The organism is Proteus genomosp. 4 str. ATCC 51469 (assembly GCF_003144375.1).
In the GTDB taxonomy this organism is placed as follows: domain Bacteria; phylum Pseudomonadota; class Gammaproteobacteria; order Enterobacterales; family Enterobacteriaceae; genus Proteus.
Genome location: NZ_PENV01000002.1, coordinates 288,357 through 403,699 on the forward strand (window position 1 = coordinate 288,357; position 115,343 = coordinate 403,699).

The 115,343-nt window shown below is 38.4% G+C and carries 121 protein-coding genes, 1 tRNA gene and 1 riboswitch (2 of these 123 cut by a window edge); of the genes, 47 read left to right on the forward strand and 75 right to left on the reverse strand.

Annotation, left to right across the window (positions count from 1 at the left end):
• Positions 1–510, reverse strand: partial view of an N-acetylmuramoyl-L-alanine amidase gene (locus DK866_RS03465; RefSeq protein WP_109407748.1) — the 5' portion only. The gene continues 330 nt to the left of window position 1, outside the view; only the first 510 of its 840 coding nucleotides appear in the window; its start codon is at positions 508–510; its stop codon lies beyond the left edge, outside the window.
• 98 nt (positions 511–608) lie between these two features.
• Entirely contained in the window at positions 609–2,081 is a 1,473-nt protein-coding gene (locus tag DK866_RS03470; protein WP_109407749.1) for an alanine/glycine:cation symporter family protein, read from the reverse strand.
• 1,341 nt (positions 2,082–3,422) lie between these two features.
• Between DK866_RS03470 and DK866_RS03475 the strand changes: the two genes are divergently transcribed.
• Positions 3,423–3,656 (forward strand): DNA polymerase III subunit theta, encoded by a 234-nt coding sequence (locus tag DK866_RS03475; protein WP_109407750.1) that lies wholly within the window; start codon positions 3,423–3,425, stop codon positions 3,654–3,656.
• A 98-nt stretch (positions 3,657–3,754) separates the two neighbouring features.
• Here DK866_RS03475 and yebF read toward each other — a convergent pair whose 3' ends face one another.
• Entirely contained in the window at positions 3,755–4,144 is a 390-nt protein-coding gene (yebF, locus tag DK866_RS03480) for a protein YebF (RefSeq protein WP_109407751.1), read from the reverse strand.
• Positions 4,145–4,240: 96 nt separating this feature from the next.
• On the reverse strand, positions 4,241–4,423 hold the full coding sequence (locus DK866_RS03485; protein WP_072068479.1) for a YoaH family protein: 183 nt from the start codon (positions 4,421–4,423) through the stop codon (positions 4,241–4,243).
• A gap of 112 nt (positions 4,424–4,535) precedes the next feature.
• On the opposite strand from DK866_RS03485, the gene pabB reads away from it, so the two are divergent.
• The 4 genes from pabB (at position 4,536) to mntP (ending at position 9,307) form a co-directional block, all read left to right on the forward strand.
• Positions 4,536–5,921, forward strand: coding sequence for an aminodeoxychorismate synthase component 1 (pabB, locus tag DK866_RS03490; protein WP_109407752.1), 1,386 nt, complete (start codon positions 4,536–4,538; stop codon positions 5,919–5,921).
• Positions 5,908–6,471 (forward strand): CoA pyrophosphatase, encoded by a 564-nt coding sequence (locus tag DK866_RS03495; protein WP_109407753.1) that lies wholly within the window; start codon positions 5,908–5,910, stop codon positions 6,469–6,471. Before pabB ends, DK866_RS03495 begins: the two co-directional genes overlap by 14 nt.
• A 185-nt stretch (positions 6,472–6,656) precedes the next feature.
• Positions 6,657–8,018 (forward strand): L-serine ammonia-lyase, encoded by a 1,362-nt coding sequence (locus DK866_RS03500; protein WP_109407754.1) that lies wholly within the window; start codon positions 6,657–6,659, stop codon positions 8,016–8,018.
• A 502-nt stretch (positions 8,019–8,520) separates the two neighbouring features.
• Positions 8,521–8,660, forward strand: a riboswitch (yybP-ykoY riboswitch).
• A gap of 59 nt (positions 8,661–8,719) precedes the next feature.
• Entirely contained in the window at positions 8,720–9,307 is a 588-nt protein-coding gene (gene mntP, locus DK866_RS03505) for a manganese efflux pump MntP (RefSeq protein ID WP_109407755.1), read from the forward strand.
• Positions 9,308–9,401: 94 nt separating this feature from the next.
• Here the strand turns inward: mntP and rlmA are convergent, their stop codons facing one another.
• Both rlmA and psiE read right to left on the reverse strand, forming a co-directional pair.
• A complete protein-coding gene (gene rlmA / locus DK866_RS03510) occupies positions 9,402–10,217 on the reverse strand; it encodes a 23S rRNA (guanine(745)-N(1))-methyltransferase (RefSeq protein WP_109407756.1) in 816 nt (271 codons plus the stop codon).
• A gap of 138 nt (positions 10,218–10,355) precedes the next feature.
• Positions 10,356–10,769, reverse strand: coding sequence for a phosphate-starvation-inducible protein PsiE (gene psiE, locus DK866_RS03515; RefSeq protein WP_072068485.1), 414 nt, complete (start codon positions 10,767–10,769; stop codon positions 10,356–10,358).
• Between the two features lie 237 nt (positions 10,770–11,006).
• Here psiE and DK866_RS03520 point away from each other — a divergent pair, with 237 nt between their 5' ends.
• Positions 11,007–11,453, forward strand: a complete 447-nt coding sequence (locus DK866_RS03520) for a universal stress protein (protein WP_109407757.1) — start codon at positions 11,007–11,009, stop codon at positions 11,451–11,453.
• A 189-nt stretch (positions 11,454–11,642) separates the two neighbouring features.
• On the opposite strand, the gene DK866_RS03525 is transcribed toward DK866_RS03520, so the two are convergent.
• The 3 genes from DK866_RS03525 to cycA form a co-directional block, all read right to left on the reverse strand.
• The gene (locus tag DK866_RS03525; RefSeq protein WP_109407758.1) at positions 11,643–12,461 is read right to left on the reverse strand and encodes an MBL fold metallo-hydrolase; all 819 of its coding nucleotides are present in this window, start codon (positions 12,459–12,461) and stop codon (positions 11,643–11,645) included.
• Positions 12,462–12,656: 195 nt separating this feature from the next.
• Entirely contained in the window at positions 12,657–13,091 is a 435-nt protein-coding gene (locus tag DK866_RS03530) for a universal stress protein (RefSeq protein ID WP_109407759.1), read from the reverse strand.
• A gap of 305 nt (positions 13,092–13,396) precedes the next feature.
• On the reverse strand, positions 13,397–14,809 hold the full coding sequence (cycA, locus tag DK866_RS03535; protein ID WP_109407760.1) for a D-serine/D-alanine/glycine transporter: 1,413 nt from the start codon (positions 14,807–14,809) through the stop codon (positions 13,397–13,399).
• 259 nt (positions 14,810–15,068) lie between these two features.
• Between cycA and DK866_RS03540 the strand changes: the two genes are divergently transcribed.
• Positions 15,069–15,144 (forward strand) — tRNA-Lys (locus DK866_RS03540).
• A 217-nt stretch (positions 15,145–15,361) separates the two neighbouring features.
• Positions 15,362–16,687, forward strand: a complete 1,326-nt coding sequence (locus tag DK866_RS03545) for a KAP family P-loop NTPase fold protein (RefSeq protein ID WP_109407761.1) — start codon at positions 15,362–15,364, stop codon at positions 16,685–16,687.
• Between the two features lie 492 nt (positions 16,688–17,179).
• On the opposite strand, the gene DK866_RS03550 is transcribed toward DK866_RS03545, so the two are convergent.
• From DK866_RS03550 to DK866_RS03650, 22 genes are all read right to left on the reverse strand, one after another.
• A complete protein-coding gene (locus tag DK866_RS03550) occupies positions 17,180–18,826 on the reverse strand; it encodes a hypothetical protein (protein WP_109407762.1) in 1,647 nt (548 codons plus the stop codon).
• Positions 18,813–19,373 carry a hypothetical protein gene (locus tag DK866_RS03555; protein WP_109407870.1) on the reverse strand — a complete coding sequence of 187 codons (561 nt, stop codon included), beginning with the start codon at positions 19,371–19,373 and terminating at the stop codon, positions 18,813–18,815. The genes DK866_RS03550 and DK866_RS03555 overlap by 14 nt, the downstream gene beginning before the upstream one ends.
• Before the next feature lie 10 nt (positions 19,374–19,383).
• Positions 19,384–20,106 (reverse strand): hypothetical protein, encoded by a 723-nt coding sequence (locus DK866_RS03560; RefSeq protein WP_109407763.1) that lies wholly within the window; start codon positions 20,104–20,106, stop codon positions 19,384–19,386.
• A gap of 21 nt (positions 20,107–20,127) precedes the next feature.
• Positions 20,128–22,065 carry a phage tail protein gene (locus DK866_RS03565; RefSeq protein WP_109407764.1) on the reverse strand — a complete coding sequence of 646 codons (1,938 nt, stop codon included), beginning with the start codon at positions 22,063–22,065 and terminating at the stop codon, positions 20,128–20,130.
• Positions 22,066–22,068: 3 nt separating this feature from the next.
• On the reverse strand, positions 22,069–22,626 hold the full coding sequence (locus tag DK866_RS03570; RefSeq protein ID WP_049212312.1) for a phage tail protein: 558 nt from the start codon (positions 22,624–22,626) through the stop codon (positions 22,069–22,071).
• Positions 22,619–23,803 (reverse strand): baseplate J/gp47 family protein, encoded by a 1,185-nt coding sequence (locus tag DK866_RS03575; RefSeq protein ID WP_109407765.1) that lies wholly within the window; start codon positions 23,801–23,803, stop codon positions 22,619–22,621. Before DK866_RS03575 ends, DK866_RS03570 begins: the two co-directional genes overlap by 8 nt.
• Positions 23,793–24,128, reverse strand: coding sequence for a DUF2590 family protein (locus tag DK866_RS03580; protein WP_049219617.1), 336 nt, complete (start codon positions 24,126–24,128; stop codon positions 23,793–23,795). Before DK866_RS03580 ends, DK866_RS03575 begins: the two co-directional genes overlap by 11 nt.
• 10 nt (positions 24,129–24,138) lie before the next feature.
• Positions 24,139–26,520 carry a phage tail tape measure protein gene (locus tag DK866_RS03585; protein ID WP_244179650.1) on the reverse strand — a complete coding sequence of 794 codons (2,382 nt, stop codon included), beginning with the start codon at positions 26,518–26,520 and terminating at the stop codon, positions 24,139–24,141.
• Between the two features lie 134 nt (positions 26,521–26,654).
• Positions 26,655–26,825 (reverse strand): DUF6890 family protein, encoded by a 171-nt coding sequence (locus DK866_RS20305; protein ID WP_423810255.1) that lies wholly within the window; start codon positions 26,823–26,825, stop codon positions 26,655–26,657.
• Between the two features lie 17 nt (positions 26,826–26,842).
• Positions 26,843–27,112 carry a putative phage tail assembly chaperone gene (locus DK866_RS03590; RefSeq protein ID WP_036907284.1) on the reverse strand — a complete coding sequence of 90 codons (270 nt, stop codon included), beginning with the start codon at positions 27,110–27,112 and terminating at the stop codon, positions 26,843–26,845.
• Entirely contained in the window at positions 27,109–27,327 is a 219-nt protein-coding gene (lysC, locus tag DK866_RS20085) for an Rz1-like lysis system protein LysC (protein ID WP_072196799.1), read from the reverse strand. Before lysC ends, DK866_RS03590 begins: the two co-directional genes overlap by 4 nt.
• Entirely contained in the window at positions 27,221–27,595 is a 375-nt protein-coding gene (locus DK866_RS03600; RefSeq protein WP_109407767.1) for a hypothetical protein, read from the reverse strand. Before DK866_RS03600 ends, lysC begins: the two co-directional genes overlap by 107 nt.
• Positions 27,595–27,927 (reverse strand): M15 family metallopeptidase, encoded by a 333-nt coding sequence (locus tag DK866_RS03605; protein WP_109407768.1) that lies wholly within the window; start codon positions 27,925–27,927, stop codon positions 27,595–27,597. Before DK866_RS03605 ends, DK866_RS03600 begins: the two co-directional genes overlap by 1 nt.
• Positions 27,924–28,217, reverse strand: a complete 294-nt coding sequence (locus DK866_RS03610) for a phage holin family protein (protein WP_036907276.1) — start codon at positions 28,215–28,217, stop codon at positions 27,924–27,926. The genes DK866_RS03605 and DK866_RS03610 overlap by 4 nt, the downstream gene beginning before the upstream one ends.
• Positions 28,218–28,231: 14 nt before the next feature.
• Positions 28,232–28,684, reverse strand: coding sequence for a DUF2597 family protein (locus DK866_RS03615; protein WP_036907273.1), 453 nt, complete (start codon positions 28,682–28,684; stop codon positions 28,232–28,234).
• Positions 28,684–29,802, reverse strand: coding sequence for a DUF2586 domain-containing protein (locus DK866_RS03620; protein WP_109407769.1), 1,119 nt, complete (start codon positions 29,800–29,802; stop codon positions 28,684–28,686). The genes DK866_RS03615 and DK866_RS03620 overlap by 1 nt, the downstream gene beginning before the upstream one ends.
• Positions 29,803–29,816: 14 nt before the next feature.
• Positions 29,817–30,503, reverse strand: a complete 687-nt coding sequence (locus DK866_RS03625) for a hypothetical protein (RefSeq protein ID WP_049212300.1) — start codon at positions 30,501–30,503, stop codon at positions 29,817–29,819.
• The gene (locus DK866_RS03630; RefSeq protein WP_049212298.1) at positions 30,500–30,976 is read right to left on the reverse strand and encodes a phage tail protein; all 477 of its coding nucleotides are present in this window, start codon (positions 30,974–30,976) and stop codon (positions 30,500–30,502) included. The genes DK866_RS03625 and DK866_RS03630 overlap by 4 nt, the downstream gene beginning before the upstream one ends.
• Positions 30,973–31,425, reverse strand: a complete 453-nt coding sequence (locus tag DK866_RS03635; RefSeq protein WP_036907264.1) for a head completion/stabilization protein — start codon at positions 31,423–31,425, stop codon at positions 30,973–30,975. Before DK866_RS03635 ends, DK866_RS03630 begins: the two co-directional genes overlap by 4 nt.
• A gap of 99 nt (positions 31,426–31,524) precedes the next feature.
• Positions 31,525–32,229 (reverse strand): phage terminase small subunit, encoded by a 705-nt coding sequence (gene gpM / locus DK866_RS03640; protein WP_109407770.1) that lies wholly within the window; start codon positions 32,227–32,229, stop codon positions 31,525–31,527.
• Positions 32,229–33,260, reverse strand: coding sequence for a phage major capsid protein, P2 family (locus DK866_RS03645; RefSeq protein WP_109407771.1), 1,032 nt, complete (start codon positions 33,258–33,260; stop codon positions 32,229–32,231). The genes gpM and DK866_RS03645 overlap by 1 nt, the downstream gene beginning before the upstream one ends.
• 26 nt (positions 33,261–33,286) lie before the next feature.
• The gene (locus DK866_RS03650) at positions 33,287–34,081 is read right to left on the reverse strand and encodes a GPO family capsid scaffolding protein (protein WP_109407772.1); all 795 of its coding nucleotides are present in this window, start codon (positions 34,079–34,081) and stop codon (positions 33,287–33,289) included.
• Between the two features lie 165 nt (positions 34,082–34,246).
• On the opposite strand from DK866_RS03650, the gene DK866_RS03655 reads away from it, so the two are divergent.
• The 3 genes from DK866_RS03655 to DK866_RS03665 are packed head-to-tail and all read left to right on the forward strand — an operon-like array spanning position 34,247 to position 37,368.
• On the forward strand, positions 34,247–36,037 hold the full coding sequence (locus DK866_RS03655) for a terminase large subunit domain-containing protein (protein ID WP_109407773.1): 1,791 nt from the start codon (positions 34,247–34,249) through the stop codon (positions 36,035–36,037).
• Entirely contained in the window at positions 36,038–37,063 is a 1,026-nt protein-coding gene (locus tag DK866_RS03660; RefSeq protein WP_109407774.1) for a phage portal protein, read from the forward strand.
• Complete coding sequence (locus tag DK866_RS03665) at positions 37,060–37,368, forward strand: ogr/Delta-like zinc finger family protein (protein ID WP_036907246.1); 309 nt, start codon at positions 37,060–37,062, stop codon at positions 37,366–37,368. The genes DK866_RS03660 and DK866_RS03665 overlap by 4 nt, the downstream gene beginning before the upstream one ends.
• 1 nt (position 37,369) lies before the next feature.
• On the opposite strand, the gene DK866_RS03670 is transcribed toward DK866_RS03665, so the two are convergent.
• The 6 genes from DK866_RS03670 to DK866_RS03700 all read right to left on the reverse strand — a co-directional run bounded on the left by DK866_RS03670 (position 37,370) and on the right by DK866_RS03700 (position 41,602).
• Positions 37,370–37,552, reverse strand: coding sequence for a hypothetical protein (locus DK866_RS03670; RefSeq protein ID WP_036907243.1), 183 nt, complete (start codon positions 37,550–37,552; stop codon positions 37,370–37,372).
• Between the two features lie 318 nt (positions 37,553–37,870).
• Positions 37,871–39,988, reverse strand: a complete 2,118-nt coding sequence (locus DK866_RS03680; protein ID WP_109407775.1) for a replication endonuclease — start codon at positions 39,986–39,988, stop codon at positions 37,871–37,873.
• A 1-nt stretch (position 39,989) separates the two neighbouring features.
• Positions 39,990–40,241 (reverse strand): DUF2732 family protein, encoded by a 252-nt coding sequence (locus DK866_RS03685; protein ID WP_049212279.1) that lies wholly within the window; start codon positions 40,239–40,241, stop codon positions 39,990–39,992.
• Between the two features lie 76 nt (positions 40,242–40,317).
• Positions 40,318–40,665: a DUF5347 domain-containing protein gene (locus tag DK866_RS03690; RefSeq protein WP_109407776.1), complete on the reverse strand. Its 348-nt coding sequence runs from the start codon at positions 40,663–40,665 to the stop codon at positions 40,318–40,320.
• A 164-nt stretch (positions 40,666–40,829) separates the two neighbouring features.
• Positions 40,830–41,339, reverse strand: a complete 510-nt coding sequence (locus DK866_RS03695) for a phage regulatory CII family protein (protein WP_109407777.1) — start codon at positions 41,337–41,339, stop codon at positions 40,830–40,832.
• Positions 41,340–41,371: 32 nt separating this feature from the next.
• Positions 41,372–41,602, reverse strand: coding sequence for a regulator (locus tag DK866_RS03700; RefSeq protein WP_109407778.1), 231 nt, complete (start codon positions 41,600–41,602; stop codon positions 41,372–41,374).
• A 151-nt stretch (positions 41,603–41,753) separates the two neighbouring features.
• Here DK866_RS03700 and DK866_RS03705 point away from each other — a divergent pair, with 151 nt between their 5' ends.
• The 8 genes from DK866_RS03705 (at position 41,754) to DK866_RS03740 (ending at position 48,988) form a co-directional block, all read left to right on the forward strand.
• Positions 41,754–42,344, forward strand: coding sequence for a phage repressor protein CI (locus DK866_RS03705; RefSeq protein WP_109407779.1), 591 nt, complete (start codon positions 41,754–41,756; stop codon positions 42,342–42,344).
• 19 nt (positions 42,345–42,363) lie between these two features.
• Positions 42,364–43,317: a hypothetical protein gene (locus DK866_RS03710; protein ID WP_109407780.1), complete on the forward strand. Its 954-nt coding sequence runs from the start codon at positions 42,364–42,366 to the stop codon at positions 43,315–43,317.
• Complete coding sequence (locus tag DK866_RS03715; RefSeq protein ID WP_109407781.1) at positions 43,304–44,317, forward strand: phage integrase; 1,014 nt, start codon at positions 43,304–43,306, stop codon at positions 44,315–44,317. Before DK866_RS03710 ends, DK866_RS03715 begins: the two co-directional genes overlap by 14 nt.
• Positions 44,314–45,273 carry a hypothetical protein gene (locus DK866_RS03720; protein ID WP_109407782.1) on the forward strand — a complete coding sequence of 320 codons (960 nt, stop codon included), beginning with the start codon at positions 44,314–44,316 and terminating at the stop codon, positions 45,271–45,273. The genes DK866_RS03715 and DK866_RS03720 overlap by 4 nt, the downstream gene beginning before the upstream one ends.
• A gap of 897 nt (positions 45,274–46,170) precedes the next feature.
• Entirely contained in the window at positions 46,171–46,758 is a 588-nt protein-coding gene (locus tag DK866_RS03725) for a phage repressor protein CI (protein ID WP_109407783.1), read from the forward strand.
• Positions 46,759–46,772: 14 nt separating this feature from the next.
• Positions 46,773–47,213 carry a hypothetical protein gene (locus DK866_RS03730; RefSeq protein WP_109407784.1) on the forward strand — a complete coding sequence of 147 codons (441 nt, stop codon included), beginning with the start codon at positions 46,773–46,775 and terminating at the stop codon, positions 47,211–47,213.
• On the forward strand, positions 47,200–48,186 hold the full coding sequence (locus DK866_RS03735; RefSeq protein ID WP_109407785.1) for a phage integrase: 987 nt from the start codon (positions 47,200–47,202) through the stop codon (positions 48,184–48,186). Before DK866_RS03730 ends, DK866_RS03735 begins: the two co-directional genes overlap by 14 nt.
• A complete protein-coding gene (locus tag DK866_RS03740; RefSeq protein WP_109407786.1) occupies positions 48,179–48,988 on the forward strand; it encodes a hypothetical protein in 810 nt (269 codons plus the stop codon). The genes DK866_RS03735 and DK866_RS03740 overlap by 8 nt, the downstream gene beginning before the upstream one ends.
• A 418-nt stretch (positions 48,989–49,406) precedes the next feature.
• Here DK866_RS03740 and DK866_RS03745 read toward each other — a convergent pair whose 3' ends face one another.
• Complete coding sequence (locus DK866_RS03745) at positions 49,407–49,850, reverse strand: DUF6386 family protein (RefSeq protein WP_109407787.1); 444 nt, start codon at positions 49,848–49,850, stop codon at positions 49,407–49,409.
• A 317-nt stretch (positions 49,851–50,167) separates the two neighbouring features.
• Between DK866_RS03745 and DK866_RS03750 the strand changes: the two genes are divergently transcribed.
• From DK866_RS03750 to DK866_RS03760, 3 genes are all read left to right on the forward strand, one after another.
• Complete coding sequence (locus tag DK866_RS03750; protein WP_162556972.1) at positions 50,168–51,004, forward strand: hypothetical protein; 837 nt, start codon at positions 50,168–50,170, stop codon at positions 51,002–51,004.
• Between the two features lie 220 nt (positions 51,005–51,224).
• Positions 51,225–52,055 carry a hypothetical protein gene (locus DK866_RS03755; RefSeq protein ID WP_109407789.1) on the forward strand — a complete coding sequence of 277 codons (831 nt, stop codon included), beginning with the start codon at positions 51,225–51,227 and terminating at the stop codon, positions 52,053–52,055.
• Between the two features lie 604 nt (positions 52,056–52,659).
• Positions 52,660–53,493, forward strand: a complete 834-nt coding sequence (locus DK866_RS03760) for a hypothetical protein (RefSeq protein WP_109407790.1) — start codon at positions 52,660–52,662, stop codon at positions 53,491–53,493.
• A 111-nt stretch (positions 53,494–53,604) separates the two neighbouring features.
• Here the strand turns inward: DK866_RS03760 and putP are convergent, their stop codons facing one another.
• Positions 53,605–55,089 carry a sodium/proline symporter PutP gene (gene putP, locus DK866_RS03765; RefSeq protein WP_109407791.1) on the reverse strand — a complete coding sequence of 495 codons (1,485 nt, stop codon included), beginning with the start codon at positions 55,087–55,089 and terminating at the stop codon, positions 53,605–53,607.
• Positions 55,090–55,556: 467 nt separating this feature from the next.
• Between putP and putA the strand changes: the two genes are divergently transcribed.
• Entirely contained in the window at positions 55,557–59,519 is a 3,963-nt protein-coding gene (gene putA / locus DK866_RS03770; protein WP_109407792.1) for a trifunctional transcriptional regulator/proline dehydrogenase/L-glutamate gamma-semialdehyde dehydrogenase, read from the forward strand.
• Between the two features lie 470 nt (positions 59,520–59,989).
• On the opposite strand, the gene fliZ is transcribed toward putA, so the two are convergent.
• The 4 genes from fliZ to DK866_RS03790 form a co-directional block, all read right to left on the reverse strand.
• Entirely contained in the window at positions 59,990–60,520 is a 531-nt protein-coding gene (gene fliZ, locus DK866_RS03775) for a flagella biosynthesis regulatory protein FliZ (protein ID WP_006533125.1), read from the reverse strand.
• Positions 60,521–60,578: 58 nt separating this feature from the next.
• Positions 60,579–61,301, reverse strand: a complete 723-nt coding sequence (locus DK866_RS03780; RefSeq protein ID WP_036912728.1) for an RNA polymerase sigma factor FliA — start codon at positions 61,299–61,301, stop codon at positions 60,579–60,581.
• A gap of 442 nt (positions 61,302–61,743) precedes the next feature.
• Entirely contained in the window at positions 61,744–62,868 is a 1,125-nt protein-coding gene (locus DK866_RS03785; RefSeq protein WP_109407793.1) for a FliC/FljB family flagellin, read from the reverse strand.
• Between the two features lie 314 nt (positions 62,869–63,182).
• A complete protein-coding gene (locus DK866_RS03790) occupies positions 63,183–64,262 on the reverse strand; it encodes a FliC/FljB family flagellin (protein ID WP_109407794.1) in 1,080 nt (359 codons plus the stop codon).
• Positions 64,263–64,648: 386 nt separating this feature from the next.
• On the opposite strand from DK866_RS03790, the gene fliD reads away from it, so the two are divergent.
• Genes fliD through fliT form a run of 3 tightly spaced genes read left to right on the forward strand, consistent with a single transcriptional unit; the run spans position 64,649 to position 66,857 of the window.
• The gene (gene fliD, locus DK866_RS03795; RefSeq protein WP_109407795.1) at positions 64,649–66,067 is read left to right on the forward strand and encodes a flagellar filament capping protein FliD; all 1,419 of its coding nucleotides are present in this window, start codon (positions 64,649–64,651) and stop codon (positions 66,065–66,067) included.
• 19 nt (positions 66,068–66,086) lie between these two features.
• On the forward strand, positions 66,087–66,485 hold the full coding sequence (gene fliS, locus DK866_RS03800; RefSeq protein WP_023581844.1) for a flagellar export chaperone FliS: 399 nt from the start codon (positions 66,087–66,089) through the stop codon (positions 66,483–66,485).
• An 18-nt stretch (positions 66,486–66,503) separates the two neighbouring features.
• A complete protein-coding gene (fliT, locus tag DK866_RS03805) occupies positions 66,504–66,857 on the forward strand; it encodes a flagellar protein FliT (RefSeq protein WP_075673014.1) in 354 nt (117 codons plus the stop codon).
• A gap of 143 nt (positions 66,858–67,000) precedes the next feature.
• Here the strand turns inward: fliT and DK866_RS03810 are convergent, their stop codons facing one another.
• The 6 genes from DK866_RS03810 to DK866_RS03835 form a co-directional block, all read right to left on the reverse strand.
• Positions 67,001–67,465, reverse strand: a complete 465-nt coding sequence (locus DK866_RS03810; RefSeq protein WP_099660615.1) for a GNAT family N-acetyltransferase — start codon at positions 67,463–67,465, stop codon at positions 67,001–67,003.
• Between the two features lie 164 nt (positions 67,466–67,629).
• Entirely contained in the window at positions 67,630–68,763 is a 1,134-nt protein-coding gene (locus DK866_RS03815; protein ID WP_109407796.1) for a hypothetical protein, read from the reverse strand.
• A gap of 344 nt (positions 68,764–69,107) precedes the next feature.
• A complete protein-coding gene (locus DK866_RS03820) occupies positions 69,108–69,323 on the reverse strand; it encodes a hypothetical protein (protein ID WP_006533140.1) in 216 nt (71 codons plus the stop codon).
• Positions 69,324–69,427: 104 nt separating this feature from the next.
• Positions 69,428–69,658: a DUF6500 family protein gene (locus DK866_RS03825; RefSeq protein ID WP_109407797.1), complete on the reverse strand. Its 231-nt coding sequence runs from the start codon at positions 69,656–69,658 to the stop codon at positions 69,428–69,430.
• Positions 69,659–69,711: 53 nt separating this feature from the next.
• On the reverse strand, positions 69,712–70,050 hold the full coding sequence (locus DK866_RS03830; RefSeq protein WP_208624167.1) for a GlpM family protein: 339 nt from the start codon (positions 70,048–70,050) through the stop codon (positions 69,712–69,714).
• A gap of 258 nt (positions 70,051–70,308) precedes the next feature.
• The gene (locus tag DK866_RS03835) at positions 70,309–70,479 is read right to left on the reverse strand and encodes a DUF2933 domain-containing protein (protein ID WP_083629098.1); all 171 of its coding nucleotides are present in this window, start codon (positions 70,477–70,479) and stop codon (positions 70,309–70,311) included.
• A gap of 247 nt (positions 70,480–70,726) precedes the next feature.
• Between DK866_RS03835 and DK866_RS03840 the strand changes: the two genes are divergently transcribed.
• The 3 genes from DK866_RS03840 (at position 70,727) to DK866_RS03850 (ending at position 73,452) form a co-directional block, all read left to right on the forward strand.
• Positions 70,727–71,377 carry a hypothetical protein gene (locus tag DK866_RS03840; protein WP_109407800.1) on the forward strand — a complete coding sequence of 217 codons (651 nt, stop codon included), beginning with the start codon at positions 70,727–70,729 and terminating at the stop codon, positions 71,375–71,377.
• A gap of 57 nt (positions 71,378–71,434) precedes the next feature.
• Positions 71,435–72,661, forward strand: coding sequence for a hypothetical protein (locus tag DK866_RS03845; RefSeq protein WP_109407801.1), 1,227 nt, complete (start codon positions 71,435–71,437; stop codon positions 72,659–72,661).
• A gap of 164 nt (positions 72,662–72,825) precedes the next feature.
• Positions 72,826–73,452, forward strand: a complete 627-nt coding sequence (locus tag DK866_RS03850; protein ID WP_162556973.1) for a hypothetical protein — start codon at positions 72,826–72,828, stop codon at positions 73,450–73,452.
• Between the two features lie 464 nt (positions 73,453–73,916).
• On the opposite strand, the gene fliE is transcribed toward DK866_RS03850, so the two are convergent.
• Positions 73,917–74,228 (reverse strand): flagellar hook-basal body complex protein FliE, encoded by a 312-nt coding sequence (gene fliE / locus DK866_RS03855; protein WP_072063097.1) that lies wholly within the window; start codon positions 74,226–74,228, stop codon positions 73,917–73,919.
• A 276-nt stretch (positions 74,229–74,504) separates the two neighbouring features.
• Here fliE and fliF point away from each other — a divergent pair, with 276 nt between their 5' ends.
• The 15 genes from fliF to DK866_RS03930 all read left to right on the forward strand — a co-directional run bounded on the left by fliF (position 74,505) and on the right by DK866_RS03930 (position 86,450).
• Positions 74,505–76,232 (forward strand): flagellar basal-body MS-ring/collar protein FliF, encoded by a 1,728-nt coding sequence (gene fliF, locus DK866_RS03860; RefSeq protein WP_109407803.1) that lies wholly within the window; start codon positions 74,505–74,507, stop codon positions 76,230–76,232.
• Positions 76,229–77,227: a flagellar motor switch protein FliG gene (gene fliG / locus DK866_RS03865; RefSeq protein ID WP_109407804.1), complete on the forward strand. Its 999-nt coding sequence runs from the start codon at positions 76,229–76,231 to the stop codon at positions 77,225–77,227. The genes fliF and fliG overlap by 4 nt, the downstream gene beginning before the upstream one ends.
• On the forward strand, positions 77,220–77,939 hold the full coding sequence (gene fliH / locus DK866_RS03870; protein WP_109407805.1) for a flagellar assembly protein FliH: 720 nt from the start codon (positions 77,220–77,222) through the stop codon (positions 77,937–77,939). The genes fliG and fliH overlap by 8 nt, the downstream gene beginning before the upstream one ends.
• Complete coding sequence (gene fliI / locus DK866_RS03875) at positions 77,939–79,306, forward strand: flagellar protein export ATPase FliI (protein WP_109407806.1); 1,368 nt, start codon at positions 77,939–77,941, stop codon at positions 79,304–79,306. Before fliH ends, fliI begins: the two co-directional genes overlap by 1 nt.
• A 36-nt stretch (positions 79,307–79,342) precedes the next feature.
• Positions 79,343–79,789, forward strand: a complete 447-nt coding sequence (gene fliJ / locus DK866_RS03880) for a flagellar export protein FliJ (protein ID WP_006533149.1) — start codon at positions 79,343–79,345, stop codon at positions 79,787–79,789.
• The gene (locus DK866_RS03885) at positions 79,789–81,192 is read left to right on the forward strand and encodes a flagellar hook-length control protein FliK (protein ID WP_109407807.1); all 1,404 of its coding nucleotides are present in this window, start codon (positions 79,789–79,791) and stop codon (positions 81,190–81,192) included. The genes fliJ and DK866_RS03885 overlap by 1 nt, the downstream gene beginning before the upstream one ends.
• Before the next feature lie 177 nt (positions 81,193–81,369).
• Entirely contained in the window at positions 81,370–81,852 is a 483-nt protein-coding gene (fliL, locus tag DK866_RS03890; protein ID WP_006533151.1) for a flagellar basal body-associated protein FliL, read from the forward strand.
• Positions 81,853–81,857: 5 nt separating this feature from the next.
• Entirely contained in the window at positions 81,858–82,886 is a 1,029-nt protein-coding gene (gene fliM, locus DK866_RS03895; protein WP_088495228.1) for a flagellar motor switch protein FliM, read from the forward strand.
• On the forward strand, positions 82,879–83,289 hold the full coding sequence (fliN, locus tag DK866_RS03900; RefSeq protein WP_006533153.1) for a flagellar motor switch protein FliN: 411 nt from the start codon (positions 82,879–82,881) through the stop codon (positions 83,287–83,289). Before fliM ends, fliN begins: the two co-directional genes overlap by 8 nt.
• Positions 83,290–83,292: 3 nt before the next feature.
• Positions 83,293–83,739 (forward strand): flagellar biosynthetic protein FliO, encoded by a 447-nt coding sequence (gene fliO / locus DK866_RS03905; RefSeq protein WP_109407808.1) that lies wholly within the window; start codon positions 83,293–83,295, stop codon positions 83,737–83,739.
• A complete protein-coding gene (fliP, locus tag DK866_RS03910) occupies positions 83,739–84,509 on the forward strand; it encodes a flagellar type III secretion system pore protein FliP (protein WP_072068515.1) in 771 nt (256 codons plus the stop codon). The genes fliO and fliP overlap by 1 nt, the downstream gene beginning before the upstream one ends.
• 14 nt (positions 84,510–84,523) lie before the next feature.
• A complete protein-coding gene (gene fliQ, locus DK866_RS03915) occupies positions 84,524–84,793 on the forward strand; it encodes a flagellar biosynthesis protein FliQ (RefSeq protein ID WP_072068516.1) in 270 nt (89 codons plus the stop codon).
• A 5-nt stretch (positions 84,794–84,798) separates the two neighbouring features.
• Positions 84,799–85,581, forward strand: coding sequence for a flagellar biosynthetic protein FliR (gene fliR / locus DK866_RS03920; RefSeq protein ID WP_109407809.1), 783 nt, complete (start codon positions 84,799–84,801; stop codon positions 85,579–85,581).
• A 123-nt stretch (positions 85,582–85,704) separates the two neighbouring features.
• Positions 85,705–85,971: a DUF1778 domain-containing protein gene (locus tag DK866_RS03925; protein ID WP_109407810.1), complete on the forward strand. Its 267-nt coding sequence runs from the start codon at positions 85,705–85,707 to the stop codon at positions 85,969–85,971.
• Complete coding sequence (locus DK866_RS03930) at positions 85,959–86,450, forward strand: GNAT family N-acetyltransferase (protein ID WP_109407811.1); 492 nt, start codon at positions 85,959–85,961, stop codon at positions 86,448–86,450. The genes DK866_RS03925 and DK866_RS03930 overlap by 13 nt, the downstream gene beginning before the upstream one ends.
• An 86-nt stretch (positions 86,451–86,536) precedes the next feature.
• Here DK866_RS03930 and flgL read toward each other — a convergent pair whose 3' ends face one another.
• The 11 genes from flgL to flgB all read right to left on the reverse strand — a co-directional run bounded on the left by flgL (position 86,537) and on the right by flgB (position 96,722).
• Positions 86,537–87,481: a flagellar hook-associated protein FlgL gene (gene flgL, locus DK866_RS03935; protein WP_109407812.1), complete on the reverse strand. Its 945-nt coding sequence runs from the start codon at positions 87,479–87,481 to the stop codon at positions 86,537–86,539.
• Positions 87,482–87,512: 31 nt separating this feature from the next.
• Positions 87,513–89,165, reverse strand: a complete 1,653-nt coding sequence (gene flgK / locus DK866_RS03940; protein ID WP_109407813.1) for a flagellar hook-associated protein FlgK — start codon at positions 89,163–89,165, stop codon at positions 87,513–87,515.
• A 117-nt stretch (positions 89,166–89,282) separates the two neighbouring features.
• Positions 89,283–90,269 (reverse strand): flagellar assembly peptidoglycan hydrolase FlgJ, encoded by a 987-nt coding sequence (flgJ, locus tag DK866_RS03945; RefSeq protein WP_109407814.1) that lies wholly within the window; start codon positions 90,267–90,269, stop codon positions 89,283–89,285.
• Entirely contained in the window at positions 90,269–91,375 is a 1,107-nt protein-coding gene (locus DK866_RS03950) for a flagellar basal body P-ring protein FlgI (protein WP_109407815.1), read from the reverse strand. The genes flgJ and DK866_RS03950 overlap by 1 nt, the downstream gene beginning before the upstream one ends.
• A gap of 14 nt (positions 91,376–91,389) precedes the next feature.
• The gene (locus DK866_RS03955) at positions 91,390–92,133 is read right to left on the reverse strand and encodes a flagellar basal body L-ring protein FlgH (RefSeq protein WP_099075766.1); all 744 of its coding nucleotides are present in this window, start codon (positions 92,131–92,133) and stop codon (positions 91,390–91,392) included.
• A 63-nt stretch (positions 92,134–92,196) separates the two neighbouring features.
• On the reverse strand, positions 92,197–92,979 hold the full coding sequence (flgG, locus tag DK866_RS03960) for a flagellar basal-body rod protein FlgG (protein ID WP_072068525.1): 783 nt from the start codon (positions 92,977–92,979) through the stop codon (positions 92,197–92,199).
• 19 nt (positions 92,980–92,998) lie between these two features.
• Positions 92,999–93,754 carry a flagellar basal body rod protein FlgF gene (locus DK866_RS03965; RefSeq protein ID WP_109407816.1) on the reverse strand — a complete coding sequence of 252 codons (756 nt, stop codon included), beginning with the start codon at positions 93,752–93,754 and terminating at the stop codon, positions 92,999–93,001.
• Between the two features lie 21 nt (positions 93,755–93,775).
• A complete protein-coding gene (flgE, locus tag DK866_RS03970) occupies positions 93,776–95,026 on the reverse strand; it encodes a flagellar hook protein FlgE (protein WP_109407817.1) in 1,251 nt (416 codons plus the stop codon).
• Between the two features lie 27 nt (positions 95,027–95,053).
• Positions 95,054–95,884 (reverse strand): flagellar hook assembly protein FlgD, encoded by an 831-nt coding sequence (locus tag DK866_RS03975; RefSeq protein ID WP_109407818.1) that lies wholly within the window; start codon positions 95,882–95,884, stop codon positions 95,054–95,056.
• Positions 95,885–95,896: 12 nt separating this feature from the next.
• Positions 95,897–96,301, reverse strand: a complete 405-nt coding sequence (gene flgC / locus DK866_RS03980) for a flagellar basal body rod protein FlgC (protein WP_023581815.1) — start codon at positions 96,299–96,301, stop codon at positions 95,897–95,899.
• 10 nt (positions 96,302–96,311) lie between these two features.
• Positions 96,312–96,722, reverse strand: coding sequence for a flagellar basal body rod protein FlgB (gene flgB / locus DK866_RS03985; protein WP_006533174.1), 411 nt, complete (start codon positions 96,720–96,722; stop codon positions 96,312–96,314).
• A 209-nt stretch (positions 96,723–96,931) separates the two neighbouring features.
• On the opposite strand from flgB, the gene flgA reads away from it, so the two are divergent.
• From flgA to DK866_RS04000, 3 genes are all read left to right on the forward strand, one after another.
• Positions 96,932–97,588, forward strand: a complete 657-nt coding sequence (gene flgA, locus DK866_RS03990; protein ID WP_109407819.1) for a flagellar basal body P-ring formation chaperone FlgA — start codon at positions 96,932–96,934, stop codon at positions 97,586–97,588.
• Between the two features lie 482 nt (positions 97,589–98,070).
• The gene (gene flgM, locus DK866_RS03995; RefSeq protein WP_099075771.1) at positions 98,071–98,370 is read left to right on the forward strand and encodes a flagellar biosynthesis anti-sigma factor FlgM; all 300 of its coding nucleotides are present in this window, start codon (positions 98,071–98,073) and stop codon (positions 98,368–98,370) included.
• Between the two features lie 16 nt (positions 98,371–98,386).
• Positions 98,387–98,824 carry a flagella synthesis protein FlgN gene (locus DK866_RS04000; protein ID WP_227335692.1) on the forward strand — a complete coding sequence of 146 codons (438 nt, stop codon included), beginning with the start codon at positions 98,387–98,389 and terminating at the stop codon, positions 98,822–98,824.
• Positions 98,825–99,203: 379 nt separating this feature from the next.
• Here the strand turns inward: DK866_RS04000 and flhA are convergent, their stop codons facing one another.
• From flhA to flhD, 14 genes are all read right to left on the reverse strand, one after another.
• The gene (flhA, locus tag DK866_RS04005) at positions 99,204–101,294 is read right to left on the reverse strand and encodes a flagellar biosynthesis protein FlhA (protein ID WP_109407820.1); all 2,091 of its coding nucleotides are present in this window, start codon (positions 101,292–101,294) and stop codon (positions 99,204–99,206) included.
• Positions 101,287–102,435 (reverse strand): flagellar biosynthesis protein FlhB, encoded by a 1,149-nt coding sequence (gene flhB / locus DK866_RS04010; RefSeq protein ID WP_072068533.1) that lies wholly within the window; start codon positions 102,433–102,435, stop codon positions 101,287–101,289. Before flhB ends, flhA begins: the two co-directional genes overlap by 8 nt.
• A gap of 418 nt (positions 102,436–102,853) precedes the next feature.
• Positions 102,854–103,510 carry a protein phosphatase CheZ gene (gene cheZ / locus DK866_RS04015; RefSeq protein WP_023581808.1) on the reverse strand — a complete coding sequence of 219 codons (657 nt, stop codon included), beginning with the start codon at positions 103,508–103,510 and terminating at the stop codon, positions 102,854–102,856.
• Between the two features lie 9 nt (positions 103,511–103,519).
• A complete protein-coding gene (gene cheY / locus DK866_RS04020; RefSeq protein WP_023581807.1) occupies positions 103,520–103,909 on the reverse strand; it encodes a chemotaxis response regulator CheY in 390 nt (129 codons plus the stop codon).
• 59 nt (positions 103,910–103,968) lie between these two features.
• Entirely contained in the window at positions 103,969–105,021 is a 1,053-nt protein-coding gene (locus tag DK866_RS04025) for a protein-glutamate methylesterase/protein-glutamine glutaminase (protein WP_109407821.1), read from the reverse strand.
• Positions 105,014–105,904 (reverse strand): protein-glutamate O-methyltransferase CheR, encoded by an 891-nt coding sequence (cheR, locus tag DK866_RS04030; RefSeq protein ID WP_109407822.1) that lies wholly within the window; start codon positions 105,902–105,904, stop codon positions 105,014–105,016. Before cheR ends, DK866_RS04025 begins: the two co-directional genes overlap by 8 nt.
• 6 nt (positions 105,905–105,910) lie before the next feature.
• On the reverse strand, positions 105,911–107,557 hold the full coding sequence (locus DK866_RS04035; protein WP_109407823.1) for a methyl-accepting chemotaxis protein: 1,647 nt from the start codon (positions 107,555–107,557) through the stop codon (positions 105,911–105,913).
• A 59-nt stretch (positions 107,558–107,616) separates the two neighbouring features.
• Positions 107,617–109,323 (reverse strand): methyl-accepting chemotaxis protein, encoded by a 1,707-nt coding sequence (locus DK866_RS04040; protein ID WP_109407824.1) that lies wholly within the window; start codon positions 109,321–109,323, stop codon positions 107,617–107,619.
• A gap of 384 nt (positions 109,324–109,707) precedes the next feature.
• Positions 109,708–110,208: a chemotaxis protein CheW gene (cheW, locus tag DK866_RS04045; RefSeq protein WP_023581802.1), complete on the reverse strand. Its 501-nt coding sequence runs from the start codon at positions 110,206–110,208 to the stop codon at positions 109,708–109,710.
• Between the two features lie 21 nt (positions 110,209–110,229).
• On the reverse strand, positions 110,230–112,404 hold the full coding sequence (gene cheA, locus DK866_RS04050; RefSeq protein WP_109407825.1) for a chemotaxis protein CheA: 2,175 nt from the start codon (positions 112,402–112,404) through the stop codon (positions 110,230–110,232).
• Between the two features lie 35 nt (positions 112,405–112,439).
• Positions 112,440–113,486 (reverse strand): flagellar motor protein MotB, encoded by a 1,047-nt coding sequence (gene motB, locus DK866_RS04055; protein WP_109407826.1) that lies wholly within the window; start codon positions 113,484–113,486, stop codon positions 112,440–112,442.
• Positions 113,487–113,488: 2 nt separating this feature from the next.
• Positions 113,489–114,382, reverse strand: a complete 894-nt coding sequence (motA, locus tag DK866_RS04060) for a flagellar motor stator protein MotA (RefSeq protein ID WP_036935706.1) — start codon at positions 114,380–114,382, stop codon at positions 113,489–113,491.
• 134 nt (positions 114,383–114,516) lie between these two features.
• Positions 114,517–115,098, reverse strand: a complete 582-nt coding sequence (gene flhC / locus DK866_RS04065) for a flagellar transcriptional regulator FlhC (protein WP_006533207.1) — start codon at positions 115,096–115,098, stop codon at positions 114,517–114,519.
• A 2-nt stretch (positions 115,099–115,100) separates the two neighbouring features.
• Positions 115,101–115,343 carry the 3' portion of a flagellar transcriptional regulator FlhD gene (gene flhD, locus DK866_RS04070; protein ID WP_036935704.1) on the reverse strand. It continues 108 nt past the right edge of the window, so only the last 243 of its 351 coding nucleotides appear in the window; its start codon lies beyond the right edge, outside the window — the gene reads right to left on this strand; the stop codon is at positions 115,101–115,103.

Genomic DNA, 115,343 nt, shown 5'->3' on the forward strand with positions numbered 1-115,343 from the left:
ACTGTGGCCCAAAACATTTTGAGGCTCGATATCATAGCGTTCAATAATATCTTTCATCACCATTGAAATAGTGACAATTTGATCTGCTGTATAAGAATACCAATATCTAAATTTTCCATTATCACGGTAGCCCAGATTAACTATCTCAATACCAATAGAACAATGATTTAAGCTTGTCGCATCTCCCCATTGACTAACACCTGCATGCCAAGCAATTTGTCTTTCATCTACTAATGAAATAACAACAGGTTTTCCATCAATAGTTGAGGGATGTGTTGGTATAAGATAATGGCTACTAACTCGCCCAGCAGTGAGAACCTTCAATGAACGCTCATCATCTAGCGCGGTATAATGCATGACTAAATATTTAACACAGTCGTTAGCATCCTGCTTATTAGGGATAACTTTAGCAATATAATCGCCTCGATCAATAAACTCAGGTTGTTGAACGCAACTACTTAAGAGACTTACAGCAATAAGTAATCCAATGTAATACCGACTAGACTTCATTTCTGATCCTTGAGTTAATGTTCCCAAAGTTAAATTGTAATAAAAAAACCCATATTAAAAAATATGGGTTTCCCGTTTTAACTCTTTTTTTATATTCTTCAGTTATTGCTGACTTTTTCACATCTAACTAAAGGCTCATCAGGAATGATATTATTTTCCCAGATGCCATCTTCAATATCCGCTTGTAGCTCTGGATATTGGCGTATATCAAAAGTTGGCAATAAACCAGCTTGTCGTTGCTGGTTGTAATCTTTGACTAATTTTAATGCAACGCCTGAAAGTAATATAATGGCAATTAAATTTGTCATTGCCATTAATCCCATGGAGAGATCAGCCATTTTCCAAACAAGAGGCATATCTGCCAAAGCACCAAACATCACCATTGCTAATACAGCTGAGCGTAAAAGGAATAGCCCTGTTGTATGATTACGCCCAAGGAAAATCATATTACTTTCTGCATAAGCATAATTGGCAATAATCGAGGTAAAAGCAAAGAAGAAAATAGCAATAGCAATAAAGGTACTTCCCCAACCACCTACACTTGATGACAGCGCCAATTGCGTCAATTGAATGCCATTAATGCCTTCTGGATAACTATCGAGTACTCCTGATGACAAAATTATCACTGCTGTTGCACTACAGATAACCAACGTATCCATAAATACACCAAGCATTTGAATATAGCCTTGAGAGGCAGGATGTGGCGGATAAGGTGTTGCAGAAGCGGCAGCATTAGGAGCTGATCCCATTCCGGCTTCGTTAGAGAATAGGCCCCGCTGAATACCTTGAGTCATTGCTTGGCTAATGCCGTAACCTATCGCACCAGCTGCAGCTTCTTGTAAACCAAAAGCGCTTTTAAAGATTAAAAGGAAAACATCAGGTAAACGCTCAATATGATCAGCAACAACCCAGAAGGCTAATAATAAATAAGCAGTTGCCATAATAGGAACAACTAGCTCTGCAACACGAGCAACCCAGCGTAGACCACCAAAAATAATAAATCCGCTAGTTATCACTAAAAAGATGCCAACATAAAATGGATCAAAATTAAAGGCTGATGCTGTTGCTTGCGCAATCGAATTGGCTTGAACCGCATTAAAAACTAAACCAAAAGCAATGATTAGGAAAATAGCGAAGAGAACGCCCATCCAGCGCATTTTCAATCCCTTCGTCATATAATAAGCAGGTCCTCCGCGGTAATTACCCTCATCATCTTTTGTCTTATAAAGCTGTGCTAGTGTGCTTTCAATTAAAGATGTTGCCATACCGATTAGAGCAACAACCCACATCCAAAAAATAGCACCAGGCCCGCCTGCCGTTAATGCAATGGCAACACCGGTTAAATTTCCGGTTCCTACGCGCGCAGCTAAGCTTGTGCATAATGCCTGAAAGGAAGAGATCCCTGATTTATCTGACTTATGGCTATTTTTTAAAATAGAGAACATATGATTAAAATGTCGGATTTGTATAAACCCAGTACGGATAGTAAAATAAATACCGACTCCTAGAAGTAAGTAGATAAGGACATATCCCCATAAAATGTTATTTGCAAAGTTTATTAGCCCAGTCAAATTAATCCCCCTGTATAATAACGTATATAACTTATCCTTACATCGCTATTGAAATAAAAACGAATAAACACCGTGTAATTGAATCAATTAATGATCCAAGTATGTCTTTATGTAATATCAAAAATTGCTGTATAAAAAGCGAATTAAATGTAACACAAGATTGTGCGAGATGTATATTTTTTGTTTATTTTTTTATATGTTAGTATTTGAATTTAATTATCTCATTAACTAAAACAAACAATATTAAAAAATAAAAAATCAATATATATCATCAAGATAAATAAATATCTCTTAATCTTATTAACTCAAAAAAGAAAAGTTAATACTTTAATAATTAAGTTAATCAGTCATTTTAGAAAAAAAACATATAGCTCAAAAAAACATCAACAAATAACTTTCTTTATTATCTTAAATAAATTTAACAATGAAGAATAAAAACGATTCGTTAAAGTAATTTTTTGAAATCTTGATTAATCATTATGATAATTAACATTTAGGAAATAAGCTTTTTATAATCATTAACAATAAAAATTTTGTATTATATAATCAATGAAGTGCTTTAATATTAATAAGATTTTATAGTAAGATAAAAAGTATGCTATATAATTTCCCTTATAAATTTATATAAATATTTAAATTTTAATATATTTTTTTGTCTGTCATCTGTACGAATATCATTGATTGGTATCTGTTCTCTTTTTTATTCACTTACTATTCATTAATAGCGCTCCTTTTTTTTAAGTACTAATTAAAGAGTATTAAATATTTATTTTATATTAATAAAAAAATGAAGAATCACGTAAGTTTACCTATTAACCATTTAGTTAATTTTATTTATACTATGTTTTTCCCTGGTGTTGTATTATTTTTCGCCCTGTTTCCCCAACAGGGCATTTTTTTATATCAATATTTCAACACCTTACCTTAACCCCCCATCAAGTAATATAAAACAAACACATAGCACACACACACCCAATGAATTAACAATATTTATCTATTTTTAATGCAAATTTCTTTGTTTTGTTCATTGATCTAAATCAAATTAAACATTATATTTATTTACTCTTTGCAGAGGTAAACTATTTTTTAGTCTATTTTAAAATAGATTTAATTATGTGTATAAATGCGATTTTTATCATTTTCATTATTTAAATTACCTATAAAGTAGTATAACAATTAGTGAATATTTATTTTTTATTGTTATATTTAATGATGCTGATTAAAAAAACACCTAAATAATGCGTATGTTTTTTATCATTATATAATGACTAATATCTTTATTTACTTGCATTAATAAGCATGCTCTTTTACTTTATTCGTATTGTTATAGGGAGGAGAACGATGGGTTATAACCTTTCAGAATTAACACAAGAAGAAAAAGACAAAATAAATGTAAGCTTAGCCGCTTCAGGTGTTGCCTTTAAAGAGCGATATAATATGCCTGTTGTTGCTGACGCAGTTTTACGAGAACAGCCTCAAGCGCTTCACGCTTATTTTCAAGAAAGGCTAATGTTTTATCGAGCAAGAAGCCAACACTATTCTCGTTTACCTTATGAGCCTCAAGCGAAAAAATAATAGCACTTTCTTGATAAAATTTAATGACAAAAAAAGAGATAAACTTGAGTTTATCTCTTTTTTTCAATCTGTTAACAATGGAAACTATCACTTATTCATTATTTAGGTGAAACATAAGTGATGGTATTTTCGTCGCAATTAACTTGAACATTGTAACGAAGATCTGTTCTCGCTCCGCGAACATTCAATACCATCTGATAGTTATTATCCATCTTGATAACTTCGTTAGCATTGATACTTGCTACAGGTTTCGGACCCAACGCCTTTTTATCTTCTTGCCAACGGGGGAGACGATTCTGTAGATAATCATTCTTCACTCTAGTAACAAGTTGGTTGTTGTCTAAATTAACGCAACTCGCAAAGGGTGCAGAGCGTACAATATCTTTATTAACATTATCGACACTTTCTGCAGATGCCCCCAAAGAAACAGCAAGTAAAAGAGCTACACCAAGTATCCCTGTTTGACCTGCTAACTTGCTTAATTTCATATAACCTCCCGAAAATATCCCTTAAAACAGGATGTGTTTCCATTAAGCATAGCATAGGGTTAACAACATATTTGTGACATTTGTTAAAAAAATGTTTTATTCATTCTCGTCATCAAATATGATAGAAACCGATTCACGCGTTGTGTGTTTTTCTCTTAATTCTTGAGCAACCAACTGAATAGCCTCTCCACTACTCATTCCCTCGGCCATAAGAGATTGAATTTTTTCTACTGCTTTTTGTTGTTCTTCGTGTGTTAATGTAGGCATTCCTAGAAACATAATGTTACTCTTATCTTTATCAACTTCTATTTTGTATTTACATGAATATAATCTTTTTGATTACAATTCATTGTGCGAATGATACAACATACTTTGTTTACATGGTCATAAGATGGATATGCAATTACAACAACGTGAGCTCATTTATACCCCAGATCTAGCACTACGGGTATTCTCTCCCATCGCTTCATTGCCTTGGTCTAGTTTACTTCATTCTGGCTTTGCCGAACATCCTCATAACCGTTTTGATATTATTGTCTCTGATCCTCTTGTAACTTTAGAAACACGCAAACAAACCACAACAATTAAAGAAAAAAATGGTGCGATCAGACGCTCTAAAAAAGATCCATTTACACTGATCCAACAAGAACTAGAACAGTTTAGTTTTCATCCAGAATACAATGATTCATTACCGTTTTTAGGCGGGGCTTTAGGTATTTGGAGTTATGACTTAGGCCGTCGTATTGAAAAACTACCTGAAAACGCTAAAAATGAACTCAATTTTGCAGATATGGCTATTGGAATTTATGATTGGGCATTAATTGTCGATCATGAATTAAAAAAAGCCACTTTAATTAGCTATGATAATATTGATGAGCGATTGCAGTGGCTAGAAAACCAAATGCCCACATTGATTGATACTCCATTTACCTTAACCACAGACTGGCAATCGAACATTAGCAATGCTGAATACAACGAAAAAATTGCTAAAATTCATCAATACTTACTTTCTGGTGATTGTTATCAAGTTAATTTAGCTCAACGTTTTTGTGCAAATTATACTGGTAGTGAATGGGCTGCATTTTTAACATTGAATCAAGCAAATAAAGCACCTTTTTCATCTTTTATGTGTTTGCCCAATAATTTTGTATTAAGTGTTTCACCAGAGCGTTTTATTCATTTAGCTGATAATAAAATAGAAACACGCCCGATAAAAGGAACACTGCCACGCAAAGTGACCCCCGAAGAAGATGATGAACAAGCGTTACTGCTCCAAAGCTCACGTAAAGATCGCGCAGAAAATTTAATGATTGTTGATCTTATGCGTAATGATATTGGAAAAGTTGCCGTTACCGGTTCCGTTAAAGTACCAGAACTGTTTGTTGTTGAACGTTTTCCAGCAGTACACCATTTAGTCAGTACTATTACAGCACAACTTCCCTCACATCTAACAGCAACAGATTTATTAAGAGCTGCGTTTCCCGGCGGTTCAATCACTGGCGCACCTAAGATCCGAGCAATGGAAATCATTGAAGAATTAGAACCACATCGCCGTCATGGATATTGTGGTGCCATCGGCTATATTAGTTTTTGTGGCACAATGGATACCAATATCAGCATCCGTACTTTATTGACAGAAAAAAATAAGATTTACTGTTGGGCGGGCGGCGGTATTGTTGCTGATAGTGTTGCTGAAAAAGAGTACCAAGAAACATTCGATAAACTTGGGCAAATATTAACTGTTTTAAGTGAGTCTACTATCGATGACACCCATTGATACTTTTATCAATCGTTTTCAACTCACATTACCTGATGATAAGGTAAATCAGCCACTCCATGCTCAAAAAACGGCAGCAGTATTGCTGCCGATTATCAATAAACCTAATCCAACCATATTATTAACGGAACGCGCATCAACATTACGCTCGCATGCAGGTCAAGTCGCTTTACCTGGTGGCAAACGAGATCCTGAAGATAATAATCTTATTGAAACCGCGCTCAGAGAAGCTCACGAAGAAGTCGCTATTCCACCCAATGCCGTTTCGGTGATTGGGCAATTACCACCATTACAAAGTTCAAGTGGATATTTGGTTACTCCCATTGTGGGCGTGATCCCAGCAGGTTTATCTTTACGCCAAAACCCAGCTGAAGTCGCCTCTATCTTTGAAATGCCATTAAGCCATGTACTCAATGCACAACATTATCAACCACTCGATTTTCGCCGTTCAGGTGAAAATCATCGGATCTATTTTTACCCTTATGATGGACATCTTGTCTGGGGATTAACGGCAGCTATTTTGCATAAACTTGCTTTACATATCACTTAAGGCGTTATTTTCTGTCCAGCTTGTGCTTTTTATCATCGCCTTCACAACTCTACTTAGCTATTTTAAAAAAATGTTGTAAACTACATCATTAACGGGACGATATAATCGTAAAAACGATCCCTTTACTATAAATAACTATATTTTATTCTTTTTTAACCCTCTCTCTTATTATTAAGGAGTCTGACGTGATTAGCGTTTTCGACATGTTTAAAGTGGGCATCGGACCCTCTAGCTCTCATACTGTAGGGCCAATGAAAGCGGGTAAAGAATTTGTCGATGATTTAGTCAACCAGGAATTGATTGCGTCTGTCACCCGTGTAGCTGTTGATGTTTACGGCTCCTTGTCTTTAACAGGCAAAGGTCACCACACTGATATTGCAATTATTATGGGCTTAGCAGGTAACGCACCTGCTACTGTCGATATTGACAGCATTCCCAGCTTTATTCGCAACGTTGAAGAAACTGGCAAACTATCATTAGCAAATGGCTTAAAAATTGTCGACTTCCCAGCAGAAAGTATGCATTTCAGTAATGACAACCTCTCATTACATGAAAATGGTATGACTATTCATGCTTTTGCTGGCGACAAAGAAGTATATAGAAAAACTTACTACTCTATTGGTGGTGGTTTTATTGTTGATGAAGAAAACTTTGGTAAATCAACACTTAATAGTAAACCTGTTTCATACCCTTATGCTAGCGCCGAAGAGTTATTAAAGCACTGCAAAGAAACTGGTTTATCCATTTCTAGCTTAATGATGAAAAACGAGCTAGATCTGCACACTCAAGCTGAAATCAATGCATATTTCGCTGATGTTTATAAAACAATGCAAGAATGTATTGAACACGGTTTAAATACAGAAGGCGTATTGCCAGGTCCATTACGTGTACCTCGCCGTGCGGCTGCATTAAATCGTTTATTAACATCAAGCAACAGCTTGTCAAACGATCCAATGAAAGTTGTTGATCTCATCAACATGTTTGCACTGGCTGTTAATGAAGAAAACGCAGCTGGTGGACGTGTTGTAACTGCACCAACTAATGGCGCATGTGGTATCGTGCCAGCAGTATTGGCTTACTACGATCGTTGTATCGAACCTGTGACACAAGAAACCTACTTACGCTATTTCTTAGCATCAGGGGCAATTGGTATTCTTTACAAAATGAATGCTTCTATTTCAGGTGCTGAAGTAGGTTGCCAAGGCGAAGTTGGTGTAGCTTGTTCAATGGCAGCAGCAGGTCTTGCTGAATTATTAGGTGGAAGTCCAGAGCAAGTCTGTATTGCCGCTGAAATCGGTATGGAACATAACCTCGGCTTAACATGCGACCCCGTTGCAGGGCAAGTACAAGTTCCATGCATCGAGCGTAATGCCATTGCTTCGGTTAAAGCAGTTAATGCGGCACGTATGGCCATTCGTCGTACCAGCGAACCACGAGTTTCGCTCGATAAAGTCATTGAAACCATGTATGAAACAGGTAAAGACATGAATGCTAAATATCGCGAAACATCACGCGGTGGTTTAGCAATAAAAGTACAATGTGACTAATTAACCTTGTTTTAGTTAAAAGCCATTCATTTTGAATGGCTTTTTTTATTACTAGAAATTTTATTTTTAATGATCACTTAACCTATAGATAATTAAAGAAAAATATAAGATTAATAATTAAATAAAAAATACTTTTTTTTAAAAAAATCTACTTTTTATTTTTCTATATTTATTAAATATAGAATATAAAGATTAAATATAGACGCATTAAATATAGGCTTATTTAATATCCATTTAATATTTAAAAAATTAAACTTATTATTTTTAGGTGTATTCTTCTTAATTTAAAAAATTAATTTTTTATTATAAATATAATTACAATCCATTGTTTATTATATGGTTAATATTTTATCACATTGAAAGTTATCATTTTTTTAACATTTTAAAAACGTTCCTTATATATTTAAAATCGCCCAAGTTAATAATGATAATTATTATCAATATCATCTTTGAAATATAATAAATAATATGTTGCCTTTCAGAAATAATATGTTATCTTCTGCATCAAGTCATTGGGGAGTAGCCTGTCTTAAAATAAAACTTAATTATTTTAAGAAATCTGTATCAACATACTCGCTTATTTTTATTTAGCGTGGTGCAGATGCCGTAATACGGTTGGCAAGACCATAGACACATAATTGTACTTCTTTGGTTGGGGGTCAATTGTGTGTATATGGAAATACCCCAACCGAGGCTTTATTATGAGTTTCTACGCTACTATCATCCTTGCCCTTGCCCTTTCTATGGACGCATTTGCTGTTGCAGTCTGTAAAGGTGCCACATTACATAAACCTCGTTTTCGTGAAGCACTCCGCACTGGATTTATATTTGGTATTATTGAAGCCAGTACACCCGTTATTGGTTGGGCATTAGGTTTATATACTAGCCAATATATTATTCAATGGGATCACTGGGTTGCCTTTGGATTACTATTTGTTCTTGGTAGCCGTATGATTTACCAAAGCGTAAAACGTGGTGATGAATGTCCTTGCGAAGAAGCCGCGCCACAACGCCATGGATCGCTCTCTTTAATAGCAACCGGTATTGCCACCAGCCTTGATGCAATGGCAATTGGTGTTGGTTTAGCATTCCTTCAAGTCAATATTGTTCATACTGCGATGACCATTGGCATGATGACGATGATCATGGCGACACTAGGTATGTTAATTGGGCGCTATATTGGCCCAGTACTTGGGAAAAAAGCAGAAATTATTGGTGGGATAGTATTAATTGCTATCGGCTTTAATATTGTATTCGAACATCTTGAATTATTTATGTACGCAAAATAATCACCAATTTAACAGAACACAATAAAAAGCTTAGGTTTGAATATCATGCCTAAGCTTTTTTATTTACATTATAAATTGTTTATTGCTTTCGTTATTAAACATGGCGTTGATAAATTCGAATTAAAAAATCCGTTTCACATGCAAAACATTCACTTTCAGCTAATGACTGTTTCACTTCTTCACTTGCTCGCCATGCAAACGGCGTCATTTGTAATAAATCAAATGCCTGCTTACCGTTTAAATTCATCATATAAGCAACTTGATGCTCAGCCACTTTATTGAAACCATCAAATTGTTCTTCTTTTAATGGATGAAGATGTACTTCTGAATAAATCAGTGCTTTTAGCTGGTATAGGTGACGAGGTGCAGGAGTGACCGTAATAATATATCCATTATTTACAATGACTCTTGCTAATTCACCACTATTACAAGGAGCATAAATACGAATAACAGCATTTAAAGAGGCATCACAAAAAGGTAAACGCTGACTTGAAGCCACACAAAAATGGATAGATGAATAACGTTTAGCTGCATATTTAATCGCAACTTTAGAAACATCTAAGCCATACACTTGAGGATTATGTAATTTTAGATTTTGATAAAACTGGTGGGTGTAATAGCCTTCACCGCAACCAATATCCAATACAACGCTATTATCCATAGGCAACAATGCTTGTAGTAAATCAGCTACTTTATCTCTCATTGGCTGGTAAAAACCTGCATCTAAAAACTCACGGCGAGCATTTATCATTTCAGCGCTATCACCCGGCTCTTTTGAGCGTTTAAATTGCACTGGTAGCAAATTTACATACCCTTCTTTCGCGCAATCAAACTGATGATTATTTTCACATACCCAACTGTGAGCCCGAAGATAAAGTGCCTGATTACATAATGGACATTGATAGGACATAGTAATATTTTTGTATAACCCCTAATAAAATTGAGAGAGATAATAACATACCTCTCTCAATCTTGCGGAAACCTTATTTTTATTTTTTGAGACTGTTTTTTTATGCTCAGTGACTAAGTAAACATAATTTATCGATTTTTAAGTCCGTTTTAACTTTTCAGTATTAGCAATAAATAATGCGATAACTAGCAGTAAAATTGCGCCTGATTGGATTAAAGTATCCACAGAATCTTTGTGTTCAACAATAATCAAACGCACAATTGCAGTAATACCGATATAGATAAAATATCTAAGCGGGAAATGCCCACCAGATAAAAAATATTTAACAATAAGTGCAATAAACTCAAAATAAAGAAAATAGATCAAAATACCTTCTAGTAATTGATAAGATGACTCTTGTGCACCTAAATTAAATAATAATGAAGCAATTACATAAGTTTCTTTGATAAGAAAACTAACTAATACAATTGCTAAAATAAGCAATCCAATATTAAGCACCCACTGTAATATAGTGGCAATACATTTAAGTAAGTCTTCGCTTGATTTTCTCATATAAACTATAACCTAGTGAGATCATTCCATGGATGTGTAAAAAGAACAAAAATAGCTATTAGGCAATTGGCTAAATTTTAAAGGATTTACTCGTTCATCACACCATTTTTTTATCTTTTAGAGCCTAAAAACCCCAAATAATGATGCAATAATCGCAATATTTGCTTTTAAATTTCAACTTGTAAGCTAATTTACTTATACTGACTTTTAAGGGCTAATTTATTTAAAAGGTAGACTATGGCTAACAAATACCTTGTTGCAATTGATTTATTAGAAGATAACAGAATTCAACGAATGATTGCTGATATTCACTTCCTTGCCTCAAAACCAGAAAATTATTTCCATTTTATTACGGTTATGCCTAATTTACGCTCTTTAGAAGCTTATGGGCTTAATTGTGATTGCACTTCCGTTGTTGAGAAAAAGCAACAAGCTCTAATTTTACTAACTGAAAAATTAGAACAATGTGTAAAACAACAATTTAACTTACCTAAAGAGCAATACCAGTGCCATGCTGTTATCGGCACACCTAATTATAATATTCTAGAATTAGCAGAAAAAGTGGATGCAGATACCATTATTATTGGTTCAAGCTCGCGTAATCAACGTAATATATTACTAGGATCTACTGCTGATTATATTGTGAATAATACGTCACGTTCAGTAATGGTTATACGTAAATAAAATCACTAGCCCCCTACCTTTTGGCAATAATGCTAGGTTGTTTATTGCCAAAAGTATTCTGCCATCATTCGGGCTATAAATAGCACTAAATGCACATTAATTTTTTCACTTCAAATAGTTAACTTGTTAGAATATTGACCAAAAAACTAAAATTCCAGGTCTTTTTAGGTCCAATATTTACAATTAATCCTATTCAAAAGATAAAGATTGTCCTGCATTAAAATCTTTCGCATTAAGGTATTTTCGTCCTAACACGCCAGTGCAATGGCATCCATACACATCAATATTTTTATCTATTGCTTTCTTAGCACGTTGTAATGCTGATGGAGTTGCACAACGCAAATGTAACCCCCCCACAATTGCTTGAATTTGATGATTACCTGTTATTTTTTTCGCATGTTCAACTATAGATTCAATACCAGAGTGACTACAGCCCGTAATAATCACTAAGCCTTTTTTTCCTTGCCAAACAAGAAAGCTATCATCAAGAACATAATCATCTTCTTCACCTAATTGATGAATAATAACACCATAACGTTTACTCACTTGGCGTTGTGTCACCTGTCCTGAATAAATGAAATTCTTCTCAATTGTTAAAGGAGCTTCTGTTAATTCAAAAGAAAATTGTGTTTCAAGTTTTTTGCGATCAAAAAAAGGGGCTAATCGTTTAAATTTAATATTTTTATTGCCTAAAAAAAGCGCTGAATAACGAACCGAAAATAGATGAGGATGAGCGATAACTCGTGGCTTATTGGGAAAAAAGTCTACTGGTAAATGCGTAAGTCCACCAAAATGATCATAATGCCCATGGGAGACAACAATTGTTTTCAATGTGGTTAAATCAATTCCCATTTTTTTGGCATTTGAAATAAAGGTAAGATCTTTTCCTGTATCAAAAAGTATTTTAGCTTGGCACTCATCATCTTCTAATAATAATGATAAGCCAGGATAGTGATTAAGCTCAGGATTGATTGATTTATTTTCTAGTAATGCAGTGATGGTTAACATTAGTTTTGATGATTATCGTTATTAGAAGATGGCTTATAGTAATGAAAAAAAGGAAGTGTTCCAAATATAAAAACCATTGATTTGTGCGATCCTCACTATCTCGTTACACAACCGCTGTTATATTAAAATCAAATATAACAGCGGTATTGTTATAAATTGCAGTTACTCTTATACAACTATACAGTCTGCTAAGTCTTATCTCACCACCATAACAGAGCGTTTAGCGTAGCGTGTAATATCAGCAGCTGTTGAACCAATATGATAAGAATCATCTTCGGGATTATGAGAGCCGATTACGATTAAATCTGCGTTTACTTCATCTGCAACCTGCAATATGGCATCTCGTGGTGTTCCTATGCAAATATGTGTTTGCATTCTGTCTTCAGGTAAATCAAACCGTTCAATAATTTTTTTTAACTCTTTCTCAGCTGACGTTTTTAAGCATCCTTGATCTAATTGATCGCCATTCATAACAAGTCGATAATAAGAAGATTGTGGAAGTTTTGGGAGTACATACAAAAAATGAACATAAGGATCTTCATTTTTTGCAATATCTTCCACTAACGGAATTGCTTTGTTCATCAGGTTATCTTCATCAATATCAATGGGAACCAAAATATTCTTATACATACCGCCTCCTTTTATTTTAATTGTAGGATAGTGTATTTTTAAAAAATTACCGGATGTAGTTAACATATTTTAAAAATATTTTATCACACCTAAATAACGCCTATTTTTCACTCAGTAAATAACAAAACATACACTTATTAAATTAATAATTGAGCCTATAATGAGATTATGGATATATAAGTCTAATATCTTTATTTTAGATTATGTCTTTTTATAAATTAATTATTTTATCAGTAATAAAAAATTCAAAAAAAAGCCTTATTAAATTAAATAAGGCTTTTCTCTTTCATTACGCGATGAATACTTTATTTTTGAACATTCTTTTTTTGTTTGTTCTTTTTAACATATTGATAGCCTATTGCTAGTGCAATAAACCACAATGGTGTCACACTTAACGCTTGGCGAGTATCATGTTCAAAAGCCAACAATACTGTCATAAAGGCAAAGAAAGCAAGACATAGCCATGACATCAAAATACCTAATGGCATTTTATAAATAGATTTCTCATGCAACTGTGGACGTTTTTTACGATACGCTAAATAAGAGCATAAAATCATACTCCAAATAAACATAAATAATAACGCCGACACTGTTGTTACCAAGGTAAATACATGCATAACATCGGGAATAAAGTAAATTAATACAATTCCACATGATAAACATAAACTGGTGAATAACAGTCCATTGGCAGGTACAGCTCGTTTAGATAATTGGCTAAACTGCTTTGGTGCTTCGCCCTCTTTTGATAAACCGAATAACATACGGCTTGTGGAAAATATACCACTATTAGCAGAAGACGCGGCAGCCGTTAATACGACAAAGTTTACTAAACTTGCAGCTGCGGGTATTCCTATCATGACAAATAGCTCAACAAATGGGCTTTTATCAGCCAAAATTGAACGCCATGGTGTCACCGACATAATAATTGCTAAAGCCAAAACGTAAAAAGTAATAATACGAATGGGAATCGCATTAATCGCTTTTGGCAACGATTTTTCCGGATTACGTGTTTCAGCTGCAGCGGTTCCTACTAATTCTATGCCGACAAAAGCAAAAATAGCGATTTGGAAGCCCGCAAAAAAACCACTTAGCCCTTTAGGGAACATTCCCCCATCATTCCAGATATTCTCTAATGCCGCTGTATGTCCTGCAGGAGATTCAAATCCAATACTGATAAGAACAATCCCCACAATGATCAAAGAAACAATAGCTGTTATTTTTATCATGGAGAACCAAAATTCCATTTCCCCAAACAGTTTTACTGTCGCTAAGTTCAAAATAAGCAGTGTCAGCACACAAATAAACGATGTTCCCCATTCAGGGAAATTAGGTGCCCAATAACTAATATAAGACGTTATGGCGACAATATCAGCAATGCCCGTAATAACCCAACAAAACCAATAAGTCCAACCGACAAAAAAGCCTGCCCAAGGCCCTAATAAATCACCAGCAAAATCACTAAATGATTTATATTCTAAATTTGATAATAACAACTCTCCCATAGCTCTCATAACAAAGAACAGGACAAAGCCGATTATCATATAAACAAAAATAATTGATGGCCCAGCTAATGAAATGGTTTTCCCTGAGCCCATAAATAGACCCGTACCAATAGCTCCACCAATAGCAATTAATTGAATATGACGATTTGTTAGCCCGCGTTGTAGAGTGGCATTTTTCACTCTAGCGGGAGGAGAAATTTCTGTTTGCTCTTCCATACCATACCTGAAATGTGTTCATATTTTTGATGTTGTTTTGCCACTATTTTATTTTTTGACGTGGCAATGTGTTTGCGAAATTATTGTGACACAAATCTCAGTGTAAGTAATGAAAAGATCACTTTTAGTAAAATGAATGATGCTTTGATAACCAGATAAGATCCTTTCTTTAATTTATTTGGCGATATTTTATCCATTTGAAAAAAAATTAAAATAAGGGCTTGACCATCGCTTTTGAGAGGAGAATAATCTGCGCATCGGGTTGTTAGCTCAGTCGGTAGAGCAGTTGACTCTTAATCAATTGGTCGGGAGTTCGAGCCTCCCACGACCCACCAAATTTAAGCTGATAAATCAGACATTTATGCCACTTAGAGATAAGTGGCTTTTTTGTATCTGCAAGAAAATGGCGACAAAATGGCGACAGAGATTTTCCTATCAAAAGCACCTTTTATTATTTAGATCTATCTATAACAATAGAATTAATTAGTAATGCATTGCATAATAGTTAAATAACTTTAATATATTATGCTTTACATTTTATGGTGAACAGATATGAAACCAGAATTAACATTCGATGATAGAGATGATTTTCATAGAAAAAAAACAGCTGAAAATCTAATAAAACTGATTATGAGTGATATTGACTTATCGCCAGTAGTAATAAATGGAGATTGGGGCATAGGGAAAACCGAATTTTGTATAAAAACTGTCAATGAAATAAAAAATAAAAACTTAGGCTATAATTGTGTATATATTGATGCATTTAGTGCTGATAACTCTGATGAACCCACATTAACATTATTGGCTTCAATTATTTCATTATTACCTAAAAATAAAAAGGAAGAATTAAGAAAAAAAGCTATACCTGTTATAAAATACTTAACTAAAGTTATTCTAAATGCAGGTACTAATGTAATACTAAAAGAAAACATTGATAAATTAAGTGATGAGTTTTCTGATGCAATAAAAGAACAAACAACAACAGTAATAGATACAACAATAGATAATTTACTTGAAACTCATGAAGAATCAAACAATTCTATTATAGCCTTAAAAAGCATACTAGAAGATATATCTAGTAAAAGTCCATTAATTATTTTCATAGATGAATTAGATAGATGTAGACCTAACTATGCAATAAAAATGATTGAATCAATAAAACATATATTCAATGTAAAAAATGTAAAGTTTGTGTTGATTGCAAATATAAAACAACTATCCTCATCTATTAATAAAATATATGGGGAGTCAATAGATGCTGATAAATATTTAAATAAATTTATTGGATTTAAATTAGATCTACATACCTATAATATAAATAACTCTAGTAACAACTCCACTTCATACCTAAAAATTTTATTAAACGAACATAACTCAGAGTTAAAGTCAATAAATGAGGAGACATTTATTGAGATAATGTCATTTCTAATTAAAAAAAATAATAATTCATTAAGGGATGTAGGTAACTTAGTAAAATATATACGAATATCTCAAATGTTTAATTTAGAAATATCACGTAATGATTTGATGCATTCCATTCTTAGGCTATTAGGTATATATATATACGCAATAAATAGCAAATTAAAAAATAGTATACTAACCCAAAATTATACTTGTGAAGAGGTAATAAAAACCTTTCCATTCATTTTAGAAAAAGACAACACTAAAGACTATACCTCTAGTCTAAATATCATGATAATTTTATTAATAAAATCATCATCTAATTATAGTGAATATATAATTAACAATAATATACTAAAAACTTCAGTTGAAAGTATTTATCCAGATAAAACTGATGCAAAATATGATTTCACTATTCCAGGAAGTAAGCCTTATGATTTTGTAAATCAAGCTCTTCATACTGTAATGTTGATTTAATTTTTCAGTTTCAAAAAATATTATCTCTATGATTAACCAGAGTTATTTTATTTTCTCTGGTTTTTTATTTAGATCATCACCCCACGTAAAGTACGAAATTTCTTTTACTATCAATGCGTTAATTATTTATCGCGATCCTTTTTCTACCTCGCAAACTGAAATAACCTGAAATCTTTTTCAATCATTTCAGTTTGACGCCTACGCAAAGAACCCAATCCCCGCGCGCTCTCGCAATCTATTTTGTAAAAATTTCAAACTGAAATATTTTTTTGATCCAAATTGTGCAGGCGGGTGCGGAGTAGTGCGTTTTACGTGGTGAATGATTTTATTTCGTGGGGATTATGCGTCCTGTGTCGCACGCTATCAACGCGATCCATTTTGAGTTAATGCAGATGTATTATGAGAATTGAACGCCGTAGCGTGGCGTAGAAGTGGATATATTTACGGGCATAAAAAAGCCCGCAAGCGCGGGCAAGGATGGTAACAATTTTATCACCCAATCACGGGTGAATACTTCTGCTTAAGTCCTGTTGATTTAGTGCCAGTGTTACTAATGGCTGAAGCGTTTAACGGGTTGCCTGTGTTGTTATGAGTATGGCTTGCAGTAAGTGAGGCCAACTCATTGACGACGTCTAGCGTATCTAACATGCACTGCATCACATTCAATTGTTCATTACCCAAATAAACAACCGGTGCCATGATTTTTTGCATGGCACCAGCGATACTGGAACGCACGGCCCCAATTTTTTCCTCTAACTGCTGGCCGACATCAACCGTCATATTTTTACCAACTGCCACAACCTTATTGGCTTGCGTTGCTTGGCTAAAGTCACCCTCTGCAATTTGCATAATGGCACCTGCCATTAACTTGCTTGTGCCTATCACGGTCGTTTTATCGGTGGCTTGTACGGTGGTTTCTCTGGCGATAACCGTGCGATTTTCTGTGTCGGTTTTAACTTCACGGTGCATCGATTCTTCAATAATTTTTTGGTCAGTTTGACGATGCCATGTGCCGTCTTGTGTTACCCGCTGTGATACCTCTTGGCGTTGCTGTTGCAGTTGTTCGCCTGGTTTGATGTCGGGCAAGGTATTGCCATGACTTAACACTTGGCGAATAAACGGTTTATCTGCACGGCCATTTTCAAACGCAATTTCGACCATCGAACCCACAGGCGGATATTGAAACATTCCCGACTCGTTCCCCGCCATGGGTAATGGTAACGGCACCGCATGATAAACGGGTGCCACATCATTGCCATCGGCATCAACCATTTGCACGTCAACGGCGTATTTTGGTCTAAATGGATCTGAAATATCCCCTGCAGTAGTATTTTCTGTCGGGGCTTCAACACGGGCAAATTTCGGCAAGTGTAACCCTGCAGACAATTCAGGGTAGGCATTATCAATTTGCTGTTGGGCTATGGTGCGGTTTTCGGCTCTCCCAGTGATAGCATCAGGGCTTATCCACGTTAACGTCATATTATCGTTATCCAGCGCCACACGTTCTAAGCGTTTATCATTCACTTTCACACCAGGGCGTAAACTTTGCACCATCGGGATGGTCATCTGATTACCGGCACGCTGTTCGGAAGAGAATTGATTGTCTATTTCAACCTCTTTATCTTTCCAGAATGAATCCGCCCAACTCCCCACGAACACGTCACCGTCTGGCGTTTGATACCACACATAATCGGGAATATTGAACACTTTTCCCAGGCTATTTAATAATTGATAGCCCGTGCCATTATGGGTGTAATGTGGGATTGGGGTATTTACATATTCGGCATCCGGTAACACAAAATGTAATCCGCTGTGCTCTTTTAGATAATCGGTGATCTGTTTTAAGGTAGGATGCTGAAAAGAGCACGGCCACATTCTGTCGAATACACCAACTAACTCCCGCACAAACAATTTTTGAAAACCATTTTGTGACGGTTGCGAACGTTCTACGTAACCCGTGAAATATCGTAATAGTAAATCAGTGTAGCCAATATCAAGGCGCACCAATTTACCCGTGTAATCGGTATCGGTTTTAGCCGTAATAAAGCCACGGCCACATTGCGATAATTCCAGCACCATTTTAACGTCGACAAGGTGCGTTTCATCACCGGATAAATAAAGTCGATTAATGGGTTTCATCACTTCCCCCTAATGCCTCGTTTAACGGTTTTAATACCCTGCGTTCAAACCAATTTAATTTTTGTTCTTGCTCTGCCGTTCCCTCACCCTTGGCGTTCGGTTTATTACTCATATTTTGTGTTTTGGCTTTAACTTGCCCTGCTGAACGACTTTCGCGTTTTTCGGGCACCGATAAATGCTCACGTAAGGTAAACGTAATTTGCCAGGCTTGTTTACCGTCCATCTTTGACGCATCAATGCCGTTGGTAAATGTGCCAAGACGAAAATTAATCGCGCTGGCCATACGGTTGGCCACACGATAGCGTTTTAGTAATCCATTTTCTTTGGCTTCAGCTAACGCAAATAAACGGGTTAGCGTTTTTTCTTCGGTGAAAGGAATAGTGCCCGTAATGCGGAGTTCTTTAGGCTTAATGCCCTGCTCACTATTGACGGTACTTGAGGACTGCCCTGATTGGTCTTTGTCCTGATACATCATCGAGGGTGTGACGGTCAGGTTTTTTAATAAAATGGCTTCACCGTCCAACGCCAACGTAATGATTTGGCTGATTTTCGGTGTGTTATTTTCGTAAAGTGGTGTCTGTGTCATGCATCATTCCTTTGATTGCATCAATATCGCCCGCAAAAAGCGTAGCTAAGGTGTAAACCGCATCTTGTTCAGGGATTTCTTTTTTCATTTTATCGGCTAATTCCGCGCCGTTACCTTTTCCCTGGAACACCCAAACGGTGGTTGATTTTCCCAGTAATCCCGTCAATGAATCAGCCATGCCTTGTAAGATATTTTTTCGACTTTCAGCAAATCCTTTTACGCTAGAAAGTAACCCTGCCACACTTGCCCCGCTTGAGGCTTCACTTTTTGCTTTTTCAATTAATCCCGCATTGATTACCGCACGGCTATTATTGGTTGATAATGTTTGCGGGTCAGGAATACCAGCTATCGTTTTAGCCGGTATCTGCATTTTGGTAATATTTAGGCTTTCGGCGGTTTTGGCCATACGTTCAACTTGACTAAACACAGGCAAAGGCAATACCCCCGAAAAGCCTTGAATTGCATTGATAAACTCGTCATGGGTACGGGCACAAATCATCGTCACCACAATATCAACCTCACCCGCTCCCTGAATTTTATTAGCAATATAATTAATTGCATTAGTGGGGCTTAAATAACTGCCTGTGGCAGTGTTTTGTCCGACACCATAAATAAACGGGTGAACGGGTAATAATGAACAAGTAATGCCCGTTAAATCGCCCGGAAGTGCGAATCGCTTACGTTGCCATTTCATCTTAATTTCCTTTTCCTTGATTCAAAATCCTATTGCAAACCACATAACAGCAATTATCCCTGCGGGCATTTCCATTGCCACTTTAGATAAAGTTGATTTTTTTAAATTAAACCCTGGATTATTTGCACCATCATAATCAATGGCATGAAATGAAAATAATTTATTCGGAAACGCAATCGGGAAATTAATAAAATAATCGTTATAGGTAATAGTCTTTTTCCCCCATTGATAAATAATCCCTGTATCACCACATTTCCACCAACCATTTTCCGAACGGTTTGCGGTTGATTTCAGTCCTGCTCCCACATCGCTAGCGTTTAAGGTAATATCCGCATTTAACTGCTTACCATTCACTTTACGGGTATTGGGCACGCGACCATTGGCATTGTTATTGGCATTATTGGCCGTAGTTTGTGCAGTATTGGCTTTAGTCACCGCACTGTTTGCCGTATTTTGCGCATTGGTCGCCATGGTTTTGGCTTCATTGACTTGTGCTGGCGTCGAAGCGCCCACATCGCTAGCGTTTAAGGTAATATCCGCATTTAACTGCTTACCATTCACTTTACGGGTATTAGGCACACGGCCATTGGCATTGTTATTGGCATTATTGGCTGTGGTTTGTGCAGTATTGGCTTTGCTCACACCATCATTGGCGGTCTTTTGGGCATTGTCGGCCTTAGTAACCGCACTGTTTGCCGTACTTTGTGCTTTATCTGCCTTGGTTACTGCACTGTTTGCTGTGTTTTGCGCATTGGAGGCCATCGTTTTGGCTTCATTCACTTGCGCAGGTGTCGATGCTCCGACATCACTTGCGGATAAAGTAATATCTTTTGTGCCATCAAAAAGGACACCCGAAATTTTGCGCGGAGTCGCCAGCTTTTGTGAGGCAACGGCCGTTCCTGTTGAAGGTAATCGCGTATTGGCATTGTCGTTAGCTGATTTTGCTGATGCCATTGCGTTATTATGTAAGTCGGTCACTAGTTTTTGTGTTGGGGTTAATGCCTGACTAGCACCTGTTTTATCCGTCAGTTGAGTAAACCCTTTGGCCGTTAATGTTGCATCAGGGTGATTACGAGACTGAGCATGTTTCTTTAACGCATCATCTAATTGCTGAAAATCCAGTGTTCCTTTAGGGCGTAAATCGGTAATTTTTCCGTCCGCTGAAATCGACGCTATCGCAAACACAAAATGTGCAAAACCTGCATTATCAATATAGTTTTTTAAATCAGGTTTGACGGTCAGCTTAATGTGGGTTTGCCAACGACTGGTAATATTGCCCTGGTAACTCACATCAGCATAAACTTTGGTATTTTCCGCAGGCACGGTGATATTTTGGTTTGTGATTAATTCCGCCCGTAAACCACCGATGTATCCAATACCTTTTGTGACAAAATATTGATTCCCTGTCTTAGCTACTAAAAACGCATCATCAAAAAAAGAGGCCTCACCGTAACTGTCGGTATTAACTAGGCGTTGCATTTCATCAATGCCAGAAAGTCTGGCGGTAAAATCAATCTGCCACATTTCTGCAGGTGTGGTAATGGCGGTTTCTTTGCTTGCCCCTAAATACTCCAGCAAGAAAGAACGGGTTAACACGTTGCCCTGTTGCCCTGCTTGGGTTTTAATTTTTCGTTGAGTAGGCGCATGCACAATCATCGCTACTGTGCCCGATTTTTTATTTAATAGCCCAATCCAGTTAAAATCAAAATCACCAATTTCGGCACCGATAGTCACCGAATAGGCCACCGCATTTTGATTGACGACGCCCGTTTTATTGACGGCTTGGCGATGCACGATATATTTTGCATCGGGCAGGCCTTCATTGCGGTCAATCGGTTTTTCAATCTCTAAATTCGGGATATGTGCAAAGACGAACTCGTCTAACACAATCAAGTTTCCATCAATCGACTCTTGGGCTTTCCAGCGCTCAAATGCCGTTGTAATAATAGATTGTGACATTTGTTACTCTCCTTGTAACAGTGATGCGCCAAAGGTCTGATATTCACAATCAGCCCAACCAAACCGCATCACTAATTGATTATTGGTGATCACTTCAAAACGATAACGGCGACACGTGCGTCCATACTGGCGAATAATGCCCATCAACAAATCTGGGTTGCCTGCGATTTGTCCGTCACTGACCCGTAAAATAATGACATCCCAGTCAATATCAGGCTGACGCTCTAACAGCTCGACATAGCCCACGCCTAAGCGCTCAAAAATAGCAATAAAACCACTGACCGACCCCGCATCACGGGCATTAATAAAGGCAAATTTTACCCGCTTGCGAAATAAATCTAATGGCTCCCCTTTAAAACGGTGAATATCACGCTGATAGGCCAGCACTGATAACAATTCTTCTGAGCAGGTTTCTGCGTCCAATTGTTTGAGTGGCCATAACATCCAGTCATAAACACCCGACCAAAATTTACGCACCGCATTTAACAGTTTTGCGGGTTCGCCTTTGTTCATCCATGACGGCAAATTTAAGCCTTTTAATCGTTCCTTGAAATCAGGCATCTTGTAGCTCCACGGTCAGCGATTTTAAACGGGGCACACTCAATTCACTGATGATATCCGTTTGATTAAATTGCAGGGAATCAACCAAGGAGAAATGGCGGTGAATTTCACGCCCTAAATTAGAAAATGAAAAACGCGAGTAAGGCCATGTTTTTTTCACGTCATAATTGGTGTTTTCACGAAACGCACAACGCACTAAATTTTCAATGTCTTGCCGTAATTTGACTTGCTCGTTATCGGTTAGGTTAGCGAGATTCTGCACAAATACCGTTAACTTAATGGCATGGTGTGTTTCAGGCATGGGCATGCACTGCATATCATCACCGTGCCCATGATGGCCTTGTGTGTTGACATAATCGTTAACTTTGTCGATAAACGGCTGACTAATGACGCCACTGTCTAACAATAAATAAGCATTGGCAGTACCCGCGCCTCGAGGCGCATCATGCAAAAAGAAAATGCGGTCAATACTCAAGCCGACGACACTGGCAATCATGCCTTGATATACCGCATCAGTGTGGTAATTCCCCACTAGATTATATTGATTACGGCAACGGTCACGTAAATCATCATCGCTCTCTTTATCCGCACCTGGCACCAATAACCAATTTTCCTCGTTTTGCGCTCGTTCAATGCCTGGCACGGCAACGGGAAGAATACGAAAATAGCCTGGTGCCAGATTAAAGGCTCCGCCTGCGTCACTGGCATCAACCGCAATCAGGGCAGACTCTTTTTCAATCGTCACGGTTTCCGTGGTCACCACACTGTAAATCTGCCCGTTAATGCGCTCTGTCTGCACGATAGTACCCGCTGGCACCGTGACACTATTTTGCCCCGCAATACGGTAAAAACGCACTTGTCCTTTGGCTTTGGTGGCGGGCTTACGTTGCAGGTTAACGCCCCAGGCGAACATTTCCAGCCATGAGCCCGATGCAGTAGCCAGATACATATTGGTGAACACCAAATTAATCAAGACATCTTTGAGCCACTGAACGGGCGTAGTGACAAGAGTATTAATTAAGCGCCAAAATGGTGACATATTGGACGCATTGGTAATTAAGCCTTCTTCTTTCACAATGTCGTTAAATTGCTGATTAATTTCATCGGCAGTAATCGGCATGCCGTTATCTTTTAATGCCGACTCGTAGTCAATTTGTGGACGTTGTTTATTCGCCATAATTCACCCCGACACTAATACGGCCAAAATCATAAGTGTCTGCGGTCACCCATAATTTTTTTACGTTTTCTTCATCAACAATAATGGTGCCTGGAATCAGTCGCTCATCATCTTCAACCAGTAACACAATCTGCATACGAATATCAGCGCGCAAGGTTGGGCTACGTTCGGCCACTAATTGGGTGGCTAAACCGCTCTCAACAATCGCATGCGCAATATCTTGCGTAATACTTTGACGGTTATTACACAATATCGGCTCAAAGCCCGCATTGAGCGTGAAATCACGCTCTGTTATCAGTAAATCAATATATTTCGCCTGTTCCATGGCATTATCCTTAATTCAACGCGCCCCACTCTTCCAAATCCGCAGGTGTCATCACATTGCCATTATTAATCGTGATATTTCCGTATTGCCTGCGGTTATCAACGCTGGTTTGATTGTTATTGATCTCTTTACTCAAACCACCTTTGTTAATGCCTTTTAACTCATTCCCTGTTAATAATGACGGCTGATAATCAAAACGGCGGTTTGGTTGGTTTTGATTAATGGCATTTAAATCAGCTTGAACCGGCACACTGGGTAACGCCGAATTAACGACGGCGGTTTCAGTTTCTTTTAAATCGATATTGACGCCAGGCAGATAATTTAATTTGCTGGCCACCGCATTAAACACACCGTTAAAGCTGTCACTTAACCATTTCCACAGCCCATCAAAGACACCTTTAATCGAATCTGAAATACCGTTAAAAGTGTCACTAATAGAGAAGTTTTCAAACCAGCCACACAGTGCATCCCAACCGCCTGCAACCCCATTCCATAAATTGGCAAACAGTTGTGATACCGTGTTATAAATCTCAATAAAGGCTTGCACAGGTGACAGTGAGAAAAACCACTGGCACACTGCATCCCAACCTTTGGCAATACCTGCATACATCAAATTCGTGATATGGGTAATGGATTTCCAAAAGCTGGCAAACACTCTGACAGGGGAGATGCGTTCTAAAAATTGAACAGTAGCCCCCCATGCAGTCATGATATTGTTTTTTAGGTCATTCCATGTTTGAGAAATCCATTTCGATGCATTAATAAAAGCCGTCACAATCCAGCCCACTGCTTTAATGACCATTCGAAATGGTAACGTTAATAATTCGATAGCCTTCGCGACACTCTTACCAAATATTTTCCCCGCATTTGTCGTTTGGTTGAGCGCATCTTCTGAAAATTCAATCGGTGTGAGTAAATCTGTAAACCAATTGAACACACTTTTTACCGCTTTCCACACCACACCCAACGCGTTGCCAATATCGTCAAACATGGAACCAACGGGCGACATAGAGTCAAAGGCCTCTAAAAACCCTTGCACAAACCCTTTAAAAAATGCCTTGATGGGTTGCCAAAATTTCACAACGGCGATCGCAATTAGGGCAAATAAACCAATTAATAATAAAACAGGCCATGTGATAGAGGTAAATCCTAATGCTGTGGCCAACGAGGCCATTTTGGTGATGTTTAAAAATCTCGTTAATTTGGCGAGGGAACCACTAAAAAAGCCTGTGGCTTTTGTCACTAAATCGTACTTACCTTTCATCAAGGACAGTAATACTCCGCCCGTTTTCCACAACGGCAAGATACCGACCCACAGCAACCGACCAATTCCCAATACGATATTGGCCATCGCCCCCATGGCCGTAAATGCAATAAACCCTGTCACCACATAACCAATGGCACGGGCAATATTGGGGAATAGCTTCAACCAACGCACGAGCATTTGCCCCATATCAGCAATTTTATTCATCAGGGGCACAATCACGGGTAACAATGTCATACCCACGGCAATGCGGATAGACTCCCAAATCGACAATAACCGCTCCCACGGATTAGCCAACATACTGGCCATTTCTGTGGCACGTTTCATGCCATCATCACCGCCTAATGCGGTAATATTTTTACGTAATACCTCGACGTTATTAAACAGTGATTTCACGACAATAGCGGAATCGCCAAAGGCGTCCTCAATTTCTTTTTGAGCCTGTAAATTACCTGCAATGGACTTGCCATATTTGCCTTGTAACTTTTCCAGCATTTCAGGCATCGTCAGCATTTGCCCTGACGCATTAACAAACGATAGACCGAGTTTTTTAGCCCCGTCCGTTGCCCCTGACAGAAACGACTCATACGCACTACTGGATTCTGTGCCTAATGAACGTTGCAACTCGCCTAATACGGCTAACTGTTCATCAATACCGACACCAAATTGCGTACCTGCAGAACGCGCCCCTTCCATCAAATCAGTAATTTCAGCCATCGACGTGCCGAAGGTTTGCGACATAATAACGGCCTTGCCTGCCAGCTCTTCTGCGAACGTCACTTTGCCCACGCTGTCGGCATAGCCTTGAAACTGAGAAAACATTTTGCCCATATAGGCATTGGATTCTTCGGCCGTGGTTTTTAGTGCTGATGCCGTAATGTTGCTGATTTTGGTTAGTTGCGGGAGTTCATTATCTGAAATGCCACTAATGGCCCTTCGGATAGAGAGAGAGGACTCAACGAATTGCACCGCCGATTTACCGTATTGCGCACTGAAAGTGAGTGCTTCATCGGTGATTTTTTTCATTGCACCATCATCAACACCCGTGACTTTCGCCATATCAAGGGCATCTTGAATCGCTAACGCGGGATCTAAGACGTTTTTTAACGCAAAGACGGAGCCAGCCAAGCCCGCCCCGCCGACCGCAATATTTTTAAACGCCTGTTGTGAGGTTTCAGCAAATTGAGTCACACCTGCTTGCACGGCCTTCAAGGGCTGAGTGACTTTATCAATCATGCTGAGTGTAAAATCTAATGTACTCATCATTCACCCTTGAAAGCTAATGCAATGCCATTTGCGACCGCGATGCGGTGATTTTCTGTGAAGTGATTATCTAGCCAAATTGCGCGGGCGAAACTGTCGATATCATCCTGCTCATGAGGGAGATAGTGCCGTCGTAACGTTATGTATTGTTCTAAGGCACTGCGTTCAATAGCATCGACTCGCGCCGTTAGTTTTTTAGTTCAATATCCAGTTTTGGCGCATATTCTGAGTTTACTTTTTCCAGTAACTGCATTGCCGAACCAGGGATATTTAAAATCTCTGTTAAGGCTTCTTTGCTTTCAGGGGCAATAATTCGGCGCAAATAGGTAACAGTAGGCGCCACTTTATCGTCGGCAGAAATCGCATTTAACCAGCCATTGTACGCGGTCATATTGGGTTCAAAAACCAGCTCTTTGCCCATCACGACTAAAGTAATTGTGTTTTTCTTGGTACTCATTTTTCCATCCTTTGACGAATTTCGTCCGTTAATTGGTTGTGCCTCACAGCACATTTTCCGTAAATTTCAACATATTCTAATAATGCAGTGGCTAAATCCGCCCCAGTATTACCGTTTAACTTTGGTAATGTCGTCGGGCATTTTGTCAGTAGATTTTCCTGATAGGGTACGTTCGGCACTGTCGATTGCTTCGTTGTACATCCTGACAAAATCATCACTAACACAAAGGTTAGTGAACACAGGCTTAATAATTTCGGTGCGTATTTCAGGCGGTTGCACATTGGCGAGTTCCTCTAATTTATTTTCTAACGTCCTGGCTGATTGACTCGCTAAATCTTGTTGAGCCTTTAAACTGGCGTTATTGACTTCATTCGCCGTTTTTAATGCGACCAGCTCAAGGCTGTCTTGATGCCAACCTTTAACCAGCCAGCCCGCCGAAAAAGTCAAAATAAACGCAAAAAAAATCACCGTTGCTTGTTTCATTATTTCACGCCATTGTGCTCTAACGAGTAGTGATTACCGTCATTGAAACGACCGCCCCACGTACCGCCAATGGATTCCCAATATTCGCCAAGGGGCTGATGGTCAGTTGTCTTTGTGAGATAAACACCATTTTTAAACAGGTTGAAATCCACGGCTAATCGCTTAGTGTGTAAGCTGTTTTTAATACCACTGCCTGATTTAGCATTTAACTTTGCTTGTTCTGGTGTGCGATACGCTTCTGAGAATGTCAGTTCATAGCCGTTGTCATAAGCAAAGATAATCAAGTCTGCAATCATGCGCGTAAACTTGCGTTGTTTTTCACCGAGTGTCATTTTTTTAACTTCCCTGTCAGTAAATCACTACCTCGTTTTTTCAGCCACAATTCCACTAACTGAAAGCCTGCAATGCCTAACGCTGAACCTAACCCCGTAATCGCTAAAGGAGAAATACCAGGGATCCAAATCAGTAATGCTCCCGCCATTAATGACACCGCTGAACCTAAAATAACGCGCCCAATAAAAAGACGTAGCGTAATAGGCTCACTCCCTGACATCATTTTACCAATAGCTATCAGTGCCCCTAAGATAATCAGTGAAATCAGTGTTTTATTATGTTCTTCCATGAACATGTCCTTTATTACAGTTTGTCTGTTAATTCAGACTCTAAGTATGGAATACCGTTAATACGCACAAAGTCCGGTGAGGTGACAATAAATTTAATTTTATGCGTCATCACGGCACCGCCTTTCGGGTCAACGTCTAAAATATCGGTGACGTTTAATTTACAGCCGAAAGACTCAACCTTAAGCTCTTCTGTGCCCGCTTTCGCGTACCACATCAAATCGACTAACGGAATGGCACGCCAAGAGCCAGCACTACGGGCTTTGGCTGTAATGACGTTGAGGTATTTAGTGGATAATTCCAGCTCCCCCTCTGCCGACACATCCCCATTCACATAACCATCCGGCACGCCATTCGTTTGAGCGACACCTGTATTGTCTGTAATCGATAGACTGACTTTTTCAACATGAACTAAATCACCGTCGATATTAAAATCAATCGACTGCCCCGAAATCCGTTTTCCGCTCATTATTCATTCTCCAATGACGTGTCTAACAGGATGCCAATGGTGATCCCTTTCGGGCATTCATAGGTTCGCACCGTGATATACACTTCAACGTTATTTTTGTTTTTCCATGTAATAACCACATCACCCTCTTTTGGCGGTTTCACTTCACCAGGGAAACTTACTCCGTTAATTTGCGTACTGCGTGACATTTCACGTAATACTTTGGCAAAGTAGGCTTGATGGGCTTCAATACTGGATGGGGTGCTGTTTAAACTGCGGTCGGCAATTTTAGCAATGGCACGAATACGCACTGTGCGCGCGACTTTATCAACAACACGCAAGTTTTCGATTGACTGATAATCACCGCCTTCAACGTCTAATGTGCGACCGTCAGACCAATAAATGCCGTCATAGTCTGGATACCACATCGGCACACTAAAACGCTGTTTTTCCAATGCCTGCAGTGTTGCTAAATCAAGGCTTTTACCCGTACCGTCGAGCGGTAAATACGCACTACCTAAATCGGTTAATGCGCCTGTTTTGACTCGTGCGGGGCTATCAGCAATGGTCACTGCACGGTTACATAATCGCCCTGCTAATGCTCCCGCTTCATTACCCCATAACATTGGTACTAATTGAATGGAGGGTTCCGCTTCCCCTTTTGATAAAGCAGACAAGCGTTCAACATAGCCTGACCACGTTTCATCGTCTTGCGTTGCACCGACACCCAAAATGGCAAACAGCCAGCGCCCATGTTTAGCCATTAAATCCGAGCGTAAGGATTTAGCCGATTGAATAACGGCTTTCGTCGCATCACCCACTAATACGTAGCCTTCACAACTGGCGACCGCTTGTGCATCCATCACCGCGTCAACAAATGCCAATTCTTCGGCATCTTCTGCTAATACATGCACATAACCTGACCAGTTTTGACCTGCGTTACGCATAGCTGATAACACGTTACTTTTTAACGGGCTATCTGGCGTTCCTAACACCTCATCGAAATCGCTTTGCGTATTGACCGCAATAGTTTTACCAATATTGGTTTTTCCTTTACCAATAAACAGTAAAATGCGCTCAATTTCCTTTGTTTCGCCTTGCAGTTGGTTATGTTGATTAACCTGAACAGTTGGCCACATAGTAAATTCCTTTTTTATGCACCGTAGCCGATGCCTTGTAATTGTCGTTCCAGTGACTTAATAAAATCCTCATCACTGATACCGAGAAATACCCGTGATGGAATATCCACTTCCCACGAACTTTGTGGGGATTTACCGCTTAATTTACGAATTAACAACCCCGCCTGAAAAAAGCGCATATTTTCCGTAATTTCTTTTAAGGCAGGTTTTTTCCATCGTTTCCCTTTTTTCACTTTATAGCCAAGTGCGCGTAATTTTTTAGCCTGTTTTGGCGTCGCTTTTTTATCTTGCGCCCCTTGCGAGATATTACTGGCTTGTGCGTTTTTACGGCTAATTTTTGCTGTCATGCCATTTTGTTGGCTATACCCCACAATACCCGCGTCAACAGGTTTATTGCCATTGCGATAATTACCACCACTAAGATAAATACGGACCATCTCTTTTTCGGGCATTTCGCGGATATGCATCATTTTTGGCATATTGCGGAGCATCTTTTTTTTGTATTTACCGTGTCTGCTCTGCCATGCTTCCCCATCAGGATTACTCTGTTTTCTGATATTGCGCTTTGATGCGACGATTACGCCATATTTCGCAATTCGCCAAAGCAACCGCTGGCGTTTTTTCTGGGGCAATTCCAAATCTTTTAATTTGGCTCTTAATGCCTTTAGTTGTTCTGCGTTTAATTGCCCTTGAATGCTCATTTCACACCACGGGGGATCACATCAATATTTTCAGCAAATAACACTTCAGGATTGGCTAATAACCAACGTTTACCGTCAAAGGGCACGAGGCCTTTCTCATCTTCTTTTAACACAATGGCATCACTTAATTTCAGGGTCACTACAACCATCGCGATATCATCGTCAATCACATCAACATCAATAGTCGGTGGTTCATCATCGAAATCAGGTTCGGTAAAATCCGTTTCTAAATCTTGATACCATGCCTCAATTAATACGGGGATATAACGTGTATCAATTTCACGATAAGGCCAACGCCCCCACGCAATTACCGCATCATATTCTTGCGTTAAAATTTGATATTGTTTTTCGCCTAAATCATTGTGAGCGCGTTTAAATGTAATATCATCCATCTCACTACTAAATTCGGTTGCAAATACGGGTTCAGGCAAATTTGCACGTAAGAACGCCGTCAATTTTTGTAGTCGGGTCATATCATTTTTACCGTAATGCGAGGCAACTGTTTCATATTGCGAATAACAAAAGTTGATTCTGCTAATAACCGTGACCGTAATTCGTCGCTTTCTTGCTGTGGATTGGGCGCTCGACTGACAATCGACAAATATTCACCCAATAAATCGGCTTTTGCCCTGGCATAAACGGCTTTTTTATATTGCGCACAAAGGGCATTCACCCCTTTTATTTTTGCGCCTGGGGCGTCTTTTGCCTGATTAACACCTTTTGATAGCCAATAACTTTTTACGTCTTTTAATTCAGAATTAATTTCTGTTACTGTGGTTAATAATGCATCAGCAATAAAATCAGCATCGATATTGGCGGGAATAGCGCGACTTTTTTGAAAATCACCTAAATTTAAATCAGGCCAAAATTCATCATTTGTCAGTTCTTCATTTTTATAGGTAATGCCATCGCCATTTAACATGCTGACCTCTAAATAAAAAAACGGGCGAACAGGTTTCCACGACCAATAACAATCAAATTGTTTTGTCTCCACCCCGCCCGTTTTGGCTTGCGGTAGTCTTTACTCTTGCTCTAATGCCCGTAATCGTGAAGCGATACGCAAACGATGCGTTTTAACCCCACTTTTCGGGTTTAATTGATGCGCTCTGGCAAGATAAGCATCGGCTTGATTCAGTGTATCGACACAATCAATTGCGCTGGCTCTTGCATCGCCCACATCGCCTTTTAATAACTCTAACGCGTGGAATTTAAACCACTTCGCTTGTATTTTTTCGTGAACCCGCCAAATTTCTGTGACATTCTTAAATGTCCTTGAAAAATAAGGTTCAATGGGGTTTCCTGCCTCCACTTCTAACTGTGCCCATGCAAGGATAGTGTCAGCCACAAAAGCAGGGAAACCACTTTTAAAATTGTCAGGGGTGCGCTGTCCTTGCGCGATGGCGATATCCGCCCAGTCCAGTCCTTTATCGAACTCCCCCACATCAAATAGCCAAATGACGCAATACACAAAAATCGGGTTTTGATACACTTCGCCTTCATCTAAATAGCGTTGTGCTGTCGGTAGATACATGGGCAATAATTCTTCACGTTTCATTGCCACACGTTCATACGTTTGATTGAGTGCTCGCAGTCGTTTGACATCCCGCTCAATGGCACGCGCTTGAAGATGCATACTTTCACCGTCAGCAATGGCAATTGCCTGTCGCTGTTCAAGTTTTTGTTGCATTTCAACTTCCATTCGGTGTCGTTGTGCGGGTGATAACATTACTCTTTATCCAGTTTTTCAGCAGGTTCGGTTAATTCACCAATGGTGACCGCATTTTCATCATAAGAAGCATAAAGCTCTGGATATTCCAACGCATAACCTTCATTACGCAGGTATTTGTTTTCATAAGCCTTACGGTCTTCTACAAACTCCGCTTTACGCTGACGCGTATTCCGTTGAGTGTAAATGTGAAGATTTGACAGCATAGTGACTGTCATACGTTTACCTGGCATAAATGGCGGAATAATGGCATTGCGTCCTGCAATAGTATTACCCAACATTTGTGCGGCAATTTTTTCCGTTGGTCTGTCAGCCGATTGATATAAGCGATATTGCTCTGCTGAAACCAAATCAGCACCGACAAGTACAACTAATCGCGGGTCTGTACGATGTTCTACTGGAATACAGGTATTAATAAGGTCTGATGCCATCGCATCTAAAGAACGAAAATCACCTTTATCGTCCAGTTTGACTGGTGTGGTAATAACTTGCTTACCACCATCCCATTTTTTAGCAATTGCATGCCAACCGATATTAACGTCTTCCCCCATTGGGTGAGCGTCAGGGTCTGTGCTATCTGCAACACGTTCCCCATTAAACCCGACACGTAGCATATCTAATGCAAAACATTCATTGATAAACACTTGCATGCGTTGGAAAAATTCATTTTCTGTGCCTGAATTTGCCCAAACTGACAGCAAATGCCACGTAAGTGATGCACCTGAATCGGTTTCAACCAATTGATAGGTATTACCATCCACATTGGTATCACGAGAAAAACGACCGCCTTTTTTACGTCCTGTAAAAAGACCTGGATTACCCACAGAAACGACTTGGCCTTGTAACTGGTCTACGTCCATGCAGGTGATCATGCCTAGGAAGTCAACCGATTCCATCAATGCCGAACGCAGTGCCGTTTCTTTTGGGTCTGTTAGCGAGAAATATTTAGAAGTATCATCAACCCCGTAAGCCTCGGCTAACCCATTAACATAGGCTTTTAGATACTGTCTAGCCCGTTGATTTAATTGCATAGAAATCCCTTTCCTATCCTAGTGAATTAAAGAAAATCAAAACGTTTGTTTTTATTTCCTGTCGGATTAGCGCTAGGTTTTCTTGTTGAAATAGAGTCTAACTTGCTAAAGTTTTTAACAATATTTGGTAAGTTATCGCGCAATTTTGAAAATTCTTCTGTATCAACCACTTCTTTGACGGTTTCAACATCCTCTTGCACTTCATCAACATTTTGTTGTGTTTGGGCAAGTTTCGCTTCAAGTTCTGCGATTTTGTCTTCCGCTTGTGCGAGTGCCTGAGCCAGTGCCTGTAATTTTTCATCATTTTCAGGCGTTGGAGCTGGTTTCGCTTCTGGCTCTTCAATATTGAAAGTTTTACGCCATGATCCCTTTGTCATACTTTTATTCCCTTTATTTTCTTTCCGACTAAAGTTAAAACGCGTAGTTCCGACGCAGGCAGGGTCATCAACAACCGCTAATCCCTCTAAATATGTAATCCCTTGACCTTGGAAATCTAAATTCATTTCCACAGATGGGAATAATCCATAGTCTTGTGCGTTCATTTCCAACAATCGAATGAATGGACGCAATATGGCATAAAGGTGCAGTGTGCCTGTTTCGTCTTCCTCCGCTTTAACTTCGATAACTTCTCCGACAGGTTTCTCGCCAGGCTCTCTGACGTGTTTCCCATTTGGCGGATGTAAATACCAAATCATGGCGGTATAACGCTGATAATCGTAGGTTTCCGCCATTTCAATAATTTCATTGCGGAGAATTTCGCGACCATCAACGGTTTCGCCTTCCGTGGCTATGCAAACCCACGTCGTCCTTAACTGTGACATTGTTTACATAATCCCCCCTTTCCGTGGGTACTTTCGATAATTCCGTTTGAGGTAACAGTATTGCGAAATTCCATCAGGTGGGCGAATGGTTAAATTTGGATATGGCGCATAACCAAATTTGTGGCAACGCCAGATAGGCTGTGACTCGGCATAATGTTTTACATTATGACGAACTCACGATATTCAGATGAATTAATAGGAGTAGCGAAATCGCTGTACTTGCGACGCTATACTCCTGCAGAAATTGCAACCGAACTTAATTTGCCGAATCGGCGGATCGTTTACTACTGGGCTGAAAAAGGGAATTGGCAGGATTTGCTCAGTCATGAATCGGTTTTAGATGCGATTAATCGACGCATTATTTTGCTCAGTGAGCGAAATAATAAGACCGTTTTTGAACAAGAGGAGTTAGACCGTTTAATTAACCATCATATCAAATTGATGGCACAACAAAATAAACACGCCGAGAAGCTGGCACAGGCAAAAGCACAAAATCAATCTGGCTACTCAAATGACAATGAGTTTGACGATGGCGAACCAAGGAAGAAAAAACGCTATCGTAAAAATGATATTTCCGAATTAACAGAAGAACAATTTCAGCAATTTGCTGATAAAAATCTATTCGGTTATCAAAAACATTTACGCAATAACATTAAAAAATCTATTCGTAATATTTTGAAATCACGCCAAATCGGAGCGACTTGGTATTTTGCATTTGAAGCGCTGGAAAATGCGGTGCTCACAGGTGACCCGCAAATTTTCTTATCAGCATCAAAACCGCAAGCCGAGGTTTTCCGCTCCTATATTGTCAATATTGCAGAGCAATTTTTCGGTGTGACATTAACTGGTAACCCCATTCGTTTAAGCAATGGCGCAGAACTGCGCTTTTTATCCACCAATAAAAACACTGCCCAAAGTTATTCTGGCCATCTTTATTGTGACGAATATTTTTGGGTACCGAACTTTAAACATTTAAATGAAGTTGCCTCTGCAATGGCAACCCATGATAAATGGCGCACCACCTATTTTTCTACGCCTAGCTCAAAAACCCATCCCGCATACCCGTTTTGGACAGGTGACGAGTGGCGCGGTACAGAAAAAGCCCGTAAAAATATCAAATTCCCTACATTTAAAGAAATGCAGGACGGTGGACGCGATTGTCCTGATGAGCAATGGCGTTATGTCATTACGCTAGAAGATGCGATTAAAGGCGGTTTTAATCTGGCATCAATCGAAAAACTTCGCAATCGTTATAACAAAGATACATTCAATATGTTGTATATGTGTGTCTTTGTGGATAGTGGCGCATCGGTATTTAAATATAACGATTTAGAAAAATGCTGGGTTGATGTGGGATTATGGGAAGATCACTTTCCTGATGAACCTCGACCATTTGGTGATCGGGAAGTTTGGGGCGGTTATGACCCTGCCCGTTCTGGTGATACTTCCGCGTTTGCTATTTTAGCACCGCCCTCTGTATCTGGTGAGAGGTTCCGTGTTCTGGCTATTTATTACTGGCAAGGTATGGCGTGGAAACATCAAGCCAAAAAAATCCAAGAACTTTATGGGCGTTATCGCTTCACCCATATCGGCATTGATACGACAGGTATAGGTCATGGTGTCTATGAGATGGTGCAAGATTTTGCGCCACGCGAAACGATGGAAATTCGTTACAGCCTTAGCATGAAAACCCAACTCGTTTTAAAAATGGTCGATTTAGTCGATGAAGAACGTATCGAATGGGATAGGGAGCAAAAAGAAATCACCGCCAGTTTTTTGGCTATTCGTCGAGACACAACTAGCAAGGGCGGTGCCATGACCTTTGTGGCTGACCGTAGTATGGAAACAGGTCATGCCGATAGTTTTTGGGCTATTTCTCACGGTGCTATAAATGAACCGTTAAATACTGATAAACAAAATAAATCTAAATATTTCATCAAGAAAAAGGTTGCCTAAATGGGAAAGAGAAAATCAAGGAAGATTGAGCCAGTTTCTACTAGCCGAAAAAAAATGAGCATTATCACATTGGGTAAACCCGAGCCCATTTTGACGACACAGACCCAATATCAAAATATCTGGTACGACAATGATTATGACCATTATATCTTACCCATTGAGCGTATTGCCCTAGCACAATTAGTTAATCTCAATGCACAACATGGTGGCGTTCTCTATGCTCGCCAAAATATGATATTGGCTGATTTTATTCATGGCGGATTAACCCATGAAGACTTAAAAGCGTCGATTATGAATTACCTGATTTTTGGTGATACGGCCATTTTAAAAGTGCGTAATTACTGGGGGGAAGTGGTTGAACTATGCGTATTACCCTCTTTATTTATGCGACGCCGTAAAGATGATTGTTTTGTTATTCTACAAGAAGGTGAACCGTTAATTTATCCCCCTGAAGATGTGATTTTTATTAAACAATATGACCCACAACAACAGGTTTATGGTATTCCCGATTATATCGGTGGTATTCATGCTTCTTTACTTAACAGTGAAGCCACCATATTTCGTCGTCGCTATTATCACAACGGTGCCCATACAGGTGGCGTTCTTTATTGTAATGACCCATCACTGACCGATGAAGTCGAAAAAGAAATTATCCAAAACTTAGAACAAAGCAAAGGCATTGGTAACTTTTCCACCATGTTTGTACATATTCCCAATGGTGATCCCGAAGGGATTAAATTTATGCCGATTGGGGATATTTCGGCTAATGATGAATTTAATAATGTCAAAAATATCAGTGCTCAAGATATTTTAACCGCGCACCGCTTCCCCGCAGGTTTAGCGGGGATTATTCCTGGTAATGTTGGCGGACTGGGTGACCCAATAAAAGCCCGCGAAGCCTATCGACAAGATGAAGTTATCCCTGTGCAACGCATGTTTGAGAATGCCGTCAATAGTGATCCTGAAATACCATCACATTTGCATATCAATTTTAAGAAAGATAACGACCGTTTGGGTGCAGAATGAGACAAAAAAAGGTAAAATTACGTCAGTTCGATTATTTTGGAGTTCGGAATATGAAAGTGATGAAAGTCCTCTGCCCCGCATGCGGTGAAAAGGCAATCATAAGAACAACAAATAGAAAACATCGCCAATTTGCAGACCTTTATTGTCAATGCACAGACTTAGAATGCGGAATGACTTTCGTATTAAACGTCACTTTTAGTCACACGCTAAGCCCTAGTGCGAAAGACGTGAATAAAATGATTGATAAACTGCTACCGGATAATAAACAAATGGCGCTTGATTTACTCAAAGCGCCCATTGCTTAAATTATTGAGCCACATTGTGTGGCTTATTTTTTTCCAATAAGTCCACTCTGGCATTGTCGGCTAACTCAAATATTAATGATAAAACGATATCTTTTTCCTGTGATGTGAAAGAATCAAAACTGCCTACTTTTGCGATAAGTGCAATTCTTTCAAATGCTTCCATGCTTTTTATATTATCTGTCATTATCATACCCTTAAAGAATACTGTATGAATAAACAGTATAATAACTTTATGATTTTTGTGAACCCCTAAGTGATAATAATGTGAGATATATTTACTTATTGCACATTCATAGATTACCTATCCTCGCTCATACCAATAAATTTACGATATTTATCTGCAAGGAAAAAATAGAATGCTATCAAAATATAAAATGGCCATAGCATGGAATAATCTATCGCTGAACCTAAGCTATATTTTTCATGATAGCTTTTTTTAGACTTTATAGTTCTGTATATAAAAAGAACTATTGATATCAATAAATAAAATAAAACCCAATATCTATACATTTATTCCCCTTAATTTATTCACTTTATTAAAAATACGGTCTTTTCTTTCGTGAAATTGACGATATTTCAGTTGTGTTGTACCCGTTCTTATCAAAGAACCATCGTCAAAACTTCTAAATGCAATATCATCAATGACTATTCCCGACCCATTTCTCATTTTTTTGGCATCTTCTAGGGTTATTTCATGCCCGATTGACCTGAAATTATCTAAAATTTCCGTTACCCCCTTTTCTTCATCGTTAATCGTCCGGGTTTCCCCCGTACAGTTATTGACAGAACTCCAAGGGGCGCTAATCGCGCCATCAAAAGCCAAACCACTCCCTTTAACAGATGTGGATTCTTTGGCGACCAGTTCCCACTTAGCGGTGCGGGTAAGATAAAAAGAGTCCTCACTCGCAAGCGGTGAGTAAACCCCTTTAATTTTTTTTACATCTTCGCCGTATTCGTTCCCCATTTCCGTGACTTCATAAGAAAGTCTCACGGTTAAATCTTGGCGTTTTACTGTTGCACCACCTTGTAACTCGGTGTAGGCATACCAATCGCCCACATCTGACGCAAAACGCACATTATCCATATCTTCCGTTGCTAGAATTTGCTCATCACCTGGCAAGCGACGCAACTCACGCCAAACCGACACCGGAGCACCGCCAATTTGCTGAAACTGACGAATGCGGTGTAAGCTCGCCCATGCTGAAACCGCTTTAGCCATGTCTTTGCATTTCTGTCCCGTTTCATCATCTATCTCGTCATCCATTGCGTAACCATCAATATTTTTAGAAATATATTTAGCGATATAGCCCGTTGCGGAACCTTTTTCTTTATCAATAGGTTCAACATAAAAACGGGCTTCTTTTGCCTCTTTGGTTTTTAACTCAAAAGCATCTTCTTCGCGGGCATATTCCGCAAAAATTCGTCTCAACGTTGCAACGTGATCAGGATGAACAAATAACAATAAATGCCAGTGGGGAGTTGAATCATGGTGAGGTTCTACGACACGAAAGCCGAATGGACGGATTCCTTCGCGGGCATATTCAGCGCGAACTTTTGACCAGACTTTACAAAGATATTTCTGAACATCACGAGGGGATGCGCCATTCCATTGTTCAATGAAACCGCCTTTACTGTATGCATTGTGATATTTTGATGGGGCTGTGAGGGTATAAAACTCACCAACATAGCCCATTTCATTAGCCATGTTTTCAAACCCACGCATACGCACCATCAATTCACAACGGCGAACGGCAGGATTAGAAACACTGGCTAATACCATTTCTTCAAGAGAAACACGATCACCATTTTCATTGATTAAATCGAAACTTTTAATGTAATCCCAGTTACGTTTTTTTTGCTCTGTCCACTCATGTAAAGCACGACGGGATATATAAGGGGAAGCACTTTTTTGCACTTGCCCGACTGCAATAGCCAAATGTTCAGCACGCAAATCGCGCATGCGCTTTAAACGTCCATACCACCACTTATCAGACATCATGCGTAATAAGCCTGATAACATTTGCCCTTCTGTTATTCCACGCCCTTGAGTGAACTGCTTCCAGTACGGTGGCACAGTGCCTATTTGTGAAGTGATCTTACTTATTTTCTTGTAGCCGAACTTAGCCCCGTCTGATTCATTCTCATAATCAGCACGTTGGCAAAATTCAGTAAATGTAGATGTAAGATAGCGGGCGATACCGTTCGCCAGCTCTTTGATGGTTCCACGGTCTAACGTGTGTAGGTTAGAAATTTGTTCGACGTATTTTTCAGGGAAAAAATCATAACCTGATGTAACACCATCAAATTGATACTTTGATAAAACAAGGTTGTATCTTGGTAATACATTCTGTGCAAATTTGCGTAAAAATGTATTAGCAAGACGCCTACTATTTTTTTTCCCACTTTTAAATATTTTTGAATATCGGGTAGCAAAATAAATCGCCAATGAATCGGGCACATTACCCAAGATGCTATTACGGAATTCAATATCAAACGGGTTTGCATCATACATAATGCGTTCAGCCAAGGACGCTTTTGGCGATAGCCCTGGCTGAAATTCTTCTTTTTGGCGACGCATTGAGATAAATACGTCGCTGTTATTCTCCACCGCACTAGTCATATCAAACCAGTTCTTGCGCTTGACGTTCTAGCTCTGATGCTTCACTTTCCAACAGTTCAGCAACGTCGGCGTAATCCATTTTATTTTGAATAATTAAACTAGACAGTTTACGAATACGGGAAGCATATCTATCCGCACAGACTTGCTTTTGTTCGTTACGCGCCAACGCTAATGTGGAATCTAAAACAAGAGCGTGTTCGTTATTAGCAATTTTCGCAGGCATAAAAACGGGGGTTGGTATTGATGTTCTCATAATATATTTCCTTTATTTAGGTTGTAAAAAACCCTGACCTATTAAGGCCATTTATTTTTATTTTGGGTTTAATTAATTATTGCGGTAATGCTAATTGTTTAGGTAATAATGCCGTAACGGCTTTGATATGATTAATAGCTTTAATAATGTCGAATATTTCCGATGTTTTAAAATCTTCAAAATTTAAATCATGTCTTTCTTTGGGAATACCTGCCATATATAAAATGACGCCTAAGAATTTTTTATTTTCTTGATAACAATCATCAAATCTATCGCGCATATCAAAAAAGAAGCGCTTTAATTCTTCATTTTGTAAACCAAAATGGCGAGAACGTAATTTAGCGGTATGATTTAATCCATCAACACGTTGAGCAACTGGAATATGAAAAGCTCTTTGTTCGTTTTCAACTTGATTCTGATACATAATAACCTCTTTAATTAACTTAAAGCTGATATTAATAAATAACCCATAAATAAAATGAGACTAACAATATAAATAGAATTGTTATTTTCATTTTTAAATGAATCACTTGATAATTTATATTTGTGTTGTTGAAGCTGTAATGAATTTAATTTCATTTTAAAACCTCACATCATTGATGGGCTAAGATTAGCGACTGCATCCACTGCACAGGCAAACGCCGGATTAGTATGTAATCTTGCCGATAGTGTTATGCCTGCCAACGTTAAACAACGAATTGCTGTATTAACAGAACGTTTAAAGTCAGCGACACGTGCATTATTTAAATTACCGCCTGAAACTGTATTTGTTGCTAACTTCCCCACTTCACCGACCGCCGTTAGTAAATAAGTAGGTACATTAGAATCACACACTTCATTAACTGGCACTGACGGCTGACATTGCATTTGTTCTAAGACACCATCAAGGATAGAGGCGTCCTCAGTTGCATCAGTCAGTTTCATTAAATCAATGCACGTTAATTGGTGCGGTTGTTCAGGGTTTAACTTGTTACGCAACATTTGGGCGTTCATGCCGATGCTTTCAGCTATTTGCACTAAATCCCCTTTATGGGTATTTGCGAAAGCACGGCATGCATTATCAAATTGCGCTTGTTTGGAAACCTGATAATCAAACATGGTGTTTATTCTCAAAATACGAAAGACTGACCTTATAAATTCGGTTGAAATGAAAGATTACAACCTTCTGATGCATCTGTATAAAGGGCAAGCATATTGATTAATACTTTTCCTCGTTTCATATCAATTGATTTAGCGCGTACAGGCAAACGTCCATCAGAAATCATGTCTCGAATGGTTGATTTAGGTAATCCAGTGCATTTGCTAAATGCATCAATTGTAAGATAAGGCGTGTTTATGTTGATTGTAATATTAGGACGCATAAGGCAAAATCTCCTATTCAGTTTAATTCGATGCTATTCAGTTTTGTTCGTGTAAAACAAAGATACTAAAGAGAGATTACTTCACATGAGACGAAACGTCAATACAAAAATAGCATCAAACTTTGTCTAACACGAATTCAGGAAGATATGAATGAATAGTGCATTTGATTTTATATCATGTGATAACAGTGGTGAGGTTTTAGATAGAATCATAGAAGCTTATGGTTTTTCATCAAAAATAATGCTCGCTCAACATTTCAATATGGTTGCTAGTAGCTTATCTGGGAGATATAAAAGAAATATATTTCCTGCTGATATGGTTGTACGTTGTATGTATGAAACAGGTGCTAATTTAGAGTGGTTAGCATTTGGTGAAGGCAAACCGTTTAACCATGAAAAACTAGATAACTTAAAAATTCCTAACTTTCAACTAAAAAACGGACAACTCATCCCCTCAGACCATATCATGTTTGATAAAGTGATTTTTCCCAATCAATCCCCTTTACCATCAGAGCCTATATCTATCCAAGATGGAAATAGTTACTTCATTATTGATAAAAAATATAACGATGTTTTCGATGGTAAATGGCTCATCGAAATTGATGGAAAAATAAGCATTAGAGAACTGACTAGAATGCCTCTGCAACGCGTTAGGGTTTCAGGTATTGGAATGGCTTTTGATTGTGAAATTTCTGATATAGAAATTCACGGTCGAGTAATTACTATTATTGAAAATCAGTAACTAGATAAGGATTTTCATAATGAAAAAGATTTTTTTTGTGCTAAAAATATTAATACTTTTATTTCTAACTTTATTTTTTATTACTGGTTTAAGTCTTACTTTTTCGCCAGAAATAGAAAATAAAGGTGTATCTATATTTATGTTAGTTGTTAATGGTGCGTTAATTATAGGTTTATCACGCATTTGGTTTTTCAATAAGAAAAACACTACAATAAAAACAAATATATCTACAGAAAATACAAACTCTCATAATAAAGAAATAAAAACACTCCATGACACCAATTTTGATATCCAGACAAAAGAATCAATAGAACTACCTAAGATAGCCGGAAGTATTCATACAGAAGATAAAACAAGGACTGTTATTGCTGATGATGTAAAAACTTTTGTTATGAAAAATGGTAAATCTCTTCTATGGCAAGGTATAACTAATCAAGCATCGTTTAGAATCAGAGATAAAACTGATAAAGTCTATGGCATATTTACACGATTATATATATATGATGATGGTGAATTCTATTTAGAGCTCACAGACCCCAACACTGGTGAAGCAACTTATATTCCTGAGAAAGAAATCATTACAGCAATAACTATCGGGTCATCAAGATATGACTTTAAAGACCTTTGTAAAAAGAAATTAAAATTAGATTTGCATGAACTTTTTGAATATGCGAAAGATGTTAGATATAAAGCTAAGGAAATTAAAGTAATAGCCGAATTTCCTCCTATTCAAACTACATTTACCTATTTGTCTAATTCAGGAAAAATTAGAAGAACCGTAGATATAAATCAATACAAAAAGAATGGTTATGGTGATGAGTATATAGCTGGTTATTGTCATGTAAGAAATGAACAAAGAACTTTTTCTGTCAGAAACATTCAAACAATGATGGCAACTGATGGACACAAAAAATACTACTTTCATGATTGGTTAAAAAATGTAGTTGGTATAGATAGCGATGGCAATAAATAAACAACCAGATGGTCGTTGGCAAGTTGAGCTTTACCCCAACGGCAGAACAGGTAAACGAATTAGAAAATTATTCACCACAAAAGGCGAAGCCATTTCATTTGAACGTTACGTTCTTGAACAAACAGAAGATAAGCCATGGCTAGGCAAAAAAGAAGATAAACGTTTATTGTCTGAGTTGGTTGAAATCTGGTTTCGTGCTCATGGTATTACATTAGCTGATGGTGAAAGCCGAAAACAAATGATGTTATTCGGTTGCCAAGCAATGGGTGAACCTTTAGCAACAGAGTTTAATGCTAAGTTATTTTCTGTTTATCGTGAAAAGCGATTAAGTGGAAAAATCACTCGTGCCGATAGGATCAAGTCTGTTGCTCCACGAACAACAAACCTTGAACTAGCTTATTTTCGCGCTATGTTTAATGAGTTGCATCGATTGGGTGAGTGGAAAGATGATAACCCATTAAAGAATGTTCGTTCATTTCGTACTGATGAATCAGAAATGGCGTTTCTTTCTGATGAACAGATTATCCAACTGCTACAAGAATGTGATAAAAGTAAAGCGAAAGACTTATCTGTTATTGTCAAGATTGCGCTTTCTACTGGAGCGCGTTGGTCAGAAGCTGAAGGTTTAACCGGTTCACAAGTTACTCCTTACAAAATTACATTTACCAAAACAAAAGGTAAACGTAATAGAACTGTACCTATATCAGAAGAGTTGTTTAATGAAATTCCGAAACGTAAAGGCCAATTATTTACGCCCTGCTATTCTGCTTTTCGTTCAGCAATAAAACGAGCCAATATTGAATTGCCTCATAGGCAATCATCGCATGTTTTACGACATACTTTTGCCTCACACTTTATGATGTCAGGCGGTAATATTTTAGTTTTACAGCGGATATTAGGTCATACCGATATTAAAATGACTATGCGATATTCGCATTTCGCCCCAGAGCATTTAAATGATGCGCTGATGTTTAATCCTTTGGTTAAATTGAAGATATGACTATTTTAATTTACATTTCTTGTGCCTTTCTATTTTTATTTTTATTTTTATTTTTATTACTTAAAAATAAAGAAGAATCTCGTCCTTTAAAAGAATATTTTCTCGATAAAATTATCCTAAATGAGAATGGTTTACACAAACAAGGCCTTTTTTGGTTTGCTATCCTATTTCCTTTATATTCGAGTTTATGTTTTATTTTCCTTTTGGGTTGGGATTATCCATTTAAATGGGATGCTACTGGATTTAATAATTTTTTAAACATACATAAGTTTTCACTAGGTATTTTAGCTTTATCACCAATATTAGGCGCTTTTGTCGTTAGCGCACATCGTTCAATTCAAACAGCTAAACAAATAGAAGCCACAGAGGAAAAAAATAAAGTTGATATTTATATTGCAAGAAGAAACTTCATTATTGGAAGGCTAGAAAAACTAGCTTTTTTTAATAAAACCAATGTTAATGTTATTTATGATTATTTTTATATTTTTGATAACTACATTGATATTGTAAATAAAAATAATTTTTCTTCCGTTGAAAAAAGAATCGATGCTATAAATAAGCTCACTAATAAAATTAAAAGTTATGAAACTTCATTACACTTTAAAAATGATATCCTTAATGATCTTAATGCGTTATTAGGTATAGTTAGTAACCTTTCAAAAGAAACTGGTTTAGTATCATCTTATGTTGATGAGTTAAAGCAAATGAATAGAGAATTAAAAACTAAGTTCGATGAAAGTATTAAACTTAATAATAACATTTACTATGATGATTTATATTTTCACCTACTGGGTTTTACTTATAATTTAAGTCAAATTCATTCTTCACTACATGAATTATTTACTATATTACTTTTGGAAAAAAAAGTCGGAGACTATTTACCTAATTTAGAAAAGCTCATTATAAATCTTGATGGCGACAAAGTGGCGACAGAAGACCAGAACAACCATGAATAATCATGTTTTATCGTTTTCTAACTTATTGAAAAAATTATAACTTATTGATTTTACAGTGGTATAAATACTACTCTTAATCAATTGGTCGGGAGTTCGAGCCTCCCACGACCCACCAATTTTACGCTGAGAAATCAGGCAGATAGGCCACTTAGAAATAAGTGGCTTTTTTGTTTTTATAGCTGAGTGTCGCAAAAGTATCGCACAAGTTTTTATCTCTCCCTTCCGAAAGCCGAAAGTTGTCGATTTTATTTAAAAATAATTAATCGTAATAAATTTAATAATTAATAAAAAACAAATAGAATAAAAAACCATTAAAAATAATAAAGCCAGATAATCCATTCACATCCACTCTATGTTAACCAAGCATCTCAAAAATAAATTTTCTTAATCATTTCTATTTGACGCCTACGCAAAGAATCCAATCACCACACTCTCTCGCAATATGTTTTGTAAAAAATTCAAACTGAAATAATTTTTAGATCCAAATTATGCAGACGGGTGCGGATTTGTGCGTTTTACATCATAAATGATTTTATTTCGTGGGATTATGTGCGCGCAGTTGCACGCTATCGATGAGATCCATTAAATAACGTAGAAATGGATATATTGACGAACAAGGATAGTAATAATTTGTTGACTTAGTGCGCACAGGTAAACATCCCTCTGCGATCATGTCGCGAATGGTTGATTTAAAATGTGCTGAACGCGTCAATTGTAAAATAAGGCGTGTTTATGTTGATTGTAATATTAGGATGCATAAGGCAAAATCCCATATTAGGTTTTATTCGATGCTACTCGATAACAATCGCTTTTAACTACAAACCAAGGCCAACCTATTTCGTATTTAGCTACATATCAAAGTTATTTTGTAGTTTTTACGACAAGAGTGGTATATACATGGGAAAATTTCACCTAGAAATGGTTGGGGCTAGTGCTCCAATATTGGATCGCATAATAGAAGCTTATGGATTCAGCTCTAAAATAATGCTAGCTCGACACCTAGAAATGGCATCTAGCAGTTTAGCTGGAAGATATAAGAGGGATATTTTTCCTGCTGATTTAGCTGTCAGATGTGTTGCTGAAACAGGAGTCAGCCTTGAATGGTTAGCGACAGGTAATGGAAAACCTTTTGATTATGAAAAACTAGACAACTTAAAAATTCCTAACTTTCAACTAAAAAACGGACAACTCATCCCTTCAGATCATATCATGTTTGATAAAGTAATTTTTCCCAATCAATCGCTTTTACTATCAGAGCCAATATCTATCCAAGATGGAAATAGTTACTTCATTATTGATAAAAAATATAACGATGTTTTCGATGGAAAATGGCTCATCGAAATTGATGGAAAAAATAGTATTAGAGAACTGACTAGAATGCCTATGCAACGCATTAGAGTTTCAGATATTGGAATGGCTTTTGATTGTGAAATTTCTGATATAAGAATTAACGGTCGAGTAATTACTATTATTGAAAATCAGTAAGAAAGGTATTAATGATGAAATATCTAGCATTAACAATCGGATTGTTATTATCTCTAAATGTATCTGCAAAAATGAGTGAATGTGATATTGCAAAAGAAGCTTTTAGAGATTCATATTCATTGATGAACGATATTTTTCTTTTTGGTATGGATTCCGATGATAAACCTAGAGAATATAACTATTACCATACATGGTATAAAAATTATTACCCTAACAAACTCGAAGATCTCAAAGATAAATATGGATCATTAGCAAACAAAATAGACAGTAACAATCCTATATATTTAGGTACTACATCAATCGCTCAAGTTAACGGTATAGCAAGTGCTATGGATCTATACTTAAAGGATAATTCTAATAAAAGCAGATTAAAAGAAGAATATCTCTTATATGATTCTATGTACCAGAAATTAGTTGAAAATTGCGGAGAGATTTTCTCTTATGTTGATAACTAAACAACCAGATGCTCGTTGGCAAGTTGAGAGCTACCCTAACGGTCGAACAGGTAAACGAATTAGAAAAGTATTCACCACAAAAGGTGAAGCTATTTCATTTGAACGTTACGTTCTTGAACAAACAGAAGATAAACGTTTATTGTCTGAATTGGTTGAAATCTGGTTTCGTGCTCATGGTATTACATTAGCTGATGGTGGAAGCCGAAAGCAAATGATGTTATTCGGTTGCCAAGCAATGGGCGAACCTTTAGCAACAGAGTTTAATGCTAAGTTATTTTCTGTTTATCGTGAAAAGCGATTAAGTGGAAAAATTACTCGTGTCGATAGGATCAAATCCGTTGCTCCACGAACAACAAACCTTGAACTAGCCTATTTTCGCGCTATGTTTAATGAGTTGCATCGATTGGGTGAGTGGAAAGATGATAATCCATTAAAGAATGTTCGTTCATTTCGTACTGATGGATCAGAAATGGCATTTCTTTCACAGCAACAAATAGAATCGCTATTAAAGTCTTGTCGCCAGAGTATGGCTAAAGATTTGGAATTAATTGTGAAAATTGCACTATCAACAGGTGCAAGATGGTCTGAGGCTGAAAGTTTAACAGGGCGACAAATTACACCTTATAAAATTACGTTTACTAAAACAAAAGGCAAACGCAATAGAACAGTACCTATAAGTAAAGCTTTGTACGATGAAATCCCTAAAAAGTGTGGTGCTTTATTTACCCCTTGTTATTCAGCATTCAGAATGGCAATGAAAAGAACAGGTATAGAATTACCTCACCGACAATCATCACACGTATTAAGACATACATTTGCATCACATTTTATGATGAACGGTGGCAATATTCTTGTGTTACAAAGAATTCTCGGTCATACGGATATCAAAATGACTATGAGATATTCTCATTTCTCTCCAGAGCATTTAGAAGATGCTGTAAAATTTAATCCTTTGAGTAAAAATCATGAATAAAAAAAATATATATATCTGTGTTTTTGTAATTATCAATATTATATTTATTCTCATAATATCAAAAATATTTTTAACTAATAAAGACAATGTTTATTTTAATGAGCACAGCATATCTCATTGGTCCAATCTATCTATAATAATAAATCTAGCTTTAACATATATAAGTATAATAGCTCTTACACTCACTGCAATTATAATGCATGCGGGAAATAAAGAATCTATAAAACAATATAAAGAACAAAAGAGGAAACAAGAAGAAAAAGACTTTATAAATGAAATTACATTGTTAATAAATACAATCAATCACATTATAAAAAACAACACATTTTCATCATCAGAAGGAACAAGGTTAGATATAATACAATGTTTATCAAGGTTAAGGTTATCAATTAATGACAATTTTAAAACACAAGAAATAAATAATTCAGATATTATCTTCGACTATGCTGTAAACTATTACGCTCACAAAGATATGAATATATTTGATGGTTTAAGTAAAATGTTTTTTGTATTGTTGAAATCAATAAATAAAATAGATAAAAATAATAAAACACATCAAATAGCTAAATCTATGGTTTTAGGATGTTTTGATAATGAATTAAGATTTATGATTGCTTGCTATATGTACTCAAAAAGAAATTATCCTGAAATAGCGAAAGAAGTAGATGATTTTTATCCATTCTATGAAATCCCTGAATATTGCGAAAGGCTAGTCACACCATCAGAATCCGAAGAAATGGCCGCCGATGCATATTACAACAGCGAGTGTCGCAAAAGTGTCGCACAAGAAAAGGAACAATGATCATTATTTATCTTTATTTATATTTAACTCATTGTTTTTATTTATAACTTATTGATTTTACAGTGGTATAAATACTACTCTTAATCAATTGGTCGGGAGTTCGAGCCTCCCACGACCCACCAATTTTACGCTGAGAAATCAGGCAGATAGGCCACTTAGAAATAAGTGGCTTTTTTGTATCTGAAAGAAAGTGGCGACAAAAGCACTATTTTTTAGTGTGCTTTTTATATTAAATTCAAGATCATATTTGAATATAACCTCGCTGAAAGATTAATCAGTTATTTTTTTGAAAAATGGAGGATAGAGATAAGATATTCATCTGATAATGAGGTGTAATTAAAAGTAATTCACTAAAACCTTATTTAAAATTTAACTAATTACTAAATTATTATTGATTAATTATCGTCAACTACATTTATTAAATATAAAATACACTGTTGAGTAAGTTTGTCCCTACTTTACTTTTCTTGAAAGCAATTAATAAATTATCATCTTTCTTTTTTACTGAAATCTCATAATTACCTGTTGGCAAAAAAATAATCTTTCCAGAGCGATATTCAGGATCATCAGGCTCTAAATCACCGCCAGTTGTATCCTCTCCTGCACCAATAAAAATTTCACCTGATGGACAATTTATATTTACCTTCACATCCGCATCTTCAATGTTGTCGCATAGATTAATTGTGTAAAAACCATCATTGCCTATATCAATAAAGGCAATATTACCTTTATTCATTTCATCTAACTCATCTTCAGGTATGCTCCACCAATCTGCTGTATCTGATTTTCGATGTTGGATCGCTTGTAAATCAAAAACGGCCAGCGTTGCGGTATCAGTCATAAAAGAAAATACGTTTGACATCTTAATGCTCCAAAAACAGTTTTGATCGTACAACATATATCATTCACTTTATATGTCGGTTAATCATATAAGATTTTATCTATACTATTTAGTAAACCAATTCTCTATACTAGACCTCTATTTTATGCACTACTTATACTCTAAAAATTTGTAACAACTTGAATATATACAAACAGAGACTCTAAGTAATTCAAGTTACAGCTAGGCGATAAATGAATAAGTCGCTGGGAGCATACATCAGTATGTGACTAGTACGAATGAACGCAAGCAATAACGCTGTAGCTTAAAGTATGACAAGTATATACATGGACGGACTTATGAAATCACAATTATTCCTTCTCTCTCTTTCACTATATGCATTTTCTTCATTTTCTGCGATCGCGGCTTCAACACAATGCACTGATGCTGAAAAACAAACAAACATTTCCAATACTACAATTATGTTACTCAGTTCCTTTAATGGCCCGGTGAAATCAGTCACGATGACAAGTACATTGCCAAATGATGGTCGTTTTAAAGCGCTCAAAGGAGAAATTCAGCTTGATGAGTGTGGAAACTTACTAAAAGATAGCACATCAATGCAGGAATACATTGAAGGCAGCATAGAAACTAATTTGATAAGAACAACTCCTGATAATCCTTTAGTTATTCGGTATCAATTCCAACTAAAAAATTCCTATGGTTCACATTCTATATATATGCAGGAAAGCTATAGTAAAGATCAGCAAAATCGACTCAATAAAAAGATCACTCAATACTATGCTAATGATGGAGAATTGATAGATACACTCACTAGCCAATTCGACTATAAAGAAGGACGTATCGTTAAAGAGATCGCACATTCATCAACCTCTTCTGAAGAGGTTTTTACAACCGAATATGCTTATGATCCACAAGGAAGGCTACGTTTAGTCACAGAAGATAAAAAAATAAACGTTGAGTACCAATATGACGATCAAGGGAAAGTTATCAAACAAGCAAACTATATAAAAGGAATGAATGGCGAAGATAAAGCTTTTATCTCTACCTGCCTTGAATGGGATAAATTTGATAACTGTACAAAAGAGCAACTCGAAAGCACTATAAAATTTGATGATGAAATGATTAATTACAGTAAAGCGGTGCTGCATAACGAATTTACTTACTACGAATAATATAAAGATACTTTATTATTCCCAGAATAAACTATCAATATAAAAATCAGACTATCAAAAATAGACTGGTTTTTATATTTTCTTCTCTATTATTTATCTACAATTAAATTGAGTGATACTTTCATTAAAAAACAATTTGTGTAAAACTACTTAAATCAATTAATGATGAATATGTTCTTATAGCATGTTCTCTTTTAATAAAATTAAGATGACCCATTACATGAAATTACCATTACTCTTTATTTTTTCTCTATACACACTTTTTATTACATTACCTGCATTTGCTACGCCCCTCTCTTGTGATCAATCACAAAAACAGGTCAACAAAGCCAACAATATGTTTATTACGCTCGATTTTAACTATGGGCCAATAAAAAAAATCACAACGACCAGTAAATTACCAGAAAAAGGACGATTCAAAGCTTTTCAGGGAGAAGCTCAATTTGATGAATGTGGAATTTTGACTAAATATGATTTTTCTACACAAGAGTATATTCATGAACACATTGAAACTAATCTTTTAAGAATGTCAACGCCTTACAACCTAAAGTATAAATATCAAATAAAGAATCGTCATAGATCAAACACTCTCTATCTGGTTGAATTTTATGGAAAGAATAATCAAAATCAGTTGATAGATAAAACATCTTATTTCTATGATGATGATGGGTCCCTGATGGGGACTGATTTTACTAAGCTTGTTTACAAAGATAATAAAATTGTAGCGGAAACTATTGTTGGATCTACTGCTGAAAATAAAGGTAATTCAATTCAGTACCACTACGATAAGCAAGGACGTCTTTTAAAAGCGATTGATAATAATGAGATTACCTTAGAATATCACTATGGAAATGACGGTAAAATTTTACGTCAAATGCAAATATTTACCAGTCTATATGATGATATAAGAGAATATGACAATACCTGTCGAGAATGGGATAAATATAATAATTGCTTAATCTGGGATATGGTAAGCGAAGTAAGAAAAGATGATAAATTAATCGACACTAGCACTGCCACTGTTTACCATGAATATGAATATTATGAATAACTTATTGTTTTTTTTGGATAAAGAAATCTCAATTTGAGGATCTTATATTGTTAAAAACAACGCTTTTTATGCAGTAAAATCGCTGTTACTTATATCGATACTCTTTTTTTGATAACTTATTACATTAACTGTGTATTATTTTATTTATCCAAATTTACCAAAAATATTGCTCATTATTTTATTTAACATCTTACCTACAAAGAAATACAAAAAAACCATAAAATAGAAAGACTTATTAAAAATCAATTAATTGTAAAGCTACTCAATTATTTTTAGATTACAATTAACAATTCCATAAAATGTTTTAAACAAGAGTAACTTGGTAAAAAATAAATTGATAGTAATGACACAATCCTTTATTTGATAAATCATTTATCAATAATCATATTTAGATTGAAAACTCACTTTTTTTGAGTGAGAAAATTTAACATCATCAAAAATAGATTTATTTTAATATATTTACTCTATATTTTTCTGCACATACTAAATACTCTTCTATGATACTTTCATTAAAAAATAATTTATGTAAAACTACCTAGGTCAATTAATGATGATATGCTCTGTGAGTGTTTTCCTTTAATAAAAATTTAAGATGGCTCATTACATGAAATTACCATTAATTCTTATTTTTTCTCTCTGCACACTTTTTATTACTCCCTCTGCTTTTGCGATACAGATCTCTTGTGATGAATCACAAAAACAGATAAATATCGCTAATAACGCATTCATTACAATTAACTTTACATATGGCCCAGTAAAATCAATTAACATCACCAGCAAGTTACCTGAGAAAGGTCGACTAAAAGCATTTCAAGGTGAAACTGAATTTGATGAATGTGGCTTTCTCACTAAATACAGTTTCTCTACACAAGAATATATCCATGAAAACATTGAGACTAACCTATTAAGAATGCCATCACCTGATAATATAAAACAGATATACCAATTAAAAAACCGCCATCGAACTCATACTCTCTACCTCAGTGAATTTTATAATAAAAACAAGCAAAATCAGTTAATAGGAAAAACATCTTATTTTTATGACAATGATGGTTCATTAATGGGTATAGATAGAAGTCAATTTTCATACCAAGATAATAAAATTATATTATCAACAATTATTGACTCTAATTCTAATAATAAAGGAAATGTCTTTTATTATCATTATGATGAACAAGGCCGCTTATTAAAAACAATAAATAATAATAATGATGTCATGTCAGAATTGCGTTATGGCGAAGATGGAAAAATATTACAACATATACAGATATATACGAGCTTATACGATGATATTCGGGAGTATGATAAAACATGTAAAGAATGGGATAAATATAATAATTGTGTGATGTGGGATATGGTTAGTACCATTAAACAACGTGGCAAATTAATCGATACCAGTACAGCTGTAGTATATTATAAATTTGAATATTATGAATAAGTTAGCTTTTATTAACTTCCTTTTAAATGTGCCCTGTTATCAAAAAATAAAGGTCACTTTATTTAGCTCCGTGACCTTTACTTCCAAACTCTATATTAAGTATCTTAACGATTATGTATTACGGTATAGTGATTCTGCTTCGTCAAAGCGCTGTTGATTTGCTTTACTTGGTTCTTTGCCCATTAAACTAATAACAACAATCGCGATAGAGGCAAAAATGAAACCAGGAATAATTTCATATAACCCGAACCATTTATATTGCATCCACACCAATACAGTTAAAGCACCAATCAACATCCCTGCAAAAGCACCATTACGTGTCATACGCTTCCACATCACAGAGATAAGAATGACAGGGCCAAAAGCAGCACCAAATCCTGCCCATGCGTTACTTACTAAATCGAGAACTTTATTATTAGGATCACGAGCTAAGAAAATCGCTATAATAGCAACTAATAACACCATGCCACGCCCTACCCAAACCAGCTCTTTTTGACTTGCACTTTTACGGATGAAAGGCTTGTATAAGTCTTCTGTTAACGCACTTGCACAGACTAATAATTGACAGCTTAATGTACTCATTACCGCAGCCAGAATAGCAGACAGCAGAATACCTGCAATCCACGGATTAAAGAGCAGTGAAGCCAATTCCATAAAAATACGTTCATTTTTCGCCGTTACAGCCCCTGCTTGTGCCGGATTCATTTCAAAATAAGCAATACCAAAGAACCCAACTGCAACGGTGCCACCCAAACAAAGGATCATCCACGTCATACCAATACGACGTGCTTTACGAATTGTTTGATTTGAATCTGCGGCCATAAAACGCGCTAAGATATGAGGTTGCCCAAAGTAACCTAATCCCCACGCCAATAAAGAGATAATGGCGATAAAATCAAGACCTTTAAACATATCAAGATAAGACGGATCTTTAGCTTTAATAATTGCAATAGAAGTATCAATGCCACCAATGGAGAAAATCACAATAATCGGTGTCAGGATCAGAGCAAAAATCATGAGTGTTGCCTGAACAGTGTCAGTCCAGCTTACGGCAAGAAAGCCACCTAAAAAAGTATAGGCAATTGTTGCAAGCGCACCATAAATCATTGCTTCGTGATAAGGAATATGGAAGGTTGATTCAAATAGCATTCCACCAGCAACCACACCAGACGCACAATAGATAGTAAAAAAGGTAAGAATAACTAATGCTGAAATGATACGTAGCATTTTGCTTTTATCATCAAAGCGAGATGTCAAATAATCAGGCAACGTTAATGCATTATTATTTTTTTCAGTTTGCAAACGTAAACGCCCTGCAACTAAACGCCAGTTTAGCCATGCACCTAAACAGAGCCCAATAGCTATCCAACTTTCAGAAATACCAGCGAAAAAAACTACACCAGGTAATCCCATTAATAGCCATCCACTCATATCTGAAGCGCCCGCTGAAAGCGCAGTCACTACACTGCCTAGCCGTCGTCCCCCTAAAATATAGTCATCAAAGTTTTTTGTTGAGCGATAAGCTAGATAGCCAATAAAAAGCATACCCAGAATATAGATCGTAAATGTAATTAGCATTGGCGAAGTTAAGGCCATAATTGCAGTTCTCCATAAATCTGTTTTCGATCATCGATATGCTTCTGACTTGTACAGGAACGTTGCACTTAGTTGCGCATTAATGATCTTTTCAGTTTTTAATTAAAATAATTTCTTACAGCAACAGATAAAACATTCACATCAATCCTAGAATAAGTTAACTGCATTTAACAAGAAATTAACGTTTAAATGTTTAATTTTTGTTTATCACTTCACACTATTTGTCTTAATTTGAACAACATTATAAATATAAACATCAATAAAATAAATATAATTAACTGATTTATATAGATATATTAAAAGATACAAAGTGATTTATTTTTAATCACTCATAAAACCTGACCACTTTCACATTATTTATAAATAAATTGTTAACAATGTTGCACAAAGTTGCAACATGAATGATATTAATAAAAATAACGGGTAACAGTACTTGTGAATGAGAAATAGAATATGAGGAGCACTGCATGAGTAGCACAACAATGGGTGTTAGACTTGATGAAGATACCCGCAATAGATTAAAAGAGGCTGCACAAAAATTAGATAGAACATCGCATTGGTTAATTAAACAAGCTATCTTCAATTATCTTGAACAAATTGAAAATGATCAGGTGAATATTGTTAATACAACATTTGCTGAGCAAGATCTTGAAGGAGATACTGAAACACCAATAGCCCATTATCAGCCTTTTTTAGAGTTTGCTGAACATATTCACCCGCAATCTGTTTTACGCTCTGCCATTACCTCTGCATATCGCACACCTGAGATACAGGCTGTTCCTATGCTGTTGCAGCAAGCGACATTACCTGAAAATGAAGCCCAAGCAACGCATAAATTAGCCTATTCCATTGCCGAAAAATTACGTAAACAAAAAAATGGCATTGGACGTTCAGGACTTGTACAAGGCTTATTACAAGAATTTTCACTTTCTTCGCAAGAAGGTGTGGCTTTAATGTGTTTAGCGGAAGCGTTACTGCGTATTCCAGATAAAGCCACACGTGATGCTCTTATTCGTGACAAAATTAGTCATGGTAATTGGCGCTCACACTTAGGACAAAGCCAATCGATGTTTGTAAATGCAGCAACATGGGGCTTATTATTCACGGGTAAATTAGTTTCTACACATAATGAAGAAAAACTCTCTAACTCTTTAAATCGCATCTTGACTAAAAGTGGTGAGCCATTAGTGCGTAAAGGCGTTGATATGGCCATGCGTTTAATGGGGGAGCAATTCGTTACAGGTGAGACTATTTCTCAAGCACTAGCGAATGCACGTAAGCTTGAAGAGAAAGGCTTTAGCTATTCTTATGACATGTTAGGAGAAGCTGCACTAACGGAAAAAGACGCACAAGATTACTTAGTTTCCTATCAGCAAGCTATCCACGCCATTGGTAAAGCGTCTAATGGCAGAGGTATTTATGAAGGCCCAGGAATATCAATCAAGCTTTCAGCATTACATCCTCGCTACAGTCGTGCACAATATGAACGTGTTATGGCAGAGCTTTACCCTCGCCTGCTCTCATTAACATTACAAGCAAAGCAATATGATATCGGTATTAATATTGATGCAGAAGAAGCGGATAGACTTGAGATTTCACTCGATCTCCTTGAAAAACTCTGTTTTGAACCTGAATTAGCGGGTTGGAATGGGATTGGTTTTGTTATTCAAGCCTACCAAAAACGTTGCCCATTAGTGATTGATTATGTCATCGATTTAGCTCGCAGAAGCCGTCGTCGCTTAATGGTCCGTTTAGTAAAAGGCGCATATTGGGATAGTGAAGTAAAACGCGCTCAAATTGATGGTCTTGAGGATTATCCTGTTTATACTCGTAAAGTGTATACCGATGTTTCCTATTTGGCTTGTGCAAAGAAACTGCTTGCATCACCTAATTTTATTTATCCTCAATTTGCAACACATAACGCGCACACCCTTTCCGCAATTTATCATTTGGCAGGACAAAACTATTACCCTGGGCAATATGAATTCCAATGTTTACATGGCATGGGCGAGCCTCTTTATGCTCAAGTTGTAGGAAAAATAGCAGACGGAAAGTTGGGTCGACCTTGTCGCATTTATGCACCAGTAGGAACTCATGAAACATTACTTGCCTATTTAGTGCGTCGTTTACTTGAAAATGGTGCCAACACCTCATTTGTAAACCGCATCGCGGATACCACTATTTCCCTTGATGAGTTGGTCGCTGATCCGGTCAAAGAAGTCAATAAAATAGCACAGGCTGAGGGGCAAGTTGGGCTTTCACACCCTAAAATTCCACTTCCTCATCAGCTTTATGGTGATGAACGTAAAAATTCACCAGGTATTGATATGTCAAATGAACACCGTTTGGCATCACTCTCTAGTGCATTATTAACCTCGGCCACTGAAAATAGACATTGTGAACCGTTGTTAGGTGATACGTTTAATTCTTCAGAAAAAATACCAGATCCTCAATCTGTTCTAAACCCGGCAAATCATACTGATATAGTCGGTACAGTAAGAGAAACCACTGAAGCCGAGGTAGATTTTGCTTTAACGGTTGCTCAAGAAAATGGAGAAATATGGTTTGCAACACCTCCTACACAAAGAGCCTCTTTCTTAGTTCGCACTGCGGAATTAATGGAACAACAAATGGGTCCATTAATGGGAATTTTAGTGCGCGAAGCGGGCAAAACTTATAGCAATGCTATTGCAGAAGTACGAGAAGCGATTGATTTTCTCTATTACTATGCAGCACAAGTTGCACAAGATTTTGATAACAATACACATCGTCCTTTAGGGCCTGTGGTTTGTATCAGCCCATGGAACTTCCCATTAGCTATATTCAGCGGACAGATCGCTGCAGCGTTAGCCGCAGGTAATACCGTACTTGCTAAACCGGCGGAGCAAACGCCTTTAATTGCATCAAAAGCAGTTGAACTCTTCCATCAAGCAGGTGTTCCTCGCTTTGCATTACAGCTGTTACCGGGTCAAGGCGAAACCATTGGCGCACGTTTAGTAGCTGATGAACGTGTTCGTGGTGTGATGTTTACAGGCTCGACAGATGTTGCTCATATTTTACAAAAGACCTTAGCTGGTCGATTAGATAGCGAAGGTCACCCTGTTCCTTTAATTGCAGAAACTGGTGGTTTAAATGCCATGATTGTGGATTCTTCTGCATTAACCGAACAAGTTGTTACAGATGTTATGGCTTCAGCTTATGATAGTGCTGGTCAACGCTGTTCTGCGTTACGTCTTTTATGTATTCAAGAAGAAGTGGCAGATCACACCATTGAGATGCTTAAAGGAGCAATGGCACAAGCGGTAATAGGTGATCCGAGTTTATTATCCACCGATATTGGCCCTGTTATTGATAAAGAAGCTAAAATAGGTATTGAGAAACATATTCAAGTTATGCGTACAGCAGGTTACGATATTTATCAAGCTTCACACAATAACCTGCCAAAACAAATTGAAAATAACAGTACCTTTGTTCAACCGACTCTAATTGAACTAGATAAAGTCAGTTCTCTAAAAAGAGAGATTTTTGGCCCTGTATTACATGTTGTGCGTTATGCAAGTCAAGATTTGCCTGCATTACTCGAAGAAATTAATGCAACAGGTTATGGTTTAACAATGGGCGTTCATACGCGTATTGATGAGACTATCGCTTATGTTGCCTCAAATGCCAAAGTCGGGAATTTATACGTAAACCGTAATATGGTCGGTGCGGTTGTCGGTGTTCAGCCTTTTGGTGGTGAGGGATTATCCGGTACAGGCCCGAAAGCAGGCGGCCCTGTTTATCTGTATCGCTTATTATCTAAACGCCCTGAAAATGCCGCAACACAAACACTAGCACGTCAAGATGAGACATTCCCACTTGATACTTCTATGCGTAATTTACAAACTTACCATAAGTATATGGAATGGTTATCAAACAAAGCAGATAAATCACACTATGAAGCCTTAGAAAAATATGCTCTTGCATCCCAAGCAGGAACATTACGTGTATTGCCTGGTCCTACTGGCGAACGTAATACTTACCAATTAGTTCCTTGCGGTAATGTGCTTTGCATTTCAGATAATGAGCAAGATGTGTTAACCCAAATAGCAGGTGTTCTCGCCTCGGGTTGCCATGCCATTATCGTCAATAGTGCATTCTCACAAAAAACATACCGTGAATTACCTGATATTGTTAGAAAAGCCATTACATTGACTGAAAACTGGAATGATGAATCACTGAAAATAAATGCGGTTATTTATCATGGTGATGGTGATCAATTACGTGAAACTTGCCAGAAAATTGCTCAACGCAAAGGGGCAATAATTTCTGTCCAAGGATTTTCACGAGGTGAAACGAGCTTGTTGTTAGAGCGTTTATTACATGAAAGGGCATTAAGCATTAATACCGCGGCCGCAGGTGGTAACGCAAGTTTAATGACCATTAGTTAATTAGCTCTCCTCTTTTTCTCTTTTTATTTTGAGACCACCTTTAAAAATTTTTTGATTAAAGGTGGTTTTTTCTTTTATTAATCTAATGGTTATAAAAAATAGCCAAGATAGATATTTATCTTAATGCTGTGACTATTCTCACTCTTTTTATATTTATCCATCGCCGACTATTGAATTAGTAAATATACTTGTCACCAAGTCAACCAAAACCTAGAAGTTGATTGAATTATATCGTTATGTATACCTTAAAAGTTACGCCCTTCGGGGCGTTTTTTTTACTTATTAATTGCCATGCTAATGCCATATTAATGGCATACCATAAATAAAATATTGTATTTAATCATTGATAAATAAAGAAATAGAAAAACAACAAAGAGATTAAGTAAGAAAAAATAGAAAGGCATTTGAATTAGGTCAAAAGAAAAAGGAGCAGGCTAGGCTACTCCTTTTAAGGTCTCTCTTGAGCGCAATTAGTGACTGCTATTCATCGATGGTGGCTCTTGACACCAATCGAGATATTGCTCGTACTTACGTAGCGCAATATTGTAGTTACTAAATGCAGAGGGAGTGAGCTTTTTACTCAGGTCTGACTGAATTTTCTCTGTCGTAAATTCTTGACGAGGAAAATTAGTTGAAGTCAGTAATTCATCGAGCCGACGTAAACGAACCACATACTCGCGAACAGTACTGTGGCTCATCTCCGTTTGTTCAAACAAATACTGCTTAAAAGACATAATGTCAAAGTAATCAGTTTCACTATTACAGTAAATCTCACTACAAAAACGGCATAGCGCAGAAAATTTCTCTTGTAACGTTTCCCACGTTTCATCATCAATTAAATCCGTCATTTCAGAAATGGCTTCTTTATTGATAACTTGGCGATTGAATACGAGAGAGATCCGATCAAGCGCCTTGTGGCAATGTAGACAATGAGTCTGGCTGTGTTTATAGTCTTTAATGTAACGGCTTAGCGGCCGTTTCTTTTGTGTTGAAACAGACATAAGAGATAAAGCCCTGTGTTGTAGTCTTAATAAACAAAAACAAAAATAAGCAAAACTTCTATTTCTCTGGGTTTAAGCGTGCTCGCAGCCTTTTTATGGCTTGGCTGTGTAGCTGGCTCACGCGGGATTCCCCGACATTAAGCACTGCGCCTATTTCTTTCAAATTAAGTTCTTCCTGATAATACAGGGTAAGAACCATTTTTTCCCTTTCGGGAAGCAATTCTATCGCGTCTATGACTCTTTGGCGAATATCACTTTCTAATAACATCTGTAATGGATTGTCATCATGATCTTCGTCTTGAGACGGTTCACAGCTTTCACCGTAAATTTCATGCCATTCGTCATAAGAGAACAATTGGCTGTTATTCGTATCCAATAGGATCTGCCGGTATTCTGCTAACTCAATCTGCAAATGATCAGCAACTTCCTGTTCTAATGGGGGTCGTCCTAGATCCTGCTCTAATTGATGAATAGAATGTGTAACTTCTCTTGCATTGCGACGCACACTGCGTGGCGCCCAATCTCGACTACGTAGCTCATCTAACATAGAGCCACGGATACGTTGAACAGCGTAAGTGGTAAAGGCAGCACCTTGCATTGAGTCATAACGCTCAACGGCGTTTAATAACCCAATCCCACCCGCTTGCAAAAGATCATCCAATTCAACACTCGCAGGTAACTTGACCTGTAATCGTAATGCTTCATGGCGAACCAACGGGACATATCGCTCCCAGAGGCTATTTTTGTCCATCACGCCTTCGGCGGTATACAAATCACTCACAACAAAAGACACCTTTGGATAAAAGACCGGAAACCATTATCTGGCGAAATAAATTTAGCAATCGGCTGAACAGTGAAACAAAAGCGCCTCTTTTTCACCTATGCCAAATTTTCAGCAAAAATCGGGTTTTCATTGATAAATTAATTTGTCATTGCATTACGAGAACTACTTTACCTTAAAACACCCGTAGCTAATCCTTAGAAAAACCGTTAATTAAATTGATAATTTATCTCATTAAAAGAAATCGACGCATTGAATATGCATTCTGTTCATAAAAAAATAACATATAAATCATAGTATTTTATTTTGTGAGATTTTAGCGTCTAATTAGCGAGTTGAAATACTCATAAATGATTAATTAAAAAAACGATTGTTTTGATGAAAAAATACCCACTGCAAAATCTTGCAGTGGGTATAGTTTGAGGATTATTTAAAAATGGGATTAACGTAATAGAGAAAGAACAGATTGTGGAACTTGATTTGCCTGAGCAAGCACAGCTGTACCCGCTTGTTGCAGAATTTGGCCTTTGCTCATATTGGATACTTCAGTTGAATAATCTGTATCTAAAATACGGCTACGTGAAGCAGATAAATTATTCACAGTATTATTTAAATTATTAATAGTCGATTGAAAACGGTTTTGTACCGCACCTAATTTAGAACGTGCCTCATCAACTTTATTAATGGCAGAATCTAATGTTTCTAGCGCATCATCATTAACGGTTAATGTTTTTACATCAACACCAGTGCTGGCTGTAAATTCATTAGCTGTTTTTTTTGATGCTGCTTTTATGCTCACTTCATTTTTAGTTGTCGCACCTGTTAATTCAAGGTCAGATGCTGAAACTAAATAGTCTTTAGAACCAGTACCATCATGATAGATATATTTTCCTTTGACTTCTTTACCATCTTCCATATAGGTAGATAAAGTGTCACTACCTGACATTTTAATTGCACCCACGACAATTTTATCAAGCTCCGTTTGCGTTGTAATACTCGTGCCAGCTTTTTTTTCCCCTTTCTTAACTGTTGTTTCGGTATATAACTTATCGTTTCCAACACCTAAAACATCATTATCAATTTTATCTAATTTAAATTTAATCGCTTCTTTATCGTTAGTACCGACTTGAATGCTCATTTCTGTATCACCACTCAATACTTTTACACCATTAAATTGAGTTTGTTCAGAGATACGATTAATTTCAGCTAAACGTTCAGTGACTTCATTTTGAATAGAGCTAATATCTGAATTTGAATTAGTACCATTTTTAGCTTGAACAGTTAATTCACGAATACGTTGTAAATTGGTATTAATTTCGTTTAATGCCCCTTCTGTAGTTTGAGCAACAGAAATACCGTCATTGGCATTACGAGATGCTTGAGTTAAGCCGTTAATATTTGCAGTAAAACGGTTAGCAATCGCTTGACCTGCCGCATCATCTTTTGCGCTATTGATACGCATACCGGAAGATAAACGTTCAATGGCTGTGCCTAAAGCGCCTTGGGATTTATTTAAATTATTTTGGGTCACTAAAGACAGGTAATTGGTATTAATAACTTGTGCCATACAATATTCCTTCGACTTGATTTTAAAATATTTTTTCATGAATAGGTTTGTTATTACGTCACTGTAATAACGTTGCCTAAACACTATCGTCATCAATTTCGAGGGTTTTACGATTTTTGGCGTCGCGAAAATAGCAATAAAAGCCAGTCAGTTAATTTTTAAGAACTTATTGAGTTAAAAGAAAAGAGAATTAAATTGAGAAAAAAATAAAAACTAAAAAGAGTGGGTTTAAAGATAAAATACAAAAACAAAAAAAGGCCCTCTTACGAGGACCTTTTGGATATAGAAAGGTATCTTTTGTGTCAGAGTACGAATTAACGTAACAGAGACAGAACTGATTGTGGTACTTGGTTTGCTTGAGCAAGTACTGAAGTACCAGCTTGTTGCAGGATTTGACCACGGCTCATGTTAGAAACTTCTGTTGCATAGTCAGCATCTAAGATACGGCTACGTGCAGCAGATAAGTTGTTAACAGTGTTGTTCAGGTTGTTGATAGTAGATTCAAAACGGTTTTGAATCGCACCTAAGTTAGAACGAGTAGCATCAACTTTATTGATAGCGTCATCTAAAGTAGCTAATGAAGTCTCATTAACTTTAACTTTAGAAGCAGTTTTAGCATCAGTTGCAATTTCTTTGCCTAAAACAACATTTACGTTACCATCAGCATCAACTGATTTAGAAGTTACTTCATAATTTTTACTGCCTTTAGTTGCGATAAATTTATCATCTAACTCTTTAGTACCTTCTTTACGCTTAGCAACAGTTACATCACCATCTGCATCTTGAATTTTCTTACCTGTAGTACCACCTAAATCGGTAACAGCTTGGTTTGCACCTTTAGTGATTGCATCGCCTTCTTTTTCTGTGAACACTTTAAAGTCGTTCACACCCAGTTCAGTTTTATCAATTTTTTTCAGAGAAACATTGATTGCTTCGCCGTCGTTAGTACCAACATGAATTTTCATATCAGTATCTTCGCTTAATACTTTAACGCCATTGAACTGAGTTTGGTCAGAAATACGTTGGATTTCATTTAAACGCTCATCAACTTCTTCTTGAATTGATTTAACGTCTGAAGTTGAGTTAGTACCATTTTTAGCTTGAACTGTTAACTCACGGATACGTTGTAAGTTGTTGTTGATTTCGTTCAGAGCACCTTCAGCTGTTTGAGCTAATGAGATACCATCGTTCGCATTACGTGATGCTTGAGTTAAACCATTTACGTTTGAAGTGAAACGGTTAGCAATCGCTTGACCTGCTGCATCGTCTTTAGCGCTGTTGATACGCATACCAGAAGACAGACGCTCGATTGCACTTCCTAAAGCTCCCTGAGATTTGTTCAGGTTGTTTTGAGTTACCAGAGATAGATAGTTGGTATTAATGACTTGTGCCATAGCTAGATTCCTTTAAAATCAAGTCGATAAAATAAAAGTTTGCCTATTCATTTTCGGTGTTAATCACCGGCAACAAGTTTATCGGCACCCCACATACAACCTTTAACTTTTCCTACAAATATTTCTGTGTTTTTTTATAGAATTAATATCAAGTCAATGATAAACAAAGAAATTAATTTATTATTTTTTTATTAAATTTTTATCAATTTTCGTCTCAGTCCTTTTTTTTCCTTCTAAATTCGACTTTGGTCACCAATGGCAATAAAAGGCTTCTATATGGCAGCCTGTTTCACTCATCAAAAATACCAAATAGACGTAAACTTTTCGCCGATTCTACCGATAACACTTTTTGAGGATTATTTTACGAACACAGAAAGGAGACTGGTATGGCTGGTATTGCTTCACTAGGAGCGGGCTCAGGGATGCCTCTTAGCCAAACATTGGCACAATTAGAGGCGGCGGAAAATAAACGCCTTGAGCCCCTTGATAAACAGATGAAAAGCTACGAAGCGCAAATTACCGCTTACGGTAAAATTCGTGGCCAACTTGATAAGTTACAAAAAGCCTCTGAAGACTTAAAAAAATTCGACAAGATTGTTGCAACTAAAGTTGATGATGAGTTTGATGCCTTTAAAGTGACGACGGATGGTAAAGCCAGTATCGGTAACTATACCGTATCAATTAAAGAATTAGCTCATGCTCAGACACTGAAATCAAAAGCAATTCCGGATATTGAAACTCCTATAGGTGAAACCTTAGGTGAAGGGAATAAACGCACCTTAGTAATAACTCAAAAAGGTGAGAAAGAACCATTACGTATTGAGTTAACAGATAAGCAAACGTCTATTATCGAATTGCGTGATGCAATCAATAAAAAAGAGGGTAATGTTTCTGCCACTATTGTTAAAGCCAAAGATGGTGTTAACCATTTAGTTCTGACTTCTCGTAAAGAAGGAACTGATTCTCAAATGGAAATCACTGTTGAAGGTGATAACAAATTGAATGACTTTATTAGTTATTCAACTAAAACGAGTAGTGGCGCAATGCAACAAATCGTTCCTGCAAATAATGCACAAATAACGATTAATGGTATTGATATTGAGCGCCAAACTAATGAGATTAAAGATGCACCTGAAGGTATCACCTTAAATCTTAAAAAAACGACTTTTGATAATAAAGACAAAGCAGATAAGCCTGAAATAGTCACTGTTGCCCGTGATATTGAGCCAATGAAAGAGGCTATAAAGGCTTGGACAGACGCTTATAACGATCTAAATAGTACCTATAAATCTCTGACTAAATATACACAAGTAGAGAAAGGTGAAGCAGCATCAAAAGATAATGGCGTATTACTCGGCGATGGTACTAGCCGTATGATTATGTCTGAGCTAAAAAGTTTTGTGACTCGTTCTCAAGAAGGCGTTGAAATGGATACCCTAAATAAAATGGGTATTAAGTTTAAGGTCGATGGCTCTTTAGAGATCGATAATAAAAAACTGGATGAAGCGTTAAAAGAAAAACCTGCCAACGTGAAAGAGTTTTTTATGGGTGACGGTAAAGAAACAGGTTTTGGTACTCAAACCTATAATTACCTAAAGAAAACCCTGCAATCTAATGATGGTACTTTAGATATCGCCACTGATGGTGTGAAAAAACGTAAAAAAACGCTTGATAAACAAATTAAAAACACGGAACGAAACATTGCAGCCACGATGGAACGTTATAAAAAACAGTTCCAACAGTTAGATAAAATGGTCAACTCCATGACTAACTCCAGTGCCTCAATCGGCCGTTTATTAATGTAATCTTTAAAAGTAGGACACTATGTATCAACAATCAGCCAGTAAAATGTATGCTCAAATCGACGTTGAAAGCGAGATTTTAAATGCCACGCCTTACCAGCTGATCCAGATCCTATTTAATGGGGCGCTTAGCGCCCTTCGCCGTGCATTAATATTAATGGAACAAGGAAATATTGCTGGTAAAGGCGAAAATATTTCTAAAGCCATTAATATTATTGGTAACGGATTAAAACAAGGTCTGGATAAAGAAAAAGGTGGCGAGCTTGCAGAGAATCTGGAGCTCCTTTATGACTATATGGTTAATCAGCTACTCGATGCTAACTTAAAAAATAACCCAGAAAAAATTCATGAAGTCATCAAGCTCTTAACTGAAATTTCTGATGCTTGGCAACAAATCGGCACACAGATTAATTCTTATTAAATTAGAGTGGACAACAATATGGATATTATGGCGGCTTACGAGCATGTTTTAAAATCAAGTGAGCAAATGTTAACGCTTGCCAAAGATCAGCAATGGGACAAGCTGATAGAAATGGAAATGGATTATTTAAAAAGCGTTGAAAGTATCACTAAGATGATAAAACCGGCTGACGGTGAGCTGAGACTACAACAACGCCTCACAGATATGCTAAAGAAAATCTTAGAAAACGAAAATGAGACGCGAAATTTATTACGGGCTCGTCTAGATGAGCTCGGCGTGTTAATTAGACAGACTGAACAAGAGCAGAGGGTACAAAATAGCTATGGTCAGTTTACAGAACATAGTTATTATCCTGATCTCAATCTTAAATAACTCTCCTCTGCGCCAAAAGCGGTTTTATTAGCTAATGGCGTCTTTACTTAGAAAAAGTCACTCTTATTATTCAGCCCAATTTGTTATCGGTAACGTAAAAATCAACGCTTACCCTTTTCTATTTTTGTTTTTTTATTTTTTGGTTACACAGATTGTACAGATTGCACTAACACCATATCAATATGTGGAATGTTATCTTCAAGATACGTTTCTGAATCGATAACAAAGCCATGTGATTGATAAAATGAGACTAAATATGCCTGTGCCATTATTTTTATTGTATGGGTGTTAAATTGACGACACGTAGTTGCAATCGCCTCTTTTATTAACTGATGCGCAATACCACTTCCCCGCTGATTTTGAGCAACAATCACCCGCCCTATTGAAGCTTCTTTAAATGCGATACCTTGAGGCAACAGACGTGCATAAGCAATAAGTTGCTGGCCATCTTCCTCTTTGGCAAACAAGTGTAATGTATTTTGATCTACCCCATCCAGATCTTGATAAGCACATTGCTGCTCACAAATAAAAACCTGATTTCTTAATGCTAAAATAGCGTAAAGTTCATCTGTCGTGAGTTGTGAAAATGTTTTTAAAATCCAATTCATGTGCTTTATCCCGTGGTTTAAAGTAATAAAAAGCACTCAATGATAATGTAATATTATCGAAAAAAGCTTTATTTTATCGTTTTGTTTAATATAAAGAGTGAAATAGAAATCGCCCACGTAGTGTAGGCGACATATTAGCTCATAGTAATTTGATAAATAATAATTTATTTAATCACATCATAAAGTTGCTTATCTGATAAATAATCTGCAGTTAAACCTGCTGATGGATTATATTGTACGCCAACGATCTCAGAGAATGCTTTACCCTCTTTACCTAGTGAAACCTTACGTTCATCTTTACCTGTGCTTTCATGGATAGAATAGGTTTTACGACGCATTGTTGTATATTTATCTGCATCATTAGCTATATCGGTGTGATAGCCCGTAATTTGTGCATCCGTTAAAGCTAATTTATTGGCTAAATCACAGCCCCAACGGGTTAAACAAACTTCTGCAAAATGACGAACCACTAAACCCGGTGCATATAGTGCATTTTCACCTTCACTACCATCAATAGACGCATTACCTACTAATGTGGCATGACGCCCTGAAATAGGGAAAATATGCATTTTAGTATCAGTAGCAACAGTTGGGATCACGCAAGTAAACCCTTTAGAGCGCTCATCTTTCGCATAAAATCCGACATACTCTTTGACGTTTTTACCAAGTGTCACTTTTTCTGGTTGGAAATTCAGTGGACCCGGAACAGGATCGATAGCAAAAATATTCACAGGAATATCTTTTAATTGAGAGTCTGCCAACATTGCATTCGCTAGCATATGGCAAGTAATACCACCACGGCTCCAACCCACGAGGTTAACTTGTGTTGGAATAATGCCATCTTTACGGAAGATACGAATAATTTGTTGTTGGAGTTGCTGTTGAGTGACATGGCGATCGCCATAGTCATATTTGCGCCATAAAAAAGAGCCTGTTACCTTAACATCATCAATAGGAATGCCCGCTTTTTTTAGTTGGTTATACTGCTCTTCTGTCAATTTTTCACGTTGCCAATCAAAGTTACCTTTCATTAAGCAAAGCGCATGGTTGACGTTTTCTTCCCAACCACTACCAAATAGCGAACCTTTAATATCAGAGTAATTAGGGCTTTCAACCCATAAATCATCCTCTTGTAGATTACCACTACCTGGGCCATCAACAATAAACCACTGTGCGAACTCTCGTCCTTGGTTATTTTGCGCTAAAGTGGCAACTAACTCCCCTTGCCAAAAGGTAGGATTATTATTATCAAATGAGTTAGAGCCGGTACCACATAAATAAACGGTTAATACTGTCATAGTGTAAATTTCCTTTTAATAATGACTAAAAAATCAAAATAATGATTTTTATTTCCTTGTATTGAGCTATTCCTTAGCCCACCAGCACATTACCCATAAGCCTTTTTTTGTTCAATTATAAAAAATGAATTAGCAGAGTCGAGATCACATAATTGAATTTTATTTAAGTAAAAGAAATGAAAAAACTCTATCAGATCAATGTAATTAAATAATATAAATGAATTCTTTATTTTTTATTATTTCTATTAGTAAATCAGCTTATAAAAAGAACATTAAATAACCAAATTTAAATAAAAAAAATCCCACATTAAATAAATGCAGGATTTTCTATTAGGTAGAATATCTTATAAACGATTAAAAGCAACTACTCTCACCGCAGGAATATCAGCTTGTGCCCCTTCAGCAACTTCCTGACATGCTTTATCTAACGCAATATGGGGTGTGATCCCACTTTCTGTTTCTACAATTTTATGTCCGGCGTAGGTATCACCATTTCTGGAACGCACTTTATACGCAATAAACCAATATTCCATATCATCACCGTTTACGTTATTAATCATGTAATTACCATAGCGGTTTATGACTCGCTTTAATGTGATAATAATCAATAATTTTTAGTTTAATAAAATTATTTTATAAAAAAATGAACCGCATTGTAGAAAAATCAGGCGTGATATTCCATTTCTGATTGCACTAATTTTTTTATTTTGACTGCTTTTTCAAAGTGATCCAATTTATGCGTTATTATCCACCATGTTGCGGCTTCCATTAATAATTCAGGGTTGTCATTTTTATTTGCAAAAAAAGCATAAAAGGATAATCCCACGCCCTCTCCTTTGGCTGAAATCTTATCATTACATATTTGAATTATTTTTTGTTGCAGTGATTTTCTCATATTCTCTCTATTTTATTTTTTAACCTAGTAATAAATAGGAAAGAGCAAAGGCCCTATCCATGAAATTTGTTCCATAATTGAATAAGTAACCAAGCAGCAATAACCCAGCAAATCACTGCCGTAACTAGTGCCGTAAATAATTTTACATAGTTAATCATCACATAGAGTGAAATTAGATAAACCATATAAGGAATAACTGCCCACAGGCTAAAAATAATGGTGGTGCGTAACGCTTCAATAGAGCGTTCAGAGCCCACAATATAGTGTGCAATAAGCGCAAAAGTGGGAAATAGCGGAACCAATCCCGCAATATAGTAATGGCGAGATTTCGATAAAATGGCAATTAATACCACGACAAACGCACCTATCAGTGCTTTAACCAGTAATCCCATTATTTTTTCATCAAGTTATAGAAACCTTAGTACTATCATACCTATTCATATTTGTATGTGAGCTGATTTTATTTTTTGTGGTTTAAAATAGTATGATACTTTTGATGATAAAACCCACTATGCTATGTATCTAACCATAAAACAAAGATAAATATGACCGAACTTTATAAAAACTCTCACAGTAATTGTCAGCTAAAGTTTCATCAAGGCACAGCTAAATCTCATTATTTAGCTCAAAAGCAATATAAAGTCGCATTCTTAAGCATCTAAATGTGTTTTCTTTTTTTCTGGTGCCTCTGTTTCTTCTTTATTCTTACAACAATCGTGTGAACTATTTTCGCCATGATGATGTTTATGCATAAAGAGGTGCATTAACGGGCAAAGTAATAACATCAAAATAAACCAATTATCTCTTAGAAGTTCCCACATAATCATCTCCTTAAATCACGTTTAAAAAGATGATAGGGCTTACTCTAAGAGGAAGGTCTAGTATGGATTTGTTATTTAATCCGTATTTTTGTCAATTATCTTTCCTCATCTTATTTGAGCTTCTTCACAATAACTCTCTTTATAAAATTCAACTTTATTTACCCCTGCTATACTTTAATTATATTTAAGTATTGTTTACTATAAGTCGCTAATAAGATTTAAAAACTTATTTAACATGGAGGTTTCAATGAAAATATTTTTTAAAATACTATTGATGGTTTTATTTCTTACTGCCTGTTCTTCATATACAAAAATTGATAGCAACAAAAGTGGAGATATCATTAAGGTTAAATCAGCACTTATTGAAAATGATAATTTATATATCCTTAGTGATTCTACTAATTATCATTTTAAAGGTGAGGCTATTACTGCATTGAAAAAATTTGCCACATCTAAATATAATCAAAAAGTGATTTATTTTAGCGCTAGCCTAGGAATAATGGGAAGTGTTGTTAATGGTAGCTATATGATTTATTTAGATCCTAAAGATTTCACTATAGATGAACTCGATGAACTTGCCAGTACTTATCATTTTTATAGAAGCAACTATCAGTCTAATAGCGATGAGGAAATGATTAAAAATCAGATACCTAATTATGAAAATAGATTTTTTATTATTGGAAAATTTTATGCTAATGGAGAGATGGTTAATTTATCTAATAAAGATGAATTACTAGAAAAATACTCTTTACCTAAGCCTATTTTTGTTAACATTAATTATTATTCCAAACATTTAAAGCCATCAGATACATTGAAAACAATTGCAGTAATGCCATTTCAAGCGATAAGTCTTATTTTAGTAGCACCACTTTATATTATTCTGCTTAGTGCCCCCTGAACTTCAAGTTATTATCGTTAGGTTCATTTATAAGTATTTTTATTTAAGGATATCACTATGTATAACTGGAAATTTAAAAAACACTTATTATTTTCACTAGCGGCGTTGGCAGGTATTATCAGCCTGACAGGTTGTACTCATCAATCATACTTATCCTGCCCTTCCCTCGTCGGTACTTACATCTCTACAGAAACACAGGTACCATCCTTTTATATTCAGAAAGCAAAAAATGATACTTCTGATTACCTGTTTTTTTATGGGATTGGTAATAAACGATACATTGAAAAAAAAGCAATTCTTATAAAATATAATGAAGAAAATAAAGATAGTATTATAATTCCGAACTGTTCTCTGGGGGTAAACGGAGTGGGTGTACTCCGTGAAGTGAAAAAAGGCGAACCATACACTTCCATTCTTCGCTCACCGCCAGAGCCACAGTCTGATGAAAAATTTACTGGCGATCATATATTTATTTTACCTCTACATCTATCTCTCCAGATAATAAACGTAGAAAAAATCAGTAATTCTGGTGTTATGCCACCTGATGCTCAAGTGATCACTCTCCCCAAACCTGAGCCTGAGATTAATCAGGAAAATTATGAACGGGAATTAGCACTGGCGAAGGAAGAAGCCAATAAAAATAATCCTGCTGCTCAGCTTTTTCTGGCAAAAAGTAGTTATATCACGCGCTATGGATTTAAAAATTTATGGTATGCCAGCAATCATGATCCAGAAACTCGTACTTTTTGGCTAAACAAAGCACTCGCTAATGACTATGGTCCAGCCTACTGTTATCAAGCGGCTACGCACAATGATCATAAATTGGTATTTTCTGTTGATGAACGAATAAAACTGTATCAGCAAGCTCTCGCTAAAGGTAACGCCCCATTAGCTGGTGTATATCTAGCCGATTTAACCCGTGACCCCGCACAGAAAATGCAATATCTTATTACAGCAGTACGACAAGGAAGTTTTCTGGCGTTATGGCGGTTAGGAGCTCTACCTTCAGAAAAGCAAGCTACATTACCAGCAGATATCCAGAAATTAATTAAGGCTCCACCTTTTGACCAGTTAAAAAAAGTTAGTCCATCAGTGTGGAAAAGTTATGAATCAGGTAAAGATTATAAGGAATGGCGCGATAATCCATACCTATTTGATATGGAATATTATATTTCAAAAAAACAGTTATACGGGAAAACTGGAGCAGATCTCGATTACAATCAAAAGTCTCGTGCGGACTGCCTTGAACAGGATTTATTAAAGCTGTCGGATTATCCCCAATAATCTATGTATCTATGGAGTTTCTTACCCAATATACCGTAAATACATTTCAAAATAAGAATATAAGGTGTATTGGGTGATAGTAACCTGTACTAACAGATAATTAATCGATGTTATTTTTCTATATCTATGCTCAAAGCATGGATACCAATAAATATGAGATAGCTATGAAAAAGAAAATGATTATAGGCTGTATGATGTTAATTAGTTTTAGCGTTTGTGCAGAAACCGCTATTTATAACGAACCCACTCCACTCGGATTAACATGGGGAATGTCATTTAATGATTTTCAGAAGAAAACAAATTTTGTAATAAAGCCTATCGATAAATATCCCTCAACCTGTCCAATGACAGCAATAACCTTTGATGAAATTATTGATGGAAAAAAAGAAGGAAATTATAAGGTTTATTTTTATAAAAAATTCAAAGAATTAAAGTTCACAGGATTGTATGGCGTTGTCTACTCCTATGAAACAAATGATTTAAATAAATTCAAAGTTAAAGATAATAATATTATCAAAAGTCTTGATTCTCAATATAGCCAATATAAAAAAGTAGTTACTACCAGCGATGGTGGATTTCTTACTTATGATGCAAATAATATTCAACGTTCTTATTTTAGTTCTAGAGATATCATAAACCAAGATCAGAAAGTTCAATACAAGAAAAATGAGGAAGGGAATTATGATATTTCCGTGAGTTACTTCTTTTATCCTGAAATATACAGTGACGATTTATCAAGAAATATCAAAGAGATTAGAAAACAATGTAATGCATCATTAGAAACTGATTAAAGCTAAAACTTTAAAAATCGAATGGCAAGGATTGTACTTACTTTAAAAGAAAATCTAGTATGTATTTTTTATTAAATATAAAAAATATGGCTAGTTCTTATTAAACCAGCCATATCTAATATTATTCATAGTATTGCTGTTTCATAAAACAATGGGTTAAGTCACTTATTTAATAATCGCTTTTATCCGTTTTTAATACTAAGAAGAGATAAAAGAGTGAGTGGCTTTCGTATAGATATGCAAAAACGCACATCAATAAAATGATGTGTTTATCCTTTGTGCACAAATCGGGGCACTCATCACCATAAATAACAGACAATAGTATAAGTATTCGAATATTTAATTACATTCAAAGCTTATATCATCCATTCAATGACGTTGAGCGAGATGCCCCATTCTGTTTTGATTAGGTGCTTCTTTATAGCTATATAAAAGAAAAGCCACCTTTATCAAATGATAAGGTACTACACCTGCATACTCATGATTTCTTGATAAGCGGCGACCAGCTTATTACGCACTTGTATGCCCATTTGTAATGAGATACTGGATTTTTGCATATCTACCATCACATCGTTTAATTCGACACCGGGTGTACCTAAGGTAAACGCTTGCACTTTGTTGGTTGCATTCACTCGAGTTTCATTAATTTTACCCACAGCTTGAACAAGCTGAGTAGCAAACCCTGCTTGTACTGGCTGGGGTTTTGCAATATTGGATGCTTGCAAAGTCTGGATTTGCATTTTATCCAGAACACTTTCAATAGCTGGAATTGACATATAAACCTCTGCGTTAATCATCTAATTCAATTACTGAATCAATGTCATAGTAAGGAAGTGAACCAACACGCTTACCGAGTTATACCCTAACACAGGGGCTTCATTCCAAAGCGAGTAATTAACGCAAAAGTTAAGGGCTAATTACGCCATTAAATGAAACGCAAAAGGCCAATAATGAGACACCTGAGAGTAGGTTTATTTATTTGCGTAAGGGGAGTCTGTTTTGTTACGCCACGCTTTTAGTATTCATCCCGAACTACAAGGCAAGGATTGTCTATGAATGCCGAAAAAACCGACGTTGTGAACCAGAATAAGGGTTTTAACGCCATTATTAACCGGATAAAAGCCGATCCGAAAATTCCGCTAATTATTGCGGGTTCGGCGGCTATTGCCATTTTTGTTGCTGCATTTTTATGGTTACAAAGCCCTGATTATAAAGTGCTTTATAGTAATCTTAGCGATAAAGACGGTGGCGAAATTGTCACACAGTTAACACAGATGAATGTACCTTATCGCTTGTCACAAAATGGCGCGGCGATTATGGTGCCTGACAATCAGGTTCATGAATTACGCCTGAAACTCGCGCAAGCGGGACTTCCAAAAGGCGGTGCTGCCGGTTTTGAACTGTTAGATAAAGAAAAGTTCGGGATCAGCCAATTTAGTGAACAAATTAACTATCAACGTGCACTTGAAGGTGAGCTTGCTCGCACTATCGAGACATTAGGTCCTGTACAAAATGCTCGTGTTCATTTAGCACTACCAAAACCATCCCTTTTTGTTCGTGAACAGAAATCCCCTTCTGCATCCGTTACGGTGGGTCTTTTACAGGGTAGAGCGCTGGATGAAGGTCAAATTAATGCCATCGTGCATATCGTTGCAAGCAGTGTTGCAGGGATGCCCGATAGCAGTGTGACCATCGTTGACCAAAGTGGAAAATTATTGACACAACCTGATGCGTTAGGTCGTGACCTTAACTCTATTCAACTAAAATATGTTCAAGAGCTAGAAAGCCGCTACCAACAACGTATTGAAACATTACTTGGTCCAATCGTGGGTCGTGGAAATGTTCATGCTCAGGTAACTGCTCAAGTTGATTTCTCTCATACCGAAGAAACCGCTGAAGAGTACAAGCCGAATCAGCCACCTAATCAAGCAGCTGTGCGTTCAAAACAATTGAGCCAAAGTGAGCAAAATGGTGGCATGTTAGCGGGCGGTGTACCAGGAGCATTGTCTAATCAACCTGTTGCTCCACCTCAAGCGCCGATTGAAACACCAAAAGCGCAAGAAGATGAGAAAACAGATGAAGCCAATACAACGGGCACTAATCGTACATTAACGCGTAATCCAAACAGTAATAGCCGTTTAGATGAAACAACCAACTATGAAGTTGATCGCCGAATTCGTCATATAAAACGCCCTGTGGGTAATGTCGAACGTCTTTCTGTTGCTGTCATCGTGAACTATAAAACGATTGAAGATACGAAAGAAGCGGCTGAAGGCGAAGAGCCTGTTGTTGAAACTAAACAAATTCCGCTTACTGATGAACAAATTCAGCAAATTGAAGGACTTGTTCGTGAAGCGATGGGCTATTCCCAAGAACGTGGTGACTCATTAAGTGTCGTGAACTCGCAGTTCAATGATATTGAAGAGAAAGTAATTACTATTCCTGTATGGGAAAACCCAGAAATTCTTGCGAAAGCATTAGATTTAGGTCGCTGGTTATTACTTGTCATCATCGCATGGATCTTATGGCGCAAACTGGTGAAACCACAGCTTGAAAAACGCCGTGAAGCTGAAATTGCCGCACAGAAAGCCGTGCTGAAAACGAAGCTACAAGTTAAAGATGATGTTGATGAAACAGAATTAGATGACGAAGCAAGACGTAAACAAGCACGTAAACGTGTCAGTGCCGAATTGCAAAGCCAACGTATCCGTGAAATGGCAGAGAAAGATCCTCGTGTCGTTGCAATGGTAATTCGTGAATGGATGAGTAAAGAGCAATGAGTAATAACTTAACTGGAACCGAAAAAAGCGCCGTTATGTTACTAACACTCGGTGAAGACCGGGCGGCGGAAGTATTTAAACATCTAAGTACGCGCGAAGTTCAACAGCTGAGTATTGCAATGTCATCAATGCGCCATATCTCAAATCAGCAATTGATTGATGTTATGGCAAGCTTTGAAGAAGACGCTGTTCAATATGCAGCGTTGAATGTGAATGCGAACGATTACTTGCGCTCTGTTCTGGTCAAAGCACTGGGTGAAGAACGTGCAAATAATCTGTTAGATGAGATCTCTGAAACCCGTGAAACAACAACAGGTATCGAGACGCTTAACTTTATGGAACCACAAATGGCTGCCGATATTATCCGCGACGAACATCCGCAGATTATCGCAACCATCTTGGTTCACCTCAAACGGGGTCAAGCGGCAGATATTCTTGCCCTGTTTGATGAGAAATTACGTAATGACGTGATGTTACGTATCGCAACATTTGGTGGTGTTCAGCCGTCAGCATTAGCAGAGTTAACTGAAGTACTGAATAACCTGCTTGATGGTCAAAACCTCAAACGCAGCAAAATGGGTGGTGTTCGTACTGCTGCTGAAATTATCAACCTGATGAAAAGCCAGCAGGAAGAGAATGTTATTACTGCGGTACGCGATTACGACGGCGAATTGGCACAAAAGATTATCGACGAAATGTTCCTGTTCGAAAACCTTATCGATATCGACAACCGTTCTATCCAGCGCATTCTACAGGAAGTGGAATCCGACTCCTTGGTTGTGGCATTGAAAGGATGCGAACAAGAGTTGCGCGATCACTTCCTCAACAATATGTCGCAACGTGCTGCTGAAATCATGCGTGATGATTTGAATTCTCGCGGCCCTGTTCGTATGTCTCAAGTGGAAGCAGAGCAGAAAGCAATTCTGCTTGTGGTACGCAAATTAGCAGAGACTGGAGAGGTTGTTCTTCATGGAGGAGACGATACCTATGTCTGATAAACATACTGATACTAACTGGAAGCCTTGGGTTCCCAAAGAACTCACTGATTGGGCATTAACTGTCGAGGAAACGACAGAAGACGAAAAGGAAGTCGAAAAACAGGAAAAAGAAGTTGTTCAGCAACAGAAAGTTCTTGAGCAAATTAATATGCTTGATGACATGAAAGACAAGGCCCAGAAATTGGGCCACGCTGAAGGCTTTGAGGCAGGGAAAAACCAGGGTTATCAGGAAGGCTATCAGGCTGGATTACAATCAGGTATTGAAGAAGGTATTCGCCAAGGCATTGCTCAACAATCACCATTAATTAATGAGTGGCAAGGGTTGTTAGCTGAGTTTAGACATTCACTGAATGGACTAGACAGCGTGATTGCATCACGCTTAATGCAAATTGCCCTTACAGCAGCCAAAGAAGTTCTGGGTCAACCTGCTGTCTGTGATGGCTCTGCATTGCTTGCACAAATAACCTTAATGTTGCAACAAGAACAAATGTTCTCAAGCAATCCACAGTTACGAGTGAATCCAAGACATATTCCACAAATTGAAAAAGAGCTGGGTGATTCCCTTTCTGCTCATGGTTGGAAAGTGGTTGCCGATAACAGTATTCATGTGGGTGGATGCCGTGTTGTAACGAATGATGGCGATCTTGATGCCACGATTGCAACTCGTTGGCATGAGCTTTGCCGTCTTGCTGCACCGGAGGCGTTGTAATGACAGCAAGATTGGGGCGTTGGTTAGAAAAACTCAGTGAAGCAGAAGCACGTTTAAATAAAATTCCACGTGTGCGTCAATATGGCCGTTTAACCAGAGCAACAGGTTTAGTCATGGAAGCTAAGGGGCTAGTTATGCCTCTTGGCTCTACGTGTTTAATCGAACGTACCATTGGCAAAACAGTTGAAGAAGTTGAAAGCGAAGTGGTTGGGTTTAATGGTAGCCAGATGTTGTTAATGCCTTTACAGGAAGTCGAGGGATTAACACCTGGGGCTCGTGTTTATGCCCAAGCCACACCTGGAGGTGAAAATGAAGGTCGCCAATTACCACTAGGTGATGCGTTATTAGGACGTGTTTTAGATGGTTCTGGTTACCCTTTAGATGGTTTACCACCACCGGATACAGGTTATCGTGCCCCACTCATTACGCCACCGATCAACCCATTACAACGAACACCGATTACAGATGTTCTTGATGTAGGTGTACGTGCAATTAATGCATTATTAACGGTTGGTCGCGGTCAGCGTATGGGTCTTTTTGCAGGCTCAGGTGTGGGTAAAAGTGTGCTATTAGGCATGATGGCTCGTTTTACTCAAGCGGATGTCATTGTTGTTGGCTTAATCGGTGAACGTGGTCGTGAAGTTAAAGACTTTATCGAGAATATCCTTGGTACTGAAGGCCTAGCTCGTTCTGTTGTTGTTGCCGCACCAGCTGACGTATCACCACTGCTTCGTATGCAAGGTGCTTCTTATGCCACACGTATTGCTGAAGATTTTCGCGATAGAGGTAAACATGTCCTGTTAATTATGGACTCACTTACCCGTTACAGTATGGCACAACGTGAAATTGCTCTGGCTGTTGGTGAACCACCAGCAACCAAAGGCTATCCACCTTCTGTCTTTGCTAAATTACCTGCATTGGTCGAACGTGCAGGTAATGGCGTTGATGGTGGTGGTTCTATTACGGCTTTCTATACCGTTTTAACGGAAGGTGATGACCAGCAAGATCCTATTGCAGACTCAGCGCGCGCCATTTTAGATGGCCATATTGTGCTTTCTCGCTCACTTGCTGAATCAGGGCACTACCCTGCTATTGATATTGAAGCATCTATTAGCCGAGCAATGACATCGCTAATTGATAAAACACATTACCGTCGTGTACAGCTGTTTAAACAGCTCTTATCAAGTTATCAACGTAACCGAGACTTAATTAATGTGGGCGCTTATGCCGCGGGTAGTGATCCAATGCTGGATAAAGCAATTGCTCTTTATCCGTCTCTCGCGAAGTTCTTACAACAAGATATCCAAGAGCAATGCAGTTATCAAAGTGCATGTGAGCAACTTAATCAACTGATCACAGTAAACTAATTCTGAACATAATCAGAGAAAGTAAAGAGGGTTCCAATGCGGGAGCAGTCACCTTTAGTGACACTGAGAGAACTGGCACAGACAGCGGCTGAACAAGCCGCTATTCAACTGGCTCAGGTCCGGCAGAGTCATCAACAAATGGAACAGCAACTCAATATGTTGATTGGGTATCAGGATGAATACCGTGTACGTCTAAATGAAACGTTGAATTTAGGGGGGATGTCGTCAGCATCGTGGCAAAACTACCAACAATTTCTCAAAACGCTCGAATTGACTATCGAACAACATAAACAACAACTTCAACATTGGCAGGCGCAACTCGATCTTGCAACTGAACAATGGCGAGAAAAACAGCAACGACTCAATGCATTTGAGACTTTGGAGCAACGTGCCGAAGATAGCCGTAAGCGACATCTCGATCGTATTGAACAGAAACAAATGGACGAGTACGCACAGCGTAGTACTTTACGGAGAACAACTTGATGGAGATAACGCTTCTGACCATGGATGTCGCTGCAGCCTCCCCGGGAACGGCATCTGCTACCCAGAGTCAACCCGGTGATAATGCCCCGACTTTCGCTCAGCTTTTGGGTTCTCAACCCCAACAAGCACAGGGTGATAAAAAGACAGCCAATATCACAAACCATTCTACCAAAGAGAATAAAACACACTCACACTCAGATGAAGACAAAACAAAAGAAGGCGATAGTCAGCTTGCGTCTGTTTCCACCGAGTCAAACGTGATAAAAGAGCCTTCTCTAGATACATCTCAACTCACGCTTACATTGCCTGATAATGAACAATTTGCAGCGATTGTTGAAAATAGAACCGCCTCATCATTAATGTCAGCTGAAGGACTTGCCGCAGAGCTTCCCGTTCAATTAGCAGGGCTACCGGGATTAAAACGACTTACCCTTCCCTCAGAACAACTGACTCAAGCATTACAACAGCCTCAATCAGTTAAACGTGGTGAAGATTTAGCCTCATTAGCACGCTCTATTTCAAAAGATAACGATATGTCGGACTTCAACCTTACCGACAAGCTCAATCTATCGAAATCAGATGAAAAGTCACTGCTAACCCAGCTACGCCCAGAGACAGCGACATTAGCAACACAAAGTACACTTGTTGGTGCTAATCAAGCAGAAAAATCTTCTGCGAAAAAAGTCGATAGCATCGCAACACTTTTAACGCCAACAGCAGAAAAAGTGAATGCATTGCTAAACGGCAATAAGCAAGCTGTAAATGCAAAATTAGCAGACGATGTTGCGCAGCAAATGGCGGCAGGTAACCGTGTTGCAGAAAGCGACCTTCACAACACACTCACTAACTCACCTTCTTTTGCTTCACAAGGCATTACGGGCCATGCTCACTCATCAACACAACCACAAATGCAATTTTCACCAATGGCAACACAGGTTTTAAATGCACAAGTGGGCACCCCTGAGTGGCAACAACAACTTAACCAGCAAATTGTCATGTTTAGCCGTAATGGTTTACAGAAAGCTGAGTTACGTTTACACCCTGAAGAGCTAGGTTCATTGCATATCCGCATGAAAATAGAAGATGGGCAAGCACAGTTACACCTTGCGTCACAAAGTGGTCAAGTTCGTTCTGTATTAGAAAATGCCATGCATCAATTGCGTCAAGCCCTCTCTGAAAATGGGATACAGCTCACGCAAAGTCAGGTGTCTAGCGACACTAATGACAGTTGGCAACAACAAAATATGTCAGATTCCTCTCAATTTAGTGGAGATGGTGCCGATAATCATCAAGGAAGAGAGGGTAATTCAATGCAATTAGCCTCTGAACCGGCACTACAAAAGATAACCCTTACGCCTCAAGAATTAGCATCTGCTCGTGGTGGTGTTGATATTTTTGCCTAATACAAATGTATTGGGAGGACACACTATGTCAATAAACGTAAGAGTTAATGGTTTTTTCCCTATCTGTTTCTGCCATTAAAAAACAGAAATAGCGGGATAATTAAGGTTGATTTAGATGGATATGGAAGTCCACAACAGTGAACACGTATCCACTACAAAACAGGAATTTAACTGTCCATGTCTAATTACAGCAATGAACGTAAAAGCTATAGCTTAATTCTGATCATCGTATTATTGGTGATCGCCATTATTGCAGCGGCATTCGGTGGATATAGTTGGTGGGCATTGAAGCATGCTAAATCAGGTTCAGCGGGCACTAGTCAGCAAAAAGTTATACCAGCACCCGTTTTTATGTCATTAGAGCCCTTTACGGTAAATCTAATTGATGACGAAGAACACTTAGACAGAGTGCTCTACATAGGGATCACACTAAGATTGCATAATGAAGACACTCGTAAGCGTCTACATGATTATTTACCTGAAGTTCGTAGCCGCTTGTTATTACTGCTTTCTCGTCAACAAGCTAACAAGCTTGCGACAGACAATGGAAAACTCCAGCTAATGACGGATGTAAAAGAAACGCTGAGACCGACTCTCGTACCGGGAGAATCTGAACAGATCCTCTCCGATGTACTGTTTACCACGTTTATTCTGCGATAATCATTATGAGCGATAATATCCTTTCACAGGCAGAGATTGATGCTCTGCTGAATGATGACACATCAGGTGACGACGCCAAAAGCGCGAACAGGGAACCTGCGATAGCGAAGGATCCGAATGAACCGGATATTCAGCCTTATGACCCCAACACGCAACGTCGTGTGGTTCGGGAACGTTTACAGTCGTTAGAAATCATTAACGAACGCTTTGCGCGTCAATTCCGCATGGGGCTGTTTAACATGCTCCGTCGGAGCCCTGATATTACTGTTGGTGGCGTTAAAATCCACCCTTATCACGACTTTGCTCGTAATTTACCTGTACCAACGAATCTTAACTTGGTGCATTTAAAACCATTACGAGGAACCGCGTTATTTACCTTTGAACCGAATCTGGTTTATATCGCGGTAGATAACCTGTTTGGTGGTGATGGCCGTTTTCCAATCCCTGTGGAAGGACGTGAATTTACCAACACAGAGCAACGGATCATCAACAAAATGTTGAAATTGGCACTTGATGCCTACCGTGATGCTTGGGATTCCATTTTCAAAATTCAAGTTGAATATGTTCGTTCTGAGATGCAGGTAAAATTTACCAATATCACCTCATCACCGAATGACATTGTTGTTACGACACCTTTTCAGGTAGAGATCGGTTCGATGGTCGGGGAATTTAGCATTTGTATTCCATTTGCCATGATTGAACCGTTACGTGAACGACTGATCAACCCACCAATTGAAAATGTTCGTCAAGAAGATGGGGTTTGGTTAGATAGTTTAGTCAACCAGGTTCAGCATTCAGAACTTGAACTGGTCGCAAACTTTACTGACATCCCACTGCGTTTATCAAAAGTGCTGACACTTAAAGAAGGGGATGTTATCCCTATTGATAAACCAGAAAGATTGATTGCACATGTTGATGGTGTGCCCGTATTAACAAGCCAATACGGTACAGTAAATGGGCAATACGCCCTTCGTGTTGAACACCTAATTAACCCTGTTTTAAACGCTCTGGATGAGGAACAAACCAATGAGTGATGCAAATCGCCCAACTGATAATTCACAATCGGCTGAGGATATGTGGGCTGATGCAATGGAACAGCAAACTGGGAAAAGCCAGGATAATAGTTCCGATTTATTTGAACATCTTTTACCTGAAGACGATACGCTTAATCATCTATCCGATATTAATTTGATCATGGATATTCCTGTCAAATTAACGGTAGAGTTAGGCCGCACCAAAATGACCATTAAAAAATTACTCAGCCTGTCTCAAGGTTCTGTCGTTTCACTGGATGGTTTAGCTGGTGAGCCCCTTGATATTCTTATCAATGGCTATTTAATTGCTCAAGGCGAAGTTGTTGTTGTTTCTGATAAATACGGTATTCGTATTACCGATATTATTACGCCATCAGAACGTATGCGTCGTCTGAGCCGTTAATTTATGGAACAGCTTCCTTCCTTTTCCAGCCAAGGTGCGGTAAATACTACCGCGCCCGCTACAACACAAACAGTTCAAACACCTACACAACCATTGCCTGTAGGTCAAAGCCTTGCTCAAGTTAGCACGGCGCTTGCGGGCATTATCGTTCTTATTATTGTTGCTATGTGGTTATTTCGCCGTTTTGGCTTTACCCGTGGTTCATTTAAAGGAACAACAGCACAACTGAGCGTCAAAGCAAGTTGTTCATTAGGTGCAAAAGAACGTGTAGTTGTTGTTGAAATTGAACAGGAATGGCTTGTATTAGGGGTAACATCATCGCAAATAAATCTATTGCATAAGTTACCTATCCCTGAAAAAGCCTCGCAGGAAGCGACAACATCATCTACATCGCCATTGTTTACTCAAATATTACAAAAAACGCTAAAGCGAGATAAAGGCAACTCATAATGCATCAGTGTGTCACTTTTTTTAACGCATTAACGCGTTGGCGTCTCTTCGCTAGTGTACTGGTTTTAGTCTTGTTCCCAACCAGTGCGTTTGCTCAGTTTCCGAGTGTTATTACACAATCATTACCGGGAGGTGGTCAAAGTTGGTCACTGCCAGTACAAACCTTAATCTTCATTACAGCATTAGGCTTTATTCCTGCTGTTTTGCTGATGATGACCAGTTTTACACGGATTATCATCGTACTAGGATTATTACGTAATGCATTAGGAACACCATCAGCACCACCAAACCAAGTTGTTCTTGGTCTAGCGTTGTTTATGACCTTTTTCATTATGGCACCGGTTTTTGATAGAATTTATCAAGATGCCTATATGCCTTTTAGTGAAGATAAAATCTCCTTTGAACAAGCGTTAGACAATGGTTCAAAACCCCTGCGTGAATTTATGATGCAACAAACGCGCGAAACAGATTTAGCTCTATTTGCACGCCTTGCAGATGCCCCAGCATTTGAAACACGCGAAAGTGTACCTATGCGTATTCTAGTTCCTGCCTATATCACCAGTGAGCTAAAAACCGCATTTCAAATTGGTTTTATGATTTTCATTCCTTTTCTTATCATCGACTTAGTCGTTGCCAGTGTATTAATGGCGCTCGGTATGATGATGGTGCCCCCTGCAACAGTCTCATTGCCTTTTAAACTTATGCTTTTTGTTTTAGTTGATGGTTGGCAATTAATACTGGGCTCACTTGCACAAAGCTTTTTTAATTAGCGCTGAGGTAATCCATGACACCAGAATCCGTCTTAGCACTGGGCACAGAAGCGATGAAAATCGCTTTATCACTCGCAGGCCCTCTTTTATTGTCAGCGCTTGTGACCGGTCTTGTGATCAGTATGCTTCAAGCAGCAACACAGATAAACGAAATGACATTATCGTTTATTCCTAAAATTCTTGCGGTATTAGCGGCTATTTTAGTGGCTGGCCCGTGGATGTTAAGTTTGCTTATCGATTATATGCATAACTTATTTACAGGCATTCCAGGGATGATTGGTTAATAGCAATGATAACCCTGACCAGTGAAATGCTTAACGGCTACATTAGTGATTTTTTCTGGCCATTTGTGCGTATTCTTGCACTATTTAGTACTGCACCGCTATTTAGTGAAAAGCAGACACCAAAGAAATTCCGTATTACGCTCGCCTTTTTGATAACCGCATTAGTTGCACCGGGCTTACCACAAAGTAATGTGCCTCTATTCTCGATTATTGCCTTTTGGGTATTATTACAACAAATTTTGATTGGCACGATTTTAGGGTTATCAATGCAATTAGCCTTTGCGTCTGTTCGTCATGCTGGTGAAGTGATTGGTTTACAGATGGGGCTTTCATTCGCCACCTTCGTCGATCCATCTGGTGGCCCTAACATGCCTATTTTGGCACGTATTTTTAATATGTTAACGATATTGCTATTTTTGGTCTTTGATGGGCATTTATGGTTAATATCAATATTAGTTGATACATTCTATGTGGTTCCTATTGGAAATCAAACTTTTAACTCTTCAGCTATTCTCACTTTAGTTCAAAGTGGTGGCACAATCTTTATTAACGGTATGATGCTAGCCATGCCATTAATCACCCTACTTTTAGTGCTCAATCTTTCATTAGGTATTCTAAACCGTATGACACCACAGCTTTCTGTCTTTGTGGTGGGTTTCCCTCTTACGCTGACTATTGGTATGTTAGCATTATCAATGATTATGCCTGCATTGCCTGTATTTACAGAGCGCGTTTTTAGCGATACGTTTAATCGCATCACTTTGATATTACATCAGCTGGTTTCTTGAGATTTAAATCGACTTATTTTTAATCGCAGTCCTCAAATTAAAATTTATCTGCTTTTTTGTAGCTAATATTGTTTGTTTATTCCACAATCAATGTATATCTATTGCTATACAAGGAGGCGTGATATGAAAGCTGACGTACAACTCAATATTCGCGCTAAAGAATCACAACGCGCACTTATTGATACTGCTGCTGAAATTCTCCATAAATCTCGTACTGACTTTATTCTTGAGACAGTATGCCAAGCTGCTGAAGACGTCATTTTAGACCGTAGAACCTTTAATTTAAATGATGCTCAATATGCGGAATTTATAGAAATTATTGATGCGCCGGTTGATATTGACCCTGCTCTTGAAAAGTTATTAATAAGAAAACCATTATGGGAAAAGTAACAGCACCTGAGCCGTTATCAAATTCACATGAAGTGGCTGATTTTTATAGTAATGAAAATGTATTAGATAACTGGATAAAACAAAGAGGTTTAAAAAACCAATTTTTAGGTGCATCTCGTACATTTGTGGTCTGTGAAAAAAATAAAAAACGTGTTGTTGGATACTATTCTTTAGCAACAGGTAGTGTTAACCATACTGAAGCAATTAGTCATATTCGTCGCAATATGCCAGACTCAATACCCGTGATCATTTTAGCTAGACTTGCTGTTGATCAAACTTTTCATGGAAAAGATCTTGGTGCCGATTTGTTAAGAGATGCTGTTTTGCGTTGTCATCATGTAGCTGAAAACATTGGTGTTAGAGCGATTATGGTTCATGCTTTAACCGAAAGCGCAAAACATTTTTATCTTCATCATGGTTTCAAAACTTCTTCGACTCAAGATAAAATCTTATTCTTAGCATTAAAAAAGAAAATATAGTTTATTGCTTTTAATAAATAAAAAAATCCCCTGATAAATAAATACCAGGGGTGATATCAAAATTTCTTAAAACAAAACTAAAATAATTAGCGATACATCTTGAACATCGACATGTCTTTCATGTCGTTAAAGACTTTATAAGAAGCCTGTAATACAGACTCTTCTTGGTAATAATCAGAAATTGCTTGCGTCCAGTCTAAATCGCGTAATTCGCTTAAACGTTTTGCATTTCTTAATGATGTATCCGCACCTAAATCATCTAGATTATCAATTTCTTGAAGTTGTAAACCTAATTTTGCTTCTACACTTGAAATATTATTTAAGGTTGCACGGTTAACGCGGTTCGCTGCATCAATTTTTTCTAATGCTGCATCACGATCAGCTTGTGGTTTACCTGTTAACGGTTCACGTAATGCAGTAATAGCACCATCTAATGCTTCAAAAATATCAGGTGCTGTTCCTTTACTCCCTGAAGATTGTAATGTTTCAATCCCAGTGAAGTTAGTGACCATTTCAATATTACTATCTACTTTTTGGGTAATTTGCTTATCACCACCTTGATAGGTGATTTTGCCTGTTGCATCAGCGACAAAAGGTGGTTTATCTGATTGGAAACCTGCAAAGATATAACGGCCAACACCATCTTTTGTATTGCCAATACCCACTAATTGATCTTTTAAACCTTGTAATTGATCAGCCAAAGATGAACGGTCTTCATCGCTTAATGTCCCATCATTACCCGCGGCAACCAGAGTCTCTTGGATCTTCGTTGTGATATTAACCATTTGACTGGCTAAGCTCATTTGCAAAGACATGCTGTTTTTTGCAAATCCACGAGCAGTCGCATACTGTTGGTTACGAGATTCAGATTGTTTCACCATAACCGCTTGGGAAGCCGCCATTGGATCATCTGATGGTTTTTCAACACGACGACCGCTGGAGATTTTATTGCCTTCCGTCATCCATTTGCTTTGTGAACTGGTAATATTGTCCACTCGCTGGCTAAAAATTTGATTTGAACTTAAACGCACAGTGATATTCCTTATTCTGATGAAGGGTTACTTAGAAAACTTGCATAATCGCATCAAACATACTGTTTGCAGTTTGAATAACTTTTGCATTTGCCATGTAGTATTCTTGAATGCGATACATCTCACCGTACTCTTCATCCAAGTTCACACCAGAAACAGACTGTTGTTGTTCGACAATACTTTTAGTGATAGAAACCTGAGCATCGAAGTCAACTTGTGCGGTATTCACTTTGTTACCGACCATACTGATCAGTGAACCATAGCCACCAGCAATTGTTGTTTTGCCATCAATAACTTTTTCATCAGGTAACTCAAACAGTTTTTTCATGTTTTCGTTATCACTTGGTGCAGTTTCACCATCTGCATTTAACGAACCTGCAGCAGCAATTTTACTTGGATCAGTTACCGCAACTTTCATATCTGCAATCACATTACCTACAGATTGAACAATAATAGAATCGTCTTTTTGTGCTGTACCATTGATTTTGATACTCATACCTTCGAATTCTAATTCGCCCGTTGCGCTTACTTTAGCATCAACTTTACGACCGCCCGGCTCTACCGTAACATCCCACTTACTACCGTCATATTTAACAGTATAATCAGCCGCTTTCACTGCTTTGGTATCGGTATATTCCACATTAAAGGAGGCATTACCTTTGTTCTTACCATTAGGCATAACATGAGCGCCACCAAGGTCGAAGAATTTCTCACCTTTTTTACCATCTAAATCAAAACCTTGTTCGTGTTGTTTATTAAATTGATCACCCAACACTAATGCTAATTGATTTAATTGGTTACGGCTTGGATCTAACACTTCTTCACGGCTACGATATGCACCGCCAAGTTCACCACCTTTAATACGTTTTGCATCCACTTCACGAACTTCATCAATGCCATTGCTATAACCAATGACAAGGCGTTCGCTATTTTTACTTGATGGGATAGCAGAAACTTCATAAGAGCGAGTACCAGATACTAATGGCAAACCATTAGCAAATGTGACGTTAACAAAACCACCATCCTGTTGAGTTACTTGAACATCAACCAGTGTATTTAGCTCTTGAATTAAACGATCACGTTGGTCTAATAAGTCGTTAGGATCAGCGCCATTGAAGCCTTTAGAACGACTAATTTCGTTATTTAGTTTTGCGATCTGTTTTGTATATTCATTGATATTTTTAGAGGTGTTTGTCACCTGACTATTAATATCTTTTTCTAGATCACGCAATGATTGGTCTGCTTTAGCAAACATATTCACCATTGCTTCCGCTTTACCAATTACCGTTGTACGCGCAGGGTTGTCTTCTGCGTTATTGGTTACGTTTGGTAAGCTGGTAAAAAATTCGTCAATCGCACTCGAAACATCATTCCCTTTATCTGCTAACAAATCATTAATTTGTGAGATATTTTGGGTATAACTATTAAGTGCGCTTTGTTTTGACATTGCACGGTTCATTTGACCGGCAAGGAATTCGTTATACTCACGATGAATACGGCTAACATTAACACCATTACCGATATAACCATTACCGGTCATTGTGCCGCTGTTTTCATTAAAAACAGTCATTTGACGGTTGTACCATTTTACATTTTGGTTAGCGATGTTATTACTCACAGTGCTCATCGCAGCTTGTGCCGCATTAAGTCCGCTCATCGCTGTATTAATTAAACTGTTGGACATTTGTCTATCCTTTTACGTTTAGTCATCACCCGTATGCACGGAGCATAGCTGGCAAGTTGGAATGAATGCTCTGGTCTTTATTATCGGTACTTCCCCTCTAAACTTGAGGGGAAAGCATTAAAATAGATCGCTTAAATCGTGAGTATAAGTTTTAGCAACTTGCTCACCGCTTCCTTTTAATTGACCAATGATTGAAACCAGTTTTTTCGCATAACCTGGATCGGTGGCATAACCCGCTTCTTGGATGCGATAAGCTGCTTGTTCTGGGGTTTGAGCTTGGGGCACTTTTGCGTAACGAGGGCTTTCAGTAATCAATCGGAGATAATCTTGAATGGCTTCAACATAAGAGCCATAAACGCGGAAATTATCACGCATTTTAATTGACTTACCGTCAATCACTTCGGTTGTCATAATGTTTGTGACAGGCCCTTTCCAACTATTTCCTGCTTTAATACCAAATAGGTTATAACTTGGCTTACCTTCACCCGTTAGAATTTCACGTTTACCCCAACCTGATTCAAGCGCCGCTTGAGCAACAACTAAAAGATGGTGTACACCTGTGCCTTCTGTCGCTTGTTTCGCAGGCCCTAACAGTTTAGATGCAAAAGAAGCACTGCTTTCAGATAACCCTTTAAGCTTGCCAATCGTACTTTCAATTGCATTTTGGTAAGGCTGCATTGCACGATACATTTGTCCCAAGGCTTGAGTTGGCATGGATTGAAAAATATCACTGCCATCTAATGGCATTGGCGTTTTTCCAGCCATTTCGCTCGGGTCCATCGTAACTTTTGCAGAAAGCTGTTTTTCTATCATGTCAGCAAAGCCCAAGCCTTTTTGTGATAAGTCTTGAGCGATTTGTTGATCATAAAGTGAGGTGTACATTTTGGTACTTTCTGAATTAAACATGCTCTCTTGAGGTATTGCATCGCGCATGCTCTTTAACATCATTTGAACAAAAACACCTTCAAGTTGCTGCGCCACTTGGCGCAGTCCTTGTTGATCAGCATTCTGCCCGACCTGATATTTAAGTTTATTCAATGCATTACTGTCATATGCCGGCGCTGACATCGTCGGCATTGAAGAAAGCAGAGATAAATCTTTCATCAGATAATCTCCAATCTCGCACGTAAGCAACCCGCGCTTTCCATTGCCTGCAATATCGACATTAAATCAGTCGGTGTTGCACCTAATGCATTTAATGTACGGATCACTTCGTTTAGGCTTGCGCTTGCATTCACTTGCTGTAATGAGCCACCTTGTTCACTCATATTCACACTCGTATTACGTGTTACAACAGTGCTACCACCCGCAAATGGAGTATTAGGCTGACTTACATTCACTTGACTATCAACCGTGACAGAAAGGTTGCCTTGTGCAATCGCACAGCTTCCTAATGTCACATCACGATTCATAACAACAGAACCCGTTCTTGCATTAATGATCACTTTTGCATCGGCAATAACTCGTTTAATTTCGAGATTTTGAACTTCAGCCAAGAAACGGACTTGTTCACTTTTACCAATAGGAACACGTAGTTGAACTGTACGAGCATCTAAAGGAATAGCGGTACCCACACCTCTTAATTTATTAACGGTATCAGAGATATGTTGTGCCAACGTGAAGTTTTCTTCATTCAGTTGCAAGTTCAACAAACCAGTTTGACCAAATTGTGATGGTAGTTCGCGCTCAATAATCGCTCCGCTACTAATACGTCCACCCGCTAATTGGTTAACTTTAACGCTATTACCGCCTGCGGATGCACCAGCTCCCCCAACCACAATATTACCTTGAGCCAAAGCATAAACCTGATTATCAACACCTTTGAGTGGCGTCATCAGCAACGTACCACCACGTAAGCTTTTTGCATTACCTAATGATGAAACAACGACGTCGATTGATTGCCCAGTACGACCAAAAGGCGGTAATTTTGCTGTTACCATCACCGCAGCAACATTTTTCAATTGCATATTGGTGCCGGGTGGTACGGTGATCCCCAATTGTGAGAGCATGTTATTCAGACTTTGTGTGGTAAACGGGGTTTGCATTGTTTGGTCACCCGTTCCATCTAATCCCACCACTAAACCATAACCAATCAGCGCATTTTCTCTTACCCCTTCAACAGAGGTGAGATCTCTGATCCGTTCGGCATGGGCGGAAAAACCGACACATGTCATCACGATAAAGAAAAGGCTCATCGCTATTTTTTTCATCTGGACCCTACTCATTAAAAAGGTGATACATTTAAGAAGAAGCGTTGTAGCCATCCCATAGATTGTGCTTCATTGATATAACCGTCTCCGATATATTCAATTCGAGCATCAGCAACTTGGGTTGAATTTACGGTATTGGCACCACTGATAGTTCTTGGATTCACAACACCTGAAAAACGAATAAATTCAGTACCTTGATTGATAGCAATTTGCTTTTCACCAATAACGTGCAGGTTTCCATTGGCGAGAAGCTGATCGACGGTAACAGTAATGGTGCCTTTAAAGGTATTGTTCGCATTTGCGCCACCTTTACCGCCAAAGTCACTATTTCCTTCCATACTCATATCGGTACGTTTATTACCAAACACCCCTTCCAAGAATCCCGGTGTAATCGCAGCAAGGAATCCTGCTTTACCATTACGGCTGGCATTTGCAGATGAGTTTTTGCTTGCACTGACATTCTCTTGCAATGTAATAGTCAGCGTATCGCCTATATTTCGAGGACGCCTATCTTCAAATAAAGGTTGATAGCCAAAATAAACAGGCTGAGTTGCCTGAAAAATAGAGCCATTGGGTGCCGGTGCAGTCGGTGCCGTTGGAACCGCCGTTGTGTTGCCTTCTACTAACGGTTTTTTGGGTATATATGCGCATCCCGACAGTGTCAGTACCAACAGGGCGGTACCTAAACGTTGATGACGACGCCATCTGACACTAAGCTTTCTTGCCCCAGAATTGTCAGTAATGACCTTTGTATCCATCTTCGATACTCTTTTAGTAATACGCCTGACAGGAAATCCTGTCAGGCTAATGAACAAACGAAATTAGAGTTGCGTTAGTTTCTGTAACATCTGATCAGATGTTGAAATCGCTTTACTGTTAATTTCATAAGCACGTTGAGTCTGGATCATATTGACCAACTCTTCAGCTACGTTAACGTTAGAGGTTTCAACATATCCCTGATACAACAAGCCTGCGCCATTGATACCAGGGGCATTTTCAGTTGGTGCGCCAGAACTTGCGGTCTCTAAATACAAGTTTTCACCCACACTTTCTAATCCGCTGTCATTAATAAAGGTAGTTAGTGTCAATTGGCCCACTTGTTGTGGCGCTGGATCACCTTCCATTTCAACACTGACTGTACCATCACGGCCAATCATCACTTTCTTCGCAGTATCAGGCAAAATAATGGCTGGCACGACTTGGAAACCACTGGTGGTGACTAATTGACCATTTTGGTCCATTTGGAATGCGCCATCACGGGTATAAGCGTCTGTACCATCAGGTAACTGAACATGGAAAAAACCCTGTCCTTTAATCGCCACATCACGTGTTCCATTTGTTGGCGCTAAGTTACCTTGGCTATGTAAACGTTCGGTCGCAACCGGACGAACACCCGTACCAATTTGTAAACCTGAAGGTGCATTCGTCTGTTCTGATGTCATTGCACCCGGCTGACGAATTGTTTGATACAGTAAATCTTCGAAAACCGCACGTTGACGTTTAAAGCCATTGGTGCTGACGTTTGCGAGGTTGTTGGAAATCACATCCATGTTTGTCTGTTGTGCATCCAACCCAGTTTTAGCAATCCATAAAGAACGGATCATGGTTTTCCCCTTACACTATTTAACTCAGTGATAGCAATTGGTTAGCTCGTTGCGCATTATCGTCAGCGCTATGAATAACCTTCATTTGCATTTCGAAACGTCTTGCGTTTGCTATCATATCGACCATGGCTTCTGCTGGATTAACATTACTGCCTTCTAATACACCAGCTAACACCTTCACGCTATCATCCGCAGGTAATTCCTCACCAGCTCGCGCAGTGCCTTTCGGTGATAAATGGAATAATCCATCATCACCACGCACCAAGTCGTTTTGCTCTGGTTTTACCATTTTTAAACGACCAATCTGACCCAACATTTTTGGTGGATCAGTGGGGACATGCGCAGTCACAATACCGTTATTGGCAATACTGACATTTGCCTGAGGAGGTACTTCAATCGCACCGTTATCCCCCATTAACAAACGTCCTTGTACCATCAACATACCATCCGCATTACGTTGGATGTTTCCGTTTCGGGTATAAGCTTCAGTGCCATCATCAAGCTGAACAGCCAAATAGCCGTTATCACTTAATGCAACGTCCATTGATCTGCCGGTATAGTTCATCGTTCCTTGACTCTGATCGCTACCTGGCGTTGATGCTACCGTTAATGTACGAGTCGGTAAGGTATCGCCATTGACAGGTACGGCTCGCATTGCACTAAGCTGCGCTTTGAATCCCGGCGTTGATGCGTTTGCTAAGTTGTTCGCCACAACAGCTTGATTTTCCATCGAGTGTCTGGCGCCGCCCATCGCGGTATAAATCACATGATCCATAACAGATTATTTCCGGCGTTATTAGCGCAAGCTAACCAGAGTCTGCAGGATCTGATCCTGAGTCTTGATGGTTTGTGCGTTTGATTGATAGTTACGTTGAGCAACGATCATGTTGACTAACTCTTGGCTCATATCAACGTTAGATGCTTCTAATGCGTTGTTAGTTAATTTGCCGAACACACCAGAGCCTGCAACACCGACAATTGGTGAACCTGAACCGTTAGTTTCAGACCACATATTGTCACCTTGTGAGCTTAAACCGCCCGCGTTTGCAAAGTTAGCTAATGCGATTTGACCAACAACTTGGCTTTGTTGGTTTGAGTAGGTCGCCATGATTGAGCCATCTTGCTCAATACGGAAGTTGGTGAATTCACCCGCTTGGTAACCGTTTTGCGCTAATTTAGATACGCTTGATTCAGAAACTTTTTGCTGAGTACTGCCGGTGAAATCCAGTGTGATCGTGCTTGGAGCAGAACCATTTAAAGAAGCAATAGCAAAGCCTGGTGTTGCTGGAGGAGTCACTGCAGCAGGTGTAAAGCTATTTAAAACACCACCTGTTGAATAGTCTAACGTTCCTAATTCCTGATGTGCCGATGGTGCACCAGCTGTATCCTTAGTGGATGTATCTTGCCCATAAACTTTCCATTCATTATCTTTTGTTTTTACAAAGAATAAGTTCAGGTTATGTTCATTACCTAAGCTATCGTAAGTGGTAACGTTAGTACTGAAGTTATAAGTATCACCATCTTTAGAATCAAATGGCGCTTTAGCGGGTTTCTCTTCACCTGAATTCAGGTTAACCGCCATATTGATTTTGTCTGTTGCACTGGCATTCATCATATCGGTAGGAATAACGATAGGTGTTGGTGTCGCCCCTTTTTGAACAACATTTTTACCATCAACAACTTGTACTGGATAACCTGTTACACGCATACCTTGCATATTGGTCAGGAAACCATTTTTATCTTTACCGAATTCACCATTACGTGAATAGAAAACGCCACCGTTTTGGTCTTCAATGCGGAAAAAACCACCGCCAGAAATCGCTACGTCTGTTGGACGGTTAGTGGTAGTGATACTACCGTCTTTAAAGTTTTGGCTAATACCTGCAACTTTAACACCCAGACCTGCACCAGAACCTGCAAAAACGTCTGCAAAAGAAACGTTTGCACCTTTAAAACCGTAGGTTGCGGAGTTAGAAATATTGTTACCGATAGTATCTAAGTTAGCGGCTGCTGCGTTTAAACCACTTACTGCTTGTGAAAAGGACATGCGCCCTCCAAGTTGAATATGTGTTAGTTAAAGAACCTGACGAATTTCATCCAATGAAACGGTATTACCTAAGCCAACATCAAGGCGGGCACCACCATCCACCATGGACACACTATTCACCAGCGCATAATTCAGTGTCTTAACAGGGACCTGAGCATCATTAAGCGTGGCGTTAACGGTAAATTTATAACTTCCCGGTGGAACAGGATTGTCATCTTCATCCGTACAATCCCAAGAGAAGTTATAAACATCCGGTAGCATCTTTTTGTCCATATTGATCGTACGAACGGTCACACCACTCGCATTGGTGATGTTTATCGTAAGAGAATCGGTTGGACTGAGTAATTCAAAACCAAAAGGTGTTGAAAAAAGGTGTTCGTCGCTAGGCGCAGTTGGGTCAGTACTTTCTGATTTATACGTTCCCATTTGCTGGCGCGTTTTCTCATTTTGAGTATCAGGTGTTGGAATTGTGTCATCCCCGTCACCAGGTTTTTCAGTCTCACCTTTACCGTCGGTTGGCTGAAAGACAACAATTTTATTCCCAGAGACCATGACACCACGGCCAACTAAGGAAGATGCTCGCAACGCCTGACTTTGATCAATTTGCCCAACAATGTTATTTACTGTTTTATTCAGTGTTTCGATACCTTCAACGGTCGAAATTTGAGCCAACTGAGACGTTAACTCATTATTTTGCATTGGGTTTGTTGGGTCTTGATTTTTCATCTGAGTGATGAGAAGTGTCAGGAAATTCCCTTTAATATCATCACTACCACTTTTTTTCGTATGGTATGAAGAAGGTGCATCCCCGATAATGGTATTATCATAAGGTTCATTCATTGAGGAGGAAATACCCACAATTTATTCTCCCTATTGACCTATCATCAGTGTTTTTTGCATCAGTGATTTTGCCGTGTTCATGACTTCAACGTTAGCTTGATAGCTACGAGAAGCGGAGATGGTATTAATCATTTCCCCTACGACATCAACATTCGGCATACGTACATACCCTTTTTCATCGGCAAAAGGATGCCCTGGCTGATATTCCATACGAAATGGGGCTGGATCATCCACCACCTCAGTGACACGCACGCCACCAATTTCTTGGCCGGCTGGTGCATTTACCTGAAAAACAACCTGCTTTGCACGATAAGGGTCGCCATCTGGCCCCGCAACACTGTCAGCGTTTGCCATATTGCTTGCACTCACGTTTAAACGTTGTGATTGCGCTGAAAGTGCTGAACTTGAAATATCGAAAATACTAAATAAAGACATGCTCTTTACCTTACTGTTGCAATACAGCCATCATGCTTTTAACTTGCGAATTAATAAATGTCACATCAGCCTGATACTTAAGGCTATTGTCAGCAAAATTACTACGTTCCATGTCCATATCCACAGTATTACCATCCATCGCAGTTTGATGAGGCACGCGATAGAGTAAGTCTGCCTCTAAGCGGTAACCGGGTTTGATTGGGATATGGCGCTCTGATGTCATCGCTAATTGCATGCCATGACTCCCCGTGCGTCCGTTTTCAATGGTTTTTTTCAATTCAGAAGCAAAATCAATATCACGAGCCTGAAAGCCTGGGGTATCTGCGTTAGCGATATTCGCAGCGAGAATTTCTTGGCGTTTATTGCGTATTGAGAGCGCTTCTTGTTGAAAATGAAACGTATTTTCTAATTTATCGAGCATCTTCTATCCTTGGTGGCTAAGCCACTTACCTCAGCTGATAAAACAATTTCAGTTGACAGAATAAACGCTCAAAAAAAAGATGATTGGAGGAATAGGCGTAAATTGGATTGCTATTTATGCGTTTAAGGCGTGTAAAGACGATGTACACTGTGCTGGCTAAATAAGTACAAATGCACAATTAGCATCAACTCTGTAAGGTGATACAAACTATGTTAGTTAAAACTCTTATCGGTCTGTTTTCTTTTTTCTTTATGGTGAATGTGAGTATCGCTAAATCACTCCCTGAAGAACTACAAGATTTCTTTGTCGCGCTTCATCAACAAGGCGATAAAGTGACAGTTACAGTTTTAACACCTGAAGAGAAATGGCCTGTGTGTCAAACACAAGAGATCCAACGCCACGCTGGATCTCGCAATTGGGGACGTCTTTCGATTCCCATTCAATGTGATAAACAACGTCGTTTTATTCAAGTTGATGTTAGCGTTAATGGTGAATACTTAATCGCGAAAAAAGATATTAATCGTGATGACATCATTGAAACATCGGCTGTCAGAATGACAACCGGCGAGTTAGAAAAACAACCCTATGATGTATTGCGTGATCCAGCATTAATTAAAAATGCGATCGCAATGCGACAAATATCCGCAGGAAAACCCTTAACATCAACCATGGTTCGTCGCCCTTGGGCAATACTAGCGGGTCAAACAGTAACAGTTTTTGCACAAGGCCCTCACTTTCAGATCCGTTATGAAGGTAAAGCAGTAAACAACGCCGTGGCTAATGAAACGATCCGAGTAAGAGTAAAATCAGGCCAAATTGTCACTGGTGAAGCACTTGAAAATGGCTCTGTTCGCATTCCTCTTTAATAAATTAAAAAGCTGATAAGCAGAATAAGCCTATATTGAATTGCTTGTTACCGGTTTCAGTTATGGCAAGCCGAGGTAAACTCTCTTGCGCTACAATTTGAACAAATACTGTATTTGTATACATTTTTTACTTTAAATAATTCAAGTTGTATTAAAAATACAACCATATACATACTCTAAATAATTCAAGATGTAGCTAGGCGACAAATGAACGAACCGCTAGGAGCATACATAAGTATGTGACTAGTGCGAGTGAATGTGGTTAACAACACTACGGCTTGAAATATGACGAGTAATGGGACTAGTGCGAGTGAATGTGGTTAACAACGCTACGGCTTGAAATATGACGAGTATGACGACTAAGATTAAAGTTTTTGATTTCATAGCCGATATAAAGAAACAAGATGATAGGCGAAAACACATAGGTTGTTTTACAATGGCTTCATCTGACTATTAATTGATGCCTAACAAAGGATTTTCCTATGAGTATTGAACGCGCAAATCCACTGCTTCCGATTAACGCAATTGCACAACGTAACCCAAGTGAAGTCACACAGGGTTCACGTAAATCGGGAACAACTGAACAAAAAACTGCAACAGGTGACACTTCGGTTAAATTAAGTGAAGCGCAGAAAAAACTTGTTCAGCCTGGAAACAAAGACATTAACGTTGAGAAAGTTGCTCGCTTAAAAGAAGCAATTGCCAACGGAACATTAACCATGGACAGCGGTAAAATCGCGGATGCTCTTTTCCGTGAAGCTGCTGAAAGCATAACTCAATAATATTTTAATGATTATGATGGAAGAACTCCGCCAGACTTTAGATCTTCAATTATCACAGCTCAATACCATTGCTGGTATTCTACGTGCTGAACAGCAGTTATTGTGTGCAGGTAACATTGATATCAATGCACTTCACGAAGTTACTGAACAGAAGAATTTTGTCTTGTCGGCTTTAGGTCATACAGACCAACAGCGTCATACGCTAAGCTTACAAGCCGGTGTAGAAAAACCTTACACAGGGTTGCCATTCTTATCTGATTTATGGATACAAGTAATGGATATTACGGCGGAGCTAAAACATCTTAATCAACATAACGGATTACTATTAGAGCAACATATTTCTCGTAATAGTGATGCTATCCGTTTTTTGCAGAAGAACCACAGTCCAACCCTTTATGGTTCTGATGGTCAAGCACAGCGTTCTACATTAGCTGGGCGAAAAATTCAGGTTTAGGTTTTCTCGATAATTATCAGAATTCACATGATACGCCATCAATATTGATGGCGTTTTCTTTATTGATAAAACTTTATTCACTTTAAGCCACCATACATCATTATTATCTATCTTCTCGTAACCTTCATTTCTCTGATCTAAGTTTTAACTGTTATTTGAGCCTTTGATTCCTTGTTTCTTTGTTCCTTTCCTCATTTATTCACACCATTACTGCACTTTTTCATAACATCATTAAGCCACTTATTTATTGATGTACCTACTTCACCCTTTATTATGAGTAAAAGCTCTAACTCATCCCTCCTTTATGTCTATCAATATAAAAAAGGCCACTTAATAAAGTGGCCTTCGCTTGTAGATAACGGTATATCAGCGAGAATGATTAATGCGGTTGCCCACCAATCATTGATGTCATACGGATACGGCGACCTTCACTAATTTCCATATTCGATAACACCGCCAATTGCGGTAAGCTACGGCGTAAGAAGCGTGAAAGTAATGAACGCAATGCGTGATTCACTAATAATACTGGCGCACCACCAGACATCTCTTGATGGCGTACAGCATCTGCCGCCTGTTGTTCAATATTTTCAGCAAGCCCTGGCTCTAATCCACCGCCACTTTGCATCGCTTGAACAAGAATACGCTCTAAGCTTGCGTCTAAACCAATCACCTGGATTTCATCTTGATCACCAAACCAGTGTTGTGTAATCGCTCGGCGAAGTGCAACACGAACCACTGCGGTTAATTCAGCTGGATCTTTTTGTTCTGGTGCATGCTCCGCTAATGCTTCCAATATGGTTCTCATATCACGAATAGGCACTTGCTCAGAAAGCAGATTTTGCAATACCTTATGCAACACCGTGAGTGAAAGCATATCTGGGATCATATTTTCTGTCATTTTAGGGAGCTCTTTACTGACCCTATCAAATAACATTTGTGCTTCTTGACGACCAAATAATTCTGATGCGTACTTCGTTAATGCATGGTTAAAGTGCGTTGCAATAACGGTACTTGCAGCAACAACGGTATAGCCCTGCACCTGTGCTTGCTCTCTTAAACTGTCATCAATCCAAACTGCGGGCAAACCAAAGGCTGGCTCTTGAGTGATATCACCGTCTAAAGAGCCGACTGCATTACCCGGATTGATTGCTAACCAACGACCCGGATGCGCTTCCCCATGACCAATTTCAACCCCTTTCATTAGAATACGGTAAGAAGAAGGTCTTAACTCCATATTGTCACGTATATGAACGACGGGAGGGAGATATCCAGTCTCTTGAGCAAACTTTTTACGAATACCACTAATTCGCCCTAATAACTCACCATTTTGGCGGTTATCTACCATCGGAATTAAGCGATATCCTACTTCCATAGCTAATGGATCTTCCAGTTGCACATCTTCCCATGACGCTTCAACGACACGGTTTTGTTTTTCAACTTCTTCCATCTCTTTTTGTTGTTGCACTTCAGGATTAGCGTTACGACGTAAGATATACCAACCCAATCCGCCTAATGCTGCCGTGAAGAAGAGGAAAACAAAATTAGGCATTCCTGGTACTAAACCTAACAAGCCTAATACCCCCGCTGTTAACATCAGTACGCGAGGATTATCAAATAGTTGAGTCACCATTTGTTGCCCAACATCTTCATCTGTTGCAACACGAGTAACAATAACACCCGCTGCTGTTGAGATAATCAATGCTGGAATTTGAGCAACCAGGCCATCACCAATGGTTAAAAGAGTATAAGTCGTTGCTGCATCGTTTAACGCCATTCCGTGTTGAGCAACACCGACGATAAGGCCACCCACCACGTTAATCACAAGGATCATTAAGCCAGCGATGGCATCACCACGAACAAACTTACTCGCACCATCCATTGAGCCGTAAAAGTCAGATTCTAATGAAACTTCTTTACGGCGTTTTTTAGCTTCATCTTCGTTGATAATGCCCGCATTCAGATCAGCATCGATTGCCATCTGTTTACCCGGCATTCCATCTAACACAAAGCGCGCACCCACTTCAGCAATACGTCCCGCACCCTTGGTGATAACCATAAAGTTAATCAAAATAAGGATGATAAAGACCACAATACCGATAGCAAAGTTACCGCCCACAAGGAAATGGCCAAAGGCCTCAACAACGCGCCCAGCGGCTTCTGGCCCTGTATGTCCTTCCATTAAGATGATACGCGTTGAAGCAACGTTTAATGACAAACGTAGCAACGTGGTAAACAGCAAAATAGTCGGGAAAGCAGCAAAGTCTAAAGTACGCTTGGTAAACATTGCCACTAACAGCACCATGATGGAGAGTGCAATATTAAAGGTAAATAATAAATCCAATAGAAAAGGTGGCAATGGCAATACCATCATTGACAGTATCAACAAGATAAGCACTGGCCCTGCCAGTATCTGCCACTGAGAACTTTTCCAATTTCCCGGCAAGCGGAGTAATGAGGCCAAATTAGCCATGACGATTATCTTCTCCAGCAAAGTCCAGTGCGGGAGGCACTGGCAAGTTCATAGGTTGTTTAGGTTTTAAACCACCTTCGGTTTTCCATCGTTTCAGTTGATAAACCCATGCAAGCACCTCTGCAACCGCAGCATAAAGGGTTGAAGGTATTGCATGGCCTATTTCACTGTGACGATATAACGCCCTAGCAAGCGGTGGTGCTTCTAGAAGCGGAATTCGATTTTCTGCGCCAATTTCTTTGATTTTTAACGCAATAGCCCCAGCACCTTTCGCTAACACTTTAGGTGCGGTCATTTTGTCGTTATATTGCAGTGCGACAGCATAGTGTGTTGGGTTCGTAACAATGACGTCAGCCTTAGGTACATCAGCCATCATTCGACGACGAGACATAGCATGTTGTTGCTGACGAATACGCGCTTTAAGTTGAGGATCACCCTCTTGTTGTTTAAATTCGTCTTTAATTTCTTGGCGTGTCATACGTAGCTTTTTCAGATGGCTACGGATTTGGAAAATAATGTCGAATGCCACCATCGGGATCAGCATAAAAACCGTTATGTAGACGGCAAAAATCAGCAATTGCATTGCATTGGCTAATGCACTAAGCGGTGGAAGTGTGATCAGATGAAGAATATCGTTCCAGTTGTGCCATAAAAAAACTGTTGCTGCGATCCCCACAAAGGTTGATTTCAGTATCGCTTTAAATAACTCGGCTAACGCATTCATTGAAAATATACGTTTTAACCCAGAAATAGGGTTCCATTTTTTCGGATCAAACTTAATCGATTTACTACTAAAGTTAATCCCGCCTAATAAAGCAGAGCCACCAATTGCCACAAGCACTAACCCAAAAAATACAGGTGATAACGCAAAAACAGCTTGTTTAATCAAGCTACCAAATCGAGGGATCAACAAATTCTCATTACCAATAAGGTGATGATTAAACGTAAATCCTTCTGTTAACATGGCATGTAGCCCACGAGTGATAAATCCACCACTCATCCACAGCAAACTCACTCCGCCCAAGATCATTAAAACGGATGAAAGCTCTTTAGAACGAACAATTTGCCCATCCTTTTTAGCTTTTTCCCGTTTATGGGGTGTGGGGTCCTCTGTTTTTTCGAGATCGCTATCTTCAGCCACAGTCTGTCCGATTTAGATATTGAGATTAAAAGCATGAATGAAATGACTCTAAGCATGACAAATTCAGAGGAAATTGATGGGCTGAACAATCGCAAATTTACGGGGCTTTTTGGGCTATGACGTAGGTGCTTAGAAACCGACCTAATGATAAAAATAACAATAAAGGTAGTTTTGGCGCTAATAATAAGGAAATCAGCGAAATTCACAGAAAATAATGTATTTTTTATATTGATGCTTATTTAAGCAACCTCGAAAGCCGCTTAAACAAAGCGGCTTACATTTTCTTCAATAGCGTGGGCTATCAAAGCGTTATTACGTGATTTTTTATCCATAAAGTACACCATCCTAAAGAGCAGAGCATAGAGCGAATGCGTCCTGCATATCTCAACGTCCTTATCGCCCTAAAACTCATCACAGGTTAAAAACCTAGACTTTCTAGCAAATCATCAACTTGATCTTGATTTTTGATCACACCAGCGTTGTTTTTATTAACCTGTGGACCATTTAATAAAGAATCAGTCTCTTTTTTCACATTAGACTTTTCAAGTTGCTCTGGTGGCAGGTTTTCCATTAATACCATCACGAGTTGTTTTTCAATTTCTTGAACTACACTCATCATGCGCTTAATCACCTGACCTGTCAGATCTTGGAAATCCTGTGCCATCATAATTTCCAATAACTGACTGTTAGTAAAAGCCGTACTCTCAGGGATATCCCGCAAATAATTGCGGGTATCGGTTACAAGAGAGCGTACATCTTTCAGCTCTTCTGGCTGTTCAAACCATTGGTCCCAACGTTCAGTAAGCTTAGTCGCATCGGCACTTAGCGCATCCTGTTTAGGTTGCGCAGCTTCGACACAGTTCAATGTACGCTCAGCTGCCTGAGCGGTCATTTGAGCAACATAATCCAATCGTTCCCTAGCGTCAGGGATGGCTTCTGCTGCTTCGGCTATTGCTTTATCCAATCCTAATTCTCGCAAACTGTCGCGCAACATCCGCGTCAATTGTCCGATCCGGCTGATAATATCAGATGTCATTTCAATATTATCTTTCGGCATAATTGGATTCCCACTCATTGCGACTCCTTAGATGCCCAGTTTTTCAAAAATTTTATTTAGTTTTTCTTCAAGAATTGCTGCTGTAAAAGGTTTAACAACATATCCACTTGCACCGGCTTGCGCTGCTGCAATGATATTTTCTTTTTTAGCTTCAGCGGTCACCATTAATACTGGTGTTGCTGCAAGTCCCGCATCACTACGAATATTTTTAAGAAGCTCTAGACCATCCATGTTTGGCATGTTCCAGTCTGTTATCACAAAATCAATTGCCGAATTGCGTAATTTAGCTAACGCGTCAGCACCATCTTCTGCTTCTTCTACATTCGTAAATCCTAATTCCTTTAGCAAATTACGAACTATGCGGCGCATTGTTGAAAAATCATCAACCACTAAAAATTTCAGATCCTTACTTGCCATTGAAAACTCCTTCAAAATATATCGGCAAATTACTGTGTTGCTTTTTAAACTGAACTTAATCAGATACGCAATGATTGCGTGCTACTGATTTTCATCAGTACCGCTTTACTCATTGAGCTTATACTTTTCACCTCATCAACTGCGCCTATTTCAACCGCAGCACGAGGCATACCAAAGACGACACAACTCGCTTCATCTTGTGCAAAGGTATAACTTCCCGCTTGACGCATTTCTAATAACCCTGCTGCACCATCACTTCCCATCCCAGTTAAAATAACGCCAATAGCATTACGCCCCGCATATTTTGCGACTGAACGAAATAGCACATCGACTGAAGGACGATGACGGTTTACTGCTGGTTCTTTATTAATGTGGATCTGGTAGTTAGCACCATTACGACGAAGCTCCATGTGATAATCACCCGGCGCAACATACGCATGCCCTGGTAATACACGTTCTCCATCTTCAGCTTCTTTTACACTGATTTGGCATAAACGATTTAATCGTTCTGCAAATGAGTGTGTAAACCCTGCTGGCATATGTTGTGTAATCAACACCGCAGGGCTGGTAACGGGTAATGGTTCTAGAAAATTACGAATAGCCTCTGTGCCACCAGTTGATGCACCTACAGCAATCAACTTTTCACTCGAAATCATCGGTGTAAATGACAATGATTTAGAAGGCACGACTTGAACTTCACGCCGACTAATTCGAGCAAGAGCAGCAGCACGAATTTTTTCTGCAATCAGTTCACTATAAGCGAGCATACCTTCACGTAAACCAAGCTGTGGTTTAGTCACAAAATCAACAGCGCCCAGTTCTAACGCTTTTAACGTTACTTCTGAGCCTTTAGCTGTTAATGATGAAACCATAACGACAGGCATCGGTCTTAATCGCATCAGTTTTTCCAAGAAATCAATACCATCCATACGTGGCATTTCAACGTCTAACGTTAATACCTGTGGGTTGTACTTTTTTATTAAGTCACGAGCCACTATAGGATCTGGTGCACAATCAACAACTTCCATATCACTATGGCTGTTGATGATTTCTCGCATGATTTGACGCATTAGCGCCGAATCATCAACACAGAGTACCGTTATTTTATTCATAACCTCTCCTTGCTGGTGTCAGCCCGTAAACGGTATGCCCATGCAAGTAGAAATCCTTGCTAAGCTGGCTTACATTTTCAGAATGCCCAACAAACAGCATTCCGTCTGGTTTAAGTAATGAGGTAAAGCGGTTAAGTAAGGTTTGTTGTGTCGTTTTATCAAAATAAATCATGACATTACGACAAAAAATCGCATCAAAACTGCCTTCTAAATCCCATTGCTTGTCGAGTAGATTCAAATACTGAAAAGAGACCATCTCGCTGATTTGTGGCCTAATTTTCACGTATCCTTCAAAATCGCCGACACCTTTGAGAAAATATTTTTTCAAATATTCATCATTTAATGTTTTAAGCTCTTCTTGTCGGTAAACACCTTTTCGTGCTTTATCCAACACATTTGTATCGATATCGCTGGCAATAATTTTGGTTTTATAAGGGTTATTCCCAAAAACATCGCGTAAAGTCATCGCTATTGAATAAGGTTCTTCTCCAGTAGATGCAGCTGCACACCATACTCGGTAGACGCCTCCGGCTCTTTTTCTGGCATGTTTTGCCAAAATAGGAAAATGATGTGCTTCCCTGAAAAATGCAGTGAGATTAGTTGTTAAAGCATTAACAAACTCTTGCCATTCAGGGTTGCGTACATCACTTTTAAGAAACGCAAGATAGTCACCAAAGTTATTCATCCGTAATTCACGTAACCTCCTAGTGAGACGGTTATAAACCATCTCCCTTTTGTTGTTAGTCAGCACAATACCTGCCTTTTGATAAATCAATTGGCATATAGATTGGAACTGATCATCGGACAACATGAACCGTTGGGTAAAAATATCCAACGGTTGAGCAGCGATATCTGATAAGACTTCAGTAACATTACGTTTCATTGTTTTTTAATGGGTCTTTTTAAAAAATGATTTTTTATCTGCTTTTTTCAACCCATTACCTTCTAGGGATGAAGAAGTATTATTCTCATCCGTGTCAGGCAACTCGAATGCCGATACAGCATCAACAAGGTTATTAGCCTGATCTTCCAATGCTGCGGCAGCAGATGCTGATTGCTCCACCAAAGCAGCGTTTTGCTGTGTCACCTGATCCATCTGACTGACTGCATCAGCGACTTGGTGAATACCTCTGCTTTGTTCATCAGAAGCTGAGGCGATTTCTGCCATTAATTCAGTGACTTTATTTACTGATGTGACGAGTTCCTCCATTGTCTGCCCTGCATTATTAACGAGTTGAGAACCTTGAGAGACTCGTAAAACAGATTCATCAATCAATAATTTGATTTCTTTTGCAGCATCAGCACTACGTTGAGCAAGATTACGAACTTCTCCAGCGACAACAGAGAATCCTCGTCCTTGTTCGCCTGCGCGAGCAGCTTCAACAGCCGCATTAAGTGCTAATATATTGGTTTGGAACGCAATACCATCAATCACACTGATAATAGCCCCTATCTTTTGAGAACTTTGTGTAATCGCATCCATGGTTTCAACAACACTATGCGTAATTTGACCACCACGCATGGCGGTATCAGAAGCAGATTCTGCGAGCTTACTTGCTTGCAGGGCGTTTTCAGCATTTTGTTTTACCGTTGCTGTTAACTCTTCCATGCTTGCCGCAGTTTCTTCTAATGAAGCCGCTTGTTGTTCAGTTCTTGAGGATAAATCCGTATTTCCTTTGGAAATTTCTTGAATGCCGGAATACATAGCGTGGCTGTTATCTCGAACAATACGAATAGAACGCGCTAACTCACCACGCATATCTCGTAATTGTCTAAACACATCCCCTATTTCGTCATCCGTAAATACAAGAATTTCACGATTTAATTTGCCAGTCGCAACATCATTAAAATAACGGCTTAAACTTGCGAAAGGTTTAATGATATTAAAACTTAGCCAACGGTGAGCCGCGATTGACACAACAATAACCATCGCTATTGCACCGATAAACATTAAGATAGCGATAGTATAAGAACGATGTCCTTGCTCTATCGATTCTGTAATTTCTGTTTGCACGTAATTCATATAAGTATTAAATGAATTTTCCATTGCCGTTTGATAACGTTCCGTTGGTTGGTCTAAAAAACCTTGGAAATTATCGTTTTTTAACATGCTATGTAATTCAGTTAATGCACCATATAAAACGTGGTAATCATTTTTCACCGCTTCAACGATTTCTTTTTCTTCTGTCGGTATTGCCTCTTTATTTATTTCAGCAAGGAAATTTTGAAAATGGGTATTCGCCGTTTCCAAGCGTGAAAGTGCAATTGATTCAATAGATTGAATATAATCCGTTGACTGTTCAGTTTTCACTGCGATAGCAACACGATTAATCGCATTACGTGTTTGTATTAAAGATGCCCAACTTAATCCTAATTCATCTCGCTTAGCTGTATCTAAATCAACTCTGGTGATCTGTTCGTTATTCAAATGGATAATTCCTAGCGAAATACCACTAGAAATCACCTGCATAACGCAAAACATCATCAGTAATAAATATAGACTAGTGGATATCTTTAATTTGCGAAACCTAAACATGCCTTCACCTCGTTTAAAGCGGTGGTAAAAAGCCACCGCTTGTCAGCCACTTGTTGTTGTTAGAAAGTTTCCCAGTTAGCGGGATCTTCAACACTGCTGCTCTTTTTCTTTTCTGAGGTTCCTGGTTTTATAAGTGGAGCAGCGGCTTTAACTACAGGGGTTGCATCCGATTCCTTTCTTTCTAGCGTTTTTTCTTCCTGACCCGGTAATTTGAAGATTGAAACTAAGCGGGTTAATGCAACTGCTTGATCTTCAAGACCAGCAGCAGCGGCTGCAGATTGTTCTACTAAAGAGGCATTTTGCTGAGTGACACGATCCATTTCAGATACCGCAAGGCCAACTTGTGAAATACCTCGGCTTTGCTCATCTGATGCAGAAGCGATTTCGCCCATAATGTCAGTAACACGAGTTACAGAGTCCACAATACGCGTCATCGTCTCACCCGCACTTTCAACAAGCACAGAGCCTGTTTCAGTACGGCTCACAGAATCTTCAATCAGTGTTTTTATTTCTTTAGCAGCTTCTGCACTTCTCTGTGCAAGGTTACGAACTTCACCGGCAACTACCGCAAATCCGCGACCATGCTCACCGGCTCTTGCAGCTTCAACGGCCGCATTCAGTGCCAAAATATTGGTCTGGAATGCAATACCATCGATAACGGCAGTAATATCGGTGATTTTCTGAGAACTTCCGGCTATGTCGTGCATTGTTTGCACCACATTAGCAACAACTTTTCCGCCTTGACGGGCGATATCTGAGGCATCGTTAGCAAGGTTACTTGCTTGACGAGCGTTATCTGCGTTCTGTTTTACCGTTGCAGTTAACTGTTCCATGCTTGCCGCAGTTTCTTCTAGTGAAGCCACTTGCTCTTCGGTACGTGCAGACAGATCATTATTTCCAGCTGCGATTTCACTCGTGCTGTTATAAATATTTTCTGTGCTCTGATAGACTCCACGAACGGTTTGAATAAGCTCTTGTTGCATATGCTTTAAGCCATTCGCTAACAAGCTCATTTCATTACGGCCATTCACTTCAATATTTGGACGTAAATCCCCTTCGGAGAAGGTTTTAATACTTAATAGAAGTGAATTTAATGGTCTAATCAAGGCATTACGTAACGCAAACCAGCATAAAATTAATGCAGAGATAACGATAATGGCTAAAACAACCATTGTGATAACAGTACGTTGGTGAGAGGCTTCTAATGCCACGTTTAATTCATCATTAAACTTCTCATTACGCATAACGTAGGCAAGATATTCTTTATAAAAAGCATCTTGATAACCTGTCGTTGGTTGCTCAAAAAAGTCTTTTAAATTATTATCTTGAAGTAAAATTTCCAATTGATTTAATGCAGAGAAATATTCGATAAAACGCCCTTTTAGGCTACGAACATCATCTTCTGAGTGAACTTGATAAGCAGTAATATTCTTTTCAAATTCTTTAAATTTCTCATCTGCACGAGACATATTTTTACGAGCAAGACCCGTGAGATAGTCAACAGAAAGAGAGTCATCCACATTCAGGTTTTTATCTTGTAATAAAAAGCTAATCGCAGCGCGATTAATATTATTACGAGCTTGGAGTAAGTTAGCCCAACTTTCGTCTAGGCGCTCACGTTGATCCTGTATTATCAGTGTTTTATTCAGGTCATTTCTTGTCTCAACAATATTTGAGTAAAAAACTCCCCCGGAGATAAATTGCAAAACACCAAACAACAGAAGAATGGATAATAATCCAGTCACTATTTTCATTCGGCTAAACATAGTTTCCCTTTTTTATAATAAATGGTAATGAGCAAGTTATCGGCAGACTTAAGAGAAACTTTATAGGTTTCATTTCGTCTTAGTCACGTTTTTGCCCCATTAAAAAGCGGTGGTAATACTTGTTTTTAATTAAAATTATAAGTATAAAAAACTTTATATTTATTTCCGTCAGTAGAAAAATATTACAACTAGGTGATAGCTACTTATAAATTAATAAATAATAAAATAGAACTTAACTCAAATTATTAGTTCTTTTTTATCTTTAAATTTACCTTAAAGTTAATTTAATGCTTTAGCACTCGCTAATAAAATAAAAAAGACAGAAATAGCTATTCCGGCAAATTTACCGGAACAGTATTTAGATTGTTTTTAAAAAATAAAAACTTATTTAGCCTGAATTGTTGCGCTATCAACTAATTCCATTTCTTCGCTGTTGAGCAATTTCTCAATATCAACAAGAATAAGCATTCTTTCATCTAAAGTGCCTAAACCTGTTAAATATTCTGTAGACATTGTGACCGCAAATTCTGGCGCAGGGCAGATTTGCTCTGGCTTTAGCGTAAGAACATCAGAAACGCCATCAACAACAATTCCCACAATTCGATTTAATAAGTTAACCACAATAACAACAGTATTGTCATTATAAGTTACACTTTCTTGTGAAAATTTAATACGCAGATCAACAATCGGAACAATAACGCCCCGTAAATTTGTTACCCCTTTAATAAAGCTAGGTGAATTAGCAATACGAGTAACTTGATCATATCCACGAATTTCTTGAACCTTTAAAATATCAATTCCATATTCTTCGTCGCCCAGCGTAAAAATTAGAAATCCTTGTCCAACAGTTTCACCGGATAATTTCTCGAAATGTTCCGAAGCCATAATCTTATTTTATCCTCACTATTAAATGACTGCGCTTGCAGTTGTATTCTTTTTCTTATTTGTCATTTGTGTATGACTTAAGCGTTGTAATTCTGGTACATCAAGAATTAAAGCCACACTACCATCGCCCATAATTGTTGCGGCAGAAATACCCGGTACTTTTCGGTAATTGCTTTCTATATTTTTAACGACCACTTGATGCTGACCAACTAATTTATCTACCAATAAAGCATAACGGCGTCCGGCACTTTGTACGATAACCGCAATCGCTTGAGTAATATCTGTTTGAGCACCTTCAATATTAAAAGTGCGATGCAATTCAATGAGAGGTAAATATTCTCCTCTTACTTGCAATAATTTCTCATCACCCGCTAATGGATAAATATCATCCTCTTCAGGTTGTAAAGAACTAACGACTGTACCTAATGGCAGAATAAAGACTTCGTCTTGTACTTTAACTGACATGCCATCCAAAATAGCTAATGTAAGTGGCAGTAAAATACGGATACGAGTCCCTTTGCCCACTTCAAAACTAATTTGAATTTGACCGCCCATCTCTTGGATATTTCGTTTCACAACATCCATACCCACACCACGGCCAGAAACATCAGTCACAACTTCTGCGGTTGAGAATCCAGGTGCAAAAATCAGCATAGCAACTTCTTCATTGCTCATGTTTTCAGAAACTGAAAGCCCTGAAGAAATCGCTTTTTTCAAAATTCGTTCGCGGTTTAAACCAGCACCATCATCAGTCACTTCAATACAAATATTGCCACCTTGATGTTCAGCAGACAATGTTAATTGTCCTGCTTCTGGCTTGCCAACAGCAACGCGATCTGCTGGCATTTCAATACCATGATCGAGACTATTACGGACTAAGTGAGTTAGTGGATCGATAATTTTTTCAATTAAACTTTTATCAAGTTCTGTCGAGCTACCAATCATGTTTAGCTCAACTTTTTTATTCATTTTACCTGCTAAATCACGTACAACTCGAGGGAATCGGCTAAATACATATTCCATTGGCATCATACGAATCGACATCACAGATTCTTGCAGATCACGAGAATTGCGTTGCAGTTGTGCAATACAACTTAATAAATCGCTGTATATAGACGGTTCAAGGCTATCGCTATGCTGAGCCAACATTGATTGTGTGATAACCAATTCACCGACTAAGTTGATAAGTTGATCCACTTTTTCAACCGCAACACGAATACTGGTTGATTCTGTTTTAGGAGTTGGTGCAGTAGCAGGTCTTTTAGCAGGTGCAGATACTGTCGCCGCTGGTGTTTTAACCGGTTCTGGTGTTATTACTTTTTCAGCAACAACCGATTGAACGGGTGCTGGTTGCTCAACTTGGTTTTCAATATGAGCGCCATCAGCAGATATTTCACTCTCTTCTGATGTCGTAATATGTTCTGCCGTTTCTTCTGTCGCGGTATTTTGTCTAAACGAGATTTGTTCAGGCTCAATCACAAAACAGAGCACCGCACTAATATCTTCTTCTGTTGCGGTTGTTTTTAATATTGCCTCAAGACCATGATGTTGTTTTTCAACTTGGCTTACTTCCCCAAGATGTTTTAATTCATCAAGCATTAAATCAATATCGGTCTCTTTAAGATCAGACAAAATAATGTGATGGTAATAATGTCCATCAGCAGCCATTTTCGATGTTTCTTCTACAATGGCGTCATTTTGTACACTTTCAACATCCGATGATGAGGCAGAAGTTTCAGTCTCAGTGACGTGTAAAACTGAAGTTTCAGATCCAGCAACGGCCTCAACATGAGGAGCTGATTGTTCTTCTTTTACATCGAGAGCCAGCTGACGCAACTTCTCACAAATATAGTTAAATGTTTCCTCATCAGGTTCTTGTGAGTTTTTATGTGCATCCAATTGCTGTTGCATAATATCTTTCGCTTCCAGAAACAGGTTAATAATGTCGTCGGTGAGCGCCATCTCATGACGTCTTGCACTATCGAGCAAGTTTTCAAGCACATGAGTGGTCTGTTGAAGTTTAACGAAGCCAAATGTTGCAGCTCCTCCTTTTATGGAGTGTGCACTACGGAAAATCGCATTCATCTGTTCTTGATCTGGATTTTCTGGATCAAGTAACAGTAAATGCTGTTCCATATCAGCTAACAACTCATCTGCTTCATCAAAAAATGTTTGATAAAACTCAGTAATATCCATCGTTACTCATTCACCTTTACGCGATTACCAACAAATTAGGGGGCTGTTCCCTGTTTTGTAGTAATATTTGTCGATTGTGATGGCAAACTTTCCCCAGAAACTCCTGTTTCAACATTTTCCTTTTTTGATTCGGGAAGCTCAGATGCAGAAGACACAGACGACCCCGCCTGTGTATTTGCTGCTTTTTCTTGTGGGGTTTCTTGCCCTGAAAGTAGAGGCTCAATTTCTGAAGCCTCAGTTACTGTCGGTGCAACCCGCTCATTTTCTTGTACAATTTTTTGTTCTGCTTGCTTCGTTAAGACCAAAATACTGATCCGTCGGTTAGCTGGAGCAAAACCATCCTCTTTAACTAAATGAACTGTTGATGCCATACCTACAACACGCAACACTTTCCACTCACTTAATCCTGCACCAATTAATTCCCGGCGAGAGGCATTAGCGCGATCGGTTGACAATTCCCAGTTACTATATTTAAAAGCGCCACTTGCATAAGGAATATCATCGGTATGACCCGATAAACTGATTTTATATGGTGTGTCATTTAAAATAGGGGCAATAGCCGTCAAAATATCCTTCATATAAGGTTCAACGGTGGCGCTACCAACTCTAAACATAGGGCGATTTGCTTTATCGATAATTTGAATTCGTAGGCCTTCATCCATCATGTCTATTAATAAATGAGGCTTCAGATCTTTTAATCTAGGATCATTTAAAATGACCTGTTCTAAATTATCTTTTAATCGACGGAATTGTTGCTTTTCATTGAGCTGTTTATCTTCCTCGCCTTTTGGCAAGACATCCCCTTCGTTATAGACAGGATCACGCCCTCCTCCAGGAATAGGATTTGTTGCATCTCCACTAAATCGCCCTTTTTCAATCGCGACTTTTAACGGTGTACGAAAATATTCTGCTACACGAGTTAATTCTTGTGGACTAGAGATTGAAAGTAACCACATCACAAGAAAGAAAGCCATCATTGCAGTCATAAAGTCAGCATAAGCTATCTTCCATGCACCACCGTGAGCGTGATGTTGCTTTCTCCCTCGCTTTTTAACTCGAATGATTTGTGAATTACTCTTCATAATTACTCTTCTTTCATTGCATCAGGATTTGCCTGCATCGGTGTCCGTACCTGACGTACATGTTCTTCCAATTCAATAAAAGAAGGTCTGTCTGCCAGAAAGAGGGTTTTACGTCCAAACTCAACCGCTATCTGTGGCGCATATCCATTCATGCTAGATAACAGTGTTGTTTTGATACACTCCATCATTTTCATTTGTTGACTAGAGCGCTGTCTGAGTCGAGAAGCTAATGGCGAAATAAAACCATATGCTAATAAAATACCTAAGAAAGTCCCGACCATTGCATGACCAATGAGAACGCCCATTTCACCAGCAGGTCTATCGGCTGCGCCTAACGCATTAACGACACCCATCACCGCAGCAACAATACCAAATGCGGGTAGTGAATCACCCATGGCAGATAATCCCGTTGCAGGAACTTCGCTTTCTTCCTCAAAAGTTGCAATCTCTTCATCCATCAGAGATTCAATTTCATAAGGATTCATATTTCCTGTCACCATGAGACGCATATAATCAGTAATAAAACTGAGCATATAGACATCTTTCATAATGCGAGGATATTGGGAAAAAATATCACTTTGCTGTGGGTTTTCGATATCTCTCTCTAATGCCAACATGCCGTTTTGACGCGCTTTTGACAACAAACGAAACATGAGTGCCATTAAATCCATGTACATCGCTTTATTGTAATTGGTACTGCGAAGTAATTTCGGTAGGATCTTCATTGTTGATACAATTGCTCTACCATTATTACCTACAATAAAAGCACCGATACCGGCACCAAAAATGATTATAAATTCGGCTGGCTGGTACAAGGCGCCTAAACTACCACCGACGAGAAGATATCCCCCGATGACGGCGCTCATAACCACGATATATCCTAAGAGTACTAACACGCGATATCCCTTTAGCTAATTTCGTTATAGAGAGAATGGCGAACATAGCAGCAAGAGATAGGAGTGGGAGAGGAAACGGCTCAGGTTATAGATAACTAAGCTCTATAACCTGATATTTAACTTTCAATCTCGAATCACATTGCAAACTGTTCAAGACCATCCAACAGTTGTAAGTTAATATCGGCAGGATTGGCGGAAAGTTTACGTTTTTTTATTGCGCGAGAAGGAGGCTGGCAAAGACTACAAACATAATTGCTAGCAGGCTGGTGTGCGTGTGTAATAAATGAACCATTACATTTGGTGCAAACTGAAAGTTGTAACATACCACTTTCAACAAAGCGTACTAATGTCCATGCTCTTGTTAGTGCTAAAATAGGTTCTTGATCTTTAACAGGTGGACATTGTTCTAAGTATAAACGATAAGCTTTAACAACTGCCTCAACTCCTACACATCCCCCATTTTTCAATAAAAAACGGTAAGCATTGTAGAACATTGAGGAATGGATATTTTGTTCCCATGTCATAAACCAATCCGTTGAAAAAGGTAACATTCCTTTTGGAGGGGGGCTCCCTCTTAATTCTTTGTATAATTTAATTAAACGCCCCCGACTTAATTGAGTTTCACTTTCAAGCATTTGTAAGCGGGCACCCAAGGTGATTAATTCCATTGCTAAGCGAATGTCTTTCGCTTCTCGGACGATACTTTTCTCACTCATTGTTATGCCCGTTTCTTTGTTGCAGAAGTATCTTGTTCCGCTAACTGACGAAACAAGTTTGAAGAAAGAAGAATTCCAGTATGGATCTGTTGTAAATCATCCACTCTAGATTCTTTGGTGAGTTGTTCTATTGTTTCGCTGTCTTCAAACCGGAAATTACAGATTAGTTGGTTTGTTTCAGCCAACTTAACCAATTGAGGCAATGTAAGCTCTGCAAGAGCATCAGCCATGGAATCACTAATACC

Coding starts and splice junctions, on each gene's coding strand:
- DK866_RS03700 (WP_109407778.1), bottom strand. CDS start 41,602: ATGCGTCCTAATATTACAATCAACATAAACACGCCTTATCTTACAATT.
- DK866_RS03785 (WP_109407793.1), bottom strand. CDS start 62,868: ATGGCACAAGTTATTAATACCAATTACCTGTCTTTAGTGACCCAAAAT.
- DK866_RS03850 (WP_162556973.1), top strand. CDS start 72,826: ATGAAAAAGAAAATGATTATAGGCTGTATGATGTTAATTAGTTTTAGC.
- DK866_RS03820 (WP_006533140.1), bottom strand. CDS start 69,323: ATGATTAATAACGTAAACGGTGATGATATGGAATATTGGTTTATTGCG.
- DK866_RS03745 (WP_109407787.1), bottom strand. CDS start 49,850: ATGTCAAACGTATTTTCTTTTATGACTGATACCGCAACGCTGGCCGTT.
- DK866_RS03660 (WP_109407774.1), top strand. CDS start 36,038: ATGGGAAAGAGAAAATCAAGGAAGATTGAGCCAGTTTCTACTAGCCGA.
- DK866_RS03810 (WP_099660615.1), bottom strand. CDS start 67,465: ATGAATTGGATTTTAAAAACATTTTCACAACTCACGACAGATGAACTT.
- fliG (WP_109407804.1), top strand. CDS start 76,229: ATGAGTAATAACTTAACTGGAACCGAAAAAAGCGCCGTTATGTTACTA.
- DK866_RS03625 (WP_049212300.1), bottom strand. CDS start 30,503: ATGAGCATTCAAGGGCAATTAAACGCAGAACAACTAAAGGCATTAAGA.
- fliR (WP_109407809.1), top strand. CDS start 84,799: ATGATAACCCTGACCAGTGAAATGCTTAACGGCTACATTAGTGATTTT.
- DK866_RS03885 (WP_109407807.1), top strand. CDS start 79,789: ATGGAGATAACGCTTCTGACCATGGATGTCGCTGCAGCCTCCCCGGGA.
- flhA (WP_109407820.1), bottom strand. CDS start 101,294: ATGGCTAATTTGGCCTCATTACTCCGCTTGCCGGGAAATTGGAAAAGT.
- DK866_RS03755 (WP_109407789.1), top strand. CDS start 51,225: ATGAAATTACCATTACTCTTTATTTTTTCTCTATACACACTTTTTATT.
- psiE (WP_072068485.1), bottom strand. CDS start 10,769: ATGAGAAAATCAAGCGAAGACTTACTTAAATGTATTGCCACTATATTA.
- DK866_RS03715 (WP_109407781.1), top strand. CDS start 43,304: ATGGCAATAAATAAACAACCAGATGGTCGTTGGCAAGTTGAGCTTTAC.
- DK866_RS03590 (WP_036907284.1), bottom strand. CDS start 27,112: ATGAGTACCAAGAAAAACACAATTACTTTAGTCGTGATGGGCAAAGAG.
- fliD (WP_109407795.1), top strand. CDS start 64,649: ATGGCTGGTATTGCTTCACTAGGAGCGGGCTCAGGGATGCCTCTTAGC.
- DK866_RS03530 (WP_109407759.1), bottom strand. CDS start 13,091: ATGTATAAGAATATTTTGGTTCCCATTGATATTGATGAAGATAACCTG.
- fliN (WP_006533153.1), top strand. CDS start 82,879: ATGAGTGATGCAAATCGCCCAACTGATAATTCACAATCGGCTGAGGAT.
- cheW (WP_023581802.1), bottom strand. CDS start 110,208: ATGGCTTCGGAACATTTCGAGAAATTATCCGGTGAAACTGTTGGACAA.
- DK866_RS04035 (WP_109407823.1), bottom strand. CDS start 107,557: ATGTTTAGGTTTCGCAAATTAAAGATATCCACTAGTCTATATTTATTA.
- DK866_RS03680 (WP_109407775.1), bottom strand. CDS start 39,988: ATGACTAGTGCGGTGGAGAATAACAGCGACGTATTTATCTCAATGCGT.
- DK866_RS03615 (WP_036907273.1), bottom strand. CDS start 28,684: ATGAGCGGAAAACGGATTTCGGGGCAGTCGATTGATTTTAATATCGAC.
- flhC (WP_006533207.1), bottom strand. CDS start 115,098: ATGAGTGAGAAAAGTATCGTCCGAGAAGCGAAAGACATTCGCTTAGCA.
- DK866_RS03965 (WP_109407816.1), bottom strand. CDS start 93,754: ATGGATCATGTGATTTATACCGCGATGGGCGGCGCCAGACACTCGATG.
- DK866_RS03570 (WP_049212312.1), bottom strand. CDS start 22,626: ATGCCTGATTTCAAGGAACGATTAAAAGGCTTAAATTTGCCGTCATGG.
- DK866_RS03720 (WP_109407782.1), top strand. CDS start 44,314: ATGACTATTTTAATTTACATTTCTTGTGCCTTTCTATTTTTATTTTTA.
- DK866_RS03825 (WP_109407797.1), bottom strand. CDS start 69,658: ATGAGAAAATCACTGCAACAAAAAATAATTCAAATATGTAATGATAAG.
- DK866_RS03575 (WP_109407765.1), bottom strand. CDS start 23,803: ATGGCGAATAAACAACGTCCACAAATTGACTACGAGTCGGCATTAAAA.
- putA (WP_109407792.1), top strand. CDS start 55,557: ATGAGTAGCACAACAATGGGTGTTAGACTTGATGAAGATACCCGCAAT.
- DK866_RS03635 (WP_036907264.1), bottom strand. CDS start 31,425: ATGTTAAATGGCGATGGCATTACCTATAAAAATGAAGAACTGACAAAT.
- DK866_RS03705 (WP_109407779.1), top strand. CDS start 41,754: ATGAATAGTGCATTTGATTTTATATCATGTGATAACAGTGGTGAGGTT.
- DK866_RS03525 (WP_109407758.1), bottom strand. CDS start 12,461: ATGTTAACCATCACTGCATTACTAGAAAATAAATCAATCAATCCTGAG.
- flgA (WP_109407819.1), top strand. CDS start 96,932: ATGTTAGTTAAAACTCTTATCGGTCTGTTTTCTTTTTTCTTTATGGTG.
- gpM (WP_109407770.1), bottom strand. CDS start 32,229: ATGTTATCACCCGCACAACGACACCGAATGGAAGTTGAAATGCAACAA.
- DK866_RS03830 (WP_208624167.1), bottom strand. CDS start 70,050: ATGGGATTACTGGTTAAAGCACTGATAGGTGCGTTTGTCGTGGTATTA.
- DK866_RS03550 (WP_109407762.1), bottom strand. CDS start 18,826: ATGAAACCCATTAATCGACTTTATTTATCCGGTGATGAAACGCACCTT.
- cheR (WP_109407822.1), bottom strand. CDS start 105,904: ATGAAACGTAATGTTACTGAAGTCTTATCAGATATCGCTGCTCAACCG.
- putP (WP_109407791.1), bottom strand. CDS start 55,089: ATGGCCTTAACTTCGCCAATGCTAATTACATTTACGATCTATATTCTG.
- cheA (WP_109407825.1), bottom strand. CDS start 112,404: ATGGATATTACTGAGTTTTATCAAACATTTTTTGATGAAGCAGATGAG.
- DK866_RS03845 (WP_109407801.1), top strand. CDS start 71,435: ATGTATAACTGGAAATTTAAAAAACACTTATTATTTTCACTAGCGGCG.
- DK866_RS03790 (WP_109407794.1), bottom strand. CDS start 64,262: ATGGCACAAGTCATTAATACCAACTATCTATCTCTGGTAACTCAAAAC.
- DK866_RS03670 (WP_036907243.1), bottom strand. CDS start 37,552: ATGACAGATAATATAAAAAGCATGGAAGCATTTGAAAGAATTGCACTT.
- flgM (WP_099075771.1), top strand. CDS start 98,071: ATGAGTATTGAACGCGCAAATCCACTGCTTCCGATTAACGCAATTGCA.
- DK866_RS03955 (WP_099075766.1), bottom strand. CDS start 92,133: ATGGATACAAAGGTCATTACTGACAATTCTGGGGCAAGAAAGCTTAGT.
- DK866_RS03560 (WP_109407763.1), bottom strand. CDS start 20,106: ATGAAATGGCAACGTAAGCGATTCGCACTTCCGGGCGATTTAACGGGC.
- lysC (WP_072196799.1), bottom strand. CDS start 27,327: ATGATTTTGTCAGGATGTACAACGAAGCAATCGACAGTGCCGAACGTA.
- cycA (WP_109407760.1), bottom strand. CDS start 14,809: ATGGAAGAGCAAACAGAAATTTCTCCTCCCGCTAGAGTGAAAAATGCC.
- DK866_RS03655 (WP_109407773.1), top strand. CDS start 34,247: ATGACGAACTCACGATATTCAGATGAATTAATAGGAGTAGCGAAATCG.
- flgG (WP_072068525.1), bottom strand. CDS start 92,979: ATGATCCGTTCTTTATGGATTGCTAAAACTGGGTTGGATGCACAACAG.
- DK866_RS03600 (WP_109407767.1), bottom strand. CDS start 27,595: ATGAAACAAGCAACGGTGATTTTTTTTGCGTTTATTTTGACTTTTTCG.
- DK866_RS03565 (WP_109407764.1), bottom strand. CDS start 22,065: ATGTCACAATCTATTATTACAACGGCATTTGAGCGCTGGAAAGCCCAA.
- DK866_RS03695 (WP_109407777.1), bottom strand. CDS start 41,339: ATGTTTGATTATCAGGTTTCCAAACAAGCGCAATTTGATAATGCATGC.
- fliI (WP_109407806.1), top strand. CDS start 77,939: ATGACAGCAAGATTGGGGCGTTGGTTAGAAAAACTCAGTGAAGCAGAA.
- DK866_RS03840 (WP_109407800.1), top strand. CDS start 70,727: ATGAAAATATTTTTTAAAATACTATTGATGGTTTTATTTCTTACTGCC.
- DK866_RS03815 (WP_109407796.1), bottom strand. CDS start 68,763: ATGACAGTATTAACCGTTTATTTATGTGGTACCGGCTCTAACTCATTT.
- cheY (WP_023581807.1), bottom strand. CDS start 103,909: ATGGCAAGTAAGGATCTGAAATTTTTAGTGGTTGATGATTTTTCAACA.
- DK866_RS04040 (WP_109407824.1), bottom strand. CDS start 109,323: ATGTTTAGCCGAATGAAAATAGTGACTGGATTATTATCCATTCTTCTG.
- flgE (WP_109407817.1), bottom strand. CDS start 95,026: ATGTCCTTTTCACAAGCAGTAAGTGGTTTAAACGCAGCAGCCGCTAAC.
- DK866_RS03930 (WP_109407811.1), top strand. CDS start 85,959: ATGGGAAAAGTAACAGCACCTGAGCCGTTATCAAATTCACATGAAGTG.
- mntP (WP_109407755.1), top strand. CDS start 8,720: ATGAGTTTCTACGCTACTATCATCCTTGCCCTTGCCCTTTCTATGGAC.
- DK866_RS03495 (WP_109407753.1), top strand. CDS start 5,908: ATGACACCCATTGATACTTTTATCAATCGTTTTCAACTCACATTACCT.
- DK866_RS03580 (WP_049219617.1), bottom strand. CDS start 24,128: ATGGAACAGGCGAAATATATTGATTTACTGATAACAGAGCGTGATTTC.
- flgK (WP_109407813.1), bottom strand. CDS start 89,165: ATGTCCAACAGTTTAATTAATACAGCGATGAGCGGACTTAATGCGGCA.
- DK866_RS03630 (WP_049212298.1), bottom strand. CDS start 30,976: ATGACCCGACTACAAAAATTGACGGCGTTCTTACGTGCAAATTTGCCT.
- DK866_RS03750 (WP_162556972.1), top strand. CDS start 50,168: ATGAAATCACAATTATTCCTTCTCTCTCTTTCACTATATGCATTTTCT.
- DK866_RS03690 (WP_109407776.1), bottom strand. CDS start 40,665: ATGTATCAGAATCAAGTTGAAAACGAACAAAGAGCTTTTCATATTCCA.
- fliH (WP_109407805.1), top strand. CDS start 77,220: ATGTCTGATAAACATACTGATACTAACTGGAAGCCTTGGGTTCCCAAA.
- DK866_RS03610 (WP_036907276.1), bottom strand. CDS start 28,217: ATGGAAGAACATAATAAAACACTGATTTCACTGATTATCTTAGGGGCA.
- fliJ (WP_006533149.1), top strand. CDS start 79,343: ATGCGGGAGCAGTCACCTTTAGTGACACTGAGAGAACTGGCACAGACA.
- DK866_RS03645 (WP_109407771.1), bottom strand. CDS start 33,260: ATGCAATTAAATCAACGGGCTAGACAGTATCTAAAAGCCTATGTTAAT.
- DK866_RS03650 (WP_109407772.1), bottom strand. CDS start 34,081: ATGTCACAGTTAAGGACGACGTGGGTTTGCATAGCCACGGAAGGCGAA.
- pabB (WP_109407752.1), top strand. CDS start 4,536: ATGGATATGCAATTACAACAACGTGAGCTCATTTATACCCCAGATCTA.
- fliF (WP_109407803.1), top strand. CDS start 74,505: ATGAATGCCGAAAAAACCGACGTTGTGAACCAGAATAAGGGTTTTAAC.
- flgC (WP_023581815.1), bottom strand. CDS start 96,301: ATGTCTTTATTTAGTATTTTCGATATTTCAAGTTCAGCACTTTCAGCG.
- fliQ (WP_072068516.1), top strand. CDS start 84,524: ATGACACCAGAATCCGTCTTAGCACTGGGCACAGAAGCGATGAAAATC.
- DK866_RS03835 (WP_083629098.1), bottom strand. CDS start 70,479: ATGTGGGAACTTCTAAGAGATAATTGGTTTATTTTGATGTTATTACTT.
- DK866_RS03950 (WP_109407815.1), bottom strand. CDS start 91,375: ATGAAAAAAATAGCGATGAGCCTTTTCTTTATCGTGATGACATGTGTC.
- DK866_RS03735 (WP_109407785.1), top strand. CDS start 47,200: ATGTTGATAACTAAACAACCAGATGCTCGTTGGCAAGTTGAGAGCTAC.
- fliS (WP_023581844.1), top strand. CDS start 66,087: ATGTATCAACAATCAGCCAGTAAAATGTATGCTCAAATCGACGTTGAA.
- rlmA (WP_109407756.1), bottom strand. CDS start 10,217: ATGTCCTATCAATGTCCATTATGTAATCAGGCACTTTATCTTCGGGCT.
- DK866_RS03925 (WP_109407810.1), top strand. CDS start 85,705: ATGAAAGCTGACGTACAACTCAATATTCGCGCTAAAGAATCACAACGC.
- DK866_RS03605 (WP_109407768.1), bottom strand. CDS start 27,927: ATGACACTCGGTGAAAAACAACGCAAGTTTACGCGCATGATTGCAGAC.
- fliZ (WP_006533125.1), bottom strand. CDS start 60,520: ATGTCTGTTTCAACACAAAAGAAACGGCCGCTAAGCCGTTACATTAAA.
- fliM (WP_088495228.1), top strand. CDS start 81,858: ATGAGCGATAATATCCTTTCACAGGCAGAGATTGATGCTCTGCTGAAT.
- fliT (WP_075673014.1), top strand. CDS start 66,504: ATGGATATTATGGCGGCTTACGAGCATGTTTTAAAATCAAGTGAGCAA.
- fliE (WP_072063097.1), bottom strand. CDS start 74,228: ATGTCAATTCCAGCTATTGAAAGTGTTCTGGATAAAATGCAAATCCAG.
- DK866_RS03710 (WP_109407780.1), top strand. CDS start 42,364: ATGAAAAAGATTTTTTTTGTGCTAAAAATATTAATACTTTTATTTCTA.
- DK866_RS03730 (WP_109407784.1), top strand. CDS start 46,773: ATGAAATATCTAGCATTAACAATCGGATTGTTATTATCTCTAAATGTA.
- yebF (WP_109407751.1), bottom strand. CDS start 4,144: ATGAAATTAAGCAAGTTAGCAGGTCAAACAGGGATACTTGGTGTAGCT.
- DK866_RS04025 (WP_109407821.1), bottom strand. CDS start 105,021: ATGAATAAAATAACGGTACTCTGTGTTGATGATTCGGCGCTAATGCGT.
- DK866_RS04000 (WP_227335692.1), top strand. CDS start 98,387: ATGGAAGAACTCCGCCAGACTTTAGATCTTCAATTATCACAGCTCAAT.
- DK866_RS03520 (WP_109407757.1), top strand. CDS start 11,007: ATGGCTAACAAATACCTTGTTGCAATTGATTTATTAGAAGATAACAGA.
- DK866_RS03620 (WP_109407769.1), bottom strand. CDS start 29,802: ATGTGGCCAACTGTTCAGGTTAATCAACATAACCAACTGCAAGGCGAA.
- motB (WP_109407826.1), bottom strand. CDS start 113,486: ATGAAGAGTAATTCACAAATCATTCGAGTTAAAAAGCGAGGGAGAAAG.
- flgB (WP_006533174.1), bottom strand. CDS start 96,722: ATGCTCGATAAATTAGAAAATACGTTTCATTTTCAACAAGAAGCGCTC.
- fliL (WP_006533151.1), top strand. CDS start 81,370: ATGTCTAATTACAGCAATGAACGTAAAAGCTATAGCTTAATTCTGATC.
- DK866_RS03485 (WP_072068479.1), bottom strand. CDS start 4,423: ATGTTTCTAGGAATGCCTACATTAACACACGAAGAACAACAAAAAGCA.
- DK866_RS03760 (WP_109407790.1), top strand. CDS start 52,660: ATGAAATTACCATTAATTCTTATTTTTTCTCTCTGCACACTTTTTATT.
- DK866_RS03740 (WP_109407786.1), top strand. CDS start 48,179: ATGAATAAAAAAAATATATATATCTGTGTTTTTGTAATTATCAATATT.
- DK866_RS03545 (WP_109407761.1), top strand. CDS start 15,362: ATGAAACCAGAATTAACATTCGATGATAGAGATGATTTTCATAGAAAA.
- fliP (WP_072068515.1), top strand. CDS start 83,739: ATGCATCAGTGTGTCACTTTTTTTAACGCATTAACGCGTTGGCGTCTC.
- cheZ (WP_023581808.1), bottom strand. CDS start 103,510: ATGAGTGGGAATCCAATTATGCCGAAAGATAATATTGAAATGACATCT.
- fliO (WP_109407808.1), top strand. CDS start 83,293: ATGGAACAGCTTCCTTCCTTTTCCAGCCAAGGTGCGGTAAATACTACC.
- DK866_RS03475 (WP_109407750.1), top strand. CDS start 3,423: ATGGGTTATAACCTTTCAGAATTAACACAAGAAGAAAAAGACAAAATA.
- flgJ (WP_109407814.1), bottom strand. CDS start 90,269: ATGAAAGATTTATCTCTGCTTTCTTCAATGCCGACGATGTCAGCGCCG.
- DK866_RS03725 (WP_109407783.1), top strand. CDS start 46,171: ATGGGAAAATTTCACCTAGAAATGGTTGGGGCTAGTGCTCCAATATTG.
- DK866_RS03685 (WP_049212279.1), bottom strand. CDS start 40,241: ATGAGAACATCAATACCAACCCCCGTTTTTATGCCTGCGAAAATTGCT.
- DK866_RS03665 (WP_036907246.1), top strand. CDS start 37,060: ATGAGACAAAAAAAGGTAAAATTACGTCAGTTCGATTATTTTGGAGTT.